General features: G+C 70.5%; 98 protein-coding genes, 2 tRNA genes and 2 pseudogenes (2 of these 102 only partly in view). 39 read left to right on the forward strand and 63 right to left on the reverse strand.

Annotated elements, in window-relative coordinates; genetic code table 11:
• Positions 1–3916: the 5' portion of a DUF6603 domain-containing protein gene (locus tag ACFYZR_RS02915; RefSeq protein ID WP_391904366.1), read on the reverse strand. The gene continues 794 nt to the left of window position 1, outside the view; 3916 of the gene's 4710 nt are visible here — the first part of the coding sequence; it begins with the start codon at positions 3914–3916; its stop codon lies off the left edge, out of view.
• A gap of 326 nt (positions 3917–4242) precedes the next feature.
• On the opposite strand from ACFYZR_RS02915, the gene ACFYZR_RS02920 reads away from it, so the two are divergent.
• From ACFYZR_RS02920 to ACFYZR_RS02935, 4 genes are all read left to right on the forward strand, one after another.
• Positions 4243–4923, forward strand: a complete 681-nt coding sequence (locus ACFYZR_RS02920; RefSeq protein ID WP_391904033.1) for a hypothetical protein — start codon at positions 4243–4245, stop codon at positions 4921–4923.
• A 116-nt stretch (positions 4924–5039) separates the two neighbouring features.
• Positions 5040–6308, forward strand: coding sequence for an ABC transporter substrate-binding protein (locus tag ACFYZR_RS02925; protein ID WP_391904036.1), 1269 nt, complete (start codon positions 5040–5042; stop codon positions 6306–6308).
• A gap of 1 nt (position 6309) precedes the next feature.
• The gene (locus ACFYZR_RS02930) at positions 6310–7227 is read left to right on the forward strand and encodes a carbohydrate ABC transporter permease (protein ID WP_391904039.1); all 918 of its coding nucleotides are present in this window, start codon (positions 6310–6312) and stop codon (positions 7225–7227) included.
• 39 nt (positions 7228–7266) lie between these two features.
• On the forward strand, positions 7267–8103 hold the full coding sequence (locus ACFYZR_RS02935; protein WP_391904368.1) for a carbohydrate ABC transporter permease: 837 nt from the start codon (positions 7267–7269) through the stop codon (positions 8101–8103).
• Positions 8104–8136: 33 nt separating this feature from the next.
• Here ACFYZR_RS02935 and ACFYZR_RS02940 read toward each other — a convergent pair whose 3' ends face one another.
• From ACFYZR_RS02940 to ACFYZR_RS02955, 4 genes are all read right to left on the reverse strand, one after another.
• Positions 8137–9186 (reverse strand): ArsR/SmtB family transcription factor, encoded by a 1050-nt coding sequence (locus ACFYZR_RS02940; RefSeq protein ID WP_391904042.1) that lies wholly within the window; start codon positions 9184–9186, stop codon positions 8137–8139.
• Between the two features lie 574 nt (positions 9187–9760).
• Complete coding sequence (gene ppdK, locus ACFYZR_RS02945) at positions 9761–12481, reverse strand: pyruvate, phosphate dikinase (RefSeq protein ID WP_391904044.1); 2721 nt, start codon at positions 12479–12481, stop codon at positions 9761–9763.
• A gap of 392 nt (positions 12482–12873) precedes the next feature.
• The gene (dusB, locus tag ACFYZR_RS02950; protein ID WP_391904047.1) at positions 12874–14013 is read right to left on the reverse strand and encodes a tRNA dihydrouridine synthase DusB; all 1140 of its coding nucleotides are present in this window, start codon (positions 14011–14013) and stop codon (positions 12874–12876) included.
• A gap of 115 nt (positions 14014–14128) precedes the next feature.
• Entirely contained in the window at positions 14129–15004 is an 876-nt protein-coding gene (locus ACFYZR_RS02955; RefSeq protein ID WP_391904049.1) for a helix-turn-helix transcriptional regulator, read from the reverse strand.
• 102 nt (positions 15005–15106) lie between these two features.
• Here ACFYZR_RS02955 and ACFYZR_RS02960 point away from each other — a divergent pair, with 102 nt between their 5' ends.
• From ACFYZR_RS02960 to ACFYZR_RS02970, 3 genes are all read left to right on the forward strand, one after another.
• Entirely contained in the window at positions 15107–16579 is a 1473-nt protein-coding gene (locus tag ACFYZR_RS02960) for an MFS transporter (protein ID WP_391904052.1), read from the forward strand.
• Positions 16580–16710: 131 nt separating this feature from the next.
• Positions 16711–17715 carry an aldo/keto reductase gene (locus tag ACFYZR_RS02965; RefSeq protein ID WP_391904055.1) on the forward strand — a complete coding sequence of 335 codons (1005 nt, stop codon included), beginning with the start codon at positions 16711–16713 and terminating at the stop codon, positions 17713–17715.
• A gap of 162 nt (positions 17716–17877) precedes the next feature.
• Positions 17878–18459: a TetR family transcriptional regulator gene (locus ACFYZR_RS02970; protein ID WP_391904057.1), complete on the forward strand. Its 582-nt coding sequence runs from the start codon at positions 17878–17880 to the stop codon at positions 18457–18459.
• A gap of 23 nt (positions 18460–18482) precedes the next feature.
• On the opposite strand, the gene ACFYZR_RS02975 is transcribed toward ACFYZR_RS02970, so the two are convergent.
• Both ACFYZR_RS02975 and ACFYZR_RS02980 read right to left on the reverse strand, forming a co-directional pair.
• A complete protein-coding gene (locus tag ACFYZR_RS02975) occupies positions 18483–19127 on the reverse strand; it encodes a response regulator transcription factor (protein WP_311613105.1) in 645 nt (214 codons plus the stop codon).
• A complete protein-coding gene (locus ACFYZR_RS02980; protein ID WP_391904062.1) occupies positions 19115–20356 on the reverse strand; it encodes a histidine kinase in 1242 nt (413 codons plus the stop codon). The genes ACFYZR_RS02975 and ACFYZR_RS02980 overlap by 13 nt, the downstream gene beginning before the upstream one ends.
• Before the next feature lie 204 nt (positions 20357–20560).
• Between ACFYZR_RS02980 and ACFYZR_RS02985 the strand changes: the two genes are divergently transcribed.
• Positions 20561–21172, forward strand: coding sequence for a Uma2 family endonuclease (locus ACFYZR_RS02985; protein ID WP_391904065.1), 612 nt, complete (start codon positions 20561–20563; stop codon positions 21170–21172).
• Between the two features lie 75 nt (positions 21173–21247).
• Here ACFYZR_RS02985 and ACFYZR_RS02990 read toward each other — a convergent pair whose 3' ends face one another.
• Positions 21248–22630, reverse strand: coding sequence for a glycine--tRNA ligase (locus ACFYZR_RS02990; RefSeq protein WP_189452119.1), 1383 nt, complete (start codon positions 22628–22630; stop codon positions 21248–21250).
• Between the two features lie 164 nt (positions 22631–22794).
• Between ACFYZR_RS02990 and ACFYZR_RS02995 the strand changes: the two genes are divergently transcribed.
• From ACFYZR_RS02995 to ACFYZR_RS03010, 4 genes are all read left to right on the forward strand, one after another.
• Entirely contained in the window at positions 22795–23835 is a 1041-nt protein-coding gene (locus tag ACFYZR_RS02995; RefSeq protein ID WP_391904067.1) for a metal ABC transporter substrate-binding protein, read from the forward strand.
• 32 nt (positions 23836–23867) lie between these two features.
• Positions 23868–24635 (forward strand): metal ABC transporter ATP-binding protein, encoded by a 768-nt coding sequence (locus tag ACFYZR_RS03000; RefSeq protein ID WP_391904069.1) that lies wholly within the window; start codon positions 23868–23870, stop codon positions 24633–24635.
• Positions 24635–25525, forward strand: coding sequence for a metal ABC transporter permease (locus tag ACFYZR_RS03005; RefSeq protein ID WP_391904072.1), 891 nt, complete (start codon positions 24635–24637; stop codon positions 25523–25525). Before ACFYZR_RS03000 ends, ACFYZR_RS03005 begins: the two co-directional genes overlap by 1 nt.
• Before the next feature lie 93 nt (positions 25526–25618).
• Positions 25619–26029 carry a Fur family transcriptional regulator gene (locus ACFYZR_RS03010; RefSeq protein ID WP_391904075.1) on the forward strand — a complete coding sequence of 137 codons (411 nt, stop codon included), beginning with the start codon at positions 25619–25621 and terminating at the stop codon, positions 26027–26029.
• A gap of 211 nt (positions 26030–26240) precedes the next feature.
• Here the strand turns inward: ACFYZR_RS03010 and ACFYZR_RS03015 are convergent, their stop codons facing one another.
• Both ACFYZR_RS03015 and ACFYZR_RS03020 read right to left on the reverse strand, forming a co-directional pair.
• Positions 26241–26957, reverse strand: a complete 717-nt coding sequence (locus ACFYZR_RS03015; protein ID WP_391904077.1) for a hypothetical protein — start codon at positions 26955–26957, stop codon at positions 26241–26243.
• Positions 26950–33726 (reverse strand): polymorphic toxin-type HINT domain-containing protein, encoded by a 6777-nt coding sequence (locus ACFYZR_RS03020; protein ID WP_391904080.1) that lies wholly within the window; start codon positions 33724–33726, stop codon positions 26950–26952. Before ACFYZR_RS03020 ends, ACFYZR_RS03015 begins: the two co-directional genes overlap by 8 nt.
• A 254-nt stretch (positions 33727–33980) precedes the next feature.
• Between ACFYZR_RS03020 and ACFYZR_RS03025 the strand changes: the two genes are divergently transcribed.
• The gene (locus ACFYZR_RS03025; RefSeq protein WP_391904082.1) at positions 33981–38345 is read left to right on the forward strand and encodes an FG-GAP-like repeat-containing protein; all 4365 of its coding nucleotides are present in this window, start codon (positions 33981–33983) and stop codon (positions 38343–38345) included.
• Between the two features lie 94 nt (positions 38346–38439).
• Here ACFYZR_RS03025 and ACFYZR_RS03030 read toward each other — a convergent pair whose 3' ends face one another.
• Complete coding sequence (locus ACFYZR_RS03030) at positions 38440–39264, reverse strand: isoprenyl transferase (protein ID WP_391904085.1); 825 nt, start codon at positions 39262–39264, stop codon at positions 38440–38442.
• A 31-nt stretch (positions 39265–39295) separates the two neighbouring features.
• Positions 39296–40042 (reverse strand): DNA repair protein RecO, encoded by a 747-nt coding sequence (gene recO / locus ACFYZR_RS03035; protein ID WP_189452132.1) that lies wholly within the window; start codon positions 40040–40042, stop codon positions 39296–39298.
• A gap of 197 nt (positions 40043–40239) precedes the next feature.
• Here recO and ACFYZR_RS03040 point away from each other — a divergent pair, with 197 nt between their 5' ends.
• The 3 genes from ACFYZR_RS03040 to ACFYZR_RS03050 are packed head-to-tail and all read left to right on the forward strand — an operon-like array spanning position 40240 to position 42585.
• Positions 40240–41496: an NAD-dependent epimerase/dehydratase family protein gene (locus ACFYZR_RS03040; protein ID WP_391904089.1), complete on the forward strand. Its 1257-nt coding sequence runs from the start codon at positions 40240–40242 to the stop codon at positions 41494–41496.
• Complete coding sequence (locus tag ACFYZR_RS03045) at positions 41435–41656, forward strand: hypothetical protein (protein WP_391904092.1); 222 nt, start codon at positions 41435–41437, stop codon at positions 41654–41656. The genes ACFYZR_RS03040 and ACFYZR_RS03045 overlap by 62 nt, the downstream gene beginning before the upstream one ends.
• Positions 41653–42585, forward strand: a complete 933-nt coding sequence (locus tag ACFYZR_RS03050; protein ID WP_391904095.1) for a glycosyltransferase family 2 protein — start codon at positions 41653–41655, stop codon at positions 42583–42585. Before ACFYZR_RS03045 ends, ACFYZR_RS03050 begins: the two co-directional genes overlap by 4 nt.
• A gap of 4 nt (positions 42586–42589) precedes the next feature.
• Here the strand turns inward: ACFYZR_RS03050 and ACFYZR_RS03055 are convergent, their stop codons facing one another.
• On the reverse strand, positions 42590–43315 hold the full coding sequence (locus ACFYZR_RS03055) for a TerB family tellurite resistance protein (protein ID WP_391904097.1): 726 nt from the start codon (positions 43313–43315) through the stop codon (positions 42590–42592).
• Positions 43316–43540: 225 nt separating this feature from the next.
• The gene (gene leuA / locus ACFYZR_RS03060) at positions 43541–45316 is read right to left on the reverse strand and encodes a 2-isopropylmalate synthase (RefSeq protein ID WP_391904100.1); all 1776 of its coding nucleotides are present in this window, start codon (positions 45314–45316) and stop codon (positions 43541–43543) included.
• Between the two features lie 304 nt (positions 45317–45620).
• Between leuA and ACFYZR_RS03065 the strand changes: the two genes are divergently transcribed.
• Both ACFYZR_RS03065 and ACFYZR_RS03070 read left to right on the forward strand, forming a co-directional pair.
• Positions 45621–46679: a M4 family metallopeptidase gene (locus ACFYZR_RS03065; RefSeq protein WP_391904103.1), complete on the forward strand. Its 1059-nt coding sequence runs from the start codon at positions 45621–45623 to the stop codon at positions 46677–46679.
• Positions 46680–46749: 70 nt separating this feature from the next.
• Positions 46750–47022, forward strand: a complete 273-nt coding sequence (locus ACFYZR_RS03070) for a protealysin inhibitor emfourin (RefSeq protein ID WP_391904105.1) — start codon at positions 46750–46752, stop codon at positions 47020–47022.
• A gap of 12 nt (positions 47023–47034) precedes the next feature.
• Here ACFYZR_RS03070 and era read toward each other — a convergent pair whose 3' ends face one another.
• The 3 genes from era to ACFYZR_RS03085 are packed head-to-tail and all read right to left on the reverse strand — an operon-like array spanning position 47035 to position 49267.
• Positions 47035–47976 (reverse strand): GTPase Era, encoded by a 942-nt coding sequence (era, locus tag ACFYZR_RS03075; protein ID WP_391904107.1) that lies wholly within the window; start codon positions 47974–47976, stop codon positions 47035–47037.
• A gap of 56 nt (positions 47977–48032) precedes the next feature.
• A complete protein-coding gene (locus tag ACFYZR_RS03080) occupies positions 48033–48389 on the reverse strand; it encodes a cytidine deaminase (RefSeq protein WP_391904109.1) in 357 nt (118 codons plus the stop codon).
• Between the two features lie 56 nt (positions 48390–48445).
• A complete protein-coding gene (locus ACFYZR_RS03085) occupies positions 48446–49267 on the reverse strand; it encodes a helix-turn-helix transcriptional regulator (protein ID WP_391904370.1) in 822 nt (273 codons plus the stop codon).
• Positions 49268–49405: 138 nt separating this feature from the next.
• Here ACFYZR_RS03085 and ACFYZR_RS03090 point away from each other — a divergent pair, with 138 nt between their 5' ends.
• Complete coding sequence (locus ACFYZR_RS03090) at positions 49406–50851, forward strand: MFS transporter (RefSeq protein ID WP_391904112.1); 1446 nt, start codon at positions 49406–49408, stop codon at positions 50849–50851.
• Between the two features lie 115 nt (positions 50852–50966).
• Here the strand turns inward: ACFYZR_RS03090 and ACFYZR_RS03095 are convergent, their stop codons facing one another.
• The 5 genes from ACFYZR_RS03095 to ACFYZR_RS03115 all read right to left on the reverse strand — a co-directional run bounded on the left by ACFYZR_RS03095 (position 50967) and on the right by ACFYZR_RS03115 (position 56629).
• A complete protein-coding gene (locus ACFYZR_RS03095; RefSeq protein ID WP_391904115.1) occupies positions 50967–51383 on the reverse strand; it encodes a DoxX family membrane protein in 417 nt (138 codons plus the stop codon).
• A 59-nt stretch (positions 51384–51442) separates the two neighbouring features.
• A complete protein-coding gene (locus tag ACFYZR_RS03100; protein WP_391904117.1) occupies positions 51443–52762 on the reverse strand; it encodes a hemolysin family protein in 1320 nt (439 codons plus the stop codon).
• Positions 52759–53256, reverse strand: a complete 498-nt coding sequence (gene ybeY / locus ACFYZR_RS03105) for an rRNA maturation RNase YbeY (protein ID WP_229358006.1) — start codon at positions 53254–53256, stop codon at positions 52759–52761. Before ybeY ends, ACFYZR_RS03100 begins: the two co-directional genes overlap by 4 nt.
• A gap of 14 nt (positions 53257–53270) precedes the next feature.
• The gene (locus ACFYZR_RS03110) at positions 53271–55343 is read right to left on the reverse strand and encodes a PhoH family protein (protein ID WP_391904122.1); all 2073 of its coding nucleotides are present in this window, start codon (positions 55341–55343) and stop codon (positions 53271–53273) included.
• A gap of 152 nt (positions 55344–55495) precedes the next feature.
• Positions 55496–56629: a carbohydrate kinase family protein gene (locus ACFYZR_RS03115; protein WP_391904124.1), complete on the reverse strand. Its 1134-nt coding sequence runs from the start codon at positions 56627–56629 to the stop codon at positions 55496–55498.
• A gap of 79 nt (positions 56630–56708) precedes the next feature.
• On the opposite strand from ACFYZR_RS03115, the gene ACFYZR_RS03120 reads away from it, so the two are divergent.
• The gene (locus ACFYZR_RS03120; RefSeq protein WP_391904126.1) at positions 56709–58034 is read left to right on the forward strand and encodes a 6-phospho-beta-glucosidase; all 1326 of its coding nucleotides are present in this window, start codon (positions 56709–56711) and stop codon (positions 58032–58034) included.
• Positions 58035–58074: 40 nt separating this feature from the next.
• Here ACFYZR_RS03120 and ACFYZR_RS03125 read toward each other — a convergent pair whose 3' ends face one another.
• A complete protein-coding gene (locus tag ACFYZR_RS03125; protein WP_391904129.1) occupies positions 58075–59160 on the reverse strand; it encodes an S-(hydroxymethyl)mycothiol dehydrogenase in 1086 nt (361 codons plus the stop codon).
• 168 nt (positions 59161–59328) lie between these two features.
• Between ACFYZR_RS03125 and ACFYZR_RS03130 the strand changes: the two genes are divergently transcribed.
• The gene (locus ACFYZR_RS03130) at positions 59329–60129 is read left to right on the forward strand and encodes an HAD family acid phosphatase (protein ID WP_391904132.1); all 801 of its coding nucleotides are present in this window, start codon (positions 59329–59331) and stop codon (positions 60127–60129) included.
• 51 nt (positions 60130–60180) lie between these two features.
• On the opposite strand, the gene ACFYZR_RS03135 is transcribed toward ACFYZR_RS03130, so the two are convergent.
• From ACFYZR_RS03135 to ACFYZR_RS03145, 3 genes are all read right to left on the reverse strand, one after another.
• The gene (locus tag ACFYZR_RS03135; protein WP_391904134.1) at positions 60181–61089 is read right to left on the reverse strand and encodes a ribonuclease Z; all 909 of its coding nucleotides are present in this window, start codon (positions 61087–61089) and stop codon (positions 60181–60183) included.
• Positions 61090–61093: 4 nt separating this feature from the next.
• Positions 61094–61450: a histidine triad nucleotide-binding protein gene (locus ACFYZR_RS03140; protein WP_229357496.1), complete on the reverse strand. Its 357-nt coding sequence runs from the start codon at positions 61448–61450 to the stop codon at positions 61094–61096.
• Positions 61451–61536: 86 nt separating this feature from the next.
• Positions 61537–62106 (reverse strand): hypothetical protein, encoded by a 570-nt coding sequence (locus ACFYZR_RS03145; RefSeq protein WP_391904139.1) that lies wholly within the window; start codon positions 62104–62106, stop codon positions 61537–61539.
• Between the two features lie 224 nt (positions 62107–62330).
• On the opposite strand from ACFYZR_RS03145, the gene ACFYZR_RS03150 reads away from it, so the two are divergent.
• From ACFYZR_RS03150 to ACFYZR_RS03190, 9 genes and pseudogenes are all read left to right on the forward strand, one after another.
• Positions 62331–63587: a glycosyltransferase gene (locus ACFYZR_RS03150; protein ID WP_391904141.1), complete on the forward strand. Its 1257-nt coding sequence runs from the start codon at positions 62331–62333 to the stop codon at positions 63585–63587.
• The gene (locus tag ACFYZR_RS03155) at positions 63584–65176 is read left to right on the forward strand and encodes a glycosyltransferase family 39 protein (protein WP_391904144.1); all 1593 of its coding nucleotides are present in this window, start codon (positions 63584–63586) and stop codon (positions 65174–65176) included. The genes ACFYZR_RS03150 and ACFYZR_RS03155 overlap by 4 nt, the downstream gene beginning before the upstream one ends.
• A pseudogene (locus tag ACFYZR_RS03160) lies at positions 65158–65706 on the forward strand (GtrA family protein); the annotation flags it as partial. The gene ACFYZR_RS03155 and the pseudogene ACFYZR_RS03160, both read left to right, overlap by 19 nt.
• Positions 65707–65728: 22 nt before the next feature.
• On the forward strand, positions 65729–68206 hold the full coding sequence (locus ACFYZR_RS03165; protein WP_391904147.1) for a galactose oxidase-like domain-containing protein: 2478 nt from the start codon (positions 65729–65731) through the stop codon (positions 68204–68206).
• A gap of 59 nt (positions 68207–68265) precedes the next feature.
• Positions 68266–68898, forward strand: coding sequence for a GNAT family N-acetyltransferase (locus tag ACFYZR_RS03170; RefSeq protein ID WP_391904150.1), 633 nt, complete (start codon positions 68266–68268; stop codon positions 68896–68898).
• The gene (locus tag ACFYZR_RS03175) at positions 68892–69416 is read left to right on the forward strand and encodes a MepB family protein (RefSeq protein WP_391904153.1); all 525 of its coding nucleotides are present in this window, start codon (positions 68892–68894) and stop codon (positions 69414–69416) included. The genes ACFYZR_RS03170 and ACFYZR_RS03175 overlap by 7 nt, the downstream gene beginning before the upstream one ends.
• A gap of 45 nt (positions 69417–69461) precedes the next feature.
• The gene (locus ACFYZR_RS03180; protein WP_391904155.1) at positions 69462–69809 is read left to right on the forward strand and encodes a VOC family protein; all 348 of its coding nucleotides are present in this window, start codon (positions 69462–69464) and stop codon (positions 69807–69809) included.
• A gap of 36 nt (positions 69810–69845) precedes the next feature.
• Positions 69846–70580 (forward strand): aspartate/glutamate racemase family protein, encoded by a 735-nt coding sequence (locus ACFYZR_RS03185; protein ID WP_391904158.1) that lies wholly within the window; start codon positions 69846–69848, stop codon positions 70578–70580.
• A 78-nt stretch (positions 70581–70658) separates the two neighbouring features.
• Positions 70659–71195 carry a hypothetical protein gene (locus ACFYZR_RS03190; RefSeq protein WP_391904161.1) on the forward strand — a complete coding sequence of 179 codons (537 nt, stop codon included), beginning with the start codon at positions 70659–70661 and terminating at the stop codon, positions 71193–71195.
• Positions 71196–71445: 250 nt separating this feature from the next.
• Here the strand turns inward: ACFYZR_RS03190 and ACFYZR_RS03195 are convergent, their stop codons facing one another.
• Positions 71446–71991, reverse strand: coding sequence for a hypothetical protein (locus ACFYZR_RS03195; RefSeq protein WP_391904163.1), 546 nt, complete (start codon positions 71989–71991; stop codon positions 71446–71448).
• A gap of 214 nt (positions 71992–72205) precedes the next feature.
• On the reverse strand, positions 72206–72814 hold the full coding sequence (locus tag ACFYZR_RS03200; protein WP_391904166.1) for an ATP-binding protein: 609 nt from the start codon (positions 72812–72814) through the stop codon (positions 72206–72208).
• A 141-nt stretch (positions 72815–72955) separates the two neighbouring features.
• Here ACFYZR_RS03200 and ACFYZR_RS03205 point away from each other — a divergent pair, with 141 nt between their 5' ends.
• Entirely contained in the window at positions 72956–73807 is an 852-nt protein-coding gene (locus ACFYZR_RS03205) for a helix-turn-helix domain-containing protein (protein ID WP_391904169.1), read from the forward strand.
• Positions 73808–73815: 8 nt separating this feature from the next.
• Positions 73816–74028, forward strand: a complete 213-nt coding sequence (locus ACFYZR_RS03210) for a DUF397 domain-containing protein (protein ID WP_391904172.1) — start codon at positions 73816–73818, stop codon at positions 74026–74028.
• Here ACFYZR_RS03210 and ACFYZR_RS03215 read toward each other — a convergent pair.
• The 13 genes from ACFYZR_RS03215 to hrcA form a co-directional block, all read right to left on the reverse strand.
• Complete coding sequence (locus ACFYZR_RS03215; RefSeq protein WP_391904174.1) at positions 73994–74581, reverse strand: nucleoside deaminase; 588 nt, start codon at positions 74579–74581, stop codon at positions 73994–73996. The two genes, ACFYZR_RS03210 and ACFYZR_RS03215, sit on opposite strands and share 35 nt — an antisense overlap.
• Positions 74582–74653: 72 nt before the next feature.
• Positions 74654–75094: a hypothetical protein gene (locus ACFYZR_RS03220; protein ID WP_391904176.1), complete on the reverse strand. Its 441-nt coding sequence runs from the start codon at positions 75092–75094 to the stop codon at positions 74654–74656.
• A gap of 78 nt (positions 75095–75172) precedes the next feature.
• Positions 75173–75397, reverse strand: coding sequence for a DUF397 domain-containing protein (locus tag ACFYZR_RS03225; RefSeq protein ID WP_391904179.1), 225 nt, complete (start codon positions 75395–75397; stop codon positions 75173–75175).
• A gap of 98 nt (positions 75398–75495) precedes the next feature.
• A complete protein-coding gene (locus tag ACFYZR_RS03230; RefSeq protein ID WP_391904182.1) occupies positions 75496–76365 on the reverse strand; it encodes a helix-turn-helix domain-containing protein in 870 nt (289 codons plus the stop codon).
• 15 nt (positions 76366–76380) lie between these two features.
• Complete coding sequence (locus tag ACFYZR_RS03235) at positions 76381–76914, reverse strand: DUF6879 family protein (RefSeq protein WP_391904185.1); 534 nt, start codon at positions 76912–76914, stop codon at positions 76381–76383.
• Positions 76880–77176: a hypothetical protein gene (locus ACFYZR_RS03240; protein WP_391904188.1), complete on the reverse strand. Its 297-nt coding sequence runs from the start codon at positions 77174–77176 to the stop codon at positions 76880–76882. Before ACFYZR_RS03240 ends, ACFYZR_RS03235 begins: the two co-directional genes overlap by 35 nt.
• A gap of 43 nt (positions 77177–77219) precedes the next feature.
• A complete protein-coding gene (locus ACFYZR_RS03245; protein ID WP_391904191.1) occupies positions 77220–78074 on the reverse strand; it encodes a response regulator transcription factor in 855 nt (284 codons plus the stop codon).
• 81 nt (positions 78075–78155) lie between these two features.
• Positions 78156–78947: a response regulator transcription factor gene (locus tag ACFYZR_RS03250; RefSeq protein WP_391904194.1), complete on the reverse strand. Its 792-nt coding sequence runs from the start codon at positions 78945–78947 to the stop codon at positions 78156–78158.
• 259 nt (positions 78948–79206) lie between these two features.
• A complete protein-coding gene (locus tag ACFYZR_RS03255; protein ID WP_391904197.1) occupies positions 79207–79980 on the reverse strand; it encodes a response regulator transcription factor in 774 nt (257 codons plus the stop codon).
• A gap of 32 nt (positions 79981–80012) precedes the next feature.
• Positions 80013–80762, reverse strand: coding sequence for a 16S rRNA (uracil(1498)-N(3))-methyltransferase (locus tag ACFYZR_RS03260; protein WP_391904200.1), 750 nt, complete (start codon positions 80760–80762; stop codon positions 80013–80015).
• A gap of 55 nt (positions 80763–80817) precedes the next feature.
• Positions 80818–81888 (reverse strand): nitronate monooxygenase, encoded by a 1071-nt coding sequence (locus tag ACFYZR_RS03265; protein ID WP_391904203.1) that lies wholly within the window; start codon positions 81886–81888, stop codon positions 80818–80820.
• Positions 81889–81999: 111 nt separating this feature from the next.
• Positions 82000–83136: a molecular chaperone DnaJ gene (gene dnaJ / locus ACFYZR_RS03270; RefSeq protein WP_391904206.1), complete on the reverse strand. Its 1137-nt coding sequence runs from the start codon at positions 83134–83136 to the stop codon at positions 82000–82002.
• Positions 83137–84153 (reverse strand): heat-inducible transcriptional repressor HrcA, encoded by a 1017-nt coding sequence (gene hrcA / locus ACFYZR_RS03275; protein ID WP_229350864.1) that lies wholly within the window; start codon positions 84151–84153, stop codon positions 83137–83139.
• 232 nt (positions 84154–84385) lie between these two features.
• On the opposite strand from hrcA, the gene ACFYZR_RS03280 reads away from it, so the two are divergent.
• Complete coding sequence (locus ACFYZR_RS03280; protein ID WP_391904209.1) at positions 84386–85129, forward strand: MBL fold metallo-hydrolase; 744 nt, start codon at positions 84386–84388, stop codon at positions 85127–85129.
• Between the two features lie 48 nt (positions 85130–85177).
• A complete protein-coding gene (locus tag ACFYZR_RS03285; protein ID WP_391904212.1) occupies positions 85178–86008 on the forward strand; it encodes a DUF3097 domain-containing protein in 831 nt (276 codons plus the stop codon).
• On the opposite strand, the gene ACFYZR_RS03290 is transcribed toward ACFYZR_RS03285, so the two are convergent.
• The 5 genes from ACFYZR_RS03290 to lepA form a co-directional block, all read right to left on the reverse strand.
• Positions 86005–86571, reverse strand: a complete 567-nt coding sequence (locus ACFYZR_RS03290) for a Uma2 family endonuclease (RefSeq protein ID WP_391904215.1) — start codon at positions 86569–86571, stop codon at positions 86005–86007. The two genes, ACFYZR_RS03285 and ACFYZR_RS03290, sit on opposite strands and share 4 nt — an antisense overlap.
• Positions 86572–86674: 103 nt before the next feature.
• On the reverse strand, positions 86675–87907 hold the full coding sequence (gene hemW / locus ACFYZR_RS03295; protein ID WP_391904218.1) for a radical SAM family heme chaperone HemW: 1233 nt from the start codon (positions 87905–87907) through the stop codon (positions 86675–86677).
• Positions 87908–87961: 54 nt separating this feature from the next.
• The gene (locus ACFYZR_RS03300; RefSeq protein WP_391904221.1) at positions 87962–89821 is read right to left on the reverse strand and encodes a SpoIIE family protein phosphatase; all 1860 of its coding nucleotides are present in this window, start codon (positions 89819–89821) and stop codon (positions 87962–87964) included.
• A gap of 129 nt (positions 89822–89950) precedes the next feature.
• Positions 89951–91840 (reverse strand): AMP-dependent synthetase/ligase, encoded by a 1890-nt coding sequence (locus ACFYZR_RS03305; RefSeq protein ID WP_391904224.1) that lies wholly within the window; start codon positions 91838–91840, stop codon positions 89951–89953.
• A gap of 255 nt (positions 91841–92095) precedes the next feature.
• Complete coding sequence (lepA, locus tag ACFYZR_RS03310) at positions 92096–93958, reverse strand: translation elongation factor 4 (RefSeq protein ID WP_391904227.1); 1863 nt, start codon at positions 93956–93958, stop codon at positions 92096–92098.
• 234 nt (positions 93959–94192) lie between these two features.
• Here lepA and rpsT point away from each other — a divergent pair, with 234 nt between their 5' ends.
• Entirely contained in the window at positions 94193–94459 is a 267-nt protein-coding gene (gene rpsT / locus ACFYZR_RS03315) for a 30S ribosomal protein S20 (protein ID WP_229352153.1), read from the forward strand.
• A 266-nt stretch (positions 94460–94725) separates the two neighbouring features.
• Here rpsT and holA read toward each other — a convergent pair whose 3' ends face one another.
• A complete protein-coding gene (holA, locus tag ACFYZR_RS03320; RefSeq protein ID WP_391904231.1) occupies positions 94726–95712 on the reverse strand; it encodes a DNA polymerase III subunit delta in 987 nt (328 codons plus the stop codon).
• A gap of 72 nt (positions 95713–95784) precedes the next feature.
• Between holA and ACFYZR_RS03325 the strand changes: the two genes are divergently transcribed.
• Positions 95785–96063 carry a hypothetical protein gene (locus tag ACFYZR_RS03325; protein ID WP_391904234.1) on the forward strand — a complete coding sequence of 93 codons (279 nt, stop codon included), beginning with the start codon at positions 95785–95787 and terminating at the stop codon, positions 96061–96063.
• A gap of 109 nt (positions 96064–96172) precedes the next feature.
• Here the strand turns inward: ACFYZR_RS03325 and ACFYZR_RS03330 are convergent, their stop codons facing one another.
• The 7 genes and pseudogenes from ACFYZR_RS03330 to ACFYZR_RS03360 all read right to left on the reverse strand — a co-directional run bounded on the left by ACFYZR_RS03330 (position 96173) and on the right by ACFYZR_RS03360 (position 107557).
• Positions 96173–97009, reverse strand: a complete 837-nt coding sequence (locus ACFYZR_RS03330; protein ID WP_391904237.1) for an arylamine N-acetyltransferase — start codon at positions 97007–97009, stop codon at positions 96173–96175.
• Positions 97010–97074: 65 nt separating this feature from the next.
• Positions 97075–99591 (reverse strand): annotated as a pseudogene (locus ACFYZR_RS03335) (ComEC/Rec2 family competence protein); the annotation flags it as partial.
• 20 nt (positions 99592–99611) lie between these two features.
• On the reverse strand, positions 99612–100415 hold the full coding sequence (locus ACFYZR_RS03340; RefSeq protein ID WP_391904240.1) for a helix-hairpin-helix domain-containing protein: 804 nt from the start codon (positions 100413–100415) through the stop codon (positions 99612–99614).
• 145 nt (positions 100416–100560) lie between these two features.
• Complete coding sequence (locus tag ACFYZR_RS03345; RefSeq protein WP_391904243.1) at positions 100561–101406, reverse strand: DegV family protein; 846 nt, start codon at positions 101404–101406, stop codon at positions 100561–100563.
• A gap of 86 nt (positions 101407–101492) precedes the next feature.
• Positions 101493–102239: a hypothetical protein gene (locus ACFYZR_RS03350; RefSeq protein WP_391904246.1), complete on the reverse strand. Its 747-nt coding sequence runs from the start codon at positions 102237–102239 to the stop codon at positions 101493–101495.
• A gap of 162 nt (positions 102240–102401) precedes the next feature.
• Positions 102402–105251: a leucine--tRNA ligase gene (leuS, locus tag ACFYZR_RS03355; RefSeq protein ID WP_391904249.1), complete on the reverse strand. Its 2850-nt coding sequence runs from the start codon at positions 105249–105251 to the stop codon at positions 102402–102404.
• Positions 105252–105571: 320 nt separating this feature from the next.
• Positions 105572–107557 carry a protease pro-enzyme activation domain-containing protein gene (locus ACFYZR_RS03360; RefSeq protein ID WP_391904252.1) on the reverse strand — a complete coding sequence of 662 codons (1986 nt, stop codon included), beginning with the start codon at positions 107555–107557 and terminating at the stop codon, positions 105572–105574.
• 264 nt (positions 107558–107821) lie between these two features.
• Between ACFYZR_RS03360 and ACFYZR_RS03365 the strand changes: the two genes are divergently transcribed.
• Together ACFYZR_RS03365 and ACFYZR_RS03370 are read left to right on the forward strand one after the other, a co-directional pair.
• A complete protein-coding gene (locus ACFYZR_RS03365; RefSeq protein WP_391904255.1) occupies positions 107822–108505 on the forward strand; it encodes a hypothetical protein in 684 nt (227 codons plus the stop codon).
• Positions 108502–110010, forward strand: coding sequence for an NADH-ubiquinone oxidoreductase-F iron-sulfur binding region domain-containing protein (locus tag ACFYZR_RS03370; protein WP_391904258.1), 1509 nt, complete (start codon positions 108502–108504; stop codon positions 110008–110010). The genes ACFYZR_RS03365 and ACFYZR_RS03370 overlap by 4 nt, the downstream gene beginning before the upstream one ends.
• 74 nt (positions 110011–110084) lie before the next feature.
• Here ACFYZR_RS03370 and ACFYZR_RS03375 read toward each other — a convergent pair.
• From ACFYZR_RS03375 to ACFYZR_RS03415, 9 genes are all read right to left on the reverse strand, one after another.
• Positions 110085–110157 (reverse strand) — tRNA-Ala (locus ACFYZR_RS03375).
• A gap of 128 nt (positions 110158–110285) precedes the next feature.
• Positions 110286–110519 (reverse strand): hypothetical protein, encoded by a 234-nt coding sequence (locus tag ACFYZR_RS03380; protein WP_126914103.1) that lies wholly within the window; start codon positions 110517–110519, stop codon positions 110286–110288.
• Between the two features lie 124 nt (positions 110520–110643).
• Positions 110644–110716, reverse strand: a tRNA-Ala gene (locus ACFYZR_RS03385).
• Between the two features lie 125 nt (positions 110717–110841).
• On the reverse strand, positions 110842–111495 hold the full coding sequence (locus ACFYZR_RS03390) for a histidine phosphatase family protein (RefSeq protein WP_391904373.1): 654 nt from the start codon (positions 111493–111495) through the stop codon (positions 110842–110844).
• Positions 111492–111932 carry a ribosome silencing factor gene (rsfS, locus tag ACFYZR_RS03395; RefSeq protein ID WP_391904262.1) on the reverse strand — a complete coding sequence of 147 codons (441 nt, stop codon included), beginning with the start codon at positions 111930–111932 and terminating at the stop codon, positions 111492–111494. The genes ACFYZR_RS03390 and rsfS overlap by 4 nt, the downstream gene beginning before the upstream one ends.
• A gap of 127 nt (positions 111933–112059) precedes the next feature.
• The gene (locus ACFYZR_RS03400) at positions 112060–113715 is read right to left on the reverse strand and encodes an LCP family protein (protein WP_391904263.1); all 1656 of its coding nucleotides are present in this window, start codon (positions 113713–113715) and stop codon (positions 112060–112062) included.
• A gap of 46 nt (positions 113716–113761) precedes the next feature.
• Complete coding sequence (gene nadD, locus ACFYZR_RS03405) at positions 113762–114373, reverse strand: nicotinate-nucleotide adenylyltransferase (protein WP_391904266.1); 612 nt, start codon at positions 114371–114373, stop codon at positions 113762–113764.
• A 55-nt stretch (positions 114374–114428) separates the two neighbouring features.
• Positions 114429–114590 carry a hypothetical protein gene (locus ACFYZR_RS03410; RefSeq protein WP_391904375.1) on the reverse strand — a complete coding sequence of 54 codons (162 nt, stop codon included), beginning with the start codon at positions 114588–114590 and terminating at the stop codon, positions 114429–114431.
• A gap of 173 nt (positions 114591–114763) precedes the next feature.
• Positions 114764–114928 carry a hypothetical protein gene (locus ACFYZR_RS03415; RefSeq protein ID WP_391904268.1) on the reverse strand — a complete coding sequence of 55 codons (165 nt, stop codon included), beginning with the start codon at positions 114926–114928 and terminating at the stop codon, positions 114764–114766.
• Between the two features lie 92 nt (positions 114929–115020).
• Between ACFYZR_RS03415 and ACFYZR_RS03420 the strand changes: the two genes are divergently transcribed.
• Positions 115021–115343, forward strand: partial view of a M48 family metallopeptidase gene (locus ACFYZR_RS03420; RefSeq protein ID WP_391904270.1) — the beginning only. The gene runs 781 nt beyond the window's last position; 323 of the gene's 1104 nt are visible here — the first part of the coding sequence; the start codon lies at positions 115021–115023; its stop codon lies off the right edge, out of view.

Genomic DNA, 115343 nt, shown 5'->3' on the forward strand with positions numbered 1-115343 from the left:
CGCGCGCGTTCTGCGCCAGGGCGAAGGAACTCGCGTCCAGGGCGACCGCCTTGTCGGGCTGATCGGCCGAGGTGTCGAAGACGTCGATGTGCTCCGGGCGGCCGACCACATACATCCGGCTGCCGTCCGGGCTTGCGGCCAGGTGCGTGGGGTCGTCGTGCTGAAGGGCGATGGGCGCGTACGCGGTCAGCCCCTGCGCGTCGACCGGGGTGACGGTCTTCCCGGCGCCCAGCACGTACAGCCGCTCGCTGACGGTGGGCTCGCCCGGGACCGTATCGGCGATCGGCGCCGTGACGTCGCCGGCCACCAGGGCGTCGTCGGCGGCCAGCCTGCCGTTGGTGCCCGGGCTGACGCCCAGGTAGCCCATCGCCGCGAACAGCCGGTCGCGGGACTGGTCGATCAGCGTGCCGGACATGGCGCCGGTGGCGGCGCCCACGTCCCGGGGACCACGGACCGGTTCGGCGAACAGCTCGGCGGCGATGAGCGGGGCCTCGACGAACGAGGCCTCGGCGGGCGCGTGCAGCGGCAGCGTCCCGTCCGGCCTGCGGTCGTCGTGCGCGAGCACGCCCGCCTTGATCGGGCCCGGCGTGTCGCCCTCGGCGGGCGGCGGGAGACGCAGGTCGACGCCCATGAGCTGGTCGCCCACCCGCGGCTTGTCGTCGACCTTGAGGTCGACCTTGTACTCGCCCCACAGCGCGGCGGGCAGGCTCGCCCGGTCCTCGGCGGCCGGACCGGCGTACCAGGCGCCCAGGTCGGGCTGGTCCGTGCCGGTTTCCTTGGTCAGGGTGACGGTGAGGACCGAGTCGAGGCCCATCCCGTCCTTCTGCCGGGGGCGGATGTCGACCTCGTGGCCGGTGATCGTCCTGGCGTCCTTGTTCGTACCGAGTCGCAGCTCGGAGACGGGGACGGCCGTCCGGACGGCGAAGGAGAACGCGCCGGGGCCCACGACCCACAGCTCCTCGCCCTGCGCGTCCTTGGCGCGCGTGGGCGACAGGCCCGCCGTGGGCATCAGCCGGACGGCGTCCTCCGCGGCGGGCAGTTGCTTGAGCACCTCGTCCCAGGTGGCCGCGCGGCCGTCCTGCGCACTGCCGCCGCCGAAGGAGATGGTGAACGAGATGAACCAGAGGTGGACGGTGACCTCGCCGGCCGTCGGCGGCCCCCACAGCCGCAGCGACGCGCCGACCTCCACACTGATCGTCTCGCGCACCAGCCACAGGTCGAGGGTGTAGCTGACGCCGATGCTCACGTCGATCTCGACGTCGAAGTGGAACGGGGCCCACCCGATGAGCATGTTGGCGCCGGCCTTCAGCCAGGCGTGGAGGTCGCCGGAGCGGAAGTTCACGTCCAGCTCGCCACCGGCCATGATGGCGCCCGGGGTGAGGGCGAAGTACGAGCCGCCGCTGATCGTCAGCTCGGAGGTGACGGGCCAGTTGAAGCCCAGCCTCGGCACCCGCGGATAGTGCGCCGGCAGCACGCGCTCGAAGTCCGGGTGGTAGCCGCCGAGCGTGAGGACGAAGTCGCCCGCGTGGGCGTCGTCGAACCATGTGTACAGCGCGAAGCCGCCGGTCAGGACGCACGCCTCGTCGATGAGGAACGAGCCCGGCGCGAGCTGTGCGGCGATCTTCAGGGTGCGTTCGCTCTGGCGGTACTTGGCGGAGATGCCGAGCCGGGCCCGCGCGTACGCCTTCAGGCCCACGTCCTTGGGGAAGCGTGCGTCCGCCGTGCCCAGGACGGCGACGGCGAAGTCGTCGCCGTCCTCCAGGACGAGCAGGGCCTGCCCCTCCAGGAACTCGAAGATCTTGAAGCCCAGTCCGGCCGCGAACCACAGCTGTCCCGGCCGGGGCCGCACCCAGGCGTCGTCGCCGCTGCCCATGAGCGTCGCGAGGACGGTCATGGGGTCGGAGTCGGCGCTCGGCTCGGGGGCGGTCATGTCCTTGAGGAACGGGAACTGGAGGACCTCGTCGCCCTCGGGGAGCCGCAGATCGGTGTTGAGACCGAATCCGGCCATGATCTCGGTGATCTGGACGGGCGGCGGGCCGCCGAACTCGCCGGTCACCTTGCCGAACAGGAACATCGACGGCTCGCCGTCTTTCCGGTCCCGCGCGTACGCGCCGAGGGCGGTGATCCCGAACTTCTCGGCCGATACGGCCAGTACGCCCTCGATCAGCGGGTCGTAGGTGGGGTCGTCGGGCTTGTAGACCAGCCCGCCCGCGATCGCGAGCGGCGGGCGGGAGTAGGCGACGCTCATGCCGTCGAGCCGGATGTGCAGGCTGCCGTCCTTGAGCGATATGCCCACGCCGAGCCCCTCGACGCCGAGTTCGAGCCCGGCCATGCCGAGGGACGCGTCGAAGAGCACCCAGACGGTCTCGCCCGCGAGGCCCGCGCCGATCCGGCGCAGACGCAGGGGGCCGACGGAGCGCTGGACGTCGGCCCAGGCGACCAGGGGCAGTCCGGTGGCGGGGGCGGGCGCGGCGACGACGGGGCTGCCGTCCTCGCGGATCAGCCGGGGCGACTGGGGCTCCTGTGGTGCGGGAGGAGTCTTGGTACCGCCCGTGCCGCCGCGCACGACGAGCGAGGTGGTCTCGGCACGTCCGGGCAGCTGAAGGTCGACGAGGAAGGCCAGGCCCTTGACCAGTCCATCCGCCGGCAGCATGGGCAGCGTGCCGTCGCCGCTCGCGGACAGCGCCTTGTTGAGCTCGCCGATCCGCTCGGCGGTCAGGTCCTGGGAGGCGACGAGCACCCCCAGACCGCGCAGTCCGGCGTCCTGCCCGTCGGGTATCTGTCCGTGCAGCAGCGGCACGTCCGAGAGCATGGCCTTCAGCGCCACCCCGACGCGGACGGCCCAGGCCCTCGGCTTGTTGACGTCCGGCTGGTCCGACACGACGACCAGCGAGTCCTGATCACCGCCGGCGGCGAGCACGATGGCCTTGCGGGCGGCGGAGTAGCCGAAGACGAGCTTGTTGACGCTGCCCAGCCGGGCCAGGACGTCGGCGGCTGAGGCGTCCTTCACGCCCAGCAGGGCGGCCAGGTCGGCGAGGGTGACGCCCTTGGTGTCCTCCCAGGTGGCGGAGAAGTCCGCGTGCTGCGCGTCCTCGACGGTGAAGGTCAGGACGCGGGGGTCGGTGTCCTGGGGAGCGGGCAGGGTCAGCGACAGGTGGGCGGCGTACTCCTGGTCGTAGCCGGCCTCCCCCTCGCCCGTCCGCTTGGTCAGCGTGGCCTGGACGCCGAAGTCCGCGGTGACGTCCCCCAGCGGGACGGCGGCGTCGACCTCGACCCGGAACCCGGGGGTCGCACCCCGGTCGTAACCCAGCACGAGGCGTTCGAGCTCGATGCCCTTGAGCACGGGCGGCGGCGTGACGCCGAACAGGCCGAAGAACGCTTCGGCGATGTGGAACTGCTTGCCTTCCTCGGGCTCGATGACGAAGTCGTAACTCGTGCGGTCGGCTTCGAAATCGACCGAGCAGGTGAGGGTGAGCGCTTCGCCCTCCGATAATTCGACGTCCGCCTGCGCATAGAGCTTGCGGACGGCGGCGCCGTCGAGCATACGGATCTCGTAGACCAGCATGAGATCGCGCAGACCGATGTCGGTCAGCGCCCCGAGAAGGGGGTTTTCATTCAGTGACAGGGCAATCTGGACGCCGATGACGTCGTCACCGTCAGCGGGCTCGTCGCTCTCGGCGAAGAACCACAGCGATACCGTCGGCGTTTCCGGGGAAATCGTGCCGCTGAGCCGCAGGTTCGCGGGATCCGTTTCGGTGACCGTGAGCTCGGCGCGCACGGTGAACCATTTCTCCAGGGCGCCGATGTTGACCGCGTCCTTGAGATCCCCCAACGCATCGGGAAGGTCGCCCGGAAGAGCCAGCCCCGATTTCTCGGTGAGTTTGGAGAGCCAATCCTTGAGCTCGCCGACGGTCATCGCCACAACGCATTCCCTCCGACCGTTCTGGCCGCGCTGGGCACGGGCCGTCATGGGTGTCGAAACACAAAATCCGGCGGGACGGTAGCAGTGCCGCGATCTTGGTCGGCGATGTTCGAGCCAGTCATGCCGTTGGCTGTTTTGTCGCGATGTACCACACTTTGTGGCCACTCTCCGGCGAAAACCGGCCGTGACCTGCCCTTCCCCATGGGCATGACAGTCCGAAAACGCTCCTGCGGCGGCCCGTCCGAAAAATGCCGCCGCCCGCTCGCGCGCGCGTACCGTGCCACCCTGCCGGACCAGTCGACGACCCCAGGACGAGGCGCATGCCCGACACGAAAACCAAGAAGCCCAAATCCCCGGACCGCACGAACAACCTCCTGCACGGCGGCAAGCAGGGGGCCACATGCCCACGTTGCAAAAATCCGCGGTACAAGGGCCATGACGTACCGCAACTCACGGAGAGCGACGAGTTGCGGCGGGTCCTCGGCACTGTGGTCGCCGCGCTCCGACAGGACACGTCGGTCACCACAAAGGCTTTTATGATCGGGGCGCTTGAGGCGCGCATAAACAACAAGCAGTACCGCCTCGTCGCTTCCAGCGGGCGCCAGGAGACGCCGTGGGTCACAAAGGCCCATATTCCCTCGGGGTGGAAGATCGTCGAACCTGCGCTGCCCAACGACCGAACAGGCTGGTGGAACATCAGGGGTGACAGGGTCGACTTCCCCGAGATGGCGGGCGTCACCCGCCCTTGCGCGGCCATGAAGCTCCTGCTCGGCCTCGCCAGGGAAATCCCCAAGTGGGGTTCCGTACAGCATGTCTTCCTCGCCGAGGAGTACTTCAAGGGCAAGGCGTATGTGCCGGACCCCCGGAATCCGGAACCCCGGCAGTGGCGCGGCAAGGGCGATCTGTGTTCGTACACGGCCGAGTCCTGCGACCAGTGCGAAGCGCGCATCCCCTACCTGATCTGCGACGTGCCCGCCAACGCGGTCCCCGACCCCGACTGAGCCGTCCCGGAGCCCCTCTCCGGAATGGCCGACATCCGACGCCCGCCCCCCTGTTCGGCATCGCCTTCCATCGCTGATCGTTGACCTCACGACGGAAGCGCGAGGGGAGAGCCCGGATGCCGATCAGTCGCAGAGTCCTCCTGGCCGGCGGAGCCGGCCTGGGGCTGGCCGCCGCGTCCGCCGCCTGCGGCTCCAACACCGGCCGCGGAGCGGAAGGTTCCCGCGTCCGGCTGACGCAGTGGTACCACCAGTACGGCGAGGTGGGCACCCGGCAGGCCGTCGGCCGGTACGCGGCCGCGTATCCGGGCGCCGACGTCCACGTCGAGTGGCGGCCCGGCAATTACGACCAGCAGACCGCTGCCGCCCTGCTCACCGACGCGGGGCCGGACGTCTTCGAGACCACCGGGCCCACCCTGGACCAGATCCGGGGCGGCCAGGTCACCGACGTCACCGACCTGCTCAAGAACGTTCAGGACGACTTCCTCCCCGCCGTCCTCGCCCCCCGCACCCACGACGGCCGGATCTGGGGCGTCCCCCAGGTCGTCGACACCCAGGTGCTCTACTACCGCAAGAGCCTCCTCTCCGCCGCCGGCGTGAGCCCACCCCGCACCCTCGACGAGCTGATCGACGCCGCCGCCCGGCTCACCGACCGGAACCGGAGGACGAGGACCAAGGGACTCTTCCTCGGCAACGACGGCGGCGCGGGCGTCCTCGCCGGCACCCCGCTGTACGCCGCCGGGCTGTCCCTCGTCACCCCGGACGGCAAGGTCGGCTTCGACGACCCGGCAGCCGCCCGCACCCTCGGCAAGCTCCACAAGCTCTACGCCGCCAAGTCGCTGCTGCTGGGCGCGCCCACCGACTGGTCCGACCCCTCCGCGTTCGTCCAGGGACTCACCGCCATGCAGTGGTCCGGGCTGTGGGCACTGCCACGCGTCAAGAAGGAGCTCGGCGACGACTTCGGCGTGCTGCCCTTCCCGCCCGACGGCCCCGCCGGGCGGCCCGCCGTGCCCGTCGGGGCGTACGCGGCCGCCGTGAACGCGCGCACCCGGCACCGGGACGCGGCGAAGGCCTTCGCCAAATGGCTGTGGGTGGAACGCGCCGACCACCAGCTGGACTTCGCGCTCTCCTACGGCTTCCACATCCCCGCCCGCGCCTCCCTCGCCGCGAAGGCGGACAAGCTCACCACCGGCCCGGCGGCCGAGGTCGTGCGGTTCGTCAAGGACCACGGCCACGCGCAGCCCCTGCTGTGGACGCCCGCGAGCCAGGTCGCCTACCAGGACGCGCTGCACCGCATCATCCAGGAGGGCGCCGACCCGGCCGCCCAGCTGAGGGCGGCGGTCCGCAGGACCGAGGCCGAGCTCACGCGCGTACGGAAGGCGGCCTGAGATGCCCGCCACCGGCGCACGGCGCCACAGCCGCACGCTCTGGTTCTGGGTGTTCGTGGGCCCGTTCGCGGCCGGGCTCGCGCTCTTCACGTACGTACCGCTGCTGTGGAGCGTCTGGCTCAGCTTCTTCGACGCCCACAACACCGTCTCCCCCACCGACTTCGTGGGCCTGGACAACTACGCGACGGTGCTGGGCGACCCGGCCTTCCGCTCCTCCCTCCTGACCTTCGTGGTCTTCACCGCGTTCATCGTCCCCGCCACCTACGCGCTCTCGCTCGGCCTGGCCCTGGCGGTGAACCGGCTGCGCGTCGCCCAGGCGTTCTTCCGCTCGGTGTTCTTCCTGCCCGCCGCCTGCTCGTACGTCGTGGCCGCGCTGGTGTGGAAGCTGTCGGTGTTCAACGGCGTCCGCTTCGGGCTGGCCAACACCGTCCTCGACTGGTTCGGCGCCGACCCCGTGGCCTGGCTGGCGACCACCGACCCGCCCTGGTACTGGCTGGTCGTCGTGACCGTCCGGCTCTGGCTCCAGACCGGCTTCTACATGGTGCTGTTCCTGGCCGGGCTCCAGCGGATCCCGGTCCGGCTCTACGAGGCGGCCGCGCTCGACGGCGCCCGTCCCGGCTGGCAGACCTTCCGCCACATCACTTTCCCGGCGCTGCGGGCGACGTCCGTGGCCGTGATCCTGCTGCTGGTCATCAACTCCTTCCAGGCGTTCGACGAGTTCTACAACCTGCTCTCCGACGCGCGCGGCTACCCGCCCTACGCCCGCCCGCCGCTGGTCCACCTCTACTACCTCGCCCTCGGCCAGGGTCAGGACCTGGGCCTGGGCAGCGCGGGAGCGGTGGTCCTGGCGCTGGTCATCGCCGTCGTCACGATCGTGCAGGCCCGCTGGGCGGGGCTGGGCCGCACGGAGGAGGCATAGGCCGTGCACGACGCCCGCAACGCCCACGACATCCACGACATCCACGACGCCCTCGTCCGCGCGGGCCGCGCCCTGCGCCTGGCGCTGCTGATCGTGCTCGCCGCGCTGTTCCTGCTGCCGTTCTACCTGCTCGTACGGAACGGGCTGGCCTCCGAGGCGGAGATCACCGCACCCGGCTGGACGCTGTTCCCCCGCGATCCGCACTGGTCGAACGTCCGGGAGCTGTTCACCGACCCGGACGTGCCGATGGCGCACGCCCTGCTGAACTCGGCGCTGATCGCGGTGGCGACGACGGCCGGCACGCTGCTGCTCGCCTCCCTCGCGGGCTACGGACTGGCCCGGATCCCCTACCGGCACGCCAACGCCGTCTTCTACGCGATCCTGGGCACCCTGATGGTCCCGGCGGCGGTCACGTTCGTGCCGTCGTTCGTGCTGGTGTCCTCGCTGGGGTGGGTCTCCTCGTTGCGCGGGCTGATCGTGCCGACGCTCTTCAGCGCCTTCGCGTGCTTCGTCTTCCGCCAGTACTTCCTGGGCTTCCCCCGGGAGCTGGAGGACGCCGCGCAGGTGGACGGGCTGGGGTACTGGCGCACGTACTGGCGCGTCGTCGTGCCCAACTCCCGGCCGGTGTTCGCGGCGGTCGGCACGATCGTGTTCATCGGCGCCTGGAACTCCTTCCTGTGGCCGCTGGTCATCGGCCAGGGGCGGAGCTCATGGACCGTCCAGGTGGCCCTGTCGACCTTCACGACCGCGCAGACCGTCACCGTCCACGAGCTGTTCGTGGCTGCCGCGGTCTCGATCCTGCCGCTGCTGCTGGTCTTCCTCTTCCTCCAGCGCTACATCGTGGCGGGAGTGGAACGGTCGGGGATCGACGACTGAGGGGGTGCCCCTGGCCCGGCTGGGGTCCGGGGGTCATCCCCCGGGAGATTGCAGCATCGTGGCGGGAGTGGAACGGTCGGGGATCGACGACTGACCGCCCCGGGCGCGGCCCGGCCCGCGGTGGCCGCCGCGCAGCAGCGCGGCGCCGAGCGGGGTGAGGGTGTGCATCACGGCGCTGCCGTGGCGCAGGGTCAGCACCAGCCCGGCCTCGCGCAGGACGCCCGCGTGCTGGCTGGCCGAGGCCGCCGACACGCCCACCCTGCGGGCCAGTTCGCTCGTCGTGCAGCCGCCTCCTATGGAGCCGAGCACCGCCGAGCGGGTGTGGCCGACCAGCTTGCCCAGCGAGCGCGGCGCCTCGGGGACGACGGGCGCCGTCTCCGACATCGTCCGGGCCGGGTAGACCAGCACGGGCGTCAGCTCGGTGTTCTGGAGCGTCACCGGGGTGCGGCGGCAGAAGAACGAGGGCAGGAGCACCAGGCCGCGTCCGTTCAGGTGGAGATCGCGGTCGACGGGGTAGTCGACCTCCAGCACGGGCGCCTGCCAGCGCATCGTCGGCGGCAGCGAGGACAGCAGCGCGTCCGCCCCGCCGTCGAGCAGCGCCCGGCCGCGCACGGCGCGGTCCGCCTCGATCTGGGCCTGGATGTGCGCCCAGTACGGGGCGATGGCGGCCTGGTGGTACGCGTGGAGGGCGCCGATCAGCTTCCCGAACGCCCGGGAGTCCCCCTCGGCCAGCGATCGTATCCAAGCCGGCAGGGTGCGGACGGTGGAGAGCCGACCGAGTTCGTCGTGCACGCGGTCGGCGGGGGTGGCCCGCAGCGCCTCCATGCCGGACTCGAGTCCGAGTAACCCTTCGGGCGGTGTGAGGAAGTCGGGGAAATATCCCCGGGGTGGAACCAGCGGCGCCAGCAGCCGCGTTTCACCATTCAACCGAGCACGGGTTTCCGAGCGCCAATCACCGAAGATCGACTCGCCTTGTTTGTCCCGCAGCCGGTGCAGGCTCAATACGGTTTCCCAGAGCACGTCCGGGTCGCCGGCCAGGCGCAACCGGGCCAGATCGAGTCCAGTGAAATGGACACGCAGCACCAAACCCCCACATGAGACATCCGCCACCACCCCCCGCTCACTGAGTATGCACACCGACACGAGGTGTTACCACGCCCTTTTGGCCACAGTTGAAAGGACTCGCGGCGAACATCGCAGAAGCGAAATGCTATTCACGCACTCAGGGCCGCCCCGCTCGTTCCCGTGGGGGGTGGCGAGCGAAAAAGCGGCCGCTGAGTACGCGAGTTGCCGCCCGAGCCGATGCGGGCGGCAACAACTCCCGGTGGGGGAGTAAAGAGGGGCGGCGCTCCCGCACGGGCGCCGCCCCTTCGCCATGTCCCGGGCCCGACGGGCCGGTTACGCAGGGGTTACCGGCCCCCGGTTTGTGGGCAGGCGTTCCGCAAGGCTGGGGGCACCTCCCAGCGGTAGCTGGGGGAGGGTGGGCACAAACCCGCCCACCGGCAGCAACGACCCCGTCAGGGCAAGCACAGGAGGGGCAGCCCCCCGCACGGGTGCTGCCCCTCCTTCGGGCCCGGAGCCGTCCAAGGGTCTGAGGGTCGAGGTCATCCCAATGACGGCTCCGGAGCTTGTGTGGCCGCCCACGCGGCGGCCGGTCTCAGCGGCTGTCGCTGCCACCCTTCCCGTTCAGCGCCGCCGCGCGCCCGGCCTCCAGCCGCGCCACCGGCACCCGGAACGGGGAGCAGGAGACGTAGTCCAGGCCCACCTCGTGGAAGAAGTGCACCGACTCGGGGTCGCCGCCGTGCTCACCGCACACGCCCAGCTTGAGGTCGGGGCGGGTGGCCCGGCCGGCCTTGGCGGCGGCGCGGACGAGGGAGCCCACGCCGTCCTTGTCGATGGTCTCGAAGGGGCTGACGCCGAAGATGCCCTTCTCCAGGTAGGCGGTGAAGAAGCTGGCCTCGACGTCGTCGCGGGAGAAGCCCCACACGGTCTGGGTGAGGTCGTTGGTGCCGAAGGAGAAGAACTCGGCGGCCTCGGCGATCTGATCGGCCGTCAGCGCGGCGCGCGGCAGCTCGATCATCGTGCCCAGCGGCAGCTTGAGCCCGGTGCCGCTCGCGGCCTCGACCTCGGCGATGACGCGCTCGGCCTCCTCGCGGACGATCTCCAGCTCCTGGACCGTGCCCACCAGCGGGATCATGATCTCCGCGCGCGGGTCGCCCTTGGCGTTCTTGCGCTCGGCCGCTGCCTCGGCGATCGCCCGGACCTGCATGGCGAACAGGCCGGGAATGACCAGGCCGAGGCGGACGCCGCGCAGACCCAGCATGGGGTTCTGCTCGTGGAGCTTGTGCACGGCCTGGAGCAGGCGCAGGTCGTTCTCGTTGGCGTCCTCGCGGGCCTCGGCCAGCGCGACGCGCACCGACAGCTCGGTGATGTCGGGGAGGAACTCGTGCAGCGGCGGGTCGAGGAGGCGGACGGTGACCGGGAGCCCGTCCATGGCCTCGAAGAGCTCGACGAAGTCGGCCTTCTGGAGCGGGAGAAGGGCACTGAGTGCCTCCTCGCGCTCGGTGTCGGTGTCCGCCAGGATCAGCCGCTCGACCATCTCGCGCCGCTCGCCGAGGAACATGTGCTCGGTGCGGCACAGGCCGATGCCCTGGGCGCCGAAGCGACGGGCGCGCAGCGCGTCCTCGGCGTTGTCGGCGTTGGCGCGCACCCGCAGCCGGCGCATGCGGTCGGCGTAGGCCATCATCCGGTGCACGGCCTGGACCAGCTCGTCCGCGTCGTCGGCGCCCGCGTGCATGCGGCCCTCGAAGTACTCGACGACCGGGGACGGGACGACCGGGACCTCGCCCAGGTAGACCTTGCCGCTGGAGCCGTCGATGGAGACGACGTCGCCCTCCTGGACGACCACGCCGCCCGGCGCGGTCATCCGGCGCTGCTTGGTGTCGACCTCGAGCTCCTCGGCGCCGCAGACACAGGTCTTGCCCATGCCGCGCGCGACGACGGCGGCGTGCGAGGTCTTGCCGCCGCGCGAGGTCAGGATGCCCTCGGAGGCGATCATGCCGTCGAGGTCGTCGGGGTTGGTCTCACGGCGGATCAGGATGACCTTCTCGCCGGAGCGGGACCACTTGACGGCGGTGTACGAGTCGAAGACGGCCCGGCCCACGGCGGCGCCCGGCGAGGCGGCGATGCCCCGGCCCAGCAGCTCGGTCTTCGCCTTCTCGTCGAAGCGCGGGAACATCAGCTGGGCGAGCTGGGCGCCGGTGACGCGCTGGAGCGCCTCGGCCTCGTCGATCAGGCCCTGGTCCACCAGCTGGGTGGCGATGCGGAAGGCGGCGCCCGCGGTGCGCTTGCCGACGCGGGTCTGGAGCATCCACAGCTTGCCGCGCTCGATGGTGAACTCAATGTCGCACAGGTCCTTGTAGTGCGTCTCGAGCGTCTCCATGATCTGCATCAGCTGGTCGTAGGAGGCCTTGTCGATGCGCTCCAGCTCGGCGAGCGGCATGGTGTTGCGGATGCCGGCGACGACGTCCTCGCCCTGGGCGTTCTGGAGGTAGTCGCCGTAGACGCCCTGGTGGCCGCTGGCGGGGTCGCGGGTGAAGGCGACGCCGGTGCCGGAGTCGGGGCCGAGGTTGCCGAAGACCATGGAGCAGATGTTGACGGCCGTGCCCAGGTCGCCGGGGATGCGCTCCTGGCGGCGGTAGAGCTTGGCGCGGTCGCCGTTCCAGGAGTCGAAGACCGCCCTTATGGCGAGGTCCATCTGCTCGCGGGGGGCCTGCGGGAAGTCCCGGCCGGTCTCCTTGGCGACGATGCCCTTGAACTGCTCGACCAGGGCCTTGAGGTCCTCGGCGGCGAGGTCGACGTCGGTGGTGACGCCCTTGGCCCGCTTGGCCTCCTCCAGCGCCTCCTCGAAGAGGTCGCCGTCGACGCCGAGCACGGTCTTGCCGAACATCTGGATGAGCCGGCGGTAGGAGTCCCAGGCGAAGCGCTCGTCGCCGGCCTGGGCCGCGAGACCGGCCACGGACTCGTCGGAGAGGCCGATGTTGAGGACCGTGTCCATCATGCCGGGCATGGAGAACTTGGCGCCCGAACGGACCGACACCAGCAGCGGGTCGTCGGCCTGGCCGAGCTTCTTGCCCATCCGCGCCTCGAGGGCCTCCAGGTGGGCGGTGACCTCGTCGCGCATGGACGGGGGCTCCTCGCCGCCCTCCAGGTAGACCTTGCACGCCTCGGTGGTGATGGTGAAGCCGGGCGGCACGGGCAGACCGAGGTTGGTCATCTCGGCGAGGTTGGCCCCCTTCCCGCCGAGCAGGTCCTTGAGGTCCTTGTTGCCCTCGGTGAAGTCGTAGACGAACTTCTGGCGATCTTCGGTTACCGGCACGGGAATCGACTCCTCACTGGGGCCTCCCGGGACGCAAGGGGGTGGGCTGCCCTGACGGCGGGGAGCGTACCCAGATCGAAGGCCGATTTGGAGGTCTACTCCGCCAACTTGGGGGCGTGACCACCCATCCGCCAGCAGATCGAAAGTTGAGCGCTCATCTGAGGTTTGACCCCGCCTCCTTTAACCCTTGAAGAAAAGATGACCGAAAATCATCACTTCATCACGGGCCGTCGAAGATTCCCGCCGTCTGGCGCTGAATGCCATCAGGACTTGAAGCCAAAAGGGGTGGCACGCAGTGCCACCCCTTGGAAAGGTGCACCCCCGATTTGGCCGCTCATCTGAGCGTGGCGCCTATCAGAGGTGGCGAGAATCACGCCGTATCCACCGGCCCGTCAGCCGCCGGAAGTGTCCAGTTCCGCTTCCGTACCCACGGTTGCGCCATCGAACGGGTCATCGAGCCACCCGTCCGGAAGCACCACTCGATCGCGCCCGGAGGTCCGTCCGCGCGGCCCGTCGGCACCGGCCGGCCAGGGCTGATCCAGGTCCAGCCCGCTCAAAAGAGCGTCCAGTTCATCCAGGGAAGAGGCGATTGCCAGCTTTTTCCGGAGCTCCGAGCCGACCGAGAAGCCCTTGGTGTACCAGGCGACGTGCTTGCGGAAGTCGATGACCCCGCGCGCCTCGTCCTCCAGCCACTCCCCCAGCAGCGTCGCGTGGCGCACCATCACGCGCGCCACGTCGCGGAGCGTGGGCCGCGCGTACGAGGGCTCCCGGCCCTCCTCGCCCGCCTCGAAGGCCTCGACGAGGTCGCCGAAGAGCCAGGGGCGGCCCAGGCAGCCGCGGCCGACCACGACGCCGTCACAGCCGGTCTCCCGCATCATCCGCACGGCGTCCTCAGCCGACCAGATGTCCCCGTTGCCCAGCACCGGGATCTCCGGCACGGCCTCCTTGAGGCGCGCGATGGCGTCCCAGTCGGCGGTGCCGCTGTAGTGCTGGGCGGCGGTGCGCCCGTGGAGGGCGATGGCGGTGACGCCCTCCTGGACGGCGATCCGTCCGGCGTCGAGGTAGGTGAGGTGGTCGTCGTCGATGCCCTTGCGCATCTTCATGGTCACCGGGAGCGCGCCGGCGTTGCCGACGGCCTCGCGGAGGATCGAGCGCAGCAGGTTCCGCTTGTAGGGCAGGGCGGAGCCGCCGCCCTTGCGGGTGACCTTGGGGACGGGGCAGCCGAAGTTCAGGTCGATGTGGTCGGCCAGGTCCTCGTCCACGATCATGCGGACGGCCTTGCCGACGGTCACCGGGTCGACGCCGTAGAGCTGGATCGAGCGGGGCTTCTCGGTCCCGTCGAAGTGGATCAGCCGCATCGTCTTGGCGTCGCGCTCCACGAGCGCGCGCGTGGTGATCATCTCGCTGACGAAGAGCCCCTTGCCACCCGAGAACTCACGGCACAGCGTGCGGAAAGGAGCGTTGGTGATCCCCGCCATCGGGGCCAGGACCACCGGCGGCTGCACGGAGTGCGGACCGATCTGGAGCGTCATGGAGGGAGCTTCCTCGAAGTGGTGCGGACGGTCGGGCTGACCGTCCATTGTCCCTCATCCGGCCGTACGGCCTCGCGGGGCGGAAGTCCCCTCCTGCGGGACTCCCGCGCGACTCCTACGCGACCAGGGCGTGCAGCCGCTCCAGCCTGGCGGCGGTTTCCGTGTCGGCGGGGGTGAAGGTCAGCAGCCGGGCGCCGGGGGTGGGCCCGGTCCACAGGCTGGTGTAGTCCAGGCGCAGGGTGCCCACCCGCGGCTGCTCCAGCAGCCGGGTGCGCTGGGAGGTGATGTCGGCGACCTCGTGCCGCGCCCACAGCCGGCGGAACTCCTCCGAGGTGTCCAGCAGTCGCCTGAGCAGGCACTTCCAGGCGGGCTCGGCGAGGTGCTCGGCCATCGAGGAGCGGAATTTGGCGACCATGGCGCGCGTGGCCTCCTCCCGGTCCACGGTGCCGGCGCGCCAGCCCGGGTGGGTGAAGTAGAGCCACAGGCAGTTGCGGTCCTCGGGCGGCACGGCGTCGAGGTCGCACAGCAGATGCCCGTACGTGCGGTTGTAGGCGAGGATGTCGTAGCGCGCGTTCTGGATGCAGGCGGGGTACGGCTCCAGTCCGCGCAGCATCGCGTGGAGCGCGGGGGTGATGCCCGTGCAGTCGGCGCCGGGCATCGGGTCGACGGTGTTCGCCAGGGCGAAGAGATGGCCGCGCTCGCCGCGGTCGAGCATCAGGGCCCGGGCGATGGAGTCGAGCACCTGGCTGGACACCTGGATGTCCCGGGCCTGCTCCAGCCACGTGTACCAGGTGACCCCCACGGAGGAGAGCTGCGCCACCTCCTCGCGGCGCAGGCCCGGGGTACGACGGCGGGGGCCGCGCGGCAGACCGGCCTGCTCGGGGCTGATGCGCTCGCGGCGGGAGCGGAGGAAGGCCGCGAGCTCTCCGCGCCGTACGTCATCGGCCGTAGGGGTCGCTACGGCAGGTGGCTCAAGCGTCATCGTCGTCATGCGCTCCAGAGTGCAGGTCTTTCCGACCGGTTGCCAGGTAGTGCCGGTACCAGGATAAGAACACTCTGGTACCAGGCTCCGGGCACCGCCATCGTCGTATCCGTGAGTGAACCCCGCATAGCCCCCGTCCCCGTCCCGACGACTTCAGACCCCACGGTTCCCGGCTCCGCCTCTGTCGGGGTGCCGCCCTCCTCGCCCGCCCTGAGCCCGCTGGGGCTGACGACCGTCCTCCTGGGGGCGGCGCTGCCGTTCCTGGACTTCTTCATCGTCAACGTCGCGCTGCCGACGATCGACCACGACCTGGACGCCGGCCCGGCGATGCTGGAGATGGTGGTCGGCGGCTACGGCGTCGCCTACGCGGTCCTGCTCGTGCTCGGCGGGCGGCTGGGCGACATGGCGGGCCGGCGCCGGCTCTTCCTGTGGGGCACGGCCGCCTTCGGTGTGACCTCCGTGGCGTGCGGCCTGGCCCCGGACGCCTGGACGCTGGTGGCGGCGCGGATCGCGCAGGGCGCGTCGGCGGCGCTGATGCTCCCGCAGGTGCTCGCGACCATCCAGGCCACGACCCAGGGTGCGCAGCGCACCCGGGCGCTGAGCTGGTACAGCGGCACGGCGGGCGTGGTGAGCGCGGTCGGGCAGGTGCTCGGCGGCGTGCTGGTGTCGGTCGATCTGCTGGGCACCGGCTGGCGGTCGATCTTCCTGATCAACGCGCCGATCGCCGCGGTGACGCTGCTGCTCGCGGTCCGTTCGGTGCCGGAGACCCGCTCGGACAACCCCACGCGGGTGGACGGCCGGGGCACGGTCCTGCTGTCGCTGACGCTGGTGTCGCTGCTGGTGCCGCTGACGGAGGGCCGCTCGACGGGCTGGCCGCTGTGGTCGTGGCTGCTGCTGGCGACGTTCCCGGTCGCGGCGGTGGCGTTCGTGCTCGTGGAGCGGCGCGAGGAGCGCGCGGGACGGACCCCGCTGGTGCCGCCGTCGCTGCTGCGGGTGCCCTCGGTGCGCGACGGGCTGGCGGTGATCGTCCCCTTCTCCATCGGCTGGGGCGGCTTCATGTTCGTCCTCGCGGTGGCGCTCCAGGAGGGGCTGCGGCTGGGCCCCCTGGCGGCCGGGGCGGCGCTGGTGCCGATGTGCGCGACCTTCCTGATCGGCTCGCTGGCGGGCCCCCGGCTGGCCTCGCGCCACGGACGGCGGCTGGTGACCGCGGGCGCGGTGATCCAGGGGCTGGGGCTGATCACGGTGGGCGCGACGTTCTGGTTCGGCTGGGACGGCCTGGGCGCGTGGGGTCTGGCGCCAGGGCTGGCGATCCAGGGGCTGGGGCAGGGCCTGCTGATGCCCATCACGATGCGGCTGGTGCTCAGCGAGGTGCCGGTGGCGCAGGCGGGGGTCGGCAGCGGGGTGCTGGTCACCACCCAGCAGGCGTTCATGGCGCTGGGCGTGGCCACGCTGGGCTCGCTGTTCCTGTCGCTGGCGCCGGGCACGGGGATGCGGGACGGGCTGGCGATCACGCTGGGGGTGCAGCTGGTGCTGGTGGTCGCCACGGTGGGGCTGAGCATGCGGCTGCCGCGCAAGGTGGCGTGAGGGCCGGCGCGGGACATCCAGACTTCTGGACATCCGGACATCCATGGACTGACAGATATTGAAATCTGTCAGTCCATGTGTCACTGTGGTTGTCGTATCCGCTCCGCCCCCTTTCCCCCGAAGGAGTCCCCGTGCTGCACCGCACTCTCGGCACCACCGGCCCTCAGGTCTCCGCCCTCGGCCTCGGCTGCATGGGCATGTCCGCCCTCTACGGCGACGCCGACCGCGCCGAATCGATCGCCACCATCCACGCCGCCCTCGACGCGGGCGTCACCCTGCTCGACACCGGCGACTTCTACGGCATGGGCCACAACGAGATGCTCATCGGCGAGGCCCTGCGCTCGGCCCCCGCGGCGCACCGCGAGAAGGCCCTGACCAGCGTGAAGTTTGGCGCCCTGCGCGATCCGGACGGCGGCTGGTCCGGCTACGACGGCCGCCCCGCCGCCGTGAAGAGCTTCGCCGCCTACTCGCTCCAGCGGCTGGGCGTCGACCACATCGACGTCTACCGGATCGCCCGCGTCGACCCGGACGTCCCGATCGAGGAGACCGTCGGCGCCATCGCCGAGCTGGTCGAGGCGGGCCACGTCCGCCACATCGGCCTCTCCGAGGCCGGCGCGGACACCATCCGCCGGGCCGCCTCCGTCGCCCCCGTCGCCGACCTCCAGATCGAGTACTCGCTGCTCTCGCGCGGCATCGAGGAGCGCATCCTGCCCACCTGCCGCGAGCTGGGCATCGGCGTCACCGCGTACGGCGTGCTCTCGCGCGGCCTGATCAGCGGCCACTTCGGCCGCGACCGGCAGCTCGCCGCCAATGACTTCCGCGGCATGAGCCCGCGCTTCCAGGGCGAGAACCTCCAGCGCAACCTCGACCTGGTCGACGCGCTGCGCAAGGTCGCCGATGACCGGGGCGCGACGGTCGCGCAGACCGCCATCGCCTGGGTCCTCTCGCGCGGCGAGGACATCGTCCCGCTGGTAGGCGCCCGCCGCCGCGACCGCCTCCAGGAGGCCCTGGGCGCGCTGGACCTCACCCTGACCACGGAGGACCTCGCGGCCATCGAGGAAGCGATCCCCGCAGGCTCCGCCTCGGGCGCCCGCTACCCCGACTCCCAGATGACCCACCTGGACAGCGAGCACTGACAGAGTCGGTTGTGGGCAGGCGTTCCGCAGGGCTGGGGGCACCTCCCAGCGGTAGCTGGGGGAGGGTGGGCACAACCGACCACCGGGCCGCACCCGGGTACGGTCGTCGTACAAACCAAGCGCGCCCGTACCGCCGCCCCACCGAAGGGAAGCCGCCCTCCGATGCCCCCCGAACCGCTGACACAAGAACGCATCCTCGAGGTCACCGAAGACGTGCTGCGCCGCTACGGCCCCGCCAAGGCCACCGTGGTCGACGTGGCCCGCGCGCTGGGGGTCAGCCACGGCAGCGTCTACCGCCACTTCGGCAGCAAGGCCGCCCTGCGGGAGGCCGTCACCGAGCGCTGGCTCGACCAGTCGCACGCCGAGCTGTCGGCGCTGGCCGGCGCGGAGGGCCCGGCCGAGGGCCGGCTGCGCGACTGGCTGGCCGCGCTCTTCGCGGCCAAGCGCCGCAAGGCGGGCGACGACCCCGAGCTCTTCGCGACCTATATGGTCCTCGTCGGTGAGAACAGCAGCACCGTGGAGCGCCACATCGCGACGATGATCGGGCAGCTTGCCGGGATCATCGAAGGCGGCGTCGGCGAGGGCGAGTTCAGGCCCGTCGAGCCCACGACGGCCGCCCGCGCCGTCTGGGACGCGAGCAACCGCTTCCACGACCCCGCGTACGCGGCGGAGTGGTCGCGGCCCGACATCGAGACCGCCTTCGAGGCGGTCTGCGACCTGGTCGTACGCGGCCTCAACGCGTAACCGCGCACGCGAGGGACACGGGGTCACCCCACCCCGAGAAACCTCAGAACGGCGAGCACCCGCCGATGGTCGGCCTCGGCCTTCGGCAGGTCCAGCTTCGCCAGGATGCTGTTGATGTGCTTGGCCACGGCGCTCTCGCTGACGACGAGCCGCTCGGCGATGCCCGCGTTGGAACGGCCCTCGGCCATGGAAGCGAGAACCTCCCGCTCGCGCGCCGTCAGCCGGTCCAGCGGATCGCTGTGACGTCGCGTCAGCAGCTGGGAGACCACCTGCGGGTCGAGCGCCGTGCCACCCGCGGCCACGCGCCGCAGCGCCTCGATGAACTCCTCGACGTCGGCGACCCGCTGCTTGAGGAGGTAGCCGAATCCCGCGGTGTCACCGATCAGCAGCTCGGTGGCGTAGCGCTCCTCCACATACTGGGAGAGGAGCAGCACCGCCGTGTCCGGCCACCGCTCGCGCAGCACGAGGGCCGCCCGTACGCCCTCGTCCGTGAAGCCGGGCGGCATCCGCACGTCGAGGACGACGAGGTCCGGCCGGTGGAGCTCGACGGCGGCGAGCGCCGACTCCGCGTCGCCGGCCTCCGCGACCACCTCGAATCCGGCCGCCTCCAGGACCTTCACCAGGCCCACTCGGAGCAGGACGGAATCCTCGGCGATCACAGCGCGCACGGCAGCTCCACGGTCACAACGGTCGGGCCCCCGACGGGGCTGCTGAAGGAGAACGTGCCGTCGACCGACGCGACACGTTTGGCCAGCCCGGCCAGCCCGGTACCGCCCGAGGGGTCGGCACCGCCCACGCCGTCGTCGGAGACGACGACGAGCAGTATGCCCCCGAAGCGTTCGACGGTGACATCCGCCCTCGACGCCTGCGCGTGCTTGACCACGTTGGCGAGCGCCTCGGACACCACGAAGTAGGCGACGGCCTCGACCGCCTGGGCGGGCCGGGAGGCGAGGTCCACCTTCACCCGCACGGGCAGTGGCGCCCGTTCGGCGAGCCCGGACAGCGCGGCGTCCAGCCCGCGGTCCTCCAGGACGGCGGGGTGCAGCCCGCGTACGAGGTCCTGGAGCTCGGCGATGGCCTCCTTGGCCTCGCGGTGCGCGGCGTCGATCACCTTGCGGGCGTCCTCGGGCAGACCGGGCATCGTCACCTTGGCCAGCCCCAGATTGACGGCCAGGGACACCAGCCGCTGCTGGGCGCCGTCGTGGAGGTCCCGCTCGATGCGCCGGCGCTCGGCGTCGGCGGCGTCCACGACACCGGCGCGGGCCTCGGTGACCTCCTCCACCCGGCGTTCCAGCTGCTCGGCCCGGCTGGGCCCGAGGCGCTTCAGCGCCGCCCGGGTGTCGATCCGGGCGAGCGCGCCGGACAGCCACGCGGATCCGTAGAGCCCGGCGATCCCGCCGGCGGTGAGGTAGGCGGCCTGTACGACGTAGCCCACCTCGGCGATCCGGTACTCCGGCGGGACGGCCCATACCCACACATAGACGGTGGCGGCCACGAAGGAGGCCGCCCACAACAACAGGACACACACCCCGCCCGCCGCGATCAGCGGCCCGAACAGCAGGTGGTACCGCACCTGCCGCCAGGCCGACTCCGAGCGCAGCCATCGCACCACTCCCCCGGCCGCCGCCGGCGCGGGCACCTCCACCCCGAGCCGTGCCCGGAACCGCGCCCGCTGGGCGACGCTCAGCACCGGCGAGGCCGCCCCCACCACCGCGGCCATCCCCAGCACCGCCACCACACAGCTCAACGCCCGCGTCGGCCCCCCGTCCAGCCACGGTGCGGCGAGCACGAGCAGCGACCCGCACTGGATCAGCGCCCCGACAGCGAGAAAGGCGGCGGCACGGGCAGCGCCCTCGAAGGGCCGGAGGAGCTGCTGGAACAGGCGGGGAATTCGCATGCGCCACACGGTATACGCGCAGGTCAGAGCGGTCGATGGCAGTGCCGCCCGAACCGGGGGTGAAGCCAGTGCCACCCCGCGCCGCCCCTGGCGCCGGTATGCACGGGGTGGCGCTGGGGGGCGGATCGGCCGGAGGCGGGGTGATTGTCAGTGGGGGTCACTACGGTGTGTGGTGACCTGCTTACTCAGCCAAGGAGGAGCATCATGGCAGCCATGGTCGAGACACCACCGCCGCCGCAGCTGATAGTCCGAGGCCCGGGGCTCCCGGGGGGCTTCGAAGAGCTCTGCAGGATTCTCGAGAAGATCAATGACGATCTCCCGGACGGCTACTACCCGGAGATCATCGGGGGGCAGGTCGTCGTGTCACCTTGGTCCAGGTCTTTCTACGACCTCATCCTCGACGAGCTCGTCGACCAGCTAGGTCCTCATGTACCCAAGGGGCATCGGGCACGTGCGTACCCCAGCCTCTACAAGTTCGCCGACCATGACGGCGCCTTCGGTCCCGACTTTCACGTCGCGGAATCCGCCGCGCTCCGGACGGACAGCATCTACCGGCCCGGCGACGCGTTGTCCCTCGTCGCCGAGCTGACGTCCCCTTCGACGGCCGCTGCCGACCGCACGGAAAAGGTCGACGTCTATGGCAAGGCCGACGTGCCCGTCTACGTGCTCGTCGACATGCTGAAGGGCATCGTCATCGTGTACTCCGAACCATCGGATCACGGCTACCGCACCAGCACGCAGATCGAATTCGGCGGCACGGTCCACATCCCTGCGCCGTTCGACTGCAAGCTCGACACAACCGGCTGGGAGGGCTGACCCTCCCGGCACAACCGGAAGGCCCCGGCCCCCGCGAACGCGGGGAACCGGGGCCTCGGCCGGAGGATCCGGGTGTCAGCAGCCGATGAGGCGGCTGGCCAGGTAGCCCTCGATCTGGTCGAGGGAAACCCGCTCCTGCTTCATCGTGTCGCGCTCACGCACCGTCACCGCGTTGTCCTCGAGCGTGTCGAAGTCGACCGTGACACAGAACGGCGTGCCGATCTCGTCCTGGCGGCGGTAGCGGCGGCCGATGGCGCCCGCGTCGTCGAACTCGATGTTCCAGTTCTTGCGGAGGTCCGCGGCGAGGCCCTTGGCCTTCGGGGACAGCTCCGGGTTGCGGGACAGCGGCAGGACCGCGACCTTCACCGGGGACAGGCGCGGGTCGAGGCGCAGCACGGTGCGCTTCTCCAGCTTGCCCTTGGCGTTGGGGGCCTCGTCCTCGATGTAGGCGTCGAGGAGGAAGGCGAGCATCGTGCGGCCGACACCGGCGGCGGGCTCGATGACGTACGGGGTCCAGCGCTCGCCGGCTTCCTGGTCGAAGAACGACAGGTCCTGGCCGGAGGCCTTGGCGTGGGCGCCGAGGTCGTAGTCGGTGCGGTTGGCGACGCCCTCGAGCTCGCCCCACTCGCTGCCGCCGAACTGGAAGCGGTACTCGATGTCAGCGGTGCGCTTGGAGTAGTGGGAGAGCTTCTCCTTCGGGTGCTCGTACCACCGCATGTTCTCCTCGCGCAGGCCGAGACCGGTGTACCAGTTCCAGCGCTGCTGCATCCAGTACTCCTGCCACTGCTCGTCCTCGCCCGGCTTGACGAAGAACTCCATCTCCATCTGCTCGAACTCGCGGGTGCGGAAGATGAAGTTGCCCGGCGTGATCTCGTTGCGGAAGGACTTGCCCATCTGGGCGATACCGAACGGGGGCTTCTTCCGGGAGGTCTGCTGGACCTGGGCGAAGTTGGTGAAGATGCCCTGGGCGGTCTCGGGGCGCAGGTAGGCGACCGAGCCGGAGTCCTGGGTCGGGCCGAGGTGGGTGGAGAGCAGGCCGGAGAACTGCTTGGGCTCGGTGAACTGGCCCTTGTTGCCGCAGTTCGGGCAGTTGATGTCGGCCAGGCCGTTCTCGGGGAGCTTGCCGTGCTTGGCCTCGTAGGCCTCCTCCAGGTGGTCGGCGCGGTAGCGCTTGTGGCAGGAGGTGCACTCGGTCAGCGGGTCACTGAAGGTCGCGACGTGGCCGGAGGCGACCCAGACCTCGGAGGCAAGGATCACCGACGAGTCGATACCCACGACGTCCTCGCGCGAGGTGACCATGTAGCGCCACCACTGGCGCTTGATGTTCTCCTTGAGCTCCACGCCGAGCGGACCGTAGTCCCAGGCGGCGCGCTGGCCGCCGTAGATCTCACTGCACGGATAGACAAAGCCACGGCGCTTGCTCAGGCTGACGATGGTGTCGATCTTGTCGGCGGCCACGGTGCTCTCTTCATTGCGACGACGAACAGCGAATGATTCAGGTTACCGGCGCTCCACCCCCTCTCATCAAATCGGCTCTGGCCTTGGCTTGACCCAATCCTCCGCAACCGGACGAGCCGGACTGCTGTTGACAATCGTTTCCACTTTTGTTGAAAATGAGTGTCATGAACGTACGTCCGATCCGCCCCGTTCGCTCCCGCCGCCGAATAACCGGCGCCGCCGTCGCCATCGCCACGACGCTCGGCCTGGTCTCCCTCTCCGCCTGCTCGGCCATGAGCTCCGACGGCCGGACCGCGGATGGAAAGTTGCAGGTCGCAGCGTCGTTCTACCCTCTGGAGTTCCTGGCGAAGGAGATCGGCGGAGACCATGTGAAGGTCACCGGCCTGACCAAGCCCGGTGTCGAGCCGCACGATCTCGAGCTCACCCCCAAGCAGACCGGCTCGCTGGCCGACGCGGGCGCGATCGTCTACCTCAAGGGCCTCCAGCCCGCCGTGGACGCGGCGATCAAGCAGTCCGGAAACAAGCACGTCGCCGACGCGGCCTCCCTCACCGCCCTGGAGAAGCACGGCAGCGAGGTCGACGGCCACCACCACACCACCGGCGACAACCACTCAGGCTCCTCCGGTGACGGTGACACCGACAGTGACGGTCACGAGGGCCACGGCCACAGCCACGAGGACGGCAGCGCCGACCCCCACATCTGGCTGGACCCGGTGAAGTACGCCGAGGTCGCCAAGGGCGTCGCCCGGACCCTCGGCGAGGCGGACCCGGACCACAAGGCGGACTATGAGAAGAACGCCGCCGCGCTCGCGACAAAGCTGGACGCGCTGAACAAGAAGTTCGCCGAGGGCCTGAAGAACCGCGCCTCGGACACCTTCATCACCACCCACGCCGCCTTCGGCTACCTCGCCGAGCGCTACGGTCTGACCGAGGAGGCGATCAGCGGCGTCGATCCGGAGTCCGAGCCCAGCGCCGCCCGGATGAAGGACCTCCACAAGCTCGCCGACGACCACCACGTCAGCACCATCTTCTTCGAGACGCTCGCCAGCCCCGCCACGGCGAAGACCCTGGCGAAGGACCTGAACGTGAAGACCGACGTGCTCGACCCGCTCGAGGGCATCACGGACAAGTCCCGGGGCCGCGACTACTTCGAGGTGATGGAGTCCAACCTCGCCGCCCTGCAGAAGGCGCTCGGCACCAAGTGAGCACAGCGAGTACCCCTGAGGAGGAGGCAGCCATGGAGCAGCCTGTCATATCCCTGCGCGGGGCCACGGCCTCGCTGGGCTCGCGCCCCGTCCTGCGCGGCGTCGACCTGACCGTGGGCCGCGGCGAGGTCGTCGCCCTGCTCGGCGCCAACGGCTCCGGCAAGTCCACGGCCGTCCGGGCCATCGTGGGCCAGGTGCCGCTGACCGGCGGTGAGCTGGAGCTCTTCGGCACCCCGCGCCGGCGCTTCCGCGACTGGGCCCGCGTCGGCTACGTCCCCCAGCGCACCACCGCCGCCGGCGGGGTGCCCGCGACGGTGCGCGAGGTCGTCTCCGCGGGCCGGCTGGCCCGTACGAAGCTGGGCCCGACCCGCAAGGCCGACCGCGAGGCCGTCGTACGCGCCCTGGACCTGGTCGGCATGGCCGACCGGATCAAGGACTCCGTGAACGCCCTCTCCGGCGGCCAGCACCAGCGGGTGCTGATCGCCCGCGCGCTGGCCGGCGAACCCGAGCTGCTGATCATGGATGAGCCGATGGCCGGCGTGGACCTCGCCAGCCAGGAAGTGCTGGCGGGCGCCCTGCGCGAGGAGGTCGGCCGCGGCGCCACCGTGCTGCTCGTCCTCCACGAGCTGGGCCCGCTGGAGCCGCTCATCGACCGCGCGGTGGTGCTCCGCGACGGCTGTGTCGTCCATGACGGCCCGCCGCCCAAGGCCGTGGGCCAGCACGCCCTCCCCGGCCACGACCATGTGCACCCGCACGCCGACCCGTCCGCGGAACCGATCAGAACGGGGCTGCTGAGCTGATGGACATTCTCGAACTCGCCTTTATGCAGCGGGCGCTGCTCGCCGCGCTGCTGGTGGGCGTCACCGCGCCCGCGATCGGCGTCTACCTCGTCCAGCGCCGCCAGGCGCTGATGGGCGACGGCATCGGCCATGTCGCCCTCACCGGTGTGGGCCTGGGCTTCCTGCTCAACGCCAGCCCGGTGTGGGTGGCCACCATCGTCTGTGTGATCGGCGCGGTGGCCATGGAGCTGATCCGCTCCTACGGCAAGGCGCGCGGCGACATCGCCCTCGCCCTGCTCTTCTACGGCGGCATGGCCGGCGGCGTGATGCTGATGAGCCTCGCCCCCGGCGGCTCCAACGCCAACCTCACCACCTACCTCTTCGGCTCGATCACCACCGTCTCGCAGCAGGACATCGTGGCGATCTGCGTGCTGGCCGCGTTCGTGATCGTCACGACGGTCGGGCTGCGCCGGCAGCTCTTCGCGATCTGCCAGGACGAGGAGTTCGCGCGCGTCACCGGCCTGCCGGTGCGGCTGCTGAACCTGCTGATCGCGATCACCGCCGCGCTGACCGTCACCGTCGCCATGCGCGTCGTCGGCCTGCTGCTGGTCAGCGCCCTGATGGTGATCCCCGTGGCCGCCTCCCAGCAGCTCGCCCGGAGCTTCGCGACGACCTTCGCCATGGCCGTGGCCATCGGCGTCCTCGTCACCCTTTCGGGCACGGTCACCTCGTACTACGTGGACGTCCCCTCGGGCGCGACGATCGTCCTCATGGCCATCGGCGTCTTCCTCGCGCTCACCGTGCTCGCCACCCCCCTGGCGAGGAAACGCGCCGACCGGGCGGCCGACGAGGAACGCTGCACCCTGGACGAGCCCACCACGGGCCCGGCCACCGACGACGTCCGGGTCTGATCCGCGAGCCTGGCACAATTGTCGTGGCAACACCCACGGTGGGAGCGTTGCCACAAGTGTCACGAGTGTTCAGGCGAGCTTGAGGAGGCAACTGTGGTGACCGCCGGTCCCCCGGTACGCGGCCGAGCCACCAAGCAGCGGGCCGCCGTCGCGGCAGCCCTCGACGAGGTGGACGAGTTCCGCAGCGCGCAGGAGCTCCACGACATGCTCAGGCACCGCGGCGCCTCCGTCGGTCTGACCACGGTCTACCGCACCCTCCAGTCCCTCGCCGACGCCGGCGAGGTCGACGTCCTGCGCACCAGCGAGGGCGAGGCCGTCTACCGCCGCTGCTCCAGCGGACACCACCACCACCTCGTCTGCCGCGCCTGCGGCAAGGCGGTCGAGGTCGAGGGCCCGGCCGTCGAGAAGTGGGCCGACGCCATCGCCGAGGAACACGGCTTCGTGGACGTCGCCCACACCATCGAGATCTTCGGCACCTGCGGGGACTGCGCGGCGAAGCGGTAGTTACGGACTGTCCATCGCTGATCCACCCTGCTTTGTGGTCCATCAGCCGACCCGAGTGCAAGCGATGAAGACATCCGTATTTTCATCGCGACCTGTCTGGGACTGAACGCTGTATTCCATCAGGCATTGTGAAGCCCCACCCCAGAAGGCATCGGGTGGGGCTTCACACTTGAGCACTGGAATCAGCGGACGCTGTACGCGCCCCTCGAGATCAGCCGACTCTCCCCAAGAGGGAAGCAGCGGTTTCCCCTTGGCCGCCGAAACCGTGGCTCTCCAGTTTCCGCTTCAGCCATTCCCGCTTCAGCGCATCTGCAGCAAGCACAGCCACCTGAACCGATGCCCCCCGCCCCGGATTCAAATACGGGTGCGAGACGACAGCAATGCCGTCCGCCCTCCGCCATTGCGCCTTTTCTCCGGACACGGAATCGTCCAGCGCGCCTCCCCCAGCCGCCGACATCACGAGATCCTGGTCAAAATCCGAGACGGCAGCGTACCACCAGCCTCGAATCCGATGCCATGCAGCACAGTCTTCAATCAGGTGCTCCACCGAGTCAAAAAGGTGATGGAATTCTCCGGACCATGAGCACCCCACCCGTCCGTCAGCCGACATCACAATGGCGCACTGCGCAGAGTCATGCGACGCCATCCGAATGATCGGCTCTCCGTCGTCCGAACGCCGCACGGCAGGTGTCGCCCCGAATCCCAGAGTCAAGGACCCGGCCAACACGCCACCCCTTACCGGGACAACGAGACCACCGTAGCGCTCCTCAAAACGAGCCATTTTCGAGAGCATCCGCTCAAGGTCCCCTTCAGCCCCTATGAGCGAGTCATTCAGAGCGACTGATTCTCGCCGAAATGAGCCTCCAAGAGAAACCTTCGGGCAAGCGTCAACAAAACTCAACGCCCATTCAGAGAGCCCTCTACTCATGCAAGGGGCCTCCTTCCAGATACTTGAACAGGTTTACACATGAGCCACAGAACGGCAGCACTTCGCCGTGCAACTCCACAGGATGCCCTTGACTTCCTCCCATGACATGGACGGCCTGGCCACGTGCGCCCTCAATTTGCGCACCATGGCCTTCTAGCTCGCACAGAGCACCAATCTCTGCGCAACCTCCGTGATGCCCTGTAGCCTGGACGGCTGCCCGAACATTCGGCGTCAATTCACCAAGGCTCCTCGGACCACTAACGCCGAACCCTCGAGTGCCATCAGCTGCCACGACCTCAGCCGCTACATTGGTCTTCCCGATATGCGCATCAGCCACGTCAAGGAGTTCATCGCTGGGCCCGCCTCCGCAGTTATGAACCAGCAGAGGTGTCCCACCAGCCAGTACATAGTACGTGTGCAGGTCAGCAACAGTGAGGTTGTTTACAGACGCGGTCTGCGTCCAACGCTCCACATTGACAACTTTGACCCACGACCCTGAGCTGCTCTGCAGCCACTCCCCAGGGCGCACGTCCTTGGCCGCTATCCACCGCTTCTGTTCTGGAAGCCAGAAGGGATGCCCCTCCGTGGCGGTAATACCTCCAGCCCCTCCGGGAGCATACCAAGCGCTACCGAAGGAAATCTTGACAAGGTTCTTTCTACCACTCCCCAATATTTCTTTCGTGACCGGCTTCGAGATTTTCGCACCGGAGACCGGATCAGCGGCCAGCACTTTGTCCCCGACTTTTACATCCTTAATCCTCTTGCGCTTTCCATCCGCCATGAGGACTTCCGTGCCCGGGAGGAAACTGTTGCACTCCCCCGCCCGGTAGGCCGCCTTGATACCTCTGGCAAGCTGCCTCCCCTTGAGGTAGGGATTGAGCCCGGTTATGAGATCGAAACACCGCATCTTGCTACCATTCGAGCAATCAGCGATGGGGCCTACGTACGTGATCTCCGTCAAGAACGTCCCGACGATGCGCTGCTTTTTAGGTGGCACATAATTACGGAAAGCTATGAAGCTGCCGGATTTCTTGGTCAAGCCGTGAGATCTGGCCGAGCTCCCCCACGAGTAATCGACGGACTTGGCGCTCGTGTGGTGCCCGGCGGGGCTGGGATAGTACTGCTCGTGCCGGTAGCTCCAGCCTCCGTAGTCGTCGCGGAACCAGCCGCTGCCAAGCTGACCGTGCTGCCTGTAGTACTCATCGTCATTCGACGATTTACCGCCGGCCGGCCCCTCGGGGCGCAGGCCCGAGGCATCGGAGAAGGTGAGGGGGTTGTTATTCGCGTAGGTATAGCCGTGCGTTTGCTGCGGATCCCTCAGATCCATCAGCGGGTCAACGCTCACGAACCGGCCGATCGCCGGGTCATACTCACGAGCGCCGAGATGCGTCAGGCCCGTATCACGATCCTCCGTGCCACCGACGAAACGTTTGTCGCCTGCCCAGCTGCTGGGCTGCGGGCCGCGAGGAGCGCCGAAGATCGTCGTCTTCCTCCGAGTGACGGCCTGGGTCGCCGTGTCGATCTGCGTAGAGACTGTGTTGTGCTCGTCGGACACGAGGAACGTCAACCGGCCGCCCGTACGCACGGCGATGGTCTTGGCGCCGTTGGTGTAGTAGCGGGTCCCAGAGACCGACCCGTCCTTCAATTGGAGCTCGGTACCGCCGGGCAGGTAGAGCGTGGCGCCATTCGAGTCCTTGCGAAGGAGTCGCTGGCCCTCGGTGTCGTAGATGTAGCTGTTTACGGTATCGCCTTGCGTGACCTTCGAAAGGTGCCCTTCGGCATCCCAGTCGAGCGTCTGCTGTGCCGCACCGCCGACCTTGCGTACGCGGGTGTTGCCTGCCTCGTCGTAGGCATAGGTCTCCGCGCTCGCCCCTGCAGGAGCGGCCTCCGTTACTTGCGTCAGAAGGTGCTTGCCCGCACCGGGTGCCTGGTACGTCCGTGTGATGTCCGCCGGGGGCCCGGAAGGCGTCTTGTGCTGCACCTCCGATTTACGGTTGCCCACGGCGTCGTACGTGTACGTCGTCCAGTAGGCGTCAGGGCCGCCTACAGTCGCCGATGAGGGGGCGGCGCCACACTTGTCCGTTGTCGTCCAGGCTTCCGTGACCCGGCGCAGTGCGTCAGTGGTGAAGCACTGCGTGTCTGTGGCTTTCTTCTCGTCCTGCCCGTATGCAGTGGCGATAGATGTGACGTTCCCCGCCGGGTCATAGGCGTATCGACTGTCCTCGACATGCCCCGGACTGGCGTCCCGATCAGTCGACGCCTTCGTCAGTGCATTGGTGTGCTCGTCATACTCATAAGTGCCATAGAGGTGCTTTCCGAGCTCGCCGTACTCCTCTCTGACAGTGCGACCGTAGTGGTCATAGGACGTTGCCGAGATCAGTGGATCGGTCCCCGCAGACAGCGACACCTGCATGCCTGCGTTGTATGTGTATCCGGGTGTCAGGTCTTCCTGTGGAAGGTCGCCGACAGCCGGCTGGCGAACCCACTTGACTTGGCCGGTGTGATAGTAAGCGGTCGTCCATTTGTAGGTTCCCGCAAGGCCACCCTCACCCGGGATCGCTACCTCAACCGTCGCAGGCTTGTAAAGGCTGCTGTAGGAAGTGATCCGGCTGGTGTAAGCGGCGCGATCCACATACCGTGTGGCACTGGCGAGTTGACCCCGGCCACCCGCTGCGGTGTCGTACGACCATTCAGCCAGCTTGGTGTCGCCCTGTGTCAAGGCCGTCCGGCGTCCGAGCGCGTCGTACTCGGTATGCAACGTGACGCCCCGGGCGTCCTTCATGTCGGTGGCTCGATCACCCGTGTCGTACGTGGTGTCCGATGCTCCCTTATCGGGATCGTCGACGTGGACCTTCCGGCCGCGCACATCGTAGGTGTACTTCCATTGGGCGCCTGACGGGTCAGTGACCTTGGCGAGCCGCCCGTTCCTGTCGTAGTCATACGTCGTGGATTGTGAAGCCTGACGGTCGGCGTCGGTGTACTGCTTCAGTTCAACAGTCCGGCCTCGGGCATCAGTGACCGCGGTCGTCGCCACACCACCGCGCGGAGGCACCGCCGTTGTGGTGTCGCCCGTGTAGCTGGTAGTGGTTCGCCTGGTCTCATCACCGAACTTCCGAGCGATGACGGCTGTGGGACGCCCTGCTCCATCGAACTCGGTGTCGACGGCAGATGGGTACTTCGTCTCTTCACCAGTCACGAGAACCGGTTCGGCCTTACCGTCCGCGTAGTAGGTGCCAGAGCTTCGCCATGCCTGTCCACGACTGTCGTAAAAAGTCTCCGTGACAAGTCGGCCGGCATCATCAGGCGACGGAGCCTGAGTCTGCCGAGTGCGCAGCAACCCGTCGTAGAAGGTGTACGAAGTCTGGTAAACGTTGTTGAGATTCAGCGACTTCGTCGTGACGATGTTCGGTGCATCGTTACGGATGAGGTAGTCGAAGGCGTGACTCGGCGTATCGGCATTGTCTGCCGCCGGACGAGCTGGGGTCCAGATCTTCGATACTCGGCCCAGTGGATCGTAGGCGGTGGTCGTCACCCGGGAATTCGCGTCGGTGACCTGGTTGGACTGCCCTCTCAGGGGATCCAGCACTGTGGTGACCTGGTGACCGAGCGGGTTGGTGACTATCGCCTTTGCGGCGGCCTCACCCGTGGCGGGGGCGTACTCAGTGGTTGTGGACTTGCCGTACGCGTCACTGGCGGCAAGCTGGCGTCCGTAGGCGTCGTAGCAAAGCTTGTCTTTGGACGCTCCGCAGACACTGGGCGTGCTCGCCAAGACATCGTAGCCGTTGCCTTGGCCGTTGATCTTCTCAGTCTTGCTGATGTCACCTCGCGTAGGAGCAGCCGTGAGGTCGTTAGCCCCGTCGTAATACGTCCGGGTATCGCTGATGACATCGCCGGGCCTGTTGATGGACGACGTTCCACAGGGCACAGCAACAGTCTCCGTCCGAGCGACTTTACTCAACAGCCACGAGGAGGAGTTGCGCACGTAAGTGGTCGTGGTGCATTGCTCGTCACCGCTCTTTGAGACGTCGCCCAGGTCAGAGACTTCTGTGACCATGCCATAGCCGTCGAACGAGCGCGAGATCGATGTCTTACGTTCCCCTTTCGACGTGGTGGTACGTGTCTGCTCCTCCTTCGTGCCGGTCAAGTACGCCTGAAGGTCGGGCAAACCCGAGCGCGCCCGCGAGGCCGTAATCGTGGAACGCCAGGGTGTGTACGAGGTCGCGGAGACAAGAGGTCCACCGTCACCGTTGTAGGTAGCCCGCTCCCGGACCACGCCGGTGAACTGCTCGTGGTCCACTGCGGCCACACCAGCAGAGTCCTTTACCTCCTTCCCCTCAATGCCACGGAAGTATCTGGTCTCCGAGAGTGTCTTACCGTCCTGTGCCGTTCCAGTCCTGGACTGCACCCGTCCATAGCCGCGGCCGATCGAATAGGTACGGTCCTGCGCATCAGTGAACTCGTCAGTGCTCTTCGTCCATGCCGCACCGTCGAGGTATACGTACTCTGTGACCGTGTCAGGTGTGCCGACGAGGTTGTCTCCCTCGAGCACCCTGGTCACGACGTAGGAGTTGAACCAGTCCTGCTTGGCCGATTCCCCCTCATAGGCCCATCTGACGGGGTAGCAGCGAGTGGCATTGGTGCCGTCCGCAGGCGGGAGACTGTTTGCAGTACACTCCGGCTCCGAGTAGTCGACACCGACAGTCCCTCCCGTCTCCGTAGCGATCTGATACAGACGCAGGCGAACGAAGGGGGCCAGGCCGTCTCCCAGTTTGTCCACTCGGTTGGCCCTCTGCACACCGGCAAACCTGACTGGTGGCAGGCTTTGGGTGCCGCCCACCCTTCCGGTTCGGGTGATGGACTTGAGCCACATCGGAGTGGAGACGCCGTCACCGGATGCCGGGAAGTCCTGCTCCAGAGACCAGGAGTCGACGTCCTTGTAGGAGCCGCCGGTCAGCACCCGGGTATTGATGCTGGTAAGGCGCTTGCGGCTCCAGAAAGTCGGCGAGTACTTGTCCTTACACTCAGCACCGTCCTTGCAGTACTGATCGAACGGCGCATCCGGCCAGTATCTGGCGTGGTCCTCATCGAATGCCCCACAGCTCTGAAGGCAACGTTCATCCACACCGAACTGAACCTGCCCCATGGCCTTGCTCGTGTAGACCGAGTCCGAGCGCAGGCCGTAATCGATATGATCGAGCCATCCGCCCCGGATGTACGGCGTGGATGTTGCTTTGCCGGTCATCACATCGACGTTGCGCCCGTAGTTGTTGGACTCCGTCTTCCAGTAGTACGCCATGGCGTTGCCGTGCGGGTCCACGACGTAGTCGAGCTGCCAACGCCATGCTTGCTGGCACCATGAGCCAGCGAAAGTGGAGCTGTAGCAAGGTTCCCCAGCGTGGTTGCCGAACACCGGCACCGTCCAGGCGGAGTGTGTCTCCGGCGTCGACGCATCCTTCCAGCCCGGAGGGCGGTTCAGGCCGAAGAAGTACTGGGTCCCATCCGTCGTGGTGATCTTCCAGTGCTCACCGTTGTTGTCACCGTTGTCGGCACCGGTGAGCTTCTCAACCTTCTCACCGGAGTCGGACGCCGGGTGCCAGCCCTTCTCCTTGTCCTGGACAAGCTCGGTGATCTTGCCGCCGAGTGACAAGGTGGCATTGTCGTTGTACCAGCACAGGTCGCCGACCTTGGCCTTGTTGGTGCCATCCTTGTCTTTGTTGCACGGTTTGAAGCGGCGCTCGATGAACCCCGGCTCCCACGACCACCCGTCCCCGATCCAGCCGGGCTGGTTGTTCGACGCGGCGGTGCGCCCGTCAACGCTCTGTGACGAGTAACTCAGCGATACCGACGGCTGCAAGCCGCCGGGAACAGCTGGAACTTCCACGGGGTAGGACCAGTTGAAAGCTCCAGTGGAGCCGCCGGCACTCCAGGAACCCGACGCCTCGAGCGGTGATGCCTTGTAGTCGCCCGAGGAGCCCTGAGCATCCGCAGTTGCCGCCAGGACGGCAGTGGGAAGGCCGCTCCCGTTTCGCAGTCCGGGGCCGGCTTGCCTGGGCGCAAGTTCCACCTCCGCAGAGAGGCTGCCGAGCGTGGTGTCGTTGGACGTGGCCAGCGGCCTCTTCACGCGGCACTCGGCCTTCTCCGGGGTGGCCACCGCACACCCCGGTAGCTGCACGAGCCGCAAGCGGGACGCCCAGTCGCCACCGTAGGCACCCCGGAATGAGGAGTAGTCCACCCGGACTTTCGCTCTTTTGGCGCCGGTTTCCCCATCGGTGCGGGCCACGGACAGAAGCAGGCCCTCGACGCCGGCGCGCCGGGCAGTCCCTCGTTCGGCAACCGCGACCTGGACCCTGGCGGTACCCGAGGCGACGGCGCCACGTGAGACGGGATCTGCCGGAGCCACAGCGACCGGCAGTGCCCCGGCTTGTTTCATCACCCCCTGCTGCGGCCAGCTTCTCGGAGCCCCACGCACTCCGGTCAGTGAATCCGCCTCACTGGAATTCATGATTCCGGAATTCAGTGTGACCTCGGCTTTTCCCGCTGCCGGCCACTTCACACTGGGCGATCTCCACGGATTTTCGCCAGCCGCATCCGAGCGCCGACTGCTACCCGAAGCCGCACGTTTCACCGGCACAGGCTTCGGCTGTTTCAGCGAAGGTAAGCCCTTTCCAGAGCCACCCGACGAAAGCGGCAGCGCTTGCGCTGGCAACGTCGCTGTCAGCGCGACCAACGCGACAGCGGCAGCCAGCGAAGGTCTGAGTAACCGCCGCATGCCTCACCTCCCTGCTCGTTCCAAAATTGACCGGCGAACAGTAACAGCGGTACGCGGGTGAAGTCAGCCTTCCGCAAAAACCGGCGGAAGATTGTCCGAAAATTAATGCACGTCACTTCTTGGAGCCGCGTATAGAGTCTCGTTGGCTTTCTCGACGAAAGGACCACAACATGCATCGAAGACGCCCGCTCAGATACCCACGGCCGCTCCCAAGAGCAAGGCTGATAGCGCTGGCCGCAGTCAGCGCAGTTTCCTTGCAGGGCATCGCCATGCCTTCCGCCGCAGCCGCATGGCGCACTTCTCCCCTGCCTCGGACCGCGGGTACTCCCGAAACCGACGACGGCTCCGTCAGCGAGGAGGACAAGGCTCTGCAAGAGGCCAAGTCCACCAGTGCGCCGGCTGAGCTCCTCTCCGCCCGGACAGAGTCGACGGACACCTGGGCCAATCCCGACGGGACGTTCTCGCTCCGGCGCTACGGTTCGCCCGTCCGTATCTGGCGTGCGGGAGCGTGGGTCCCGACGGACCCCGCTCTCGTGTTCGCGAGCGACGGTTCAGTGGAACCCAAGGCTTCCAACGTGGCGGTGAAGTTCTCCGGCGGTGGCATCGGCCCCATGCTGTCCGGCATCAAAGACGGCCGGACCCTCACCCTCTCCTGGCCGACTCCTCTGCCCAAGCCCACGCTCACGGGTAATGTCGCCACGTACGCCGAGATCCTGCCCGGCGTCGACCTCCAGCTGAAGGCGGAGGTCGAGGGCTTCTCTCAGCTCATCGTGGTCAAGACGGCCGAGGCGGCGAAGAACCCGCAACTGGCCACGTTGAAGTTCAAGATGGCGACCGACGGCCTGGCGGTGTCCACGGATGAGGGAACGGGAAGCCTCACGGCGGCCAACCCGGCGGGCCAGACCGTTTTCACCAGCCCGACTCCGCTGATGTGGGACTCCGCGACGGCAAGCACGACATTCGCCAGGAAGTTATCGCGGCCCGCCTTCGGCCCCGTCGGCGCCACTGACCCCGGAGAGGCTTTCGAGCCGCCGCCCGGCGCCAAGGACGCGCCCATGCCTACCAGTGTTAGTGGCGATACCCTCCAGATAACCCCGGACCAGAAGCTGCTTTCCGGTGCCGACACGAAGTACCCGGTCTACATCGACCCGTCATGGGCCTGGGGGCAGCGGGAGAACTGGGCGCGGGTCTATCGAAAGTACCCCGACAACTCTTTCTGGAACGCCAAGGAAGTCGCCCGCGTCGGCTACGAGAACGAGACGTACGGGCTATCCCGGTCGTTCTTCCAGATGGGCACCGGAGATTTCAAGGGTGCCGACATTCTGGACGCCACCTTCAGGATCAAAAACGTCTGGTCCTGGTCCTGCAATGCCCGGCCGGTGGAGCTTTGGCACACCGGGCCCATCTCCAATAAAACCACATGGAATCGACAGCCTTCCAAGATATCCAAGCTCGACACTGTCAATTCCGCGAAGGGCTGGCGCGGCAGCAATGATTGCCCTGCCGGAAACCTTGAATTCAATGTGAAGAGCAAGGTGCAGGAGGCCGCCGCGAAGAAGTGGTCCAACATCACCTTCGGCATGTACGCCTCGGACGAGACCGACACGTTCGGCTGGAAGAAGTTCGATGCCAAGACGGCGGCCCTGGAGGTGAAGTACAACCATCCGCCAGCTGTCCCGAGCAAGCTCGGCACCAATCCCAGGACCTCCTGTGACAGCGGCGGTTCCATCGGAAACACGCAGGTCAGCCTCTACGCCACAGTCGACGACCCGGACGCGGGCAACCTGACCGCTCAGTTCCAGTTGTTCCAGGCCGGCTCCGGCACACCGCTGCTGGACCAGTCTCTCGGCGCGACCAAGGGTCGCTCCGTGACCCTGGCCCTACCGGACTCGAAGGTCCCGACGGGCGACTATCAATGGCGGGTGAGAGCGAAGGATCCGGACGGCGCCTACTCGGCCTGGAGCGCCACCTGCAAGTTCTCGGTGAGCCGAGCCCGCCCTTCCAACCCTCCGAAGATCGCATCCGCCGAATTTCCGTCAGGTGAGAACGGCTGGCCCGCCGGCACGGGCAAGGCACGCACGACCGGCCGCTTCACCCTCTCCCCCAATGGCGCCACCGATGTGGTGCAGTACGGCTGGTTCACGGACTACGACCCGGCCGTCAAATACATGGACGCGGCATCGGTCAGCAGCTCACCGCCGGCCTTCAAACCACCGGGCTTCGGACCGCACTTCATCTACGCGTTCAGCATCGACAAGGCCAAGAACCGGTCCGACACCGCCACTTATCTCTACTACGCGGCGCGTTCATCCGAGCGTGACGGTCCCAACGACGTCAACGGCGACATGAACAGCGATATCTGGAGTGTCGACACCAATGGCACCCTGCTGACCTATGCCGGACAGGGCAACGGGCAGTTCTCGGCGGCGACCAACGGTGGTCAGGCATTCGACGGGGCACAGATCGCCTTCCGCGGCGACTGGGGAGGTGACGGCTACAACGACCTCGTCACCCTGGAGTACGACGCCGTGGCCAAACGAAAGCGTCTCTGGGTCTATCCCAACAACGGGTTCGGCATCGCCACCGTCGACTACAGCGACGGCAAGAGGCCTCTCCAGGTGACCTGCCCCGACAAGACACCCGGCAATGACGAGGACCCTGCGGGGTGCACGACAGGCGACGATCACTGGCGCGACGCCGACCAGATCATCGCTCCCGGTGACATCAACGGAGACGGCAAGCCGGACCTCCTGGTCAAGGAGGGGAAGCTGCTCTGGGCATACTACGGCGACCGCGCCTCCAAGTTCCTGGACAAGGTGGAACCGCCGGTCCTGGTGGGGGGCTCGGACTGGGACAAGTTCACCATCATCGCTCCAGGCGATCTCAACGGAGACGGCCTGGCCGACCTGTGGCTGCGAGACAACACCAACGGCGACATCCTTCGTGCGTACGGAAAGGAAGGCGAGAAGAAGGGCATCCTCAACCCCACGACCTGGGGCACGGGCAGCCGAGTGAAGGTCGGTTCCGGTGTGACCGTCGCGAGCTACCCAGTGGTCGGCTCTTCCGGCGACGTAACGGGAGACGGCATCCCCGACCTGTGGTCCCGCAAGACCGACAACACCGTCATCGGCTGGGCTGGGGAGAAGGCGGGCACCGACTTCACCGGGTTCGCCAGGGGCGACATCATCGACGGCGTGACCGGTGGCTCCCGCATCCCGGCCGGCACCACGCTCAACGCCGGTGACTCGTTCACCTCCAGGTCCGCCAAACTGACCATGCAGAACGACGGCAACCTGGTCATCACATCGAACGCCAACAAGCAGCTGTGGTCCACAGGCACCGGCAACAGCCCCGGTGCCAAGGCAATCATGCAAAGCGACGGCGGCCTGAAGGTCTACAAGGCCGACGGCACCACCGTGCTGTGGGACAGCAAGACATCAGGGGCCGGCGGCTACGCCCTCTTGCAAGACCGCGGCAACCTGGTGGTCAGCAATGCCAAGGGGCAGTCGTTGTGGAGCAGCGGCACCGCCGTCAGACACGACTACAACGGAGACGGCCGCAGCGACCTGGCCAGCTGGTACGACGTGGCGGACGGCCGCGACATCGTGAACACGTACTCGACCGGTAGCGACGGCACGTTCAAGGAACCCCATCTGGCGTACAACGCTCCAGTCGGCACATGGGACGTCTCACAGCTCAAGTACCTCACCGGCGACTTCAACGGTGACGGACGGAGCGACGTGGCCGCGCTCCGTAACGATGGCGACGGAAAAGCGAAGCTGTTCACATTTCTCGGCAAAGCCGACGGAGGCTTCAGCGATCCATTCGCCTCGTGGAGCGCACCGGTGGGCTGGAACGCCGAGCGGATGACCTTCGAAGCCGGCGACTTCAACGGCGACGGCCGGGACGACATCGCCGTCTGGTACAACGCCGCAGACGGTTCGGACCGGTTGTGGACGTTCACAGCCGATGTCCGAGGTGGTTTCAACGAGCCGTTCGGCTCCTACTCGGCACCCGACGGCTCGTGGGACGTGGCCAACATGAAGTTCGTCACCGGCGACTTCAACGGCGACGGCCGGGACGACATCTCCGTCCTGTACGGATACGCCGATGGCACGATGAAAATGCACACGTTCGCCGCAGCCCCCGGCGGGGGATTCCTCAATCCGGTGACTTCATGGAGCGCGGCGTACGACACCTGGGGATTCTGGGAGCGCTACCGACTCCACGCCGGTGACTTCAACGGTGACGGCAAGGACGACATCGCCTACTGGTACGACTACCCCGACGGACGTGGCGCGCTGCACACCATGCTCAACCGTGGCACGCCGACGGTCACCTTCGCCGAACCTGTGAAGTCCTGGCAGGTCGAGGCGGGCAAGTTCATCCCCAAGCGCATGCACATCGTGGTCGGCGACTACGACGGTGACGGCCGCGACGACATGGGAGCCCTTTTCGGGCAGACCGACGGCGGTCTGCGCATGTACACCTGGCTGACGAAACCGGATGGTCGCTTCGGCGACGCGACGCCAGGCTGGGGCCTGCCTGCGGGCTCCACGACCTGGGCGAGACTACGCGAGATCAACAGCTACAACAGCGATCAGTCGTCGTTGCGCTGATCAAGCCGTACGCCCGCCGCTGGGCGGCTGTCCGGGACATCGGCGATGTTCCGGACAGCCGCCCGCAAGCGGCTCTACGCCGCCGCGCTCCCGCTCACTGCTCCCGCGTCGACAACTGCTCGTTCGGGATCGCCCCGCCGAAGCGGCGGTCGCGCTGGGCGTACTCCAGGCAGGCGCGCCACAGGTCGCGGCGGTCGAAGTCGGGCCACAGGACGTCCTGGAAGACCATCTCGGCGTAGGCGCTCTGCCAGATCAGGTAGTTGGAGGTGCGCTGCTCGCCGGAGGGGCGCAGGAACAGGTCGACGTCCGGCATGTCCGGGTAGTACAGGTACTTGGCCAGGGTCTTCTCATTGACCTTCGACGGGTCCAGGCGGCCCGCCTTCACGTCCTCCGCCAGCGCCTGCGCCGCGTCGGCGATCTCGGCGCGCCCGCCGTAGTTCATGCAGAAGTACAGCGTGAGCTTGTCGTTGTTCTTGGTCTGCTCCTGGGCGATCTGGAGCTCCTTGGCCACCGAGCGCCAGAGCCGGGGCATACGGCCCACCCAGCGCACCCGGATGCCGAGTTCGTCGAGCTGGTCGCGGGTCTTGCGGATGAAGTCGCGGTTGAAGTTCATCAGGAAGCGGACCTCGTCCGGGGAGCGCTTCCAGTTCTCGGTGGAGAAGGCGTAGAGGGAGATGCTGCCCACGCCCATCTCGATCGCGCCCTGGAGGACGTCGAGCACGCGCTCGGCGCCGACCTTGTGGCCCTCGGTGCGCGGCAGGCCGCGGTCCTTGGCCCAGCGGCCGTTGCCGTCCATGACGATCGCCACGTGCTCGGGGACGAGCTCGCCGGGGATCTTCGGGGGGCGGGCGCCCGAAGGGTGCGGGTCGGGGGTGCGGTACTCGCGTCGGGGCCGGCCCAGAATCCCGCGTACAACCATGGGTGCCACTACTCCTTGATCCCTTTTTCGCTTAGTTCTCGACATACCTGAGCGAGCGAAGCCCCCGCTCCAGATGCCATTGCAGATAGGCCGCCACCAGCCCGCTGCCCTCCCGGACGTGGCGCGCCTCGCACGCGTCCGCCGTCGCCCAGTCACCCGTCAGCAGCGCGCCCAGGAGCTCGATCGACTCCGAGGAGGGTACGACGCATCCGGGCACCCGGCACTCCCCGCAGACCACACCGCCCGCGGCCGCGGAGAAGAACCGGTTCGGCCCGGGCATCCCGCACTTCGCGCAGGCGCCGAAGCTGGGCGCGTAGCCGTTGACGGCGAGGGAGCGCAGGAGGAACGCGTCGAGCACCAGATGGGGGGCGTGGGCCCCGGAGGCGAGGGTGCGCAGCGCGCCCACGAGCAGCAGGTACTGCTGTACGGCGGGCTCGCCCTCGTGGTCGGTGAAGCGCTCGGCGGTCTCCAGCATGGCGGTGCCGGCGGTGTAGCGGGCGTAGTCGGTGACGATCGCGCCACCGTACGGAGCGATGGTCTCGCTCTGGGTGCACAGCGGCAGCCCGCGTCCCACGAGCTCGCTGCCGCGTGCGAAGAACTGCACGTCGACGTGGGAGAACGGCTCCAGCCGCGCCCCGAACTTCGACTTGGTGCGGCGCACCCCGCGGGCCACGGCCCGCACCCGGCCGTGGCCGCGCGTGAGGAGGGTGATGATCCGGTCCGCCTCGCCCAGCTTCTGGGTGCGCAGCACTATGCCGTCGTCGCGGAACAGACTCATGGAGCCATTCTCCCGTACGGGCGATGTGCCGGGCGCCATCGCCACCGGGGCCCCATGGGCCACCGTCCTCAATCCGCAATACACACGATGTGGTGAAATCCCTCCCCCGCCCACCCGATATGTGCTCTCTTGGGAGCAGAAGCCACGACATCGGAGTCATGACATCGTGGCCCACCTCTGGGAGGGGGTGCCGGCGCGTGCGGGTGTTCATCGCGGGGATCGACGGATATCTCGGCTGGCCGCTGGCCCAGCACCTGGCCGCCCGGGGGCACACCGTCGCCGGTGCCGACGCGCTGCTGCGCCGGGCCTGGGTCGCCGAGCGGGGCTCGGTCAGCGCCGTGCCGATCGCCCCGGTCCACGAGCGGCTCGCCGCGTTCCGTGAGCTCACCGGCGGGCCCCTGCCGTTCTCGCCCCTGGACCTGCGGGACCACCCCGCGCTGGGCCGGGCGCTGGCGGGCTTCGCGCCGGACGCCGTGGTGCACCTCGCCGAGTGCCCGTCCGCGCCGTACTCGATGATCGACTTCCGGCACGCCGACTTCGTCCAGGGCAACAACGTCTCCGGCACCCTCAGCCTGCTGTTCGCGATGCGCGAGCACTGCCCCGGCGCCCATCTGGTCAAGCTCGGCACCATGGGCGAGTACGGCACGCCCGATCTGGACATCCCCGAGGGCTTCTTCGACGTCGAGTTCCGCGGCCGGCGCGACCGGCTGCCGTTCCCCCGGCAGGCGGGCTCCTGGTACCACTGGAGCAAGGTCTTCGACTCGCAGAACGTCGGCTTCGCCTGCCGGCTGTGGGGGCTCGCGGCGACCGATGTCATGCAGGGGGTCGTCTACGGGAGCTGGTGCCCGCCCGCCGATCCCCGGCTCAACAGCCGCCTGGACTTCGACGAGGCGTTCGGCACCGCGGTCAATCGTTTCTGCTGTCAGACGGTGATCGGCCGCCCCATCACCCCGTACGGTCACGGCACCCAGAGCCGCGGCCTGCTGTCGCTGGCCGACTGCCTCCAGTGCCTCACCCTCGCCCTGGAGCACCCGCCCGCCCCCGGCGAGTACCGCGTCTTCAACCAGCTGCGCGACGTGCTGACCGTCGGCCGGCTCGCCGAGCTGGTCCGGGACGCCGCGTGGGCGCTGGGCCTCGACGCCCGTATCGCCGCCGTCGACAATCCGCGCGACGAGGCGGAGGCGCACCACTACAACCCCGACAGCGAGAAGCTGCGGGAGCTGGGCTTCAAGCCCTCGGCGCCCATCGGCACCGAGCTGCGGCGGATGATCGGCGATCTGCTGCCGCACGCCGACCGCGTACGGGCCCACGCCGACCGGCTCCCGCCGACCGTCCGCTGGCGACCGCCCCAGACCTCTTCCGTCCCGAATCCAGCAGAGGAAGGAAACCGGAATGAGCCGGAAACTGCGGCAGATCATGACGACGGTGGCCGAGGACCCCACCGCCCTGCGTGAGCTGTGCGACGACACCCCCGCCCTCGCCGAGCGCTTCGGCCTGTCCCCCGAGGAGCACGACCGGCTGGCCGGGGCCGAGCGGCTGGTGCCCCAGGCGCCGGGTGCCTACATGTCGATCACCCTCCACACGATCACCATCACCGCGGACCGCGGCCTGTGACAGCCGCCCCGCCCGGGATCAGCGTGGTCCTGCCCGCGCGGGACGAGGGCGACAGGGTCGGGGCGACCATCGCCTCGGCCCTGGACGCCGCCGCCGGGCCGGCGGGCGTCGAGTTCGTCGTCGTGGACGACTGCTCGGCGCCCGAGAAACGGCCCGAGGTCGGCGACGCCGCGGCCCGGCGCCGTACGACGGTCATCCGCTCCGCCCGGCACCTCGGCGTGGGCGCCGCCCGCAATCTCGCCGCCCGGCACGCCCGGGGCCGGGTGCTGTTCGTGACGGACGCCCACACCCGCTTCTCCGCCGGCTGGGACCGCGCGGCCACCCGGCTGCTCGCCCCGGGGCGGATCCTGTCCGTCACCATCGCCGACAGCACCTCGGACTGGCGCGGCCACGGCTGCCGCCTCGTCGTCCCGTACATGGGCACGCGCTGGAACACGACCCCGCCCGGCCCGGCGCCCCACGTCCACGTGGCCTCCTCGGCCGGCACGGTCGTCGAACGCGCGCTCTTCGACCGCCTCGGCGGCTACGACGAGGGGATGGTGCACTACGGCGGCTTCGAGCCCGAGTTCAGCGTGCGCGCGTGGCGGGCCGGCGCCGAGATCGTCCACACCACCGACATCGAGATCACCCACCGGTTCAAGCCCAGGGAGGAGGTGACCTCCTTCGTCGGCACGGCGCGCACCTCGATCGTCCACAACTGTCTGCGCTTCGGCACGGCCCATCTGCCGGAGTCGATGATCCTGCAGATGGTGCGGCTGCACGCCCTGGAGTTCCCCGAGCACATCCGCGCGGCGCTGGCCCTGCTGGAGGAGCGCGGCGCGTGGCGCCGCCGCGAGGAGCTGGCGGCGACGCTCCCGCACGACTTCGCGTGGTTCGTACGCCGCTTCGACCTGCTCGATCAGATCGGCAGGCCGGTCCCCGAAAAGTAGACCCTCACGACGGCGTGCGCGCCGCCGCGAGGAGCCGGTCGGTGTCCTCCGGACAGATCAGCAGCGCCCGCCCCACCGTCGCCAGCACCTCCCGCTCAGCGGGCCGGTAGGGGCCGTCGGCCAGGGCGATCCGGGCCCCCTGGAGCAGGATCTGCTCACGGCCCGCGGGCGCCAGGTGCGGGGCCAGCGGCTCCAGGGCCTCGTGGAGCTCGATGGCCAGCGCCGTGCCGCAGGGGTCGAAGCCGTCGCGGCTCGCGTCCCCGGGCGGCGTCGCGTACCGCCCGGGCAGCCGTCCGGTGTCCGCGGCGAGCGCCTCGATCAGGGTGACGAGCTGCTCCTCGCTGCAATCGGCGAAGCCGGCCGCCCGCACCGCGCCGACCGCCGCGCGGCGGACCGTACGGGCCTCGGTGCCGCCCGCGGCCAGCACGGCGAGCGCCACCGTGTGCACGGCGTCGCGCAGCATCGCGGAGAAGCGGGTGGTGGTGGGGTGGTCGAGGACGTCCATGGCGTAGCGGCCGCGACAGGCCGTGCACTCCACGATGGGCCCGACCGGGCCGCGCGGCAGCAGCGGCACCCCGAACGCGACAAGGCGGCGCCGGCCCGTGCGGCGGTGGTAATTGCGGTCGCCACCGCAACCGGGGCAGAAGAATTCGCCGTCTCCGACAGTGCGCCATACGGTGCGTACGCCCACTACACGCCGGTCCGGGCTGTGTCGGCCTTGCGCGTGCATCACGGCGCACCTCCATAACGCCACGGCCGGGGTGCCGCGTTGACGTGATGTTAGCCACATCGTTGATGCCGCGTCAGTACCCCGACGGCCGAGTTGGGGCAGGTACTGGCCGAAGGCGCCGGTGAGCCCACCGGATGCGGTGTTTTCACCGGCGCCAGGTTGACGCCGGGCGACGGACGTTACGGACCGTCAGTGGTGTGGGCGGCGTCAGCGGCGTTGGCGGCGTCAGCGGCGGTAGGCGCGGTTCACCGCCGAGACGACGGCCTTGATCGAGGCCCGGGTCGTGTTGCCGTCGATGCCGATGCCCCACAGCACCTTGCCGTCGATCACGCACTCGATGTACGAGGCGGCCTGGGCGCTCGCGCCCTCGCTCATCGTGTGCTCGGTGTAGTCGAGCAGCCGGGCGTCGACGCCGATGCCGGCCAGCGCGTCGAAGAAGGCCGAGATCGGACCGTTGCCCGTGCCCGTGAGCAGGGTCTGCTCGCCGTCGACGACCGCTTCGACGGTCAGCGCGTCGAGGCCCTCGGCGGTGGTGGAGGTCTGCGTGGAGCGCAGCAGAGCGATCCGGCCCCAGGCGTTGCCGTGCACCGGCAGGTACTCGTCCTGGAAGACGGCCCAGATCTCCTGCGGGGTGACCTCGCCGCCCTCGGCGTCGGTCTTCGTCTGGATGATCTTCGAGAACTCGATCTGCATCCGGCGCGGCAGGTCCAGCTTGTGGTCGTGCTTGAGGACGTAGGCGATACCGCCCTTGCCGGACTGGGAGTTGACGCGGATGACGGCCTCGTACGAACGGCCGACGTCCTTCGGGTCGATGGGCAGGTAGGGCACCGCCCACTCGATGTCGTCCACGGTCTTCCCGGCGGCGGCCGCGTCGGCCTCCATCGCCTCGAAGCCCTTCTTGATGGCGTCCTGGTGGGAGCCGGAGAAGGCGGTGTAGACCAGGTCGCCCGCGTAGGGGTGGCGCGGGTGGACCTCCATCTGGTTGCAGTACTCGGCGGTCCGGCGGACCTCGTCGATCTGCGAGAAGTCGATCTGCGGGTCGACGCCCTGGGAGAAGAGGTTCATGCCCAGGGTGACCAGGTCGACGTTGCCGGTGCGCTCGCCCTGGCCGAACAGACAGCCCTCGATCCGGTCCGCGCCCGCCATGACCGCCAGCTCGGCGGCGGCGACGGCGGTGCCCCGGTCGTTGTGCGGGTGCACGGACAGGCAGATGTGCTCACGGCGGGACAGCTGCCGGGACATCCACTCGAAACGGTCGGCGTGGGTGGAGGGGGTGGAGCGCTCCACGGTCGCCGGCAGGTTCAGGATGATCTCGCGGCCCGCCTCGGGCTGCCAGACGTCCATGACGCCCTCGCAGACCTCCAGCGCGAAGTCCAGCTCGGTGTCGGTGAAGATCTCCGGGCTGTACTGGTAGCCGAAGACGGTGCCGTCGCCGAGGATCTTGTCGGCGTACTCCATCACCAGCCGGGTGCCGTCGACGGCGATCTGCTTGACCTGCTCGCGCGAGCCCCGGAAGACCACGCGGCGGAAGACGGGCGCGGTGGCGTTGTAGAGGTGGACGGTGGCGCGGTGGGCGCCGCGCAGGGACTCCACCGTCCGCTCGATCAGCTCCTCGCGGGCCTGGGTGAGGACGGAGATCGTCACGTCCTCGGGGATCGCGCCCTCCTCGATGATCGAGCGCACGAAGTCGAAGTCCGTGGCGCCGGAGGAGGGGAAACCGACCTCGATCTCCTTGTAGCCCATGCGCACCAGCAGGTCGAACATCTCGCGCTTGCGGGCGGGCGACATGGGGTCGATCAGCGCCTGGTTGCCGTCGCGCAGATCGGTCGACAGCCAGCGGGGCGCCTTGGTGATCCGCCGGTCCGGCCAGGTGCGGTCGGGGATCTCCACGGCGTCGTAGGGGCGGTACTTGTGCACCGGCATCCCGGACGGCCGCTGGGTGACGGAGGCGGCGGTGACGGGCGTGGGGCGGCCGACGGATACGGAAGGCTGCTGGGACATGGTGCGGAAGGCTCCTCGGAGTGTCCTTGCGGGACGGCCGACGGGCTGCTGCTGATCGACGGGTGCGCAGCACCGGACTCCGCGGGGAGGGGGTCGGCCTTCGCTACAGACCCTCGCCGCGGCAGCTAAGAAGAAGCAGCACGTCACGCATGGTGCTCAGCAGGTTAGCCGAGACGCGCGGGGCGGGGCAGGGGCGTTTCAGCATGCGGGACGGGGCCGGGGGCACGCGGAACCACCGCACTCGTTTGTGTGAATCCCCGCACCGGGCGCTGACAAGGCGGGGACCCGGTGCCAGATTCGGCCCATGACTACCCAGAACCACGGGATCTTCTGCGGCATCGTCCCGCCGCACGTACTCGACCGGCTGGCCGAGTCAGAGGACCCCCGTCACTACGAACCCGCGCGCCGCACCCTTGAGCACGATGGCGCCCTGCGCACCCGCCGCCGGATCACCGCGGTGCGGACGACGGTGGACTCCTCGGCGGGCACCCCGTCCGACAAGCCGCAGCGGACGATCTACGACGCCGGGCACGTGGAGACCCTGCCGGGCCGCAAGGTGCACGCCGAGGCCGACGCGCCCAGCAAGGACGCCACGGTCAACCGGGCGAACGCCGGGCTCGGCGCCACGTTCGACCTCTACCTCAACGTCTACGGCCGGCACTCCATCGACGGCGCCGGCCTGCCGCTGAACGCCACCGTCCACTACGGCGAGAAGTACGACAACGCCTTCTGGGACGGCGAGCAGATGGTCTTCGGCGACGGGGACGGCGATCTCTTCCTGGACTTCACCATCCCTGTGGACGTCATCGGCCACGAGCTGACCCACGGGGTGACCCAGCACACCGCCAATCTGGAGTACTACGGCCAGTCCGGCGCGCTCAACGAGTCCATCTCGGACGTCTTCGGCTCGCTGATCAAGCAGTACGCCCTCGGGCAGACCACCGACCAGGCCGACTGGCTGATCGGCCAGGGGCTCCTCGGCCCGGACGTCACCGGTCAGGCCCTGCGCTCGATGAAGGCGCCCGGCACCGCCTACGACGACGACAAGCTCGGCAAGGACCCGCAGCCCGCCACCATGGAGCACTTCGTGCGCACCAGCCGGGACAACGGCGGTGTGCACATCAACTCCGGCATCCCCAACCACGCGTTCTACCTGCTGGCCACCGCCCTCGGCGGGCACGCCTGGGAGCGCGCGGGGCACATCTGGTACGCCACGCTGACCGGCGGGGAGCTGGCCCAGGACGCCGACTTCGCGGCCTTCGCCCGGCTGACGGCGGCGTCGGCGCGGACGCTGTACGGCGAGGGCGACGCCGTGCAGGCGGTGCTCAAGGCGTGGAGCCAGGTGGGCGTCCCCACGGCATAGGGCCGGCCGGCCCCGGAAGGAGGCCGGTCGGACCGGGAATGACCGCGAGCCATGGGGTAGGGATGACGGCATGCGTATCGTCATCACCCGTACCGGCGGATTCGCCGGCATCGAGCGCCGGGCCGAGCTGGACACGTGCGACCGGCCCGACGCCACGCATCTGGAGGCCCTGGCCCACCGCGCCCTGGCGCCGGGCCGGGAGTCCCCCGGGCATGCCCGGGGCGTCCCGGACGGCTTCCACTACGTCATCGACGTGGACGGCCGCTCGGTCCACCTCGCGGACCCCCACCTGTCGGAGGACCAGCGCGAGCTGATCCGCACGGTGCTCAAGGAAGGCGCGTGAGCGCCTCCGGCGCTAGAAGCCCAGCTTCCGCAGCTGCTTGGGGTCCCGCTGCCAGTCCTTGGCGACCTTCACGTGCAGGTCGAGGTAGACCGGCGTGCCCAGCAGTGCCTCGATGTGCTTGCGGGACTTCATGCCGACCTCCTTCAGGCGGGCGCCCTTGGGGCCGATGATGATGCCCTTCTGGCTGGGCCTCTCGATGTAGACGTTGGCGTGGATGTCCAGCAGCGGCTTGTCCTTGGGCCGGTCCTCGCGCGGCAGCATCTCCTCGACCACGACGGCGATGGAGTGCGGCAGCTCGTCGCGGACGCCCTCCAGGGCGGCCTCGCGGATCAGCTCGGCGACCATGATCTGCTCGGGCTCGTCGGTGAGGTCGCCCTCGGGGTAGAGCGGCGGGCTCTCCGGCAGCAGCGGGGCGATCAGGTCGGCCAGCAGCGACACCTGCTTGTCGCCGACGGCCGAGACCGGGACGATCTGCTTCCACTCGAAGCCGAGCTCCGTGGCGAGCTGGTCGATCGCGATGAGCTGCTCGGCGAGCTGCTTGGAGTCGACCAGGTCCGTCTTGGTGACGATCGCGATCTTCGGGGTCTTCTTGATCCCCGCGAGCTCCTTGGCGATGAACTTGTCGCCCGGGCCGATCTTCTGGTCGGCGGGCAGACAGAAGCCGATCACGTCGACCTCGGCCCAGGTGGTCCGGACGACGTCGTTGAGCCGCTCACCCAGCAGGGTGCGCGGCTTGTGGAGACCGGGCGTGTCCACCAGGACGAGCTGGGCGTCCGGGCGGTGGACGATGCCGCGCACGGTGTGCCGGGTGGTCTGCGGACGGTTGGAGGTGATCGCGACCTTCGTCCCCACCAGTGCGTTGGTCAGGGTCGACTTGCCCGCGTTGGGGCGGCCGACGAAGCACGCGAAGCCCGCGCGGTGGGGGGCCTGGGACGGGGAGGAAGCTCTATCCATACCCCATATTCTCCCCGATCCCCCGGCGGCCTCCGACCAACGGCCGGGCGCGGCGCTCAGCCGGCCGTCACCACCGCCCCCGGCGTCCCGTCCGGGCCCGCCAGCAGCACGGGCGTCGCGGGCCCGCCCAGGTCGCGTACGGCGGCGCGGTCCTCGTCGGTGACGGCCGTCGCCCCGGAGACCACCGCCGCCGCCTCCAGGGACTTCGCCCCACTGGCCACGGCCATGGCCACGGCCGTCCGGAGCGCGCTCAGCCGCAGCGACTCCAGGGCGACCGTCCCGGCGACGTACGTACGGCCGGTCTCGTCACGGACGGCCGCGCCCTCGGGCACGGCGTTACGGGCGCGGGTGGCGCGGGCGAGCGTGATCAGCTTGCGGTCTTCGGGGTCCAGGGCATCCAGGGCATCCGTCATGCCTGGAGCATAGGGGCGCCCCCGGAGGCGCCCCCGGGCGGCCTGCTCACCCGGCCTCACCCGGCCACCGAGTACATCGCGCCGCGCCGGCCCTCGGGCGAGGTCAGCCACGCCACCTTCTCGGCCGTGGCGGTCTCGGGGGCGGGGTTGTGCAGCACGATCGTCAGGTCCGGGCGGGCCGGTACGCGCAGCTGGGTGCTCTCGAAGAGGAGTTCGCCCACGAGCGGGTGGTGGAGGGCCTTGCGCACCAGGCCCGCCGGGCACACGTCGCCACGGGCCCACAGCTCCGTGAATTCCGGGCTCGCGGCGGAGACGTCGGCCAGCACCTCCTCGAAGCCCTCGTCGCCGGGGCGCTCCGAGCAGGCGGCGCGGTAGGCGGCGACGACGCGCGGGGCGTTCTCCGCCCAGTTCGCGGCGCGCGAGCGGTAGACGGGGTCGGTGAAGAAGTCGATCAGGCAGTTCTGCCGGTTCTCCGGGCGGAAGCCGAGGACGAGCCTGGCGGACTCGTTGTAGGCGACCAGGTTCCAGTACGGGTCCATGATGTGCGCCGGGGAGGGCAGCCAGCCGTCGATCAGCCGGCGCAGCCCGTCGCACAGGTACTCCGCGTCGTACTCGGCCTCGGGCAGCGGCGGGTTCAGCCCCGCCAGGACGTACAGATGCCGCCGCTCGGCCCCGGCCAGCCGCAGCACCCGCGCGACCGCGTCGAGGACCTGCGGCGAGACGGTGATGTCCCTGCCCTGCTCCAGCCACTGGTACCAGGAGGCGCCCACCCCGGCGAGGACCGCGACCTCCTCGCGGCGCAGCCCCGGCGTCCGGCGGCGGCCCCCGCCGTCGGGCAGCCCCGCCTCGGCCGGGGACACCCTCGCCCGGCGGCTCATCAGGAACTCGCGCAGCTCATGACGGCGGCGCGGCTTCTCCTGCAACGCTACGGTCAACTCTCCCCCTTGACTGGTGTTGCGACCACCACGATAAGCGCGCACTCCCCAGGGTTGTTCCGCCCGGCGGAGGGTGGTCGCATGGCGATCGACTCCCCTCCCCTCACACCCCCCGGCACACCCACCGTCGCGTCCCCGCGGATGTCCGGCCGCGACAAGCTGACCCTGATGGTGCTGTGCGCGGCGCAGTTCATCGTCGCCCTCGACTTCTCCATCCTGAACGTGGCGCTGCCCGTCCTCGGCGACGACCTGGGCATGAGCCAGGCGGACCTCCAGTGGGCGGTCACGGCCTTCGCCCTGCCGTCGGGCGGCTTCCTGCTCTTCTTCGGCCGGATCGCCGACCTCTACGGGCGCCGGAAGCTCTTCCTGGCCGGGCTCGTCCTCTTCACCGTCGCCTCCGCGCTGGCCACCGTCGCCTGGGACCCGGCGACCTTCCTCACCGGCCGGGCCCTCCAGGGCCTGGGCGCGGCCGTGATCGTGCCGACCGGGATGTCCCTGCTGACCACGACCTTCGCCGAGGGCCCGCAGCGCGAGCGGGCGCTGGGCATCAGCGGCACCCTGATGTCCCTGGGCTTCACCATCGGCATGGTGCTCGGCGGCGTCATGACCGACACGCTGGGCTGGCGCTCCACGATGGGGCTGCTGGCGGTGGCGGGCGTCGGCGTGCTCCTCGCCGCGCCCGGCCTGCTGACGGAGTCCCGGCGCGCGGAGCGCCCCCGGCTGGACCTGCCGGGCGCGGTGACGGTGACGGGCGGTCTGCTCGCGGTGATCTACGCCCTGTCGACCGCCGCCCAGCGGGGCTTCGGCGGCGCGGACGTCGTTCTCGCGCTGATCGCCGGCGCGGTCCTGCTGGTGGCCTTCGTCGTCGTCGAGTCCCGGGCGGCCGAGCCGCTGGTGTCCCTGCCGATGCTGGGCCGGCGGACGGTGGCCTGGGGGAACCTGGCCGGGCTGACCACGTTCGCGATGATGTCCTCGGTGATCTTCCTGCTCACGCTGTACCTCCAGGAGGTCCTGGAGCTCTCCGCCGTCCGCACCGGCCTGATCTTCGGTGTGACGGGCGTGGCGGCGGCGCTCGCCGGGATGACCGCGCCCCGGATCATCGCCCGCTTCGGGGCGCGCGCCACGCTGGTGACGGGTCTGCTGGTGCAGGCCGTCTGCACGGCGGCCCTGCTGGGCCTGGGCGACGGCCCGGCCGGCGCCTGGCTGGCGCTGGTGGGGAGCTCGCTGGGCTGCGTCGGCCATCTGTGGGCGATCGTCGCGTACGGCGTGACGGCGACGTCGGGGCTGCCGGACGGTTCGCAGGGGCTGGCGACGGGGCTGGTCACCAGCTCCCAGCAGGTGGGGCTGACCATTGGCATCCCGCTGCTGAGTGCGGTGGCGTCGGCGCGGGTGTCCGCGCTGCGGGATGCGGGGCACTCGTTCGCGTCGGCGACGTTGGGGGGCGTGCGGCTGGGTGTCGGCGTCGACGCGGTCGTGGTCGTGGCGGTGGCCGCGGCGACGTTCGTGGGCTTGCGCCGAGGGCGGTGAGTGAGCCCCAACCCCGCCCTTTCACCGTTTCCCGAGGGCTCCGCCCCCGGACCCCCGGTCCTCAATCGCCGGACGGGCTGCTGTGCTGTGTCCTCAATCGCCGGACGGGCTGAAATCAGCCCGTCCGGCGTTTGAGGACACCGTGGTCCGCCGCAATCGCGAGCAACCCGCCCAGAATCGAGACGTTCGCGAAGAACGCCACCCGGTGCTGCATCCGCTTCCCCGGGTCGTCTTCCCGCCAGTACGCGTGACCCGCCAGGGTCGTCGGGACGAGGCTGGCGGCGAGGGTCAGGGCGGAGAGCCTGGGGAGGATCCCCAGGGCGAGCAGCCCGCCCGCCCCCAGGTGCACCGCCCCGTTCAGTCGTACGAGCGCCCGCGCGTCGCGCGGCAGGACCGGGATCCAGTCCGCGATGGCGAGCGCGACGGGTGCCGCGACCGGCGCGAGGAGTTCGGGGCGGCGGACGGTCTGGACGCCGGCGCTGATGAACGCCGACGCCAGCAGCGGCCGCGCGAGAGTTCTGAGAACCGCCATTCCAGGACGGTTCCCGTACCGGCCCGGGAGGATTCCCCCGAACGGGACGATTCCCCCGCTCAGTCCTCCTGGAAGAGACCCCGCACCGGCTCCACGAGCACCGTGACGATGCGGTTGCGCCGCCCCGCCGCGGCCTCCGCGGTGAGCCGCAGCGCCGTGAGCGTGGGGTCCTTGCCGTGTTCGGAGACGTGCTCGGAGAGCGGGACCTCCGCCGTCGCGCCGGCGATCGGCACCCGGCCCAGCGACTTGGCCAGCAGTCCGCCGACCGTCTCGACGTCCTCGTCGTCGAACTCGTCGAGGCCGTAGAGCTCGCCGAGGTCGCCGATGTCGAGCCGGGCCGTGACCCGGTAGCGGTCGTCGCCGAGCTCCTCGACGGGCGGCAGCTCCCGGTCGTACTCGTCGGTGATCTCGCCGACGATCTCCTCGAGGATGTCCTCGATGGTGACGATGCCGGCCGTGCCGCCGTACTCGTCGATGACGACCGCGCAGTGGTTGCGCTGCTGCTGCATCTCGCGCAGCAGGTCGCCCGCGTTCTTGGTGTCCGGGACGAAGACGGCCGGCCGCATCGCGGTGGAGACCAGCTCGCTCTCCGCGTCACGGTTGATGTGCGTCTTGCGGACGAGGTCCTTGAGGTAGACGATGCCCACCACGTCGTCCTCGTTCTCGCCCGTCACCGGGATCCGGGAGAAGCCGGAGCGCAGGGCGAGGGTGAGCGCCTGGCGGATGGTCTTGCCGCGCTCTATGACGATCAGGTCCGTGCGCGGCACCATGACCTCGCGGACGAGGGTGTCGCCGAGCTCGAAGACGGAGTGCACCATGCGGCGCTCGTCGTCCTCGATCAGCGACTCCTGCTCCGCCAGGTCGACCATGGCCCGCAGCTCCGCCTCCGAGGCGAAGGGGCCCATGCGGAAGCCCTTGCCGGGGGTGAGGGCGTTGCCGATGAGGATCAGCAGCCGGGGCACCGGCCCCATGATCCGGGCGAGCGGCAGCAGCACGTACGCGGCGGCCGTGGCGGTGCCCAGCGGGTGCTGGCGGCCGATGGTGCGCGGGGAGACGCCGACGGCCACGTACGAGACGAGGACCATCACCGCGATGGCGACGGTCAGCGCCTGCCAGGTGGCGTCGAAGGACTCCAGGCAGACATAGGTGACGAAGACGCCCGCCGCCATCTCGCAGGCGACGCGCACCAGCAGCGCGACGTTCAGATAGCGGGTGGGGTCGGCCGCGACGGCCATCAGCCGCGCGCTGCCCCGCCGCCCGGCCCGGGCGGCCTCCTCGGCCCGGAACCGGGTGGTCCGGGCGAGGCCGGCCTCGGCGCAGGCGGCGAGCCAGGCGACGACGAGCAGCAGGACCGCGGCGGCGATCAGCTGGCCGGTCACGTGAACGTGGGAGCCGGGGAGGGCCCTTCGATGCCGCGCTCGGCGCGCCAGCCGTCGATGATCGCCGCCTGGAGGCCGAACATCTCGGCCTTCTCGTCGGGCTCCTCGTGGTCGTAGCCGAGGAGGTGGAGCACGCCGTGGACGGTCAGGAGCTGGAGCTCCTCGTCCATGGAGTGCCCGGTCGGGGCCTCCTCGCCCTGCTTCTTCGCGACCTCCGGGCAGAGGACGATGTCGCCGAGGAGACCCTGCGGCGGCTCGTCGTCGTCCTTGGCCGGCGGGCGCAGCTCGTCCATCGGGAAGGACATCACATCGGTGGGACCGGGGAGGTCCATCCACTGGATGTGGAGCTGCTCCATGGCATCGGCGTCGACAACGATGACCGAGAGTTCGGAGAGCGGGTGGATACGCATCCGGGTGAGGGCGTAGCGGGCGACGTCCAGGATCGCCTGCTCGTCGACCTCCGTGCCGGATTCGTTGTTGACGTCGATTGACATGCTGTTACCGGGTCTTACTTTCCGTTGCGGCTGTCGTACTGCTCGTACGCGTCGACAATACGGCCGACGAGCTTGTGCCGGACGACGTCCCTGCTGGTGAGGTACGAGAAATGGACGTCGGTGACGCCCTCCAGGATCTCCTGCACCTGGCGCAGACCGCTCTTGGTGCCGCCGGGCAGGTCGATCTGGGTGATGTCACCCGTGATCACGATCTTGGAGTCGAAGCCGAGCCGGGTGAGGAACATCTTCATCTGCTCGGGGTTCGTGTTCTGCGCCTCGTCGAGGATGATGAACGCGTCGTTGAGGGTGTTGTGCGTGAGCAGGTAGTCCTCGGTGACGTAGAGAGAGTCCTCGGCGGCCACCTGGATGCACACCGCCTCCTCGCGGCCTACGGGCTCGATGCTGTCGATGAAGCGCATCGGCCGCCCGCCGCCCCCGGCGGCCCGGTACTTCTCGAGCTTGCGCGTGAGCCGGAACGGCTCGACGCCCTCCGGGAGCCGGATGTCGACGATGTGCGCGTCATGGTTGTACGTGACGTCGCGCCCCTTGGCCCGTCCGGGCTTCCGGCCCTTCGCAGCCCGGCGACGGCTGTAGGCGATGCCTCCCAGGGACTGGACCAGCGCGATGACGTCGTCCCGGAGCAGGATCGATGTCGTCGAGTACTGGATACGGCAGGTGCGGCCCTCCTGGGTCACCGGGCCTCCGTCGGAGTCGAGCAGCCCCTGGAGGACGGCGAGACGGATCTCCGCGGAGTTGTGGAGGTATTCCTCCGGAACGAACTTCGAGCACGACCTGGTGCCGACCAGGTCCAGGGCACGCAGGGCCCGCGTCACCGGATTCTCCAGGGTGACGACGTCGCCCGGTGCCTTGACCCGATTCAGCGTGTAGTCCACGCCGCCCTTCCACCGCACGTCGACGCCTGGCAGCGCCGTCTCCAGAGCGGACGCGAGCTCCGGGTCCTCGGTGGCGAATGAAGGCGTCGTGCTGCCCGTCAGGCAACCGTCGCCCAGCAGCAGGCCGAGGGCGTACGGGTCCATGGGGACCTCACGCTCCGGGAAGCAGACCGGCTGGGTCAGGAGGGGCAGCTCGTACCTCCGGGCCTGCGCGGCACGGAGGCTGCCGATCATCTCCTTGGTCTCCAGCACCCGCCACGGCTTGTCACGGCGCTTGTCCGCTGCCGTACGCACCGTCCAGAGGTGCTCTCCGCAACAGAGCGTGGACGAACCGTCCTGTGCGGTGACGCGGTAGATGTCCTTCTCACCCTGCGGGTACACACCGAGGACCGGGGTCGGCTCACCGTTCGACCCCACGACCAAGTCGCCGACTTGGAGGTCACCGATGGGGCGCCAGCCGTCCGGGGTCAGCACCTTGGTGAAGACCGGCTGAGCGCGACCACGCATATACGCCAGCGGGGCGACCTCGATCGTCCCGGCGGCCATCAGGCGCGGGATGGAGTCGGGGTCGAGCATGTCGTGGAGGGCGTCGTAGAGCGGCCGCAGATAGGGGTCGATCTTCTCGTAGAGCGTGCCGGGCAGGAAGCCCAGCCGCTCGCCCGCCTCGACGGCCGGCCGGGTCAGGATGATCCGGGTGACCTGCTTGGACTGGAGGGCCTGGACCGCCTTGGCCATGGCCAGATAGGTCTTTCCGGTACCGGCGGGGCCGATGCCGAAGACGACCGTGTGCTTGTCGATCGCGTCGACGTAGCGCTTCTGGTTGAGCGTCTTGGGGCGGATGGTGCGGCCGCGGCTGGAGAGAATGTTCTGGGTGAGGACCTCGGCGGGGGTCTCGCCCTCGCCCTCCTCGCCCCTCAGCATGGCGATCGAGCGTTCCACCGCGTCCTCCGTCATCGGCTGCCCGGTGCGGAGCACCAGCATCATCTCGTCGAACAGGCGCTGTACGAGGGCGACTTCGCGATCGTCCCCCGTGGCGCTCACCTCATTGCCCCGGACGTGGATGTCGGTGGCCGGGAACGCCTTCTCGATCACCCGCAGGAGCTTGTCCCCGGAGCCCAGGATCGTCACCATCGGGTGCTTCGCCGGGACCGTGAACCGCGCCGTCGCCTGCGGTCGTGTGGGTGTCTGAGTCATGGGCCGGCACTGAAGGCCTGCTCATCACCTCTTCCTGCCGCTCTTCGTGTCCGAAAAACCTTGGAATACCAGGGTACGACGCGTGCCCCGGCAATCCCGAGGGCTTTTCCCCGGCCCCTCGGGACACCCGCCCCACGACGGCCCACGACGTCCTACGACGGCCTGCGGAAGCCCAGCGTCGGCAGCGCCCGGCGCAGCGGCCAGGGGCTGATGGCCTCGGGGAGGACCTCGTCGAGGAAGGCGTAGCGGCGCAGCGTGGCCGGGGACTGGTCGTCGAAGGACCGGACGTGCTGCCACCACGCGGCGATCTCCACCCAGCCGGGCGCCGACAGCGACCCCCCGAACTCCTGGACCGACAGGGCGGCCGTCAGCCCCGCGAAGGCCAGCCGGTCGGCCAGCGGCCACTCGGCGAGGGTGCCGGTGACGAAGCCGGCCACGAAGACGTCCCCCGCGCCGGTGGGGTCGAGGGCCTCGACGACGATCCCGGGCACCTCGGCGCTCTCGCCGGTGCGCCCGTCCACCGCGTAGGCGCCCCGCTCCCCCATCGTGACCACGGCCAGCGGCACCTTGTCCGTGAGCGCGCGGGCGGCGGCGCGCGGGCAGTCGGTGCGGGTGTAGCGCATGGCCTCCTCGGCGTTGGGCAGGAAGGCCTCGCAGTGCTCCAGGTCGGCGAGGTCCGCCGGGTCCCAGCGGCCGGTCTCGTCCCAGCCGACGTCGGCGAAGACCCGGCTGCCCCGGCGGGCCGCCGTCGCGATCCACTCCTCCTGCCGCCCGGGCGTCAGCAGCCCCACACAGGCCCGCGCGGGCGGCGGGCACTGGGGGGCGGGCTCCTCGGGCGGCGGGGCCTCGTGGCCGTGGGAGACCATGGTCCGCTCGCCCTCGTAGGCCATGGAGACGGTGACCGGGGAGTGCCAGCCGGGCACCGTGCGCGACAGGCTCAGGTCGATGCCCTCGCCCCGGGAGAGGGACTCCCAGCAGTACTCGCCGTACATGTCGTCGCCGAAGGCGGCGGCGAGCGAGGTGCGCAGGCCCAGCCGGGCCAGGGCGGTGGCCATGTTGGCGACGCCGCCGGGGCTGGAGCCCATGCCGCGCGCCCAGGACTCGGTGCCGCGCACGGGGGCGGAGTCGAGGCCGGTGAAGATGATGTCGAGGAAGACGGTCCCGGTCAGATAGACGTCGGTGGGCGGGTCCGCCTCGGTGCGGAGGGCTGCGAGCGGGTCCAGGACCGGCGCCGTTCCCTCGAAGCGTTCTCCGCGGACACCTGTGTGGGTGGAAGAGGCCGTCATGCTCGCTCGTCGCTCCTCTCGAGGATGCACGAAATGCGGATCCGCACAGTGTGCCCGAAGCTGAGGTACGTTCCGTTCCATGAGGCTCACCATTCTCGGCGGCGGCGGATTCCGGGTGCCTCTGGTGCACCGGGCCCTGCTGGACGATGCCCGGCGCGACGCCCCGGGCCGCTGCACGGAACTCGTGCTCCACGACACCGACTCCGCGCGCATGAGGGTGATCGCCTCCGTGCTGGACGCCCAGGCCGCCGGGGTGCCCGGCGCCCCCTCCGTACGGCTCGCGGAGGACCTGGACGAGGCGCTGCGCGGCGCCGATTTCGTCTTCTCCGCGATCCGGGTGGGCGGCACGGCCGGACGGGTCCTGGACGAGCGGATCCCGCTCGCCGAGGGCGTCCTGGGCCAGGAGACGGTCGGCGCGGGCGGGGTGCTCTACGGGCTCCGTACGGTCCTGGTGGCCACGGGGATCGCCGAGAGGGTCGCGCGGATCGCCCCGGAGGCGTGGGTCATCAACTTCACCAACCCCGCCGGGATGGTGACGGAGGCGATGTCCGCCGTGCTCGGCCCGCGCGTCATCGGCATCTGCGATTCACCCGTGGGGCTGGTCCGCCGCGCCGCGCGGGCGGCGGGCGCGGACCCGGACGGGGTCACCTACGACTACGTGGGCCTCAACCACCTGGGCTGGCTCCGCTCGTTGGTCCGGGACGGCGAGGACCTGCTCCCGGGGCTGCTGCGCGACGAGGCGGCCCTGGCCTCCTTCGAGGAGGGCAAGCTCTTCGGCGCCCGCTGGCTCCAGGCGCTCGGCGCCCTGCCCAACGAATACCTCCACTACTACTACTTCCGCCGCGAGACCCTGCGCTCGGTCATGGAGTCGGCGGAGACCCGCGGCGAGTTCCTCGATCAGCAGCAGGGCGACTTCTTCACCCGTGCGGCCGCCGAACCGGACCGCTCCTTCGAGCTGTGGGAGCACACCCGGCTGCGCCGCGAGGAGACGTACATGGCCGAGAGCCGCGCGGCGACCGGCGGCTGGCAGCGCGACACCTGCGACCTGGACGGCGGCGGCTACGACCAGGTGGCGCTCGCCCTGATGCGGGCGATCAGCGCGGACGAACGCACCCGGCTGATCCTCAACGTCCCGAACGGGCTGACGGTCCCCGCCCTCGACTCCACCGCCATCATCGAAACCGTGTGCGAGGTCGGTGCGAAGGGCGCCCGGCCGCTGCCGTGCGCCCCGCTCCGGGAGGACCAGCTCGGGCTGATGCTCCAGCTCAAGGCCGTCGAACGGGCGGCCATCGAGGCCGCGCTCCACGAGGACCGCGACGCGGCCCTCCGCGCGCTGGCGCTCCACCCGCTGGTCGACTCCCCGTCGGTGGCGGCCCGCATCCTGGCCCGGGCGGGCCAGGAGTAGGCCTCCGGCCGGGGGCCGGGCCCAGAGCCGGGGGTCTGGCCTAGAAGACGACCACCGACCGCAGCACGTCCCCCTCGTGCATCCGGGCGAACGCCTTCTCCACGTCCCCCAGCCCGATCGTCTCGGTCACGAACGCCCCGAGGTCCAGTCGACCCTGAAGGTGGAGATCCACCAGCATCGGGAAGTCCCGCGACGGCAGGCAGTCCCCGTACCAGGAGGACTTCAGCGCGCCGCCCCGCCCGAAGACGTCCAGGAGCGGGAGCTGCAGCTTCATGTCCGGCGTCGGCACGCCCACCAGGACGACCGTGCCGGCCAGGTCACGGGCATAGAAGGCCTGCTCGTAGGTCTCGGGGCGGCCCACCGCCTCGATGACCACGTCCGCGCCGTGGCCGCCCGTGAGCTCGCGGATCGCCTCGACGGGGTCGGTGGAGCGGGAGTTCACCGTGTGCGTGGCGCCCATCTCGCGCGCCTTCGCGAGCTTGCGGTCGTCGATGTCGACGGCGATGATCCGCCCCGCGCCCGCCAGCCGGGAGCCCGCGATCGCCGCGTCGCCGACGCCGCCGCAGCCGATCACGGCGACGGAGTCGCCGCGTCCCACCCCGCCGGTGTTGATCGCGGCGCCGATGCCGGCCATCACGCCGCAGCCGAGCAGGCCCGCCACCTCCGGGGCGACCGAGGGGTCGACCTTGGTGCACTGACCCGCCGCGACCAGCGTCTTCTCGGCGAACGCGCCGATGCCGAGCGCGGGCGACAGCTCCGTGCCGTCGAGCAGGGTCATCTTCTGCTTGGCGTTGTGGGTGTTGAAGCAGTACTGGGGGCGGCCGCGCAGACAGGCCCGGCACTGGCCGCAGACGGCCCGCCAGTTGAGGATCACGAAGTCGCCGGGGGCCACCTCGGTGACGCCCTCGCCCACGGACTCCACGACGCCCGCCGCCTCGTGGCCGAGGAGGAAGGGGAAGTCGTCGTTGATGCCGCCCTGCTTGTAGTGGAGGTCGGTGTGGCAGACGCCGCACGCCTGGACCTTCACCACGGCCTCGCCCGGACCCGGGTCCGGCACCACGATCGTCTCGACCCGTACCGGCTCGTTCTTCCCCGGTGCGATGACTCCGCGTACTTCCTGCGCCATGATCTCGTGCCCCACCCTTCGTGTCGCTGGTCCGCACACCACGGTACGCCCAAACGATCTTTCTCCGCGTTTCTTCGCGCGTAGAGCATCACGTCGCCGGGTCCTTGACCCCGTCCGGCTCAGGCCTTAGCTTCGCGCTGCATCGTTCTTGTTACCCAGGAGTCACCAGTGTCGCTCTCCCTGAAGTCCACGCGTGTGCGCGTCGCCGCCGCCACCGCCGCCCTCGCCGTCGGCGCCGGCCTGTACACCGCGGGCGCGGCCTCCGCCGACCACGCGGTTCCCCGCACGGACAAGGAGATCCCGAACCTCACCCAGGTCCAGGACAAGATCAAGGCGTTCTACGGCGACACCGTCGACGCCTCCGGCCAGCACTACGCCTCGCCGGACAGCAACTACGCCAAGCAGGTCGCCGACATCCAGAAGAAGGCCAAGGCCCAGCTGGAGACGGTCGTGCGCAACGCGCAGCACGCCAAGAAGGGCGCGAAGAAGCCCGCCATCGTCCTGGACCTGGACGACACGACCCTGCTGACCTACAACTACGAGCTCCAGCAGGGCTTCCGCTTCACGCCCGAGTCGCAGGACGCGTACCTGAAGTCCACCGACATGGCCGCCGTCTTCGGCATGCCCAAGCTGGTCAACTGGGCCAAGTCCAAGGGCATCGAGGTCTTCTACGTCACCGGCCGTGACGAGCACCAGCGCGAGTGGAGCGTCCGCAACCTCAAGAACGTCGGCTACAAGCCCGTCGCCGACGCCTCCCACTTCTTCCTGAAGAACAAGAAGACCCCGCCGGCCTACCTGGCCTGCGGCGCCAAGTGCACGACGGTCGAGTACAAGTCGGGCACCCGCAAGTACATCGAGTCCAAGGGCTTCGACATCGTCGCCAACTTCGGCGACCAGTACAGCGACCTCCAGGGCGGCTACGCGAACCACACGTACAAGCTGCCGAACCCGATGTACTACCTGCCGTAAGGCATCCGGGGCGGGGCGGGGCTCTCACCCCGCCCCGCTCACCCCGTCCGCTCAGCGCCGCTTCGGCACGGGCACGCGCAGCAGGTCGCGGGCGACGGTGAGCTCGCCGTCGAAGCCCGCCGCGCGGGCCTGGCGCTCGAAGACCGACGGGTCGTCGTAGCGCTGGGAGAAGTGGGTGAGCACCAGATGCCGTACGCCCGCCCGCGCGGCGACGCGGGCGGCCTGGCCCGCCGTCAGATGGCCGTGCTCGGTGGCCAGCGGCTCGTCCTCGTCGAGGAACGTCGACTCGATGACGAGCATGTCGCAGCCCTCGGCCAGTTCGTGGACGCCGTCGCAGAGCCGGGTGTCCATCACGAAGGCGAAGCGCTGTCCGCGCCGCACCTCGCTGACCTCGTCCAGTGTCACCCCGCCGACCGCGCCCTCGCGCATCAGCCGGCCGACGTCCGGCCCGGCGATGCCGCGCTCGGCCAGCAGCTCGGGCAGCATCCGGCGCCCGTCCGGCTCCACCAGGCGGTAGCCGTAGGACTCGACGGGATGCGAGAGCCGGCGGGCCTGAAGGGTGTACGAGCCGGTGGCCGCCAGCACCGCGCCGGTGCCCGCGACCGGTTCCTGGACGAGCTTGACCGTCTCGCGGTAGGCCGTGGCGTAGCGCAGCCGCTTGAAGAAGCGCTCGCCGCTCGCCGGGTAGTGCGCGGTGACCGGATGCGGCACCCGGTCGAGGTTGATCCGCTGGATCACCCCGGCCAGGCCCAGGGAGTGGTCGCCATGGAAGTGGGTGACGCAGATCCGGTTGAGGTCGTGCGCGGCCACCCCGGCGCGCAGCATTTGACGCTGCGTCCCCTCGCCGGGGTCGAAGAGGATGCCGTCCCCGTCCCAGAGGAGGACGTAGCCGTTGTGGTTGCGGTGCCGGGTGGGGACCTGGCTGGCCGTGCCGAGGACGACGAGTTCGCGGACGGACAACGCTCTACCCGGGGGGCCAGTTGAAGCCACGGCCGCCGAGGACGTGGGCGTGCGCGTGGAAGACGGTCTGCCCGGCGCCGGCACCGGTGTTGAAGACGATCCGGAAGCCCTTGTCCCCGTTCTCCTGGAGGGCGACCTCGCCGGCCTCGCGCAGCACGTCGGCGGCGATCTGCGGCTCGGCGGCGGCGAGGGAGGCGGCGTCGGGGTAGTGCACCTTGGGGATCACCAGGCAGTGCACGGGCGCCTGGGGGTTGATGTCACGGAACGCGACGGTCGTCTCCGTCTCCTTGACGACCGTCGCGGGCACGTCTCCCTTGACGATCTTGCAGAACAGGCAGTCCGCCTGCGGTTCTCCCGCCACCGGTGGGCTCCTCCCGGGTCGTCGGCTCGTACGGTCCGGATGTTACCGGTCCGTCCGCACGGCCGCCGCGCCCCTCCGCCCCGCGCTCACTTGCCCGGCGCCGGAGGTCTGTCGGTGCAGCTCGCCGAGGGGCCCGGATCGCCCGTGGGCCTCGGCGCGGGCGGCGGCTTCTGCTGCCCGGGGCCCGGGGCGGTCGGGGGCCTGCCGCCGGTGTCGCCTGTCCGGTCGCAGTCGCCGAGCACGCTCACCTGGAAGACCGTCCGCCCGTCGACATTGGCCGTCAGCAGGCCGCGTACGCACGCCTGACCGGTGAGGCCCGTGACCCTGCCGAAGACGATGACCTTCCTGCCGGTGTCCGTACGGCCCTCGCAGTCGACGCCGACGACGGTCACCGGCAGCGCGCTGCCCGTGCCGGGGTCCTTGCCGCCGTTCTCGGCCTTGCCCCGGCAGCTCAGCCAGGCGACGTGGACGCCCTCGCGGTCGAGGGCGCGGGAGGCCTGCCGCTGCGCGGTGACGGCGACGGTCGTCGCGTCCAGCCCGGTGACCGGATCACAGCCGGACAGCGCCACGACGGCGGCGCCGGTGAGGACGACCGCGCTCAGTCCGTACCGAGCCCGGGGGAGGCGAATGGAACGTATGCGCCTTGACGCATCCATAGCGGGGAGTGTCCCACCGGCTCGCGTCCCGGGGAAAGGAGGCCTCCGGCCGTGGGCCCGTTGGCCCAATTCGGGCCAACTTCTCATGCTCTTACGGACGTTCGTAAGGAAACACAGGATTTATCGTTTCCGCACCCGAGTTTCACCTTCCCCCCTTACTCTCTCTGCCCTGAAGCACATACACGCGTGCTGGGGGGCCGCGTCCGGGGGTAGGGGGACACCTTTTGCTGACGTCCATAGTGGTCTGCGCGGTATCGCTCGCGCTCTTCTGGATGGCCGCCTTCACACTCTGGTGGCAGATGCACGCCTGGCGCACACCCGAGACGCTCGCGGGCACCCGCTTCCAGCCCGCCGGGGGCGAGGGCGCGCTCTCCTTCTCGCTCCTGGTGCCCGCCCGGCACGAACAGGCGGTCCTGGAGCACACCGTCACCCGGCTGCTCACCTCCACGCACGGCCGCTTCGAGGTGCTGGTGATCGTCGGGCACGACGACCCGGAGACCACCGAGGTCGCCGAGAGGGTCGCGGCCACCGCGCCGGACCGGGTACGGGTGATCGTCGACACCCATGAGAAGAAGAACAAGCCCAAGGCCCTCAACACCGCGCTCCCCCACTGCCGGGGCGAGGTCGTCGGGGTCTTCGACGCCGAGGACCAGGTCCACCCCGAGCTGCTCACCCATGTCGACCACGCCTTCCGGGCGACGGGCGCGGACGTGGTGCAGGGCGGGGTGCAGCTGATCAACTTCCACTCCAGCTGGTACAGCCTGCGCAACTGCCTGGAGTACTTCTTCTGGTTCCGCAGCCGCCTCCACCTCCACGCGGAGAAAGGTTTCATCCCGCTGGGCGGCAACACCGTCTTCGTCCGCACCGACGTCCTGCGCGAGGCCGGGGGCTGGGACCCCCGGTGTCTGGCCGAGGACTGCGACCTGGGCGTACGGCTCTCCAGCGCCGGCAAGCGCGTCGTCGTCGCCTACGACTCCGAGATGGTCACCCGCGAGGAGACCCCCGGCACCCTGATGAGCCTGCTCAAACAGCGCACCCGCTGGAACCAGGGCTTCCTCCAGGTCTACCGGAAGAAGGACTGGCGACGGCTGCCGACCCTCGCCCAGCGGATGCTCGCCCGCTACACCCTGATGACGCCCTTCTTCCAGGCGTTCAACGGCCTCGTCATCCCGCTGAACACAGCCATCGCCCTGCTGCTGGACGTCCCCGCCGCCGTCGCCGTGGTCACCTTCCTGCCCGCCGTGACCATGCTGGTCACCTTCGTCTTCGAGGTCGTCGGCCTCCACGACTTCGGCACGCAGTACGGCCTGCGCGTGCGCTTCGTCCACTACCTCAAGCTCATCCTCGGCGGCCCCTTCTACCAGATGCTCCTCGCGGGCGCGGCCGTCCGCGCCGTCTGGCGGGAGCAGCGGGGCCAGGGCGACTGGGAGCTCACCCGCCACGTCGGCGCGCACCTCACCCGAGAGGACGTCATGTCGTGACCGCGACCCTCCCGACCACCGCTGCTGCTGCCAAGGACCCGGCGGTCCTCGACACCGTCCCGGCCGTCACCCGGCTGCGCGCATCGCGCCCCGACCTGCTGCTGTGCGGGACGGTGCTGGCCACGATCCTCCTCGTCCAGGGCTGGAACTCAACCGGCTTCCCCGCCCTCAGCGACGACGAGGGCACCTATCTCGCCCAGGCCTGGGCAGTGCAGGAGGGCAAGGGCCTGGCCCACTACACGTACTGGTACGACCACCCGCCGCTGGGCTGGCTCCAACTGGCCCTCGTCACCTGGCTGCCCGCCGCCCTCTTCCCCGACGTCATGTCCGTCGCCCCGATGCGGGTCGCGATGCTGCTGGTGACGGCCGTCAGCGCGGTACTGCTCTACGTCCTGGCCCGGCGGCTGGGGCTCAGACGGTGGGCGGCGGCCCTGGCGATGGCCCTGTTCGGGCTGTCGCCGCTGGCGGTGGTGCTCCAGCGGGAGATCTTCCTCGACAACATCGCCGTGCTGTGGATCCTGCTGGCCTTCTGCCTGGCCGCCTCGCCCCGCCGCCACCTGTGGCACCACTTCGGGGCCGGGCTGGCGGCGGCGGTGGCCGTGCTGTCCAAGGAGACGATGCTCGTCCTCCTGCCCGCGCTGCTGGTGACCATGTGGCGGCACACCCACCGCGACACCCGCAAGTTCGCGGTGACCGGCGCGATCACCGCATGTGTGCTCACGGGCCTCGCCTATCCGCTGTTCGCGCTGCTCAACCGCGAGTTGTTCCCCGGCGACGGCCACGTCTCGCTGATCGACGGCATCAAGTACCAGATGAGCCGAGCCGGTTCGGGCTTCATCCTGGACGACGGCTCGGGCGCGCACGCGGTGCTGCGGTCCTGGCTCTACTACGACCGGGTGCTACCGGTCGCGGGCCTGGCGGCGGCGGTGCTGCTGCTGGCCGTGGCCCGCTGGTCCCGCACGGCCCGCGCCCTGGCGGGCCCGGCGACGGCGGCGGTGATCCTGGCCCTGGTGGCGCTGCGGCCGTCGGGCTACCTGCCGGCGATGTACGTGATCCAGATGCTGCCGTTCCTGGCGCTGGCACTGGCGGGGGCGGTATCGCTGCGGCCGTTCCGGGCGCCGGTCCGGCCCCTGCGCTGGACCATCGCCACAGCCGTCGCCGCGACCGCGGCCGCCCTCGTCCTCCCCCACTGGTACGACGCCACCCGTACCGCCCTCACCACCGACGCCAACGCCCCCTACCGCGCGGCAGCGCACTGGCTGCGCGACAAGGGCAACGTCCCCGATCCGACCCGCACCCGCGTCCTCGCCGACGACGCGATCTGGCTCGACCTCGTGCACGCGGGATACCGCCCCGGGACCGGGGCGGTCTGGTTCTACAAGGCCGACCTCGACCCCGCGATCGCCAAGACGATGCCGCGCGGCTGGCGCGACGTCGACTACGTCGTCGCCTCCCCGACCGTACGCCGCGACGCGCCCACGCTGCCGCTGGTGAGGGCGGCGCTGACGAACTCGGAGACCGTCGCCTCCTTCGGCGAGGGCGACGGCCGCGTCGAGATCCGCAGGGTGAAGCGGGCGGAAGCCCGGTGACGGAGGACACGCGGGAGGCCTTACGCCCATCATCCGCCCGCGCTCCCTCCTCCCCCTCCTCCCCCTTCACCCGCATCCTCCTCTTCGGCCTCATCGGCCTCACCGGCTTCGCGCCGAACCTCCTCTGCCTGAAGCTGCTCACCGCCGCCGGACTCCACTACGTCCCGGCGGAGATCGTCGCCAACCAGTTCGGCGTCGTCTGGAACTTCCTGCTGACGGAAGCGCTGCTCTACCGCGACCGCCGCGCGCACCGCCACTGGGCGGACCGGCTGGGGCGCGTCGCCGTGCTCGCCAACGCGGACCTGCTCCTGCGCATCCCCCTGATCGCGACGCTGGTGGACGGGGTGGGCCTCGGGGTCCTGCCCGCGACCGCCGTCGCCCTGCTGACCACCTTCGTCCTGCGCTACGCGGCCACGGAGGCGCTCGTCTACCTGCCGCGCCCCGGCCGTCCCGGCCGCACAAGCCGCACGAGCCACACGAGCCGCAGCGGAAAACACCGTCGTGAGAGCCGTCCGAGAAGGGACACGTGATGGCATGACACCGCCGATATCCATGGAAAGACGCACCCGGCACACCAGACGGACCCGGTCGATCCTCCTCCGCACCCGCGGGAAACGCGCGCGGGCCGCCGCCGCCCTGATCCTCGCCTCCGGCGCCTCCTTCGGCCTGCTGCTGGCCGCGCCCGGCCCGGCCAGGGCGGGGTCGAACCTCGTCGTCAACCCCGGCCTCGAGTCGATACGGGCCTCGGACGCCATGCCCACCTGCTGGGAGAAGGCCGGCTGGGGCGACAACGACTTCACCGTCACCACCACCGACCGGTCCCAGTCCCACAGCGGCGGCAGGGCCCTGTCCGTCTCCGTCACCCGCCGGGTCAGCGGCGACCGCAAGGCGCTGATGGCCGAGGACAGCTCGTGCGCGCCCAGTGTGACGCCGTCCCACCAGTACGACCTGTCGCTCTGGTACAAGAGCACCACCCCGGACGCCTCCATCACGGTCTTCCGCCATGACGTGAAGACGGGCTGGCAGTACTGGACCGACCTCAAGACGCTGCCGGTCAGCGCCGGCTACACGCGGGCCACCGTCCGTACGCCCGTCGTGCCGCCCGGCACCGACCAGATCACCTGGGGCGTCTCCGTATACGGCACGGGCAACGTCACCACCGACGACTACGTCATGGAGGACGCCACCCAGCCCGCCGCAGGGGCCGTCTGCACCGCCGGGGACGCGTGCGTCAAGGGCAGCTGGGCGGTGATGCCCTTCAAGAACCCGGTCCGCAGCATGCACTCGGTCGTCCTCCACAACGGCAAGGTGCTGCTGGTCGCCGGCTCCGGGAACGACCCGGCGATGTTCAAGGCCGGGACCTTCACCTCCGCCGTCTACGACCCGAAGACCGGCGCGATGAAGACGATCCCGACGCCGGTCGACATGTTCTGCGCCGGGCACGTCCAGCTCTCCGACGGCCGGGTGCTCATCATGAGCGGCAACAAGGCCTACCCGGCGGCCGACGGGAGCCACGGCTACGAGGGCTTCAAGGACAGCTACGTCTTCGACCCGTCGTCCGAGTCTTACGTGAAGACGAACGACATGAACGAGGGCCACTGGTACCCCTCCGCGACCCTCCTCGGCAACGGCGACGTCATCAGCTTCGGCGGCCTGAAGGAGGATTCCACCGGCAGTGTGACCGCCGAGAAGTTCTCCCAGGCGCAGCAGAAGTGGCTGCCGCGCACGGAGGTCAATCAGACCTGGTCGTACTGGGGTCTGTACCCGTCGATGATCCTGATGCAGGACGGGCGGCTCTTCTACTCCGGCAGCCATGTCTTCGGCAACGGCACCCCGGGCACCGGCGCGTCGGTCTACGACTACGACGCCAACAAGATCACGGACGTGCCGGGCCTCCAGGACAAGGACAACCGCGACCAGTCGATGAGCGTGCTGCTGCCGCCCGCGCAGGACCAGCGCGTCCTGACCATGGGCGGCGGGCAGGTCAACACCAACCCCGAGGCCAGCCGTCTCACGGACCTCATCGACCTCAAGGACCCCAACCCCCGCTATACACCCGGCCCCTTGCTCCCCCAGGGCACGGTCGACCAGGGCCAGGGACCCAAGCCCGAGACGGGCGCGCAGGGCAAGATGTACGTCTCGGCCGTGCTGATGCCCGACGGCAAGGTGCTGGAGACGGGCGGCGGGCTCCACGACCGGGCGGACCCGGTGTACGAGGCGTCGATGTTCAACCCCGCGACGAACACCTTCCAGGCGGGCATGGCCACGGACCCGATCCCGCGCACGTACCACTCGTCGGCGTTCCTGCTGCCGGACGGCCGGGTGATGGCGGTCGGCGACAACCCGGGCAACGGGACCTTCGACGACCACGTGTCGATCTACACCCCTCCGTACCTCTACAAGGGCGCGCGGCCCCAGATCACCTCGGTGGCGAACAACCGCTGGCAGTACGCGAGCACGCAGCGGATGACGGTCGACCGTCCCGTGGTGAAGGCGGAGCTGATCCGTCCGGCGGCGGTCACTCATTCCTCCGACCCGAATCAGCGTTTTGTGGACCTGCCGATGACGGTGGGCGCTGACGGAACGACGATCGATCTGAACGTCACCAGCAACCCGAACCTGGCGCCGCCCGGCTGGTACATGCTCTTCGCCGTGGACGCGGACGGCGTCCCGTCGGTGGCCTCCTGGGTCCATCTCGGCGGCCCGGACGCGCTGGAGGCGCCCAAGGGCAAGGCGGCGACCCCGGCTGCCCCGATGGTGCACGACTTCGCGGGGAAGATGACGGAGAAGGGGAAGGGCCCGGATCCGGCCCGTACGTCCCACCCGGTGCCGGCGACGATCTCGGGCTGCGACCGCCACTACGGCGCGGAGAACGTGTGCGTGCCGACGGTCTTCCCGAAGACGGTCCCGCCGACGACGGCGGGCCGCTGCGCGTGGCTGAAGGCGCACGACTACGGCGTCCTGAAGCTCAACGGCCGCGACGACCCGCTGAAGCTGGACCCGGACAGGAACGGGCGCGCCTGCGGCTGAGCACGGGAGAAAACCGCGTTGGCGAGGGAATCACCCGGTGGAAGGATGGCTCGGTGAACATGGCACAGCACCGGAACGCCCCTGTCGTGCGCCCCATCACCGACGCCGACATCCCCACCGCGGTCGACATCCTCGCCCGCGCCTTCGCCGACTACCCCTACACGCGGCACGTGATCGCGGCGGACGATCACGAGGAGCGGGTCCGGCGGTCCCAGGAGCTGTGCCTGACCCGCATCGGCATGGTGTACGGCCGTGTCTGGGTCGCCGACGGAGGCCGCGCCGTGGCCGCCTGGGCCGTTCCCGGCCAGGACCCTTCGCCCGCCTTCGCCGAACTCGGGCCGATCCTCGGCGAGCTCAGCGGCGACCGGGCCACCGCGTCCGCGGCCGCGGACGCGGCCGTCGCCCCGTACCGGCCGCAGGAGCCCGGATGGTTCCTGGAGACCGTGGGCACCGCCCCCGAGGCCCAGGGGCGGGGCCTCGGCAGCGCGGTGCTGGTTCCCGGCCTTCAGGAGGCCGAGCGTGCTGGGTATCCGGCGTTCCTGGAGACATCCAGCGAGGCGAACGTGCGGTTCTACGAGCGCCTCGGCTTCAAGGTCACGGCCGATGTCCGGCTCCCCGACGACGGCCCCCGCACGTGGTGCATGCGCAGGGACCCGCACGGATCGCGCGATGACAGGATGACGGCATGGTGACGAACGAGCCGTGGGCGGCGATCCACTGTGACCTGCTGGCGGCGAAGGCGCGGGTGTACGACCCGAGCGGTTTCGTCTGCTCGCAGCCGGCACCCGAACCGGAGAGCGCCGAGTACGCCGCCTGCGCGTTCACACTGGACGGCCGCTCGGTGCGGTTCCGCGTGGCCAAGACCACGCCCACGAAGGTGGGGCAGTTCGTCACCGTGTGGCAGCGGTCCGAGGCGGGGCCGATCCGGCCGTTCGATGCCGCCGACGGCGTAAACCTCTTCGTCATCAGCAGTCGGGACGACGACGGCTTCGGGCAGTTCGTGTTCCCGCGCGAGGTGTTGTGCGAGCGCGGCATCGTCTCCCGCGACGGCTCCGGCGGAAAGCGCGGATTCCGCGTCTATCCGCCGTGGGTGACCACGACCAGCCGGCAGGCCCGCGCCACCCAGGCATGGCAGGTGAACCACTTCTTCAGCCTCGGTCAGGACGGACCCGCCGACCTGACACGAGCCCGCGCCCTTTACCACTCATAGGCACACCACCCATAGGCATACGCCTTGAATCGCTTGGAGTCGTCGATGACCGTTCGTCGTGTCGTGCCCAACGTTCAGTCGGAGGCAGTGGAGGAGAGCCGGGAGTTCTACGGCCTGCTGGGCTTCGAGGAGGTCATGAACCACGGCTGGATCATGACGCTCGCCTCTCCGTCCCATCCGGCGGCGCAGATCAGCTTCATGGCCGACGACAAGACCGCGCCGGTCGCTCCGGACATGAGTGTGGAGGTGGACGACGTGGACGCGGCCTACGCGGTCATGCGGGAGCGCGGCGCGGAGATCGTGCATCCCTTGCAGGACGAGGAGTGGGGAGTGCGGCGGTTCTTCGTCCGCGACCCCAGCGGCCGAGTGATCAACGTGCTGGGCCACCGCTGACGTAAGACCGTCCGCCCACGACCGTTTGGAGGCAAGGTGAAACACCTGGGAATCCTGGGACACAGCGCGGAGGGCGCGGCGCTGTGCTTCCGTACGTTCTGCCGGAAGGGCTCCGCGGAGCTCGGGCCCCACGAGCACCCGGACGTCACCCTCGATCTCATCGCCATGGCCCGTTCCATGCCGGCCTGGGACGCGGGCGACCACGACACGGTCCGCGCGCTCTTGTCGGTCAGCGCCGACCGCCTCGCCCGCGCGGGAGCGGAGTTCTTCATCTGCCCCGACAACACCGCCCACATGGCCCTCGAACGCCCCGGCGCCGACCTCGCCCTCCCGGGCATCCATATCGCCGAGGTCGTGGCGGACCGCGCCGCGCACGACGGCCACAAGCGGGTGGGCGTGCTGGGCACGCGCTACACGATGGACGGCCCGCTGTATGCCGAGGCGTTCGCGCGGCGCGGCATCGCGGCGGAGGTCCCGGACCCGGCCGACCGGCGTCTGGTCAACGACGTCATCTTCGACGAGCTCGTCAACGGCGTCCTCGACGAGCGCTCGCGCCGCGAATACGTACGGATCATCGAGGCGCTGGCCGCCCGTGGCTGCGACGCGGTGGCCCTCGTCTGCACGGAGATCCCCCTCCTGATCACCCCGGACGTCTCCCCGCTCCCCACCCTCGACTCCACCCGCCTCCTCGCCCACGCGGCCTTCGAGACCGCCGTGGGCCGGGCGCCCCTGCCGACGTGGCGGGGCGGGCCCGTCGCCGACGGCGATTAGCTCCTGACCTGCCCCTTGGTGTAGAACACTGCGGCGATCGAACATGATCACGACAACTTTTCTTCACGGGGGAAGAACATGAAGGCAACCCGACGCCTCGTCGGAGCCCTTGCCGTCGTCGCCGCACTCGGCGGCGGCCTCACCGCCTGCGGCCCGGACTCGGACACGGCGAGCGGTACGACCGGCGGCTCCAGTGCCTCGGCCAAGCCGGCCGACGGCGCCAAGGGCGGCTCCAAGGGCGAGCCCGGCGGCGACTGCGGCACCCCGCCGCAGCTGCCCGCCGGCCACAAGATGGTGGAAATCGCTGTCCCGCCGTCGAAGGGCTCGATGTCCGCCAAGGACGCCAAGCCGACCTGCACGCCCAACGACTGGATCTACCACGGCCAGGGCGAGGCCAAGTACTACATCTTCGCCCCGGAGACGAAGGCCGAGCTGGCCCTGGGTTCCGGCAAGACGAAGGACGTCCCCGTCGGGGAGCTGTGGATGCACGCCGGTGACTGCCTGACCAACTCGAGCGCGGTGAAGCAGCCGTACAGCTGCTCCGGCAACATCTACGACATCACGACGAACTCCGAGGGCAAGGTCACCGGCATCAAGGAGATCTGGCACCCCTGACCCTCGCGGGATGGAGCGAGGCGGGGCGAGACGGGGCGGGGTACGAACCCCGCCCTCCTGGTCACTTCCCCCTCAGCCGTTCATCGGCTTCCTCTTGTGTCATCGTGACGGCTTCCGACAACGGGATGCCCATCCTTTTCAGCGGGCAGCCGGGGTAGTGGTCCCGCCTGTCCTCAGTGGCATCACACTTGGGACATTGCCGAGGAAGCGCTCCGGGCATCACTTTCCTCCTTGCCGGCATCCAGAGCCGTCATTTCCTGATGATCAACCTCGTGGACTTCACGATCAGCCCACCCAGAGGTACGCCGCAGACCGCCACCGATCCTGCGGCGATCCAGCGCCACAGGGGCGTCACCTCATGCGCCGGTGGCACCAGGACCAGGACGCCACTGACGGCCATGAGCATGAGGCCCCAATAGAAAACGGCCAGCGCCAGGCGCATCCACCTGAACCACTCCGCGAATTCCGACTTCTGCTCCTCCCCCAGGTCTTTCGCAAGGTCCTGAGGGAGCCTGTCCAGCGGACCCCACCAGTTCTCGACATCCTGACGGGAATACAGGTGCCGGCTGGCCACCATCCCCAGCATCAGCGCCACGATCATGAGGATCGTCGTCAGAGTGAGCGCGATCAGTAAGGGTGCCGCCCAGCGGAACGGTTCACGCTGCCCGATCACGATCCCCAGCAGTGCACTGCTCGCACCGGCCAAGAGCGGTGCCGCGACCGTGAACACCTTGTCGTACGCGGCCCCTTCGCCCAGCCGACCAGGCCTCCGCCACATATACGGGTCTTCCACCACGGGAGTGGCCGCCTCGGCCGTCGGGGGCGGCCGGCCGCCGCCGCTCCGCCGTGTGAGGAAACGCGGCCTCGCCATTTCTCACCCCCGGGCCCGATGGAGCACCAGAAGAATTACAGCACGCCGATTCGAGGCGAAGCACGCGAATCGGCCAGGAGGCCGGGCAGGGCGGGGCGGGGTGCGAACCCCGCCCCGAGCGCCCGCTACGGCTTCGATCTCACCGCACGTCCCACTGCGGCAGCAGGTGCGTGTCCCGGAAGTGGCTGCGGATGGCGATCGACGCGTCCTGAATCTCGTCCAGGGCGCGCTTCTCGGCCACGGCCTTCCGTCGTGCGCCTTCGAGTTCGACGCAGTCCGTGCATCCTGCGGGCGAGATCCACCGGGACGTGGACTTCTTCTTCGGGTGCGCCAGTTCGAACCACAGCGTCTTGCCGAACCTGCGGCGGTCGTAGGTGCGGCTCCCCCAGTCGTCGGCCCACAGCTCGACGATACGGAGGCCGCGCCCTGCTTCCGCGTGCGCGGCGGGTTCCGCGGTTCGACCACGGCGGCTGAACAGCGCGGGCACGACGGGACTCGTGTCCCACACGTTCACCCGGAGCCGGTCGCCCTCCCGGCAGTGGAGACGGAGGGTGCACGGGCCGTTGGTGTGCCGGTGGGCGTTTGTGACCAGCTCACTGGTCAAGAGGGTTGCCTTCTCGGCGATTTCGGACAGCGCGTGACTGTCCAGGACTGCCTGGATGGTCACGCGAGCGATGCCGGGTGCGCGAGCGTCGCGCGGCAGTTCGAGGAGGTAGGACCAGGGCTGAGGCGGCGATACGGTTGCCATGAAGTCTCCTGGGAGAGTGGCTGGTTGGCGCTACCGTAGCCCTATCCGTATAAGCACCAACACGGCTTCGCCTAAGACCTAACCCCAACCACTCGCATGGGCGATGCGAGCGAACTTATGCACGACTGAGGAATGGTGCGGATGCCTGTCCGACCCCACGTAACAGCGCGGCAGCTCCGCCTGGGCGTTGAACTACGCAAGCTGCGCGAGCGCGCGGGGCTGTCATCAACCGAGGCAGCTCGCCTGCTCGGAACGAATCAGACCCAGATCAGCAACATCGAATCCGGCCGTGTCGGCGTCAGTGACGAGCGCGTGCGCACTATGGCCCGCAACTACGAGTGCTCGGACACGGCCCTGGTCCACGCGCTCACCACCATGGTCGGTACTCGCAAGCGCGGCTGGTGGGAGGAATACCGCGAGACCCTCCCGGCCGGGTTGGTCGACCTCGCCGAGTTCGAATATCACGCCACTGGGCTGCGGGCAGCCCAGGCCATTACGATCCCCGGACTACTGCAAACACCGGAGCACGCTCGCGCCGTGTTCCGTGAAGCGGTTCCGAAGCTGATGCCGCACGAAGTCGAACACCGAGTCTCCCACCGCATCAAGCGACAGGAAGTCGTCTACCGCGATGGCGCGGCCCCATTCAAGGCGATCATCCACGAGGCCGCGCTGAGGATGCAGTTCGGCGGAGCTGAGACGGCCAAGGCCCAGCTTGTACATCTGACAGAGGTGAGCCATCGGGACAACGTCACCGTCGTGGTAATCCCGTTCGACGGCACCTCTTTTCCTATCTCCGGCCACGGCGTCGACTACATGCACGGGCCCGTGCCACAGCTCGACACCGTGGTCCTGGACGCCGCCTACGGCGGGTTGCAAATCGATGCTGTCGCCAAGCTGGAGAGGTATCGCTTGGTGCTGGACAGGATGGAGCAGGTCGCGCTGCCTCCCGACGCATCACGTGACCTCATTCACCGCATCGCGAAGGCACTCTGAGGCAAACCATGACTGTTTTCACCTGGCAGAAGTCCTCGTACAGCGGAGACGACTCTTCATGCCTCTACCTGGCCCCCTCCCCCACCGGAGGGATCCACCTCCGCGAGAGCGACGACCCCGACGTCATCCTCACCACGACCCCCGCAAGACTCCGCCCCCTGATATCCCGCATAAAGGACGGCGCCCTCATCCCCCCGACCCCCGATAGAGCGGATCCGTAAGATCGGCCCTCACGTCACGAGCCAGCGCGGGCCGCGACAACCCGCGAGCCCGGCGGAAGATTTCGTCCATCGGAACGTCGATCTGCGGCACCCCCCACCCCACGAGCTTCGCGATCGACGTCCCATAGGCCACTCCCCGCACGCCGCCCCACACCAGCACCCCCGCGCACATCGGGCAGGGCTCGGCCGAGGTCACCACGACGTGCTCCGACAGCTCGAACCCACCCCCCACCGCCTCGCGGACGAGGTTCGTCTCGGCGTGGGCGGTGGGGTCGCCGCTCTCGCCCGTGTTGCTCGCGCCGGCGACGACCGCGCCGGTCTCGGCGTCGACGAGGACCGCCCCGTAAGGCCACTTCGCCGCCGCCCGGGCGTACTCCACGGCAGCGGGCATGGCCCGCAGCACAGCCTCCCGCAGCGGCGGGGGCCAGTCGCCGGACCACCCCGGATCGAACGCGCGCGGACGCGCCTGCGGCGGCACGGCGCGGGTCAGGGAGAGCGGGGCGGCCGTGGCCGCCGTAAGACTCAGAACGCGTCGCCGCGAGAGGAAGGTCACCGCGCCATCCTCGCCCCCGCCGCATCACATGACAGCGGAATCCTCCGGACGTCACCCAGCCAGAGGCGGATTTCAGCTGACACGCAGAGGGCAGCCCAGCTCCGGCTCGGCGCGGTTCGGGGAGCAGGTCACCAGCGCCACGGACAGGAACGAGGTGCCGCGCAGGTAGAACCCGAGCGATACGTCACCGCCCTGTGCCAGCCGCTCGGCGGCGGAGGCGGCGAGGGCCGCCGGCCGGGGCGTGTGCTCGGTCAGCCGTTCCGCCAGCCACTCGGCGGCTTCCTTGGGCTCGTCCCATGTGCCCTGGATCAGCCTGGGTGGTTTCAGCAGCCACAGGGCCGTCTCGATGGGCGGGATGTCGGTGGTCTTCCAGGCGGTGACGGCTTCGCGGTAGCGCTGCTGTACCTCGTCGGGGCTGGTGGGGGCCGGTGGGACGGACGGTGGTGGGCGGCGGACGCTCTCCTTGTCGAAGGCGGCCTTCTCGCCGGCCCAGAGGTACCCGTGAACGTGCAACTCGTCTTCCTGTCCGGGGAACGTGGGTGACGGCCCCCGCCTCCTCCGGAAGGCGGGGGCCGCCGGTTACGGGGCCGGTCAGGCCGTGAGGCCGAAGCGGCCGGGGTCGATACCCGCCGCGTTCAGCTCGGCGGTGGTGAACCTCAGCGGCTGCGCGTCGGGCCGCTTGCTGTCACCGAGGGCGAAGGCGTCCTCGGCGATGCGGGCGAGGGTGACGCACGATTCGCCGTCGGGGTGGGTGTTGCCCCCGCACGCCGTGGCGAACCGTGCGCCGTCGATGTCGAGCCCGTACAGGTCAGTCATGGCGAACCTTCCTGGTAGTCGGCCGTTCCCGGTCATGAGGAGACGCTAGGGACAGGGGGGTACCCGGTGCGAGAAAGTTGCATCCGGTTGCAGGCCAGTTAGTCGAGGGCTTCGATCGCGGCGGTGATGAGCGCACGCGCCCGGGAGCCGTACACGGCTCGTTTCTGCAGTTCGGCGAAGGTCTTGAGGTAGTCACGCACCTCGCCGGGAGCGGTCACGGTGACCTCGGCAGTCAGCAGCTCGACGTTGACGTGCTCGTCGTCGTAGACGTTGAACGTTTCCACAGTCCAGATAGGCCGTTGCCCCTTGGCGGGGATCACGCCCAGGCTGACCGAGGGGAGGAACATCACCGACAGCAAGTGTCTGAGTTGAGCGACCATCGTCTCGTCGTCGCCCAACTGATATCGGAGGACTGCCTCTTCGAGGAGCATGACAAACCGCCGGTTGCCCTCGCGGAGTACGCGAGCCCGCGCGAGACGGGCCGCTACCGCCTCGGGGATGTCGTCCCGGAGGTCCCTCAGCCACGCGGCCGACTCAAGGACCGCTGTCGCGTATCCCTCGGTTTGGAGGAACCCGGGGATGAGGCCGGAGCTGTACACACGGAAATGCTTCGTGCGCTCATACAGGGGAACGCGACTCTGTTGGATCTGGCGAAGCGTTTCCTTCCTGTGAAGCCGTCTCCACTGCACGTACATGGACTCGACAGCGCGGTTGGCTGCGATGAGGTCGGCGGCTTGGTCTCCAGCGCCGCAGGCAGCACACCACGCTCGGATGTCGGCGTCCGAAGGAGCCGTCTTGGCGTTTTCGATGCGACTGGACTTGGCCTTATGCCAGCCGCAGCGAACAGCCAGATCGTGACCCGTGAGTCCTGCGTCCCGCCTGATCTCTTTAAGGCGGCCTGCCAAGGCTTCACGGGCTGCCTGGGCACTGGACGAGGGAACAGTAGGCATGATCTGGCTGTCCGGCAACGCTGGAGGTTTGGGTCAGACCTTGTACTCCTCGTGCGGGATGCCGCGCTCCCACACGGCTTCGAAAGCATTGGCGCACAGCTCGGCGACGGCCCGGTCCTCGATGTGCTCGAAGCCAGCGCCGTCACCATCACCGGTGAAGTGATTGAACCTCACCAGGTGATCGTCGAAGACCCAGAAATCGTTCCCCGGCAGCGCGATGTCCGATGCCCGCCGACGCGGCAGCCAGCGAACCTGCTCACCCGCGCCGACGTTGACAACGGTGGTCGCGTGCTCGTACTTGATGTACTCGCTCACCGGCTCGGAGACGATGCGGGCCCGTCGCATGACCACGCCCCGGGCGACAGCACCTCGTACCAGCGACGTCCAGCGGGACCACCCCTCCGACTCCGGGTCAAGGTCTACTTCGCCGGTACGCTTCCACTGCTCGAACTCCTCGGCTTCGCCGGCGATGCCGTAGCTGTCACGCATCTCCAGGTGCACCGCAGAGCGCGTGGCCGAGTTCAGCAGTTCCTCAAAGCTTGCCCGCTGCGGCTTGTTCTGCGGCATCGCACGCCTTCCTGATGATGTCGATCATCCGGTACGGCATCCGGACAACCGCTTCCGTGTCGGGGTGAGGGCTGTTCTTCCGGCACTCGGCCAGGGTCTTCTCGTCTGCCAGCCAGCCCTGGAAGAGGATGTCGGGCTCGGGTTTCATCTCAACGTCTACCCACGCCGCAGGGCACTGGTCAGTCTTCGTCTCTGGGTCGATCCCGACGAACAGTAGCGCCATCGCTGCCTCCCGTGTCGAGCCCGATGCGATCAGGTGCATGTGACGATCTGCCCTTTGCACCGCCCCGGTCAAGAGGGCGCGGCTACGGCACGATCCCCGCGCGCTTCGCCGCCAGGACCGCCGAGACGCGGTTGTTCGTGCCGAGCTTCCGGTAGACCTTCTCCAGATGACGGTTGACCGTGTGCGGCGAGATCGTCAGACGGCGGCCGATGCCCGCCGCCGTCAGGCCCTCGGCCAGCAGGCCCAGGACCGTCAGCTCGCGCGGCGTCAGGTCGTGGCGGGGCGGGGACGGGCCGCCGGCCGGGGCGATCACCAGGCCGGATCCGGACCCGGCTCCGGATCCAGGTCCGGGCCCGGGTCCGGGCGGGGACGGGGGCACGGCCCCCGGGACGGCGTCGGCCACCGCGCGGCGGAGGCGGTCGAGTTCGCGGACGTGGCGGTCCGCACGGAGCAGGAGCGGCTGGACGCGCGCCGTAAAAGCCAGTTCGTGGGCGGTGAAGTCGCCGCGGCGGCCGAGGCTGACGGCGCGCATTTCGCCGGGGAAGCCCAGGAGGGGGATGCCGAGCTGGTGGGTGGTGCCGTAGTCGCGGCGGGCCTCGCTGTACCAGGAGGAGTTACGCCAGTTGTCGCAGATCTGGGTGATGCTCACGGGGCCGGCGCCCGCGGCTTCCATATAGGCGATCAGGGGGTGCCGCTGCTCGACCCGGCGCCGGATGACGTCGCTGACGTCCGGGCCCATGGAGTCGGGGGCCCAGCCCTGGGCGTAGCCGGTGCGTTCGGCGAGGCGGATGCCGGCGAAGATGACGGTGTCGCAGCCCAGTGCTTCCTGGAGGCGTCCGGCCATCAGGTGCCAGAGGGAGTCGGGGTCGTCATGTTCCAGGACGGCCATGACGAGGTCGAGCATGTGCTCGTAGTCGCGCGCGTGAAGTCCTGACATGGCGGGCCCGCTTCCTCTCGGTCCCCGCCCGCCGCATGCTACAGGCCATCGGCGGGGCGGCGTGCGCGTGGGAATTCTCCCTTATGGGACGATTCCCTCGTGCTTGGCCGTCATCACCGTCGAGACGCGGTTGTTCGTGCCGAGCTTCCGGTAGACCTTCTCCAGGTGTCGGTTGACGGTGTGCGGCGAGATCGTCAGGCGGCGGGCGATGCCGTCGGCCGTCAGTCCCTCGGCCAGGAGGCCCAGGACGGTCAGTTCGCGAGGCGTCAGGTCGTGGCGCGGCGGTGGCGGGCGTCCCGGCAGGGTGGGCGGCGCCGCCTCCCGTAATCGCCGCAGCTCCCGTATGTGCCGGTCGGCGGCGGTCAGGAGGGGCTGGATCCGGGTCGCGAAGGCCAGGTCGTGCTCGGAGAAGTCGCCGGTCCGGCCCAGGACGAGGCCGCCCTGGGGGCCGTCCGCGCCGGGCAGGGGGATGCCGAGCTGCTGGGTGGTGCCGAAGTCGCGGCGGGCCTCGCTGTACCAGACGGAGTCGCGCCAGCTGTCGGTGAGTTCGCGCACGATCACGGGGCGGTGGGCGCGGGAGGCGAGGTAGGAGACCAGCGGGTGGTGCTGGCGGACCCGGCGCTGGACCACGTCGTTCACGTCCTGCACGCCCTGGCCGAGCGACCGGGGTGCCCAGCCCTGGGCCTCGCCGCGGTGGGCGTGGAGGTCGATCGCGGCGAAGACGACCGTGTTGAGGCCGAGGGCGTCGACGAGGTGTGCGGAGACGAGGTGCCAGAGGGACTCCGGGTCGTCGTGCTCCAGGACGGCGATGGTGAGGTCGAGCATGAACTCGTAGTCCCGCGCCCGGAGTCCGGGTCCATGACGTCGTGGCATGGCGGGTCCGTCCCCTCTCGGGTCCCCGTCCGCCGCATGCTACCGGCTGCGGGAAACGCCCCCAAGGGGCCCGGGGGCCGCGAGGGGGAGAGGGGCGAAGAGGAGGCGGATCGCGCCGACGTCGAATCCCCCGTGGCCGGCGTCGGCGCGATCGCGCGTCCCTGTCAGGGTCGCACGCGGGCCCTCGGTCGCACGATGGGAAGAACTTCCCACTCGGGGGTGGAGGTAGCCATACCCCCGGCCGTGTCCCCGGGCCGGTTCAGGGGACGATGCCCGCCTGCTGGGCCAGGAGCACGGTGGAGACGCGGTTGTTGGTGCCGAGCTTCCGGTAGATCTTCTCCAGATGGCGGTTGACCGTGTGCGGGGAGATCGCCAGTCGGCGGGCGATCCCCGCCGCCGTCAGGCCCTCCGCCAGCAGCCCCAGCACCGTCAGTTCGCGCGGTGTCAGGCCGTGCCCGGAGGGGTGGGCGGTGGTGAGGTCGGGGGCGGCGGTGCGCAGGCGGCGCAGTTCCTGGATGTGGTTGGCCGCGCCGATGAGCAGGGGCTGGAGGCGGGCGGCGAAGGCCACGTCCTGGGGGCGGAACCGGCCGTCGCGGCCCATGAGCACCAGCCGTGCCGTGCCGGGGGCGCCGGGGAGGGGCAGGCCCATCTGTTCGGTGATGCCGAAGTCCCGGCGCGCCTCGCTGTACCACTGGGTGTGCCGCCAGCCGGCGAAGATCTCGCCGACGGTCACCGGCTCCGCCTCGCCGCTCAGGGTGTAGGCCACCAGCGGATGGCGCTGGGTCACCCGGCGCTGGACGAGGTCCCCGACGAACGCCGCGAGCCGCGGCGGTGCCCAGCCCTCCACTTTTCCGGTCAGCCGGGCCACGTCCACGACCGAGAAGGTGACCGAGTCGCAGCCCACCGTCTCCAGGATCTGCGAGGTGATCAGTTGCCAGGACGACTCGGGGTCGTCGCTCTCCAGAACGGCGACGGCGAGGTCGAGTATCCGCTCGTAGTCGCGTGTCTGGAGCTGCTGGGTCCGTGCCGTCATCCCCGCCGTCCGCCCCCCGGCTCCACTGCCCGTCAGCCCCAGCGCCCCGTGCGGCCCAGCAGCAGGGCGGCGGCCGCCGTGCCGGCGGTCGAGGTGCGCAGAACGCTCGGGCCGAGGCGGTAGGGGTGGGCGCCGGCCTCGGCGAAGGCGGCGAGCTCCTCGGGGGAGACGCCGCCCTCCGGGCCGACGACCAGCACGATGTCGCCCGTCTCCGGCAGGGGCGCCGTGGCGAGCGGGGTGCTGCCCTCCTCGTGGAGGACGGCCGCGAAGTCGGCGCCCGCGAGGAGCCCGGCGACCTGCCGGGTGGTGGCGAGGTCGGCGACGGAGGGGAAGCGCAGGCGGCGGGCCTGCTTGCCGGCCTCGCGGGCGGTCGCGCGCCACTTGCCGAGGGACTTCAGGCCGCGCTCGCCCTTCCACTGGGTGACGCAGCGGGAGGCGGCCCAGGGCACGATCGCGTCGACGCCGGTCTCGGTCATGGTCTCGACGGCCACTTCGCCGCGGTCGCCCTTGGGCAGGGCCTGGACGACGGTGATCCGGGGCCGGGGTTCCGGCTCGGAGCGTACGGAGGTGACGGCGACGTCCAGGTGGTCCTTGCCCTCGACGGCGGCGACGGTGCCGTGGACGCCCGTGCCGGAGCCGTCGGTCAGGACGATCTCCTCGCCCACGCGCAGCCGGCGCACCGAGACCGCGTGGCGGCCCTCGGGTCCGTCCAGCGGGAAGACGGTGCCGGGGAAGACACCCGTGAGGGCGTCCTCCTCGACCAGGAAGACCGGGGCTGTCATGACGTACTCGCTCTCTCGCCGCGCCGATTCACACTCGTGTCCACCACTGCTCCGGTCACGTCCGCGCGCTCAATGTCGTGCGGGCCGCGTCCAGTTCGGCCGTCAGGAGCCGCACCAGGTCGCCGGCGGGGAGCTCCCGCGCCAGGCGGTGGCCCTGGCCGGCCCACAGGTTCATGCCCTGGGGGTCGCCGGCGGCGGCCGCCGCCTTGCGCAGGCCGGAGGTCAGGTAGTGGATCTGGGGGTAGGCGGCCGGGGCGTAGGGGCCGTGCTCCCGAAGGAAACGGTTCACCAGGCCGCGGGCGGGGCGGCCGGAGAAGGCCCGGGTGAGCTCGGTGCGGACGAACAGCGGATCGGTCAGGGCGCGCTTGTGCAGCTCGTGGGCCCCGGACTCCGGGCAGGGGAGGAAGGCCGTGCCGAGCTGGGCGGCGCTCGCGCCCGCCGCGAGGACGGCCGCCACCTGGGCGCCGCGCATCAGTCCGCCGGCCGCGACGACGGGCAGCGGGACGGCCTCCCGGACCTCGGCCACGAGCGCCAGCAGGCCGACCCCGGCGCCCGCGCCGTCGGCGTGCGGATCGTCGTGGTGGGTGCCCTGGTGGCCGCCGGCCTCTATGCCCTGGACGCAGAGCGCGTCGGCGCCCGCCTCCCGCGCGGCCAGCGCCTCGGCGACGGAGGTCACGGTCACCACGGTCACGGTGCCGACTCGGGCGAGGGCGTCCACGGCCGTGCGGTCGGGACACCCGAAAGTGAAGGAGACGACGGGGACGGGGTCGTCGAGGAGGACGGCGAGCTTGGCCTCGTAGCCGTCGTCGGAGCCCTGGTCGGTCTCGCCCAGCGGGGTCCGGTACCAGGTGGACTCGCCGGCCAGCTGCTCGGCGTAGACCTCGATCGCCGCGGGGTCGGCGGCGGGCGGCTGGGGCATGAAGAGGTTCACGCCGAAGGGGCGGGCCGTACGGGCGCGGAGCTGCTTGATCTCCTCGTACATCGCCGCGGGGGTCTTGTAGCCGGCGGCGAGGAAGCCGAGGCCGCCGGCGTCGCAGACGGCGGCGGCGAGGGCGGGAGTGGAGACACCGCCGGCCATGGGGGCCTGCACGATCGGGTGCTCGAACAGTCCGTTCAACGGGGCCATGAGCACATCGTGTCACAAGTGACGTAACCCGGGGCTCCGCCCCGGACCCCGCTCCTCAAACGCCGGAGGGGCTGAATTCAGCCCGTCCGGCGTTTGAGGACGAGACTTCGACTAACGGCCGTTGAACGCGTCCTTCAGCCGCGAGAACAGCCCCTGCTGCCCCGGCTTGAACTCGCCCGTCGGGCGCTCCTCGCCCCGCATCTTGGCGAGCTGGCGCAGCAGTTCCTCCTGCTGCGGGTCCAGCTTGGTCGGCGTGGTCACCTCGACGTGGACGACGAGGTCACCGCGGCCGCCGCCGCGCAGGTGGGTGACGCCGCGCTGGTGCAGCGGGATCGACTGGCCGGACTGGGTGCCCGGGCGGATGTCGATCTCCTCGACGCCGTCCAGGGTCTCCAGCGGCACCTTCGTGCCGAGCGCGGCCGCCGTCATCGGGATGGTGACCGTGCAGTGGAGATCGTCGCCGCGGCGCTGGAAGACCGGGTGGGGCTTCTCGTGGATCTCCACGTAGAGGTCGCCGGCCGGGCCGCCGCCGGGGCCGACCTCGCCCTCGCCCGCGAGCTGGATCCGGGTGCCGTTGTCGACACCGGCGGGGATCTTCACGGTCAGGTTCCGCCGGGACCGGATGCGGCCGTCGCCGGCGCACTCCGGGCACGGGGTCGGCACGACCGTGCCGAAGCCCTGGCACTGGGGGCAGGGGCGGGACGTCATGACCTGGCCCAGGAAGGACCGGGTGACCTGGGAGACCTCGCCGCGGCCGCGGCACATGTCACAGGTCTGCGCGGACGTGCCCGGGGCCGCGCCCTCGCCGCTGCACGTGGTGCAGACGACGGCGGTGTCGACCTGGATGTCCTTGGTGGTGCCGAAGGCCGCCTCGTTCAGGCTGACTTCCAGCCGGATCATGGCGTCCTGGCCGCGGCGGGTGCGCGAGCGCGGACCGCGCTGCGATGCCTGGCCGAAGAAGGCGTCCATGATGTCGGAGAAGTTGCCGAAGCCCGCGCCGAAGCCACCGCCGGCACCCGCGCCGCCCGAGGAGGACAGGGGGTCGCCGCCGAGGTCGTAGACCTGCTTCTTCTGCGGGTCGGAGAGGACCTCGTAAGCGGCGTTGATCTCCTTGAACCGCTCCTGGGTCTTCGGGTCCGGATTGACGTCCGGGTGGAGCTCGCGCGCGAGACGGCGGAAGGCCTTCTTGATCTCGTCTGCGGAGGCGTCGCGCCTGACGCCCAGGACCGCGTAGTAATCCGTGGCCACTTACGACTCCGCCAGGATCTGTCCGACGTAACGTGCCACTGCGCGTACCGCTCCCATCGTTCCGGGGTAGTCCATGCGGGTCGGTCCGACCACGCCGAGTTTGGCGACGGCCTCGCCGCCCGAACCGTAGCCGACAGCGACGACGGATGTGGAGTTCAGCCCCTCATGGGCGTTCTCGTGACCGATGCGGACGGTCATCTCCGAGCCCTTGGCCTCGCCGAGCAGCTTGAGCAGCACGACCTGCTCCTCCAGCGCCTCCAGCACGGGCCGGATCGTCAGCGGGAAGTCATGACCGAAACGAGTGAGATTGGCGGTACCGCCGATCATCAACCGCTCCTCGGTCTCCTCGACCAGCGTCTCCAGCAGGGTCGAGAGGACTGTGGAAACGGTTCCGCGATCATCCTTCTCGAAGGACTCGGGGAGGTCCTGCACCAGCTGCGGCACATCCGTGAACCGGCGGCCCACGACGCGGCTGTTCAGCCGCGCGCGCAGATCCGCCAGCGCGTTCTCACCGACCGGCGCCGGGCAGTCGACCATCCGCTGCTCGACCCGCCCGGTGTCGGTGATCAGGACGAGCATCACCCGGGCCGGGGCCAGGGAGAGCAGCTCCACATGACGAACCGTCGAACGGGTCAGCGAGGGGTACTGCACCACGGCGACCTGACGCGTCAGCTGCGCCAGCAGCCGGACGGTACGGGCCACCACGTCGTCCAGATCGACGGCGCCGTCCAGGAAGTTCTGGATGGCGCGCCGCTCGGGCGTCGACAGGGGCTTGACGCCCGCGAGCCTGTCGACGAAGAGGCGGTAGCCCTTGTCGGTCGGGATCCGGCCGGCGCTCGTGTGAGGCTGGGCGATGAAGCCCTCCTCCTCGAGCGCGGCCATGTCGTTGCGCACCGTCGCCGGGGAGACGCCCAGCTTGTGCCGCTCGGTGAGCGCCTTGGAGCCGACGGGCTCCTCGGTGCCGACATAGTCCTGGACGATCGCGCGCAATACCTCGAGCCTGCGTTCGCTCAGCATCTCGCGCGCACCTCCAGTCCAGTGGTCCAGCCGTCGTACGACCGTACGGGTTCTACGGTTTCTTACCGGGTCTCACAGGGTCTTCACCCCTGGCACTCAATGGTCACGAGTGCCAGATCCCTCCAGCCAGTGTACGGCCGGGCCCCACGGCAAGGGCAAGGGCCGTCCTCGCCGCGAGCCCGCGGCCGGGCCGCAGCAGGCAACCGTACCGCTCTGCCGCTAGCGTCGCGGTATGCAGACGCAAGGGGATGCCGGCACCGCGCACGCCGGTGGGGAGCACTGGGAACGGCTCGCGCCCGGGGTCGTACGCCGCAGGTTGCCGGGCTGGGACGCGACCGTCGGGGCGATCGCGGGGACGGACGGCGTGCTCGTCGTCGACACGGGTTCGTCGCTCCACGAGGGGGTGGAGATCCGCCGCGAGGTGCAGGAGCTCTTCGGGCTCCCCGTGACGCACATCGCACTCACCCACCCCCATTTCGACCATGTCCTGGGCACGGCGGCGTTCTCCGGCGTCCAGGTGTACGCGGCGGTGGGCGCCGCCGGGCTGATGGAGCGGGAGGGGGAGGAGCTGCGGCACGACGCGGTCCGGCACGGCATGGACCCCGACACCGCGGCCGAGGCCGTGGACCTCCTCGTCATCCCCCACCACCCGGTGTCCGGGGAGGTCACGGTCGACCTCGGCGGTGGGCGGCGGGTGCTGCTGGCCAACATCGGCCCCGGGCACACGGCGCACGACCTGGCCGCGCTGGTCGCGGGGGAACGCGAGGTCGTCTTCTGCGGTGACGTCGTCGAGGAGTCCGGCGAACCGCAGGCGGGGCCGGACGCCCTCCCGCACGCCTGGCCGGCGGCCCTGGACCGGCTGCTGTCCCTCGGCGGGGACGACGCGCTGTACGTGCCGGGACACGGCGCGGTGGTGGACGCGGCGTTCGTACGGGCGCAGCGCGACGCGCTGGCGGAGCGCTTCGGCGTGTCGTGACCGTGGTGCGGATCTCCGTGGTGTGGATCTTGAACCAGAATGGCCCGCATGTGGAGCAAGCGGTACAGCCCTGATCTCACTCCGCCGTGGAAGCGGTCCGCCCCCGTGCCCGAGGTCCCGGCCGATCCGGATCTCGTGGTCGAGGAGGTCACGACCGGTTTCTGCGGGGCGGTGATCCGCTGCGAGAAGACGGCCCAGGGGCCGACGGTGACGCTGGAGGACCGCTTCGGCAAGTGCCGGGTGTTCCCGATGGAGCCGCGCGGGTTCCTGCTGGACGGCCGCGTCGTCACCCTCGTCCGCCCGGTGGCGGCTCCCGCGGCCTCCCCGGCCCGTACCGCCTCCGGCTCCCTCGCCGTCCCCGGCGCCCGCGCCCGGGTCGCCCGCGCGGGCCGCATCTACGTCGAGGGCCGGCACGACGCGGAGCTCGTGGAGCGGGTGTGGGGCGACGACCTGCGCATCGAGGGCGTGGTCGTCGAGTACCTGGAGGGCGTCGACGACCTCCCGTCGATCGTCCGCTCCTTCGCCCCCGGCCCGGACGCCCGGCTCGGCGTCCTGGTCGACCACCTGGTGCCGGGCTCGAAGGAGTCACGGATCGCGGCGGAGGTGACGGGCGCGTACGAGCACGTGCTGGTCGTGGGTCACCCGTACGTGGACGTCTGGGAGGCGGTGAAGCCCGCGTCGGTGGGCATCCCGGGGTGGCCGTCCGTGCCGCGGGGGGAGGACTGGAAGACGGGGGTGTGCCGGGCGCTGGGGTGGCCGGCGAACACGGGGGCGGCGTGGCAGCGGATCCTTTCCGGCGTGCGGAGCTACAAGGACCTGGAGCCGGCGCTCCTGGGGCGGGTGGAGGAGCTGATCGACTTCGTGACGGTGGGGGGTTAGCGGGGGGTGCCGGGGAGGGTCCTGAATCCCGACGTGTCCAGCGTGACGCCCAGCATGTCGAGAGGCACCGGGTCGCCGAACTTGGTGGTTCGCTCCACCGCGTAATCGGCCCCTTCACCCGCGCCGACCGGCTCCGTGAGCAGGACGCACTTGGCGGCGAAGGGGTCGACGATCAGGTAAGCGGGCACCTGCCCAGCCGCGTAGACCGAGCGCTTGGTCTTGTAGTCCCGCAGGGCGCTGGTCTTCGAGACGACTTCGAGGAGCAGCGTGGCGGCTGCGGCGGGAACCAGCCGCCCGGGGCCCTCGAACGCGCCCTGCTCCATCACCAGCAGGTCCGGCTGCGGCTCGCTGTCCTCGCCCGGGATGGCGATGTCCTGGGTCTGGAGCGGCCACCAACGATCATCGGGAATCTGCTTCAGGACCGACAGGACGATCATGTTGTGGACCATGTCGGGCCCCGCCATCATCACGATTTCCCCCCGGAGAAGCTCGATCTTGTAGCGCTCGAACACCTCGGGGTGCTCGTCGATGAGTTCGATCAGTCGCTCGTCCACAGCGGTCATCTCCGTGGTCCTCCACATCTGCCGCATGCGTTCTAGCGGCAGCCTATGGAGTGAGGGTAGGCAGGCACCAAGCTCTTGCGCATCAGTTCACCCGAACAGGTAATCAGTCCACCAGGTCTCGGACCACCGCGTCCGCCAGCAGCCGCCCCCGCAGCGTCAGGGCCGCCCGGCCCTGCTCATAGGCGGCAGGCCGCAGCAGCCCGTCCGCGAGCGCCCGCGCGGCCGCCGCCGCGCCGGCAGGGCGCAGGAGTGACAGCGGGCACCCCTCCTCCAGCCGCAGCTCCAGCAGGATCCGCTCGACCCGCCGGTCCTCCTCGGAGAGGAGCTCCCGGCCCGCCCCCGGCGACCTCCCCTCGGCCAGCGCCTGCGCATACGCGCCGGGGTGCTTGACGTTCCACCACCGCACGCCCCCCACATGGGAGTGCGCGCCGGGGCCCGCGCCCCACCAGTCCGCGCCGCGCCAGTAGAGCTCGTTGTGGCGGCAGCGGCCCGCCTCGTCCGTCGCCCAGTTCGAGACCTCGTACCAGGAGAATCCCGCCGCCGAGAGCGCCTCCTCGGCGATCAGATAGCGGTCGGCGTGGACGTCGTCATCGGTCATGGGGACCTCACCGCGCCGGATGCGGCGGGCGAGCTGCGTGCCCTCCTCGACGATCAGGGCGTAGGCCGAGACGTGGTCGGGGCCCGCGCCGATGACCGCGTCCAGGGAGGCGCGCCAGTCGTCGTCGCTCTCCCCCGGCGTGCCGTAGATCAGGTCGAGGTTGACGTGCTCGAAGCCCGCCGCGCGTGCCTCGGCCACACAGGCCTCCGGGCGGCCCGGGGTATGCGTACGGTCGAGGATCTTCAGGACGTGCTGCCGGGCGCTCTGCATGCCGAAGGAGACGCGGTTGAAGCCGGCGGCCCGCAGCTCCTCCAGATAGCGGGGGTCGACGGACTCGGGGTTGGCCTCCGTGGTGACCTCGGCGCCGGGCGCCAGCCCGAACTCGTCGCGGATGGCGGCGAGCATCCGGCCCAGGTCGGCGGCCGGGAGCAGGGTCGGGGTGCCGCCGCCGACGAAGACCGTCTCGACCGGGCGGGGGTCGTCGCCGAGCACCTTGCGGGCCAGCCGGATCTCCTCGGCGACCGTCTCCGCGTAGTTGTCACGGGAGGCGAGGGCGCCGCCGGAGCCGCGCAGCTCGTTCGCGGTGTAGGTGTTGAAGTCGCAGTAGCCGCAGCGGGTGGCGCAGTACGGGACGTGGAGGTAGAAGCCGAGGGGCCGCTGCCCGGAGCCGTCGAGGGCGTGGCGGGGCAGTGCCCCGTCCTCGGGCATGGGCTCACCATCGGGCAGTACGGAAGGCATACCGTCCATTGTCCGGCATGCCGCGCCGTTCCCATCCCTTGATCGTTCCGATGGTCATTCCGCCCTGAGCACCAGCAACGCCAGATCGTCGTCCGGCGGGGTCGGCGCGAAGCCGTGGACGGCGTGGCGGATGCGCCCGGCGACGCCCTCGGCCGTGAGGCCCGCGCAGCCCGCGAGGGCGGCGGCGAGGCCGTCGCCGTCGTCGAAGAGGCGGTTGCCGGCCTTGCGCTCGGTGACGCCGTCGGTGACGCACAGCAGGGTGTCGCCGTGCGCCAGGTCGAAGGTCTGGCTGCCGTAGCCGACGTCGTCGACGACGCCCAGGAGCATCTGCGGCGCCGCCACGCTGCGCACCGACCCGTCGGGGCGCAGGAGCAGCGGCAGCGGGTGGCCGGCGCTGGCGAGGGTGCAGCGGACTCCCTCGCGGTGGGGCGCGAGCTCGCCGTAGAGGAGGGACAGGAAGCGCGGCCCCGTGGCGGCGGTCTCCGCTTCGGCCGCCTCCTCGCCGAGCATCCGGTTGAGCCGGGTGAGGACGTCGCCGACGCCGTACCCCTCCTTGCCGAGAAGCCGCAGCCAGGGGCGGACGAGGCCGGTGGTCACGGCGGCCTCGGGGCCGCTGCCGCAGACGTCGCCGAGGGCGAAGCACCAGCGGCCGCGGCCGGCCGCGAAGACGTCGTAGAAGTCGCCGCCGGCGGCCGTGTCGCCGCGGGGTTCGTAGACGACGGCCTTGTCGATGCCGGGGATCTCGGCGACGCGGCGCGGGAGCAGCCCGCGCTGGAGGATGTGGCTGATGGTGGCCTGGCGGGTGTATTTGCGGGCGGAGGCGAGGGACAGGGCGAGGCGGCGGGCGAAGTCCTCGGTGAGGGACACGACGTCGCCGCTCAGGGCAGTGGGCCCGGAGCGGCCGAGCAGGAGGGTGCCGACGCCCCGGCCGCCCGCGACCAGCCGGCAGGCCAGGGCCGAGCCCCCGGCGGGGCCGTAGGTGTGCGGCCAGGGTTCGGCGCGGCCGCCGGCGGCGAGGGCGGGCGGGGTGCGCTGGAGGGCGGTCCGGAGGGGTTCGACGCAGCTCTCGCGGGCGTGCCAGACGCGGGAGAGGCGCGGGGCGGGGCGGAGGCCGCCGGGGGTGGGCTCGGCGTCGAGCCAGACGGCGCACCAGTCGGCGAGGCGGGGGACGGCGAGCTGGGTGGCGAGGGAGGCGACGGTGTCCTCGTCGAACTGGCCGGAGAGCAGTTCGGAGGCCTCGGCGAGGAAGGACAGGGCGCGGTGGGGGCCGCTGTCGCCGCGGACGGGTGGTTCGCAGGGGGTGCCGGGGGCGAGGATCTCGGCGACCCGGAGGTCGCCGAGGAGGGTCTGGTCGACGGCGTACGCGGGACCCGTGGGGTCCCTTGGGCTGGTGGGGAGGTGGAACCAGACAGTCTTGTCGGTGCGGCGGTAGGCGGTGCCCCAGGTCTCGGCCAGTTCGGCGACGAGCCGCAGGCCCTGGCCGCTGTGGGCGGGCCCGTCGGCGCGGTCCCCGCAGCCCTGGCGGGGGCGGGCGCGGAACTCCCGGGTGGGGTGGTGGTCGGTGACCTCCACGACGAGGCTGCCGCCGCGCTCGGGGTCGAGCCGGCACTCGAGGTCGACCGAGGTGCCGGCGTGCACCACGGCGTTGGTCACCAGCTCGCTGACCAGCAGCGTGGCGTCGTCGGTGACCACGGCGTGGGCGTTCCACCCGGCGAGCACGCCGCGGACGAACCGCCGGGCGGCGGAGGGCGCGCGGGCGTCGCCGGGCAGGCTGGTACGGGCCGTGGGCGGCCCGGACGACGGCGGCCCGGACGACGGCGGGTCGGGACTACGAGCCGGGGTGCGCGGAACCGGCCCGTCCGTCCGGGGCTTCGGTGATGTCCTCACAGTGGAGCTCCTGACCGCATACGGCATAGTGCGGATTTCACCACCGACAGACTGACAGACTGTCGGTGTTCAGGTGCGCCGAGTTGAGCAAGTGACCGCTATGGGAGTACCCCGGCCGCACGGCCCCCGCTCGGGTCTCCCCCTCGCTCCTGCCTGTCAGTTCTCCCTGGCGCCCGCGTACATCTCCTCGATCAGGTCCTTGTACGTGCGCTCGACGACCGGCCGCTTGAGCTTGAGGCTGGGGGTCAGCTCGCCGTGCTCGATGTCGAGGTCGCGGGGCAGCAGCCGGAACTTCTTGATCGTCTGCCAGCGCTGGAGCCCCTCGTTGAGCTCCCGCACATAGCCGCCGATGAGCTTCTCGGTCTCCTCGGCGGCGACCACCTGCGCGTACGAGCGGTCCTCCATGCCCTGCTCCTTGGCCCAGGCCAGCAGGGCCGGGCCGTCCAGGGCGATGAGGGCGGTGCAGTAATTGCGGTCGGCGCCGTGCACCAGGATGTTGGAGACGTAGGGGCACACCGCCTTGAAGCGGCCCTCGATCTCGGCGGGGGCGATGTACTTGCCGCCCGATGTCTTGATCAGGTCCTTCTTCCGGTCGGTGATCCGCAGATAGCCGTCCGGGGAGAGCTCGCCGATGTCCCCGGTGTGGAACCAGCCGTCGGGCTCCAGGACCTCGCCGGTCTTCTCGGGCTGGCCGTGGTAGCCCTCCATCACGCCGGGGCTGCGCAGCAGGATCTCGCCGTCGTCGGCGATGCGCACCTCCGTGCCGGGCAGGGGCTTGCCGACCGTGCCGGTGCGGTAGGCCTCGCCGGGGTTGACGAGGTTGGCGGCGCTGGTCTCGGTCAGGCCGTAGCCCTCCAGGATGTGGATGCCGGCGCCGGCGAAGAAGTAGCCGATGTCGGGGGCGAGGGCGGAGGCGCCGGAGACACAGGCGCGCAGCCGGCCGCCGAAGGCGTCGCGGATCTTGGCGTAGACGAGGGCGTCGGCGACCCGGTGCTTGGCGGTGAGCCCGAAGGGGACGGCCTTGCTGCCGGTGCGGCGGTAGTTGTCCTGGGAGACCTTGGCGTACTCGCGGGCGACCTCGGCCGCCCAGCGGAAGATCTTGTACTTGGCGCCGCCGCCCTCACGGGCCTTGGCCGCGACCCCGTTGTAGACCTTCTCGAAGATCCGGGGGACGGCGGCCATATAGGTGGGCCGGACGACGGGCAGATTCTCGATGATCTTGTCGACCCGGCCGTCCACGGCGGTGATGTGCCCGACGCTGATGTGCCCGGCGGTGAGCACCTTGCCGAAGACGTGGGCGAGCGGCAGCCACAGGTACTGCACGTCGTCGGGGCGGACGAGCTCGGTGGCCTGGATCGCGCGGGACATGTACGACCAGGCGTCGTGGCGCAGCCGTACGCCCTTGGGGCGGCCGGTGGTGCCGGAGGTGTAGATGAGGGTGGCGAGCTGCTCCGGGCGCAGGGCGGCGATCCGGTCCTTGACGACCTCGGGGTGGCGCTCCAGGTGGGCGGTGCCGCGCTTCTCCAGGTCGGCGAGGGAGAGCACCCAGCCCTCCGGGTCGCCCTCGGCGGGGACGGCGTCGGCCTCCTCGATGACGACGACGTGGGCGAGGCCGGGCAGTTCGGCGCGGCGCAGCCGGGCCTTGGCGAGCTGGGCGGCGTCCTCGGCGATCAGGATCCGGCAGTCGGCGTCGGAGAGCATGAAGGCGGTCTCGTCGGCGTTGGTGCTGGGGTAGACGGGGGTGGTGGCGGTGCCCGCGCACATGATGCCGAGGTCGGCGAGGATCCAGTCCACCCGGGTGGAGCAGGCGAGGGCGACGCGTTCCTGGGGGAGGACGCCGAGGTCGATCAGGCCGGCCGCGATGGCGAAGACGCGGTCGGCGGCCTGCCGCCAGGTGAGCGAGGCCCAGGCGTCGGGGCCCTCGCCGGAGGGGGACGGCACGGGGTGGCGGTAGGCCTCCGCGTCCGGTGTGGCCTCGACCCGTTCGAGGAAGAGCGTTGCCACGGAGGGCGGCCTGTTCTCGATCAGAGCCTGTGTCTCGGTCACGGCATCCTCCGGAGCCCGCTTCGTCGCTGGACTGCTTTCGTAGGTTTCACCCTGGTGACCCGCGCTGGTGACCGGTGAGTAACCTCCGCGAGCAGTGATCAGACTAGAGCGGAAGGGCTCCTCGCGTAAGAGTGCGAGGACACACGGTTTGAGCCGCCGGAGACCACCGGAATCACCGAACTCCACAAACGACGACGTGCCCCGACCGGGACCGGTCGGGGCACGTCGTGCGCTCGCGCCGTGGGCGCGTGGGGGCTACTTCTTGCCCTTCTCGCCGCTCTCGTCGCTGGACAGCACCGCGATGAAGGCCTCCTGGGGAACCTCCACGCTGCCGACCATCTTCATGCGCTTCTTGCCTTCCTTCTGCTTCTCCAGCAGCTTCCGCTTACGGGAGATGTCACCGCCGTAGCACTTGGCGAGGACGTCCTTGCGGATGGCGCGCACGGTCTCACGGGCGATGACCCGCGAGCCGATGGCGGCCTGGATCGGCACCTCGAAGTTCTGCCGGGGGATGAGCTCGCGCAGCTTGGCGACGAGGCGGACGCCGTACGCGTACGCCTTGTCCTTGTGGGTGATCGCGGAGAAGGCGTCGACCTTGTCGCCGTGGAGCAGGATGTCGACCTTGACCAGGTCGGCGGTCTGCTCACCGGTGGGCTCGTAGTCCAGGGAGGCGTAGCCGCGGGTCTTGGACTTCAGCTGGTCGAAGAAGTCGAAGACGATCTCCGCGAGGGGCAGGGTGTAGCGCAGCTCGACCCGGTCCTCGGAGAGGTAGTCCATGCCCAGCATCGTGCCGCGGCGGGACTGGCAGAGCTCCATGATCGCGCCGACGAACTCGGTGGGCGCGAGGACGGTCGCCTTGACGACCGGCTCGTGGACCTCGGCGATCTTGCCCTCGGGGAACTCGCTCGGGTTGGTGACGACGTGCTCGGCGCCGTCCTCCATCCGCACGTTGTAGACCACGTTGGGCGCGGTGGCGATGAGGTCGAGGCCGAACTCGCGCTCCAGCCGCTCGCGGACCACGTCCAGGTGGAGCAGGCCGAGGAAGCCGACGCGGAAGCCGAAGCCGAGGGCGGCGGAGGTCTCCGGCTCGTAGACGAGCGCGGCGTCGTTGAGCTGGAGCTTGTCGAGGGCCTCGCGCAGCTCCGGGTAGTCCGAGCCGTCCAGCGGGTACAGGCCCGAGAACACCATCGGCTTGGGGTCCTTGTAGCCGCCCAGCGCCTCGGTGGCGCCGTTCTGCTGGGAGGTGATCGTGTCACCGACCTTGGACTGCCGCACGTCCTTCACACCGGTGATGATGTAGCCCACCTCGCCGACGCCGAGGCCGTCGGCGGGCGTCATCTCGGGCGAGGAGACACCGATCTCCAGCAGCTCGTGGGTGGCGCCGGTCGACATCATCTTGATGCGCTCGCGCTTCTTGAGCTCACCGTCAACGACACGGACGTAGGTGACCACGCCGCGGTAGGAGTCGTAGACCGAGTCGAAGATCATGGCGCGGGCCGGGGCGTCCTTGACGCCGACCGGGGCCGGGACCTGGGCGACGACCTTGTCGAGCAGCTCGTCGACGCCGACACCGGTCTTCGCGGAGACCCGCAGCACGTCCTCGGGCTCGCAGCCGACGAGGTTCGCCAGCTCGGCGGCGAACTTCTCCGGCTGGGCGGCCGGCAGGTCGATCTTGTTGAGGACCGGGATGATCGTGAGGTCGTTCTCCATCGCCAGGTAGAGGTTGGCGAGGGTCTGGGCCTCGATGCCCTGGGCGGCGTCCACGAGGAGGATGCAGCCCTCGCACGCGGCCAGGGAGCGCGAGACCTCATAGGTGAAGTCCACGTGGCCCGGCGTGTCGATCATGTTGAGGATGTGGGTGTTGCCCTTGTCCTCGGTGGGCGCCCAGGGCAGCCGGACCGCCTGGGACTTGATCGTGATGCCGCGCTCGCGCTCGATGTCCATCCGGTCGAGGTACTGCGCGCGCATCTGCCGCTGGTCGACCACGCCGGTCAGCTGGAGCATCCGGTCGGCGAGCGTCGACTTGCCGTGGTCGATGTGCGCGATGATGCAGAAGTTACGGATCAGAGCCGGGTCGGTACGGCTCGGCTCGGGCACGTTGGTAGGGGTGGCGGGCACGCAGGATCCATTCGGTGACTTCGGCGCGGAGGCGCCAGTCTCGGCGGGAGTCGGGTATACGACCCCACCATGGTCCCATGAGCGGCGGGTACGGTCCGGTTTGGGACGGCCGAGTGGCTGCTGGTAGCCTGGTGCACTGTGCCTGTCGTGCCTCTCACGCGACGGGATCCCATGGCCACCGGTCGCGGGATCATGCACTTATCGAAATCCAACGAACCTGAAAAGGCTCTTTTCGTGGCGAACATCAAGTCCCAGATGAAGCGGAACAAGACCAACGAGAAGGCGCGCCTGCGTAACAAGGCCGTCAAGTCCTCGGTCAAGACCGCTGTCCGTGCGGCCCGCGAGGCCATCGTCGCCGGTGACGCCGAGAAGGCCACCGCCGCCGTCGCCTTCGCCGGCAAGAAGCTCGACAAGGCCGCCAGCAAGGGTGTCCTGCACAAGAACGCCGCTGCCAACAAGAAGTCGGCGCTGGCCAAGCAGGTTGCCGCCCTCCAGGGCTGAAGCCTCTCCGGGGCGTGAGCCCCGGTCCTTCGCCGGTTTCGGATCCAGCGGCCCCTCTACCGCTCCGTTCCCGGCACCCCGCCGCGCTCGGTCGTTCGCCACGCGGGTGCGGCATGAGCCCTTTGGGCTCGCCTGAACGATCCCGGAGGCCCGTCTCCCCCCTTCCCCAGGGCGGAGACGGGCCTCCGGGCATTTCCGGGGCCGCGCCGCCGGCCTGAAGCGGGTCCATGTGCGGGCTGTGGGGGTCTACGTACGGCTGTGGGGGTCTACGTGCGGCTGCGGGCAGCTCGGGCCACCGCCACCACCGCCTTCTCCAGGGCGTACTCGGGGTCGTCGCCGCCGCCCTTGACGCCGGCATCGGCCTCGGCGATCGCGGTGAGGGCGGCCGCCACCCCGTCCGCGGACCAGCCGCGCATCTGCTGACGCACCCGGTCGATCTTCCACGGCGGCATGCCCAGCTCCCGGGCGAGATCCCCGGGGCGGGCGCCACGCGGCGCGGAGGCGAGCTTGCCGATCGATCGGACGCCCTGCGCCAGGGCGCTGGTGATCAGCACGGGGGCGACACCCGTGGAGATCGCCCAGCGCAGGGCCTCCAGGGCCTCGGCCGCCCGGCCCTCCACGGCACGGTCGGCGACGGTGAAGCTGGAGGCCTCCGCGCGGCCCGTGTAGTAGCGCGAGACGACGGACTCGTCGATGACGCCCTCGATGTCCGCGACGAGCTGGGCGCAGGCGCTCGCCAGCTCGCGCAGATCGCTGCCGATCGCGTCGACCAGGGCCTGACAGGCCTCCGGCGTCGCGGAGCGGCCCGTCGCGCGGAACTCCCCGCGGACGAACGCGAGCCGGTCCGCCGGCTTCGTCATCTTCGGGCAGGCGACCTCACGGGCCCCCGCCTTGCGGGCGGCGTCCAGCAGCCCCTTGCCCTTGGCACCGCCCGCGTGGAGCAGCACAAGGGTGATCTCCTCGGCGGGCGCGCCGAGGTAGCCCTTCACGTCCTTGATCGTGTCCGCGGAGAGGTCCTGAGCATTGCGGACGATCACGACTTTGCGCTCGGCGAAGAGCGACGGGCTGGTCAGCTCGGCCAGCGTGCCGGGCTGGAGCGCGTCGGGGGTGAGATCCCGGACGTCGGTGTCCGCGTCGGCCGCGCGGGCGGCCGCCACCACCTCCTGAACGGCGCGGTCGAGGAGGAGATCCTCCTGGCCCACGGCGATCGTCACGGGCGCGAGCAGGTCGTCGGTTGCAGTCTTCCTGGCCATCGTGACCAGCATCCCATGCGCCAGTGACAGGCCCCTCCGAAAGCCGCCGGAGGCATACCGCACAATAAGCGGGTGACCAGCGCTTCTCCCTTCTCTGCACAGTCTTCCGACCCTGTACGGCACCTGCTGGTGCTGCCCGACCGCGACGCCGCCGAGGAGGCGGCCGAGGAGGCGGGCCGACGGTTCGTCCTCGACGACGACCCCGAGATCGTCCGCGAGGCGCTCGCCGGTGAGGACGACGCCGAGGACGCCCAGTGGCTGGTCGTCATCGACGACCCCGACGGCGCGCTCGACCGCGCCGCGCTGCGCGAGCTCGCCGAGGAGTACGACGGCTGGACCGAGGTGGAGTGACACCCCGGCCCCGTGCCCCCGAGGCGGCTCCGCGGCCGATGTGGCGGCCGGTGCGGCGGCCGGTGCGGCGGCCGGTGCGGCGGCCGGGTGGAGATCGGCCGGGTGGGGATCAGCTCCCCTGGCCCGTGCCCCGCACCTCGGGGATCCGCTCCAGCTCCAGGCCGAAGTGCTCCCGGTAGGCGGCCGCCATCTCCTCTTGCGCCAGCGTCCGTTCCGCGCGCCCGCCGGCGTCCGTCGTCGTCACGAGCGTGCGGCCGCTGATGGTGACCCGCCCGCCGTCCTCGGTGAGCCGTGAGCAGAGCACCGACTGCCCGAACGGCGACAGCGGCGAGGTCCGGTGCCACCAGTTGCCGGCCTCGAAGTCGGCCAGCGCCCGGGGGCGCCGCTCCAGGCGGTACTGCACCGCACCGTCCTTGCTGACGTCCAGGTCCCCCTCCTCCGTCTCGGCTATCCGGAACACCCCTCCCGGATCCAGCTGGTCCCCGCGCTCGGTGAAGCTCAGCGGGTGATGACTGTTCCGGCCGAAGCCGACGTCCACCAGCCACTCCCGGCCCTGCCCGCCTTCGGCCCCGACCAGCAGGGCCAAGTGGTCGAAGGGGATCCCGAACTTCCCGTCCGGCCCCATCACCCGGGCCGCCAGCAGCGTCACCCGATAGCCGAGCGCCGTCAGCAGCTCCGCGAACGCGCCGTTGATCTCGTAGCAGTAGCCTCCCCTCCTCCTGCGCACCACCTTGTCCACCAGGGCCCCGCCCTCCAGCACGATCTCCTCACCGAGGTGGATCGAGAGGTTCTCGAAGGGCACCGCCACGAGATGGCGGAACTGAAGGTCCCGTAGCGCCTCCACGGTGGGGGCGGCCGGGCGGGTGGCGTCGATGTGACGGAGATAGGCGTCGATGTTCGCTGCGTGCATGATTCCTTTATCCCCCGGGCGGGGAGGGCACGGCATCCGTCCACGGTCCTGGATCGTCTCGGGCGTCGTCGTACCGGGCGTCGCCGCCTCCTTCTCCCCGTGACGGCGACCGGCCCGCCGGGCCCGCCCGTGACGGCCACCGGGCCGTCGGTGTCGGTGCGCAGGACCGCCGCCCCCTGCTCCCGCAGCGCGCCGATCGTGCGGGCGGCCGGATGGCCGTAGGGGTTGCCGGCACCCACGGAGATCACCGCCAGCCGGGGGCGGAGCCCACGCGTCAGCCGGGGGTCCTGATGAGCGGAACCGTGATGGGCGACCTTGAGGACGTCCACCGGCGGAAGCCCTGGACGCGTCTCCCACAGCTCCTGCTGGGCGGGCGGTTCGAGGTCCCCGAGCAGCAGGAGGGTGAGCCCGCCCGTACGGACGAGGAGGACGACGCTGGCGTCATTGGGTCCGTCCTCCGCCACGGCGGACGTCCCGGCGGGCGGCGGCCACAGCACCTCCCACGACACGCCGCCCACGCTCCGCCGCTCCCCCGGCACCGCCTCCACAACGGGCACACCCGCCCGGCCGGCCTCCCGCCGGACGAACGCCGCCCGGCCGGGCGGCTGGGCGTACGGCGTCGTCTCGATCGCCCCCACCGCACGGCCGCGCAGCACCCCCGGCAGGCCGTCGACGTGGTCGGCGTGGAAGTGACTCAGCAACAGCAACGGCACCTCGTCGACGCCCAGCCGCCGCAGGCAGCGGTCGACGGCCTTCGGCTCGGGTCCGGCGTCGACGAGCACCGCGCTGTGCGGGCCGGTCGCGAGCACGAGGGCGTCCCCCTGGCCCACGTCGCACGCCACCATCCGCCAGCCCGGCGGCGGCCATCCGGTGAGGCCCCTCGTCAGGGGCGCCGGACGGACCACGGCGAGCAGCAGGAGCAACGCGCACGCCCCGCAGGCCCACGGGCTGCGCAGCACCCGCCCGGCGATCAGGAGGACGACCGCTGTCGCCGCCGCCAGCCACAGCCCGCCGGCCCAGCCACCGGGCCAGGCCAGCTCGGCCCCGGGCAGCCCCGCCCCGGTGCGGGCGACGGCCGCCGTCCACCGCGTCGGCCAGCCCGCCAGCCAGGCGAGGCCCTCGGCGAGCGGCGGCGCGAGCGGGGCGGCGGCGAGCGCGGCGAACCCGAGGACCGTGGCGGGGGCGACCGCCGGCTCGGCGAGCAGATTGCACGGCACCGCCACCAGGCTCACCCGCGCCGCCAGCACGGCGATCACCGGCGCGCACACGGCCTGCGCCGACCCCGCCGCCGCGAGGGCCTCCGCGACCCGGGGCGGCATCCCCCGCCGTCGCAGGGCCGCCGCCCAGCGTGGGGCGAGGGTCAGCAGGGCGCCGGTGGCCAGCACCGAGAGCAGAAAGCCGTAGCCCCGCGCCAGCCACGGGTCGTAGAGGACCAGCAGGAGCACTGCGCCCGCCAACGCGGGGATCAGACTGCGGGAGCGGCCCGTACCGATGGCCAGCAAGGTGATCAGCCCGCACACGGCGGCCCGCAGCACGCTCGGCTCGGGGCGGCACACCACCACGAAACCGAGCGCCAGCCCGCCGCCCAGCACCGCCGTCAGCCGCAGCGGGATCCCCAGCCGGGCCGCGAGCCCCCGGCGCTCGGCGCGCGAGGCGAGATACGGCGGTCCGATGAGCACGGCCAGCAGTACCGCGAGGTTTCCCCCGGACACGGCCAGAAGGTGCGTCAGATCCGTTGTCCGGAAGGCCTCTTCGAGGTCGGAGGGGACGCGTGAGGTGTCCCCGACGACCAGGCCGGGCAGCAATGCCCGGGCGTCCGGCGCCAGCCCGTCGGTCGCCTCGCGCAGCCCGGCACGCAGCCTCCCCGCCACCCGCTGCGCCACGGACGGCCCGGCGACGACCTGGGGCGGGCCGCTGTCACCGACCCGGACGACGGCCGCTACACGGTCGCCGGGCCGGGAGGGCGGCATGAGCCGGCCTTCCACCCTGAGCCTGGTGGAGGGCAGCAGCCCGAGCCACGACTGATGGGCCATCAGCAGTACGGGGGTGCGGACCGCTGTCGTCACCCCGCGTGTGGTGGTCACCCGGCTCGCCTCGGCCTCCACCACGACGGCGGGCGCGGCCCGCACCGAGCCCCGCACCCGTGGCCGGGTGGCTTTCGGGTCCCCGGTCACCGTCGCCTCGATGGTCGCCTCGGCGTGGCGCCGCGCCAGCTCCGGCACCGGCCCGCGCCGGGTGTCGGCCCCCGCCAGCGCCCCGACGGCCGCCCCGGCGGCGGCACACAGCAGCACGGCCACCACCGCGCCGGCGACTCCCGCCGCCCCCGCCGTTCCGGCCGGCCCCGCCGACCCCGCCGCCCTTGCCAGGCCCCTACGGCTCCCCCGGCGGGCAGCGGCCATCAGCAGCACGCCGGACACGAGCACCGCCGCCCCGCAGGCGATGGCGACCGTCCGACCCTCCGCCGTCAGGGCGACCGCCGCAGCGGCCCATGTAGCGAGCGCGGGGCCGACCAGCCGCAGGTCGGCCGGGGCACGGCCCTCGCCGCCGGGACCGGCGACAGCGGCCCGGGTGACAGCGGCCTGTACGGCAGCGGCCCGTGGGACGGCGGCCCGCGTCATAGCTGGACCAGTGGCCGTCGTCATGGCTGGACCAGCGGCTTGAGGTCCGTGAAGCGGCGGGCTCCGATGCCGTTGACGTGACGGAGGTCGGCGACCGAGCGGAAGCCTCCGTGCTGGGTGCGGTAGTCGAGGATGTGCTGGGCGAGGACCCGGCCCACTCCGGGGAGGGCGTCGAGCTGTTCGAGCGTCGCGGAGTTGAGGCTGACGGGCCCGGCGCCCGCGCCGCCGCCCGGAGGGCTCGCACCGCTTGCCGCCCCGCCTACCGCCGCCGACCCCGCAGCCGGCCCCGGCGCCGAGCCTCCCGGGGCGGGGGCGCCCACGACGATCAGCTCCCCGTCCATCAGCACCCGCGCCTGGTTGAGCCCCGTCGTGTCCGCTCCCGGGCGGGCTCCCCCGGCGGCCTCCAGCGCGTCCTCGACCCGTGAGCCCGGCGGCAGCCGCTGGACCCCGGGGCGCAGGACCTTGCCCGTCACGTCCACCACCACACTCCGGGCCGACGGCCCCGGACCGGGCACCGTCGGGACGGCCGTCGGCGGCGGCGCCGCGACCGGCCCCTCACGAGCGGGCACCCGGACCGTCCGTGGGCGCCCCGCCCAGAAGTGGTACGCGCCGAGGGAGACCGCCACGACCAGCACGGCCGTCAGCGCCGCGAGCGTCCTCGGCGCGATGCCGCACCGCAGCCGCACCCACATGGGCAGCCGGTCCCCCAGCGCGGCCATCGCGCCGCGCGGGCCCGGCCGCCTTCGCGGGCGCGCGGCGACGGCCCCGGGATCGGCCGCCGCGCGGTCGCGCAGCGAGCCGAGACCCAGATCGAGGGCTGTCACGTTACGTGTCGGAGAGGGTGCGAACGAAGTCATGTCGTCACGCTAGGTGACGCCACTCGATCCTGTCCGGAGGCCTCAATTCCTGTGGAAAACCGGCTGGTTGTGGAAAATCCCGTCACTCACAGGAGAGGCGCGGCGCTCCTCCTCACCTCGCCGAGACCACCACGCCCAGCAGCCCCGGCCCCGTGTGGGCCCCGATGACCGCACCGACCTCGCTGACGTGGAGATCCACCAACCCCGGCACCCGCTCCCGCAGCCGCTCCGAGAGCAGCTCGGCCCGCTCCGGGGCGGCCAGGTGATGCACCGCGACGTCGACGGGCGCGGCACCCGCGCGCTCGACGACGATCTCCTCCAGTCTGGCGATCGCCTTCGAGGCCGTACGGACCTTCTCCCTCAGCTCGATACGGCCGCCGTCCAGCTGGAGCAGCGGTTTGACGGCGAGCGCCGAGCCGAGCAGCGCCTGGGCGGCGCCGATGCGCCCGCCGCGGCGGAGGTAGTCGAGGGTGTCGACGTAGAAGTAGGCGGCCGTGCCCTGCGCGCGCTTCTCGGCGGCGGCCACCGCCTCGTCGAGCGTGCCGCCCGCCTCGGCGGTGTCCGCGGCGGCGAGGGCGCAGAAGCCGAGGGCCATCGCGACCATGCCGGTGTCCACGACCCGTACCGGCACCGGCGCCTCCTTCGCCGCCAGGACCGCCGCGTCGTAGGTGCCCGAGAACTCGGAGGAGAGGTGGAGGGAGACGATGCCGTCGGCGCCGGCCTCGGCGGCGGCGCGGTAGGCGGCCGCGAAGTCCTCGGGGGCGGGGCGCGAGGTGGTCACCGGCCGGCGTTTCTGAAGGGCCTGGGCGACCGACCGGGCCGAGATCTCGGTGCCTTCCTCCAGCGCCTCGTCGCCCAGGACCACCGTCAGCGGTACGGCGACGATGCCGTGCCGCTCCATCGCCTGAGCGGGCAGATAGGCCGTGGAATCAGTGATGATCGCGACATGGCGGGACATGCCCCGGAGGTTACCCGCCGGGCCGCCGCCCCGGCAGTGCGGGGCTCGGGCCGCCTGATCGTTTCCGCTGGTCAGAGCCGCTTCGTTCAGGCGGGGCTTTCCGGACGCTTGACCTTTTCCCATCCGTACCCCCACTGCCGGGAGTCATCCCTGCCGCTGATCGCGGGTCGCTCCGCCTTGGCCTTCGCGCCCTTCGACGCCGAGTCCTTCGCCTCCTCCGAGCCCTTCGCCTCCGAGCCCTTCGCCTCCGCGCCCGCCCCCGGCTCCGCCTTGGGCTCCGCGCCCGGGCCCGCGCCGGCCTCCCAGTGGCGCAGCGCGCCCGTCTCCATGCGGATCTGCTCGCTCAGCAGCGACAGTTCGTCGCCGGCGAACTGCCGGGCCCGGTCCTGGGCGGCGAAGCGCAGCGAGTCGGCGGAGTGCGTGATCTGCTTGGTGCGCTCCCGCAGGTCGGGCAGGCAGGCGGTGACACGGTCCCGGTCGGGCTCGGACTCCAGCTTGCGCAGATCGTCGTCGACCTCGCGGCCGTGTGCCGAGAGACGGTCGAAGAGGGCCAGGGACTCGGTCAGGGAGGGGTCGTCCTTCAGGCCCGCCCGGAGCACCTCCTGCGTGGCGCGCATCGACGTCCGCAGCGAGAGGCGCAGTTCGGCGACCTCGCCCGCCGGGCCGGTCTGGGTGTACTGCCGTGCCTTGAGCCGGGTGTCCTCGACCGTGCGGCGGGCCTGGGTGACCGCCTGGTCGACGCCGTTCTTGACGGCCCGGACCGCCTTGACCGTGGCGATCACCGCCAGCGCCACCACGAGCGCACAGATCAGGGCGATGATCACGGCTGCCATACGCGCTCCTCAGCAAACGGGACACTCGGCGAGCCCCGAAGGGCCCGTCGGCGGGACCGCCCCCGCCACCTCTCCACCGTAAACGCAACGGGCAGGCCGCGGGTTCCTTCGGAACCCCCAACCTGCCCGTAGGGACAAACCCCTAGCGCGTCACGCGGCGCATTACGCCGGGACGATGTTCACCAGCTTCGGCGCCCGCACGATGACCTTGCGGATGCCCGCGCCGCCCAGCGCGGCGACGACCGCCGGGTCGGCCAGCGCGACCTTCTCCAGCTCCTCGTCGGAGATCGACGGGGCGACCTCCAGGCGGGCCTTGACCTTGCCCTTGATCTGGACGACACAGGTCACGGTCTCGTCGACCAGGTAGGCCGGGTCGGCGGCGGGGAAGTCCGCGTGGACGACCGAGCCCTCGTGGCCGAGCTTGCGCCACAGCTCCTCGGCGATGTGCGGGGCCAGCGGCGCGATCAGCAGCACCAGGCCCTCGGCGACCGTGCGCGGCACCTCGCTCAGCTTGGTGACGTGGTTGTTCAGCTCGGTCAGCTTGGCGATGGCGGTGTTGAAGCGCAGGTTCGCCATGTCCTGGCCGATGCCGTCGATCGCCTTGTGCAGGGCGCGCAGCGTCGCCTCGTCGGCCTCGGCGTCGACGACGGTGACCTCGCCGGTGTTCTCGTCGACGACGTTCCGCCACAGGCGCTGGAGCAGCCGGTACTGGCCGACGACGGCGCGGGTGTCCCACGGGCGGGAGACGTCCAGCGGGCCCATCGCCATCTCGTACAGGCGCAGGGTGTCTGCACCGTACTCGACGCAGATCTCGTCCGGGGTGACGGCGTTCTTCAGGGACTTGCCCATCTTGCCGAGCAGCCGGCTGACCTTGCCGCCCTCGTAGTAGAACGCGCCGCCGTTCTCCTCCACCTCGGCGGCGGGCACCGCGATGCCGCGCGCGTCGCGGTAGACGTACGCCTGGATCATGCCCTGGTTGTAGAGCTTGTGGAACGGCTCGGCCGAGGAGATGTGGCCCAGGTCGAAGAGGACCTTCGACCAGAAGCGGGCGTACAGCAGGTGCAGCACGGCGTGCTCGGCACCGCCGACGTACAGGTCGACGCCGCCGTGCGGCTGGCCCTCGCGCGGGCCCATCCAGTACCGCTCGGCGTCGGCGGAGACCAGCTGCTCGTCGTTGTGCGGGTCCAGGTAGCGCAGCTCGTACCAGCAGGAACCGGCCCAGTTGGGCATGGTGTTGGTCTCGCGGCGGTACGTCTTCGGCCCATCGCCCAGGTCCAGCTCGACGTTGACCCAGTCCTCGTTTCGGGAGAGCGGGGTCTCCGGGGAGGTGTCGGCGTCGTCCGGGTCGAAGGTGCGCGGGGTGTAGTCGTCGACCTCGGGCAGCTCCAGCGGGAGCATCGACTCGGGCAGCGAGTGGGCGACGCCGTTCTCGTCGTAGACGATCGGGAAGGGCTCGCCCCAGTAGCGCTGGCGGCTGAAGAGCCAGTCGCGCAGCCGGAAGTTGATGGTGCCCTCGCCGATGCCGCGCGCCTCCAGGTGGGCGATCACGGTGCGCTTGGCCTCGTCGATCTGCATGCCGTCGAGGTTCAGCTCGGCGTTGGCGGAGTTGATCGCCGGGCCCTGGCCGGTGAAGGCCTCGCCCTCCCAGCCCTCGGGCGGCTGGACGGTGCGGACGATCGGCAGCTCGAAGACGGTGGCGAACTCCCAGTCGCGCTCGTCCTGGCCGGGCACGGCCATGATCGCGCCGGTGCCGTAGCCCATCAGGACGTAGTCGGCGACGAAGACGGGGACGCGCTCGCCGGTCAGCGGGTTGAGGGCGTACGCGCCGGTGAAGACGCCGGTCTTGTCCTTGCCCTCGGTCTGCCGCTCGACGTCGGTCTTGGACTGCGCCTGCTTGCGGTAGGCGGCGACGGCCTCGGCCGGGGTGCTCGCGCCACCGGTCCAGATGTCCTTGGTGCCCTCGGGCCACTCGGCGGGCACGATCGTGTCGATCAGGTCGTGCTCGGGGGCCAGCACCATGTAGGTGGCGCCGAAGAGGGTGTCGGGGCGGGTGGTGAAGACGGTGACCTTACGGTCCTCGTCACCGGCGACCCGGAAGTCGACGCGCGCGCCCTCGCTGCGGCCGATCCAGTTGCGCTGCTGGAGTTTGATGGCCTCGGGCCAGTCCAGGGCGTCCAGGTCGTCGATCAGGCGGTCCGCGTAGGCGGTGATCCGCATGTTCCACTGGCGCAGCTTGGACTTGAAGACGGGGTAGTTGCCGCGCTCGGAGCGGCCGTCGGCGGTGACCTCCTCGTTGGCGAGCACGGTGCCCAGGCCGGGGCACCAGTTCACCGGGGCGTCGGAGGCGTAGGCCAGGCGGTAGCCGCCCAGCACGTCCTCGCGCTCGAGGGGGCTCAGCTCGCTCCAGGCTCGGCCGCCGGGGACCTCACGCCGGCCGCTGTCGAACTCGGCGACGAGCTCGGCGATCGGGCGGGCCTTCTTCGCCTCCGTGTCGTACCAGGAGTTGAAGATCTGGAGGAAGATCCACTGGGTCCACTTGTAGTACTCCGGCTCGATCGTCGCGAACGAGCGGCGCTTGTCGTGGCCCAGGCCCAGCCGGCGCAGCTGGGCCTTCATGTTCTCGATGTTGGCCTCGGTGGACACCCGGGGGTGGGTGCCGGTCTGCACGGCGTACTGCTCGGCGGGCAGGCCGAAGGCGTCGAAGCCGAGGGTGTGGAGGACGTTGTGGCCCGTCATGCGGTGGTAGCGCGCGTAGACGTCCGTGGCGATGTAGCCCAGGGGGTGGCCGACGTGGAGGCCCGCGCCCGAGGGGTACGGGAACATGTCCATGATGAACTTCTTGGGGCGGGCGACGACGGCCTCGTCGCCGGCCAGCTCACCGCTGGGGTTGGGCGCGGCGTACGTACCGTTCGCGTCCCAGAAGTCCTGCCAGTGCGCCTCGATGTCAGCGGCCAGCGCGGCCGTGTAGCGGTGCGGGGCGGCCACCTCGGCGGCGGTGGGGGTCTCGCTCATCGTCCTCAAAGCTCCATCGATCGTCGTCTGTCGCCTGTCCGCTCGCGGTCCGGAGCCACAGGGGCCGGGGCCGCAAATGAAAAAACCCCTCGCACAGGAGGGGATGCCGCGCCGATGCCGGGCCGGACCGCCGAAGGGTCGGCGATCACCTGCCGGTGCTTGATCAGCGCGGCTCGCTAAGCAGAAGGCGTACGGCACGCATGGGGTCAGGTTACCCCAGGGGGCCCGGGGCCCGCACCGAAGCGTGGTGCGGGCCCCGGGCCCCGAGCCCCGGGGGCTCGGCGGGTCAGTGGTGACCGGCTCGGCGGGTCAGCGGCGGGTCAGCTGTGCTGACGGGGGACGTACGAGGTCACGTAGCCGTCGGCGGGGGTGCCGACGCCGGTGACGTTGTCGTAGCCGACGGTCGCGGAGAGTGAGCTGTCGGCGCCCAGGGTGCGCAGCGAGGTGAGCAGGCCGCCCTTGGCGTCGACGCCGTTGGCGAAGTCGACGCGGACGTCGCCGATGCTCCGGCCCTGGCCGAGCGGGTGGTCGGTGACGTCGTGGTAGGCGGCGGTGCCGTAGCGGTCGTAGATGCCGGGGTTGGCGAAGCCGATCGGGACGCCGTGCCGGGCCTGCTGTGCCAGCGCCTGGACGCCCGCGATCACGGGCGCGGCCAGCGAGGTGCCGCCGATGCGGTACTCGTCGTACTTCACCGAGCCGTCGGGGAAGGTCTGGGTCTGGCCGACGAGGAAGCCGGTGGTGGAGTCGGCGACGGCCGCGATGTCGGGCCCGACGCGCATCGGCTTGTCGGTGCCGTTCGCCTTGGCCAGCGTGTCGGGGACGACGCCGCGCTGGTAGTAGGGCTGCTCGAAGACCTTGCTGGTGCCGCCGCCGGCGCCGCCGGTGAAGGCGCCGGGCATGCCCTCCCAGGTCAGTCCGTCCTTGGACAGGGCGGCCTTGTGGGTGCCCCAGCCGGTCTCCCACAGGTACTTGTCGCCCTTGCCGACGGCCAGGGAGGTGCCGCCCACGGAGGTGACCCACGGGGAGTTGGCGGGCGTGTCGACCTGCTTCACGCCGTGCTTGGCGACGTTGTCGCCGTCGTCGCCGGAGGAGAAGTAGAAGCCGATGCCCTCGACGGCGCCCTTCTGGAAGACCTGGTCGTAGGCGGCGGCCACGTCCGGGGACTCATTGGCCTCGACGTCGCCCCAGGAGTTGGAGACGATGTCGGCCAGCCGGTTGTCGACGATCTTGTGCAGGGAGTCGATCAGGTCGTCGTCCTGGCAGGAGGAACCGGCGACGTAGACGATGTTCGCGTCCGGGGCGACGGCGTGCACGGCCTCGACGTCGAGGGTCTCCTCGCCGTACCAGCCGGCCGCGTCGCACTCCTTGGGGTCGGCGTGCGTCCAGGCGGCGGGCAGCACCTGGGAGTACTGGCCCTGGCGGTAGGCCTTGTCGCCGTTGCGCTTGGCGTACTGCTGGATGTCGGCGGCGATCGTCGGGGAGGCGTAGGCGTCGGTGATGGCGACCGTCACGCCCTTGCCGGTGAAGTTCTTCGCCCCGTAGACGGCGCGCAGCTGCTTTCCGGTGTAGCCCTTGATGGCGTACGGGGCGTGCTCGCCGTACGCGGAGGGGAGGCCGGTGTTCACGTTCGATCCGTAGTACGTGGAGAACGGGCCGGCGTTGCGGAAGCCGGCGCTCGGGCCGGGCAGGGTGTCGCGGTGGTGGCTCAGGCGCGGGGCGTTGTTCAGGCCCACGACGGTCAGGACGGCGCCGTCGAGGCCGGCCGGGACGGAGGCGTTCCGCGCCGGGGCGTGGTAGGTCTTCCCGTCCTTGACGTAGTTGTGGAGCTCGGTGCCGAACGCCTTCTCGGCGGCGGCGGCGTCACCGCTCACGGTGACGTAGTGGTCGTTGACGCCGGTCACCGTCAGGCCGGAGGACTTCAGCCAGCCGGTGACCTTGGCTATCTGGTCCTTGGTCGCGCCGAAACGTTCCTTCGCCTGCTGGGCCGTCAAGTACTTGCCGTACGAGGCGGACTTCGGGTCCGAGACGGCACGCGCGTACGCGGCCAGGCCCTTGGCGTCACGACCGGCCAGGTAGACGCGGGCGGTGACGGCCTTCTGCTCCGGAACGGCACCCCGGTCGGCTCCGGGCGTCGCCCACAGCGGCTTGGTGCCCGCCAGCGACTGACGGTCGTGCGGGCCGGAGTCGGCGTGGGCCGCCGGAACACCGAGCGCGAGCGCCCCGACGACCAGCGGCAGAGCCGCCGTCAGGGACAGGGCCGCGCGCGTTCTGGAACGGCTGCCGGAACGGCTTCGACGTGAAGTCAAGGAAAACCCCCTGCGATGCGAATGGTCGGCCACACTCTGACCGATAAACCGTTCACTCAGGGGACATGTGTTCACCAAGAAGTGGCCAAAGGAAGGCCACGGGCGCGCAATCAAATCCACTGCACGGGTGGTTTGTTGGGAAAGCGGCCGCAAACGGATCTAACTTCCGCCGAACGAACAGACGTTAGCAGCGGCGAGCGGTCACGCACCGGGGTTGCGCGAAGCGGACCGCGCGGGGCGCTCCGCTGCCTAGCCTGCCGGGGCATGGAACTCCACCGCTTCCTCGACCAGGCCGGGGGCGTGCTCGCCCTCGTCTCGCTCACCGCGACCGTCGTCTGGGGGCTCGTCGCCGCCGACCGCCTGGCCCTCGGCCCGCGCGGCCGGCTGCTCGCCCAGGCCGTGCACCGGGCCCTCGGCGTCGGCGCGCTCGGCTTCCTCCTCGTGCACGTGGGCGTCAAGGTCGCCGAGGCGCACGCCTCCGCGACCGCCGCCCTGATCCCCTTCGCCTCCGGTGTCGGCGGGCGCGCCGGGCTGCTCGGGCTCGGCTCGCTCGCGGGCTATCTGCTGGTGCTCGCGGCGGCGACCGGCGCCCTGCGCAGCGCCTTCGCCGGGCGCGGGCGCGCGGCGCACCGCTGGCGGGTGCTGCACGCGAGCGCGTACGGGGCGTGGTGCGCGGGGCTGCTGCACGGGTTGCACGCGGGGCGGGAGGCGGCGGGGTGGGTGACCGGGTGTTATGTGGGGTGCTTGGTGGGGGTGGCGGGGGCGTTGGTGTTGCGGCGGTTCGGGGCGGGGGTGGTGCGGTTGTTCGTACGGCGCCGGTCGGTGGGGGCGCACGCGGCGGGGAGGGTGCCCCAGTCCCGCCCTTTCACCGTTTCCCGGGGCTCCGCCCCGGCCCCCGTGTCCTCAATCGCCGGACGGGCTGAATTGTCGCCACGGCGGTCCTCATGAATGGCCCCCTCCCCGAGCTCCCCGACGTGCTCGTTCTCGGGCTGCCCCGGCTCACCGCCGGGTTCGACGACGCCGCGCGGCTCGATCGCCGCGCCCATCTGGCCGTGCACGGGTCGATGCCCGTCCTCGGCCAGGACGAGCTGACGCGGCTGGCGGAAGCCGTCGCGTTGCGCGGGCGGGGTGGGGCCGGGTTCCCGTTCGCGCGGAAGTTGCGGGCGGTGGGCGGGGCCGCGCGGCGGCGTGGGGCGCGGCCCGTGGTGGTGGTCAACGGGTGCGAGGGCGAACCCGCGTGCCGCAAGGACGCGGTGCTGCTCCGGCGCGCCCCGCACCTCGTGCTGGACGGCGCGCTGCTGGCCGCCGAGGCGCTCGGCGCGCGGACGCTCGTGGTCGGGGTGACCCGCGCGGGCGCGGAGGCGTCCGTACGGGAGGCGCTCGGCGAGCGCGGCCTGTCCGCCCGGCGCGGGCGGGCCGTGCGCGCCCGGGTCGTACGCCTCCCCGAGCGCCTGGTCTCCGGGGAGTCCTCCGCGCTGCTGCGCGCCGCGGGCGGTGGCCCCGCGCTCCCGCCCGGGCGGCGCGGCCACGCCACGACGGCCGGGCTGGGCGGCCTGCCCACGCTGCTGTCCAACGCCGAGACGTACGCCCAACTCGCCCTCGCCGCCCGGCTCGGCGCCCCCCGCTACGCCTCGACGGGCGCCCCGGACGAGCCGGGCACCGTCCTGCTCACCGTCTCCGGCGCGGTGCCGTTCCCGCGCGTGGTCGAGGCTCCCGGCGGGGTGGCGCTGTCGTACGTCCTCGCCCAGTGCGGTGCCGGGGTCGCGCCCCAGGGCGTGCTGGTGGGCGGCTATCACGGCGGCTGGCTGGACGCGGCCGCCGCTGCCGGGACGGCGCTCTCCAGGGGCGCCCTCGCCGCCCGCGGCGCGGCCCTGGGCGCGGGGGCGGTGCTGCCGCTGTCCGGCGACACCTGCCCGCTGGGCGAGGCGGTGCGGGTGGCGCACTGGCTGGCGGCCGAGTCGGCGGGGCAGTGCGGGCCCTGCCGGCTGGGGCTGCCGGCGCTGGCCGGGGCGCTGGCGGACGTGGTGGCCGGGGGTGGCCGCGGGGCCCTGGAGGCCGTACGGGAGGCGGCGGGGGCCGTCCGGGGGCGGGGGGCGTGCGGGCACCCGGACGGGGCGGCGCGCTTCGCGCTGAGCGCGCTGACGGCCTTCACGGACGATCTGGCCGCGCACGTCCTGGGCGGCGGCTGCGGGCGCCCCACGGCCGGGCTGCTGCCGCTGCCCGCGGGCGGAAGACCGGAACCGGGGAACGAGTCCGGGCAGCGGCTCGCGGTGGACTGGACGCTGTGCGAGGGGCACGGTCTGTGCGCGGATCTGCTGCCCGAGCTCGTACGGATGGGAGCGGACGGCTTTCCGGCGCTCGCGGACACCGGAGTGCCCGGACATCTGCGGGGGCGCGCCCAGCGGGCCGTACGCCGCTGCCCCGCGCTGGCGCTACGACTCGACAGCCGCTGACAAGGAACACATGAACGCAAGGAGCACATGAACGCCGAGAGGGCCGTCCTTCCGGACGACCCTCTCAACCACTGTGGAGCTAAGGAGAATTGAACTCCTGACCTCCTGCATGCCATGCAGGCGCTCTACCAACTGAGCTATAGCCCCTTGTTTTGTTTTCCGCCGGGGTTTTCCTCGCGGTCTCCCTGGCGACACGGATTACATTACACGGACCTCCCCCCCATCTGCCAAATCGGTTCACCGGGCGTCCCGCAACGCCCCGGTATGACCGATTTTCACGCGGTGACGAACGAGTAGAACCGCTTCAGGGCGCAGTGCTCGTCGAGCAGTCGCCCGTAGATCGGCTCGCCTTCGAGCTCCCGGTAGGTCTCGATGGGGTCGCCTTTTATGATCAGCGCCCGTGCGCACTCCACACACCAGTACTGATACGCGGAGTTGAGCGGCTCCATGTCGCGGACGATCGGCGTCCCGCTGCCGCACCAGTCGCACTTCCGGCTGTGAGCACCCATGACCGCGCTCCTCCCCTCCCCCTCGGCCCCGCTCGCTCCCGGGTGTCCGATTCTGCCACGGGACCGCGCCGGAACAGCAACAATCCCGCCTCCCCGGGAGGGGAGACGGGATCGTCGTGAACTGTGGAGCTAAGGAGAATTGAACTCCTGACCTCCTGCATGCCATGCAGGCGCTCTACCAACTGAGCTATAGCCCCGCTGTTCTCGGTTTCCCCGGAGGTTTTCCCCCGCGTTCCCCGCGAACAAGAAGAACTTTAGCCTGTGACCTGCCCGGATGTGAAATCGGGCCACTGCGGCCCCACGGCGGGCACCCGACCGCCGCTCAGTCGTCGTCGCCGAGCACCGGCTCGGGCAGCGTCCCGGCGTTGTGCTCCAGCAGCCGCCAGCCGCGCGCGCCCTCGCCCAGCACGGACCAGCAGCAGTTGGAGAGGCCACCCAGCGCCTCCCACGAGCGGGCCTCCAGGCCCAGCAGCCGGCCGATGGTGGTGCGGATCGTGCCGCCGTGGCTGACCACGACGAGCGTGCCGCCGTCGGGGAGCTTGTCGGCGTGCGAGAGCACCACCGGCGCCGCCCGGTCGGCGACCTCGGTCTCCAGCTCGCCGCCGCCGCGCCGCACGGGCTCGCCGCGCTTCCACGCCGCGTACTGCTCGCCGTAGCGCTCGGCGATCTCCTCGTGGGTCAGCCCCTGCCAGGAGCCCGCGTAGGTCTCCCGCAGATCCGAGTGGTGGGTGACCGCGAGGCCCGTAACGGCCGACAGCTCGGCAGCCGTGGTCCTGGCGCGGTCCAGGTCGGAGGAGACGATCGCGTCGGGCCGCAGCGCGGCCAGCAGCCGGGCGGACCGGCGCGCCTGGGCGACACCGGTGCCGGTCAGCGCGATGTCCGTGGTGCCCTGGAAACGGCGCTCCACGTTCCACGCGGTCTGGCCGTGCCGCCACAGCACCAGCCGGCGGCCTCGGCCGCCCGGGCGGCCGTTCAGCTCAGCTCTCCGTCCAGATCGCCCTCGGCGGCCTGCGCGCGGGAGTGCTCCTCGGCCTTGCCGCGGGTGGCGACGGCGTCGGCGGGCAGCTCGATCTCCGGGCAGTCCTTCCACAGCCGCTCCAGGGCGTAGAAGACACGCTCCTCGCTGTGCTGCACGTGCACGACGATGTCGACGTAGTCCAGGAGCACCCAGCGGGCGTCGCGGTCGCCCTCACGGCGCACCGGCTTGGCGCCGAGCTCCTTGAGCAGCCGCTCCTCGATCTCGTCGACGATCGACTTGACCTGGCGGTCGTTGGGGGCCGAGGCCAGCAGGAAGGCGTCGGTGATCGACAGTACGTCGCTGACGTCGTAGGCGATGACATCGTGCGCGAGCTTGTCGGCGGCAGCCTGGGCGGCGGCCTGGATGAGCTCGATGGAGCGGTCCGTGGCGGTCACAAGCCATGCTTTCGGTAAAGAGGGTCAGTACGTCTCAAGGGTCTCACGACCCACCGACGGCACTCCCGGCGTTTTCCGGCCCGGCTCCTCCGCAGCCGCTCCGGCCGCTCCCCGCCCCTCGCGGTCCTCAGCTCTTGTAGTCCTTGCCCAGGACCACGGCGACGTCCGCGTTGCCCGTCTCCGTGCCCTTGCGCACGGCCTTCTCCGGCAGGCCGAGCGTCCTGGCCACCTCCTTGGCCTCGGCCGCCCGGGCGTCGTCCGCGTAGGTCACCGAGGAGGCCGCCTCCGCTGTGCCCGAGCCGCCGCCGTCGACGTAGGTGTAGCCGCCGTTGACCAGCGTGACCTGCGCCGTTCCGGACGCGGCGGCGGACCCTGTGGCGTTCTTCACGCTCACCCGGGGCGGCGCGCCCTTGGCGGTGGCGCGCACCGTGCCGCCGAGGACGTCCTTGACCATGGCGTCGGCCGCCTGCCCGCCCAGCGCCCCGTCCGCCTTCACGGGCAGGACGGAGGTGGCGTACGAGCCCCCCTTGGCCTTCCCGGCGAGGTGCGCCAGGGAGGCGCCCAGCTGCTGGACGGAGAGCGAGGGGTCGGGGATCTGCGCCAGGGAGTCCACGGTCGTGGTGGCCGCCTGGGGGTCGGTGGACATCTTCCCCAGCACCGCCCCCATGACCTGGCCGAACCGGGCCAGCTGCCGGCCCTGGTCCTCGCCGGCGGCCCGGTAGGTGGCGTAGCCGACCGCCGCCCGGCCGCCGAGGGTCTTGCCCTTGCCCTGCTCGACCAGCGGGCCGTCGCCCTGCTTGGCGCCGGGCACGGCCGCGTCCGTGTCGACCGTGATGCCGCCGACGAGCTCGACCAGGTTCTCCAGGTAGGGGGTGTCCAGCCGCCAGCTGCCCTTGATGTCCGCGCCGAGCAGGGTGTTCAGGGCGTCCCTGGTCGCCCCGGTGCCGGCGTCCTGGACGGCCTTGCCGAGCGTCGTCGCGGTGCCGCCGTCCTTGGTGGTGAGCCCCAGCGAGTTCGGCAGCAGGAGGGTGGTGGCCTTCTTGGTGGTCTCGTTGTCGACCAGCAGGGCGGTGGAGCTGTCGCCGCCCTGGGTCTGCCGCAGATGCACGACGATCACGTCCCGCTTCTGCGCGCCCGTCGCGGCGGCCGTGCCCTTCTTCTCCTCTCCTCCGGAGAGGAGGAACCAGCCGATGCCGCCGCCCAGCGCGAGCACGAGCACCACGGCGAGGGCGACGACGCGGTTGCGGCCCTTGCGCTTGCGCTCGTCACGGCGCTCGGTGCGGCTCTCGCTGAACTTCAGCCAGTCGATGACGTCCTCGGAGCCCTCGTCCGGCTCCTCGATGAAGGAGAACTGCTCGGTCCGGTACGCGTCCGCCTCCGGCCCGGAACCGGGTACGGAGTCGGGTACGGAACCGGGCGCGGAGTCGGCCGCGGGCCGGGGCTCCGGGATGCGGCCGTCCCTCGTCTCCGGCTGCTCCTCATGGGCGGCGGGACCCGTCTGCCGGGGGATCCACTCCTGCTGCGCCTGCTGGGTCTGCTGGGTCTGCGCCGCGTAGGGGTCGTACGCCGCTTGCGGCTGCTGCGGCTGCTGGGGCTGTGCGGTGTACGGGTCGTAGCCGTGCGCCTGCTGCTGGAGCGGCTGGCCGTAGGCGTCGTACACGCGCTCCGGGGCGTCCGGCCGGTACACCGGCCGGCCATAGGCGTCGTAGCCGTGCACCTGCGCCTGCGCGTACGGGTCGTGCGCATACGGGTCGTGCGCGTACGGGTCCTGTCGGTCGTTCACCAGTGCCCCTCGGTGGCCGGCGGGCCGGAGCCGGCCGTCGTGCGGTTCAGCCGTCGTGACGGTACAGCTTGCGCTTGTCGATGTAGCGCACCACACCGTCGGGCACGAGGTACCAGACGGGCTCGCCCTGCGCCACGCGGGCGCGGCAGTCGGAGGAGGAGATGGCGAGGGCGGGGACCTCCACGAAGGAGACCCGGTCCTCGGGCAGCCCAGGGTTGGCCAGTATGTGGCCGGGCCGGGTGACGCCGATGAAGTGGGACAGCGAGAAGAGCTCGTCGGTGTCCCGCCAGGTCAGGATCTGTGCCAGCGCGTCGGCGCCGGTGATGAAGAACAGGTCCGCGTTCTCGTTGAGCTCCCGCAGCTCACGGAGGGTGTCCGTGGTGTAGGTGGGGCCACCGCGGTCGATGTCGATCCGGCTCACCGAGAACTGCGGGTTGGACGCGGTGGCGATCACCGTCATCAGATACCGGTCCTCGGCGGCGGACACCGCGCGGTGGCTCTTCTGCCACGGCTGCCCGGTCGGCACGAAGACCACCTCGTCGAGGTGGAACTGCGAGGCCACTTCGCTCGCGGCGACCAGGTGACCGTGGTGGATGGGATCGAACGTCCCGCCCATCACTCCGAGCCGCCGCTTCCCGGGCCCTGTCTGCTCTCCCATGCGTGCAGACCCTACTGGGCGCGTTTCCACGCCTGTTCGCCAGGGACCGCTGGGATCAGCGGTCGCGGTTGAAACGGGTGGTGATCCACAGCAGGAGCAGCAGGATGACCAGGGCGGCGCCGCCGGTCATGAAGGGGCTGATGCTCTCGTGGTTGTCCTCGTGGTGCCCCTCGGCGGCGAGGGAGACCAGGGCGCTGTGGGCGGTGGCGATGTTCACGTCGGCAGAACCTATCCGGGAGGGATCGGGTTAACGGTTGGAGACTTCCGCCACATCGTATGCGGGCCCTTATGCGGAGCTCACGCCGACTCCACGTGTCGGGGGTCGACGAGCCCGCCTCGGGGCGTCTCCGGGACCGGCCGGTGGGTGCGCCGGTGCGAGTGCGTCGGTGGCTACTTGCGGTAGCCCCGCAGCAGGAACCAGGCGACGAGGACGACGCCCACGATCCCGACGAGCAGGACGGTGCGCAGGAGGGCGCCGGGGCCCTGGTCGCCCTTGGAGACGGCGAGGACCTCGGTGATTCCGGGGTGGGCGGCGAGAGTGGTGATGTCGGGCATGCCTCCACGGTAGCCATGTCGGTGGCACGGCCTAGGCTGGGGTCCGGAAAGCCCGGTGGCGGACCGCGGCCGGCCGACGTCAGGGGGTCTCGATGAGCGACGACCAGGAGTACGTGCACGGGGGCCGCGAGCGGCTGCCCGAGCGTGAGCGCAGGCGCTTCCCCGGTATCTCCTCGCGGGCCTACGAGCATCCGGCGGACCGTTCCGCCCTGGTGGCGCTGCGCAAGCTCAGCGGTTTCGACACGGTGTTCAAGGCGCTGAGCGGGATGCTGCCGGAGCGCAGTCTGCGGCTGCTGTTCCTGTCGGACTCGGTGCGGGTGGGCGAGCTCCAGTTCCCCCGTCTCCACGCGATGCTGCTGGACGCCTGTGCCGTCCTGGACCTGCCGAAGGTCCCGCCGATGTACGTCACGCAGGA

The organism is Streptomyces sp. NPDC001678 (genome assembly GCF_042892945.1).
Classification (GTDB): Bacteria; Actinomycetota; Actinomycetes; order Streptomycetales; family Streptomycetaceae; genus Streptomyces.

Excerpts from the sequence above, each read along its gene's own strand:
- ACFYZR_RS02920 (WP_391904033.1), top strand. The coding sequence starts at position 4,243 with ATGCCCGACACGAAAACCAAGAAGCCCAAATCCCCGGACCGCACGAAC.
- ACFYZR_RS02925 (WP_391904036.1), top strand. The coding sequence starts at position 5,040 with ATGCCGATCAGTCGCAGAGTCCTCCTGGCCGGCGGAGCCGGCCTGGGG.
- ACFYZR_RS02930 (WP_391904039.1), top strand. The coding sequence starts at position 6,310 with ATGCCCGCCACCGGCGCACGGCGCCACAGCCGCACGCTCTGGTTCTGG.
- dusB (WP_391904047.1), bottom strand. The coding sequence starts at position 14,013 with ATGACGCTCCAGATCGGTCCGCACTCCGTGCAGCCGCCGGTGGTCCTG.
- ACFYZR_RS02955 (WP_391904049.1), bottom strand. The coding sequence starts at position 15,004 with ATGACGACGATGACGCTTGAGCCACCTGCCGTAGCGACCCCTACGGCC.
- ACFYZR_RS02970 (WP_391904057.1), top strand. The coding sequence starts at position 17,878 with ATGCCCCCCGAACCGCTGACACAAGAACGCATCCTCGAGGTCACCGAA.
- ACFYZR_RS02980 (WP_391904062.1), bottom strand. The coding sequence starts at position 20,356 with ATGCGAATTCCCCGCCTGTTCCAGCAGCTCCTCCGGCCCTTCGAGGGC.
- ACFYZR_RS02985 (WP_391904065.1), top strand. The coding sequence starts at position 20,561 with ATGGCAGCCATGGTCGAGACACCACCGCCGCCGCAGCTGATAGTCCGA.
- ACFYZR_RS02995 (WP_391904067.1), top strand. The coding sequence starts at position 22,795 with ATGAACGTACGTCCGATCCGCCCCGTTCGCTCCCGCCGCCGAATAACC.
- ACFYZR_RS03000 (WP_391904069.1), top strand. The coding sequence starts at position 23,868 with ATGGAGCAGCCTGTCATATCCCTGCGCGGGGCCACGGCCTCGCTGGGC.
- ACFYZR_RS03005 (WP_391904072.1), top strand. The coding sequence starts at position 24,635 with ATGGACATTCTCGAACTCGCCTTTATGCAGCGGGCGCTGCTCGCCGCG.
- ACFYZR_RS03015 (WP_391904077.1), bottom strand. The coding sequence starts at position 26,957 with ATGAGTAGAGGGCTCTCTGAATGGGCGTTGAGTTTTGTTGACGCTTGC.
- ACFYZR_RS03020 (WP_391904080.1), bottom strand. The coding sequence starts at position 33,726 with ATGCGGCGGTTACTCAGACCTTCGCTGGCTGCCGCTGTCGCGTTGGTC.
- ACFYZR_RS03030 (WP_391904085.1), bottom strand. The coding sequence starts at position 39,264 with ATGGTTGTACGCGGGATTCTGGGCCGGCCCCGACGCGAGTACCGCACC.
- recO (WP_189452132.1), bottom strand. The coding sequence starts at position 40,042 with ATGAGTCTGTTCCGCGACGACGGCATAGTGCTGCGCACCCAGAAGCTG.
- ACFYZR_RS03045 (WP_391904092.1), top strand. The coding sequence starts at position 41,435 with ATGAGCCGGAAACTGCGGCAGATCATGACGACGGTGGCCGAGGACCCC.
- ACFYZR_RS03055 (WP_391904097.1), bottom strand. The coding sequence starts at position 43,315 with ATGCACGCGCAAGGCCGACACAGCCCGGACCGGCGTGTAGTGGGCGTA.
- leuA (WP_391904100.1), bottom strand. The coding sequence starts at position 45,316 with ATGTCCCAGCAGCCTTCCGTATCCGTCGGCCGCCCCACGCCCGTCACC.
- ACFYZR_RS03065 (WP_391904103.1), top strand. The coding sequence starts at position 45,621 with ATGACTACCCAGAACCACGGGATCTTCTGCGGCATCGTCCCGCCGCAC.
- ACFYZR_RS03070 (WP_391904105.1), top strand. The coding sequence starts at position 46,750 with ATGCGTATCGTCATCACCCGTACCGGCGGATTCGCCGGCATCGAGCGC.
- era (WP_391904107.1), bottom strand. The coding sequence starts at position 47,976 with ATGGATAGAGCTTCCTCCCCGTCCCAGGCCCCCCACCGCGCGGGCTTC.
- ACFYZR_RS03080 (WP_391904109.1), bottom strand. The coding sequence starts at position 48,389 with ATGACGGATGCCCTGGATGCCCTGGACCCCGAAGACCGCAAGCTGATC.
- ACFYZR_RS03085 (WP_391904370.1), bottom strand. The coding sequence starts at position 49,267 with ATGAGCCGCCGGGCGAGGGTGTCCCCGGCCGAGGCGGGGCTGCCCGAC.
- ACFYZR_RS03090 (WP_391904112.1), top strand. The coding sequence starts at position 49,406 with ATGGCGATCGACTCCCCTCCCCTCACACCCCCCGGCACACCCACCGTC.
- ACFYZR_RS03095 (WP_391904115.1), bottom strand. The coding sequence starts at position 51,383 with ATGGCGGTTCTCAGAACTCTCGCGCGGCCGCTGCTGGCGTCGGCGTTC.
- ybeY (WP_229358006.1), bottom strand. The coding sequence starts at position 53,256 with ATGTCAATCGACGTCAACAACGAATCCGGCACGGAGGTCGACGAGCAG.
- ACFYZR_RS03110 (WP_391904122.1), bottom strand. The coding sequence starts at position 55,343 with ATGACTCAGACACCCACACGACCGCAGGCGACGGCGCGGTTCACGGTC.
- ACFYZR_RS03115 (WP_391904124.1), bottom strand. The coding sequence starts at position 56,629 with ATGACGGCCTCTTCCACCCACACAGGTGTCCGCGGAGAACGCTTCGAG.
- ACFYZR_RS03120 (WP_391904126.1), top strand. The coding sequence starts at position 56,709 with ATGAGGCTCACCATTCTCGGCGGCGGCGGATTCCGGGTGCCTCTGGTG.
- ACFYZR_RS03125 (WP_391904129.1), bottom strand. The coding sequence starts at position 59,160 with ATGGCGCAGGAAGTACGCGGAGTCATCGCACCGGGGAAGAACGAGCCG.
- ACFYZR_RS03145 (WP_391904139.1), bottom strand. The coding sequence starts at position 62,106 with ATGGATGCGTCAAGGCGCATACGTTCCATTCGCCTCCCCCGGGCTCGG.
- ACFYZR_RS03165 (WP_391904147.1), top strand. The coding sequence starts at position 65,729 with ATGGAAAGACGCACCCGGCACACCAGACGGACCCGGTCGATCCTCCTC.
- ACFYZR_RS03170 (WP_391904150.1), top strand. The coding sequence starts at position 68,266 with ATGGCACAGCACCGGAACGCCCCTGTCGTGCGCCCCATCACCGACGCC.
- ACFYZR_RS03175 (WP_391904153.1), top strand. The coding sequence starts at position 68,892 with ATGGTGACGAACGAGCCGTGGGCGGCGATCCACTGTGACCTGCTGGCG.
- ACFYZR_RS03180 (WP_391904155.1), top strand. The coding sequence starts at position 69,462 with ATGACCGTTCGTCGTGTCGTGCCCAACGTTCAGTCGGAGGCAGTGGAG.
- ACFYZR_RS03190 (WP_391904161.1), top strand. The coding sequence starts at position 70,659 with ATGAAGGCAACCCGACGCCTCGTCGGAGCCCTTGCCGTCGTCGCCGCA.
- ACFYZR_RS03200 (WP_391904166.1), bottom strand. The coding sequence starts at position 72,814 with ATGGCAACCGTATCGCCGCCTCAGCCCTGGTCCTACCTCCTCGAACTG.
- ACFYZR_RS03205 (WP_391904169.1), top strand. The coding sequence starts at position 72,956 with ATGCCTGTCCGACCCCACGTAACAGCGCGGCAGCTCCGCCTGGGCGTT.
- ACFYZR_RS03210 (WP_391904172.1), top strand. The coding sequence starts at position 73,816 with ATGACTGTTTTCACCTGGCAGAAGTCCTCGTACAGCGGAGACGACTCT.
- ACFYZR_RS03225 (WP_391904179.1), bottom strand. The coding sequence starts at position 75,397 with ATGACTGACCTGTACGGGCTCGACATCGACGGCGCACGGTTCGCCACG.
- ACFYZR_RS03235 (WP_391904185.1), bottom strand. The coding sequence starts at position 76,914 with ATGCCGCAGAACAAGCCGCAGCGGGCAAGCTTTGAGGAACTGCTGAAC.
- ACFYZR_RS03240 (WP_391904188.1), bottom strand. The coding sequence starts at position 77,176 with ATGCACCTGATCGCATCGGGCTCGACACGGGAGGCAGCGATGGCGCTA.
- ACFYZR_RS03245 (WP_391904191.1), bottom strand. The coding sequence starts at position 78,074 with ATGTCAGGACTTCACGCGCGCGACTACGAGCACATGCTCGACCTCGTC.
- ACFYZR_RS03250 (WP_391904194.1), bottom strand. The coding sequence starts at position 78,947 with ATGCCACGACGTCATGGACCCGGACTCCGGGCGCGGGACTACGAGTTC.
- ACFYZR_RS03255 (WP_391904197.1), bottom strand. The coding sequence starts at position 79,980 with ATGACGGCACGGACCCAGCAGCTCCAGACACGCGACTACGAGCGGATA.
- ACFYZR_RS03260 (WP_391904200.1), bottom strand. The coding sequence starts at position 80,762 with ATGACAGCCCCGGTCTTCCTGGTCGAGGAGGACGCCCTCACGGGTGTC.
- ACFYZR_RS03265 (WP_391904203.1), bottom strand. The coding sequence starts at position 81,888 with ATGGCCCCGTTGAACGGACTGTTCGAGCACCCGATCGTGCAGGCCCCC.
- hrcA (WP_229350864.1), bottom strand. The coding sequence starts at position 84,153 with ATGCTGAGCGAACGCAGGCTCGAGGTATTGCGCGCGATCGTCCAGGAC.
- ACFYZR_RS03280 (WP_391904209.1), top strand. The coding sequence starts at position 84,386 with ATGCAGACGCAAGGGGATGCCGGCACCGCGCACGCCGGTGGGGAGCAC.
- ACFYZR_RS03285 (WP_391904212.1), top strand. The coding sequence starts at position 85,178 with ATGTGGAGCAAGCGGTACAGCCCTGATCTCACTCCGCCGTGGAAGCGG.
- ACFYZR_RS03290 (WP_391904215.1), bottom strand. The coding sequence starts at position 86,571 with ATGACCGCTGTGGACGAGCGACTGATCGAACTCATCGACGAGCACCCC.
- hemW (WP_391904218.1), bottom strand. The coding sequence starts at position 87,907 with ATGCCTTCCGTACTGCCCGATGGTGAGCCCATGCCCGAGGACGGGGCA.
- ACFYZR_RS03300 (WP_391904221.1), bottom strand. The coding sequence starts at position 89,821 with ATGCCGTATGCGGTCAGGAGCTCCACTGTGAGGACATCACCGAAGCCC.
- holA (WP_391904231.1), bottom strand. The coding sequence starts at position 95,712 with ATGGCCAGGAAGACTGCAACCGACGACCTGCTCGCGCCCGTGACGATC.
- ACFYZR_RS03330 (WP_391904237.1), bottom strand. The coding sequence starts at position 97,009 with ATGCCGTGCCCTCCCCGCCCGGGGGATAAAGGAATCATGCACGCAGCG.
- ACFYZR_RS03345 (WP_391904243.1), bottom strand. The coding sequence starts at position 101,406 with ATGTCCCGCCATGTCGCGATCATCACTGATTCCACGGCCTATCTGCCC.
- ACFYZR_RS03350 (WP_391904246.1), bottom strand. The coding sequence starts at position 102,239 with ATGGCAGCCGTGATCATCGCCCTGATCTGTGCGCTCGTGGTGGCGCTG.
- leuS (WP_391904249.1), bottom strand. The coding sequence starts at position 105,251 with ATGAGCGAGACCCCCACCGCCGCCGAGGTGGCCGCCCCGCACCGCTAC.
- ACFYZR_RS03365 (WP_391904255.1), top strand. The coding sequence starts at position 107,822 with ATGGAACTCCACCGCTTCCTCGACCAGGCCGGGGGCGTGCTCGCCCTC.
- ACFYZR_RS03370 (WP_391904258.1), top strand. The coding sequence starts at position 108,502 with ATGAATGGCCCCCTCCCCGAGCTCCCCGACGTGCTCGTTCTCGGGCTG.
- ACFYZR_RS03380 (WP_126914103.1), bottom strand. The coding sequence starts at position 110,519 with ATGGGTGCTCACAGCCGGAAGTGCGACTGGTGCGGCAGCGGGACGCCG.
- nadD (WP_391904266.1), bottom strand. The coding sequence starts at position 114,373 with ATGGGAGAGCAGACAGGGCCCGGGAAGCGGCGGCTCGGAGTGATGGGC.
- ACFYZR_RS03415 (WP_391904268.1), bottom strand. The coding sequence starts at position 114,928 with ATGCCCGACATCACCACTCTCGCCGCCCACCCCGGAATCACCGAGGTC.